General features: G+C 43.7%; 88 protein-coding genes and 5 pseudogenes. 69 read left to right on the forward strand and 24 right to left on the reverse strand.

The genetic code is table 11. From position 1 onward, the window contains the following. The first annotated feature begins 257 nt into the window (after window positions 1-257). The 7 genes from B3J29_RS00095 to hisC all read left to right on the forward strand — a co-directional run bounded on the left by B3J29_RS00095 (window position 258) and on the right by hisC (window position 7,273). Window positions 258-1,703: an RNA polymerase factor sigma-54 gene (locus tag B3J29_RS00095; RefSeq protein ID WP_034170606.1), complete on the forward strand. Its 1,446-nt coding sequence runs from the start codon at window positions 258-260 to the stop codon at window positions 1,701-1,703. Between the two features lie 185 nt (window positions 1,704-1,888). Continuing rightward, window positions 1,889-2,221, forward strand: a complete 333-nt coding sequence (gene hpf, locus B3J29_RS00100; RefSeq protein ID WP_004783414.1) for a ribosome hibernation-promoting factor, HPF/YfiA family — start codon at window positions 1,889-1,891, stop codon at window positions 2,219-2,221. Window positions 2,222-2,356: 135 nt separating this feature from the next. Beyond that, entirely contained in the window at window positions 2,357-2,608 is a 252-nt protein-coding gene (gene ibaG / locus B3J29_RS00105; protein WP_004783413.1) for a BolA family iron metabolism protein IbaG, read from the forward strand. 7 nt (window positions 2,609-2,615) lie between these two features. Beyond that, window positions 2,616-3,872 carry a UDP-N-acetylglucosamine 1-carboxyvinyltransferase gene (gene murA / locus B3J29_RS00110; RefSeq protein WP_286964098.1) on the forward strand — a complete coding sequence of 419 codons (1,257 nt, stop codon included), beginning with the start codon at window positions 2,616-2,618 and terminating at the stop codon, window positions 3,870-3,872. Further along, complete coding sequence (gene hisG / locus B3J29_RS00115; RefSeq protein WP_005234128.1) at window positions 3,872-4,573, forward strand: ATP phosphoribosyltransferase; 702 nt, start codon at window positions 3,872-3,874, stop codon at window positions 4,571-4,573. Before murA ends, hisG begins: the two co-directional genes overlap by 1 nt. A gap of 188 nt (window positions 4,574-4,761) precedes the next feature. Continuing rightward, window positions 4,762-6,063 (forward strand): histidinol dehydrogenase, encoded by a 1,302-nt coding sequence (gene hisD / locus B3J29_RS00120; protein WP_286964100.1) that lies wholly within the window; start codon window positions 4,762-4,764, stop codon window positions 6,061-6,063. 118 nt (window positions 6,064-6,181) lie between these two features. Then, complete coding sequence (hisC, locus tag B3J29_RS00125) at window positions 6,182-7,273, forward strand: histidinol-phosphate transaminase (RefSeq protein WP_214001564.1); 1,092 nt, start codon at window positions 6,182-6,184, stop codon at window positions 7,271-7,273. A 132-nt stretch (window positions 7,274-7,405) separates the two neighbouring features. Here hisC and B3J29_RS00130 read toward each other — a convergent pair whose 3' ends face one another. After that, window positions 7,406-8,737: an anthranilate synthase component I family protein gene (locus B3J29_RS00130; protein ID WP_104426576.1), complete on the reverse strand. Its 1,332-nt coding sequence runs from the start codon at window positions 8,735-8,737 to the stop codon at window positions 7,406-7,408. A 260-nt stretch (window positions 8,738-8,997) separates the two neighbouring features. Between B3J29_RS00130 and B3J29_RS00135 the strand changes: the two genes are divergently transcribed. The 6 genes and pseudogenes from B3J29_RS00135 to B3J29_RS00160 all read left to right on the forward strand — a co-directional run bounded on the left by B3J29_RS00135 (window position 8,998) and on the right by B3J29_RS00160 (window position 17,029). Continuing rightward, window positions 8,998-10,065, forward strand: a complete 1,068-nt coding sequence (locus B3J29_RS00135; RefSeq protein WP_214001562.1) for a DUF6160 family protein — start codon at window positions 8,998-9,000, stop codon at window positions 10,063-10,065. 189 nt (window positions 10,066-10,254) lie between these two features. Continuing rightward, window positions 10,255-11,088: a C39 family peptidase gene (locus B3J29_RS00140; RefSeq protein WP_005234137.1), complete on the forward strand. Its 834-nt coding sequence runs from the start codon at window positions 10,255-10,257 to the stop codon at window positions 11,086-11,088. 38 nt (window positions 11,089-11,126) lie between these two features. After that, window positions 11,127-12,332, forward strand: coding sequence for a hypothetical protein (locus B3J29_RS00145; RefSeq protein WP_214001560.1), 1,206 nt, complete (start codon window positions 11,127-11,129; stop codon window positions 12,330-12,332). 12 nt (window positions 12,333-12,344) lie between these two features. Further along, window positions 12,345-14,009, forward strand: coding sequence for an OmpP1/FadL family transporter (locus B3J29_RS00150; RefSeq protein ID WP_034170612.1), 1,665 nt, complete (start codon window positions 12,345-12,347; stop codon window positions 14,007-14,009). A 7-nt stretch (window positions 14,010-14,016) separates the two neighbouring features. Next, window positions 14,017-15,079: pseudogene (gene filE, locus B3J29_RS00155) on the forward strand (putative pilus assembly protein FilE). A 21-nt stretch (window positions 15,080-15,100) separates the two neighbouring features. Then, entirely contained in the window at window positions 15,101-17,029 is a 1,929-nt protein-coding gene (locus B3J29_RS00160) for a hypothetical protein (RefSeq protein ID WP_286964104.1), read from the forward strand. Window positions 17,030-17,074: 45 nt separating this feature from the next. Here the strand turns inward: B3J29_RS00160 and B3J29_RS00165 are convergent, their stop codons facing one another. Then, window positions 17,075-17,623 (reverse strand): NUDIX hydrolase, encoded by a 549-nt coding sequence (locus B3J29_RS00165; RefSeq protein WP_122959126.1) that lies wholly within the window; start codon window positions 17,621-17,623, stop codon window positions 17,075-17,077. A 123-nt stretch (window positions 17,624-17,746) separates the two neighbouring features. Between B3J29_RS00165 and B3J29_RS00170 the strand changes: the two genes are divergently transcribed. The 9 genes and pseudogenes from B3J29_RS00170 to B3J29_RS00210 all read left to right on the forward strand — a co-directional run bounded on the left by B3J29_RS00170 (window position 17,747) and on the right by B3J29_RS00210 (window position 25,137). Further along, a complete protein-coding gene (locus B3J29_RS00170) occupies window positions 17,747-18,361 on the forward strand; it encodes a CoA pyrophosphatase (protein WP_004783401.1) in 615 nt (204 codons plus the stop codon). Between the two features lie 14 nt (window positions 18,362-18,375). Continuing rightward, window positions 18,376-18,906: a gamma carbonic anhydrase family protein gene (locus tag B3J29_RS00175; RefSeq protein ID WP_286964106.1), complete on the forward strand. Its 531-nt coding sequence runs from the start codon at window positions 18,376-18,378 to the stop codon at window positions 18,904-18,906. Window positions 18,907-19,046: 140 nt separating this feature from the next. Further along, a complete protein-coding gene (gene tsaB, locus B3J29_RS00180) occupies window positions 19,047-19,712 on the forward strand; it encodes a tRNA (adenosine(37)-N6)-threonylcarbamoyltransferase complex dimerization subunit type 1 TsaB (RefSeq protein ID WP_214001556.1) in 666 nt (221 codons plus the stop codon). A 16-nt stretch (window positions 19,713-19,728) separates the two neighbouring features. Continuing rightward, the gene (locus B3J29_RS00185; RefSeq protein ID WP_034170618.1) at window positions 19,729-20,553 is read left to right on the forward strand and encodes an undecaprenyl-diphosphate phosphatase; all 825 of its coding nucleotides are present in this window, start codon (window positions 19,729-19,731) and stop codon (window positions 20,551-20,553) included. Beyond that, window positions 20,547-21,365 (forward strand): class I SAM-dependent methyltransferase, encoded by an 819-nt coding sequence (locus B3J29_RS00190; RefSeq protein WP_034170619.1) that lies wholly within the window; start codon window positions 20,547-20,549, stop codon window positions 21,363-21,365. The genes B3J29_RS00185 and B3J29_RS00190 overlap by 7 nt, the downstream gene beginning before the upstream one ends. 124 nt (window positions 21,366-21,489) lie before the next feature. Further along, the gene (locus B3J29_RS00195) at window positions 21,490-22,890 is read left to right on the forward strand and encodes a C13 family peptidase (protein WP_034170620.1); all 1,401 of its coding nucleotides are present in this window, start codon (window positions 21,490-21,492) and stop codon (window positions 22,888-22,890) included. Between the two features lie 39 nt (window positions 22,891-22,929). Beyond that, on the forward strand, window positions 22,930-23,766 hold the full coding sequence (gene fghA / locus B3J29_RS00200; protein ID WP_005234179.1) for an S-formylglutathione hydrolase: 837 nt from the start codon (window positions 22,930-22,932) through the stop codon (window positions 23,764-23,766). 160 nt (window positions 23,767-23,926) lie between these two features. Continuing rightward, window positions 23,927-24,179, forward strand: a pseudogene (locus tag B3J29_RS00205) (DUF898 family protein); the annotation flags it as partial. After that, on the forward strand, window positions 24,139-25,137 hold the full coding sequence (locus B3J29_RS00210; RefSeq protein ID WP_005234189.1) for a M48 family metallopeptidase: 999 nt from the start codon (window positions 24,139-24,141) through the stop codon (window positions 25,135-25,137). The pseudogene B3J29_RS00205 and the gene B3J29_RS00210, both read left to right, overlap by 41 nt. A gap of 44 nt (window positions 25,138-25,181) precedes the next feature. Here the strand turns inward: B3J29_RS00210 and B3J29_RS00215 are convergent, their stop codons facing one another. Next, window positions 25,182-25,460, reverse strand: coding sequence for a DUF2218 domain-containing protein (locus B3J29_RS00215; RefSeq protein WP_286964107.1), 279 nt, complete (start codon window positions 25,458-25,460; stop codon window positions 25,182-25,184). A 131-nt stretch (window positions 25,461-25,591) separates the two neighbouring features. Here B3J29_RS00215 and rpe point away from each other — a divergent pair, with 131 nt between their 5' ends. The 4 genes from rpe (at window position 25,592) to B3J29_RS00235 (ending at window position 28,328) form a co-directional block, all read left to right on the forward strand. After that, complete coding sequence (gene rpe, locus B3J29_RS00220; RefSeq protein WP_286964108.1) at window positions 25,592-26,227, forward strand: ribulose-phosphate 3-epimerase; 636 nt, start codon at window positions 25,592-25,594, stop codon at window positions 26,225-26,227. A gap of 523 nt (window positions 26,228-26,750) precedes the next feature. After that, window positions 26,751-27,068 carry a quaternary ammonium compound efflux SMR transporter SugE gene (sugE, locus tag B3J29_RS00225; protein ID WP_034170625.1) on the forward strand — a complete coding sequence of 106 codons (318 nt, stop codon included), beginning with the start codon at window positions 26,751-26,753 and terminating at the stop codon, window positions 27,066-27,068. 69 nt (window positions 27,069-27,137) lie between these two features. Continuing rightward, the gene (locus B3J29_RS00230) at window positions 27,138-27,620 is read left to right on the forward strand and encodes a methylated-DNA--[protein]-cysteine S-methyltransferase (RefSeq protein ID WP_034170626.1); all 483 of its coding nucleotides are present in this window, start codon (window positions 27,138-27,140) and stop codon (window positions 27,618-27,620) included. A gap of 33 nt (window positions 27,621-27,653) precedes the next feature. Then, the gene (locus B3J29_RS00235) at window positions 27,654-28,328 is read left to right on the forward strand and encodes a nuclease-related domain-containing protein (RefSeq protein ID WP_286964109.1); all 675 of its coding nucleotides are present in this window, start codon (window positions 27,654-27,656) and stop codon (window positions 28,326-28,328) included. Window positions 28,329-28,348: 20 nt separating this feature from the next. Here the strand turns inward: B3J29_RS00235 and B3J29_RS00240 are convergent, their stop codons facing one another. The 3 genes from B3J29_RS00240 to paaZ form a co-directional block, all read right to left on the reverse strand. Next, window positions 28,349-29,284: a tRNA dihydrouridine synthase gene (locus tag B3J29_RS00240; RefSeq protein WP_286964111.1), complete on the reverse strand. Its 936-nt coding sequence runs from the start codon at window positions 29,282-29,284 to the stop codon at window positions 28,349-28,351. A 198-nt stretch (window positions 29,285-29,482) separates the two neighbouring features. Further along, complete coding sequence (locus B3J29_RS00245; protein WP_286964112.1) at window positions 29,483-30,922, reverse strand: spinster family MFS transporter; 1,440 nt, start codon at window positions 30,920-30,922, stop codon at window positions 29,483-29,485. 205 nt (window positions 30,923-31,127) lie between these two features. Then, entirely contained in the window at window positions 31,128-33,239 is a 2,112-nt protein-coding gene (gene paaZ, locus B3J29_RS00250; protein ID WP_286964114.1) for a phenylacetic acid degradation bifunctional protein PaaZ, read from the reverse strand. Between the two features lie 262 nt (window positions 33,240-33,501). Between paaZ and paaA the strand changes: the two genes are divergently transcribed. From paaA to B3J29_RS00305, 11 genes are all read left to right on the forward strand, one after another. Continuing rightward, entirely contained in the window at window positions 33,502-34,446 is a 945-nt protein-coding gene (gene paaA, locus B3J29_RS00255; protein ID WP_286964115.1) for a 1,2-phenylacetyl-CoA epoxidase subunit PaaA, read from the forward strand. A gap of 28 nt (window positions 34,447-34,474) precedes the next feature. Next, window positions 34,475-34,762 carry a 1,2-phenylacetyl-CoA epoxidase subunit PaaB gene (gene paaB, locus B3J29_RS00260; RefSeq protein WP_034586837.1) on the forward strand — a complete coding sequence of 96 codons (288 nt, stop codon included), beginning with the start codon at window positions 34,475-34,477 and terminating at the stop codon, window positions 34,760-34,762. Window positions 34,763-34,778: 16 nt separating this feature from the next. Beyond that, window positions 34,779-35,534: a 1,2-phenylacetyl-CoA epoxidase subunit PaaC gene (gene paaC / locus B3J29_RS00265; RefSeq protein WP_286964116.1), complete on the forward strand. Its 756-nt coding sequence runs from the start codon at window positions 34,779-34,781 to the stop codon at window positions 35,532-35,534. Between the two features lie 28 nt (window positions 35,535-35,562). Next, a complete protein-coding gene (gene paaD, locus B3J29_RS00270) occupies window positions 35,563-36,063 on the forward strand; it encodes a 1,2-phenylacetyl-CoA epoxidase subunit PaaD (protein ID WP_286964117.1) in 501 nt (166 codons plus the stop codon). A 65-nt stretch (window positions 36,064-36,128) separates the two neighbouring features. Beyond that, on the forward strand, window positions 36,129-37,187 hold the full coding sequence (gene paaE, locus B3J29_RS00275) for a 1,2-phenylacetyl-CoA epoxidase subunit PaaE (RefSeq protein ID WP_286964118.1): 1,059 nt from the start codon (window positions 36,129-36,131) through the stop codon (window positions 37,185-37,187). A 63-nt stretch (window positions 37,188-37,250) separates the two neighbouring features. Next, on the forward strand, window positions 37,251-38,042 hold the full coding sequence (gene paaG / locus B3J29_RS00280) for a 2-(1,2-epoxy-1,2-dihydrophenyl)acetyl-CoA isomerase PaaG (protein WP_004783368.1): 792 nt from the start codon (window positions 37,251-37,253) through the stop codon (window positions 38,040-38,042). Window positions 38,043-38,483: 441 nt separating this feature from the next. Continuing rightward, window positions 38,484-39,695: a 3-oxoadipyl-CoA thiolase gene (pcaF, locus tag B3J29_RS00285; protein ID WP_286964119.1), complete on the forward strand. Its 1,212-nt coding sequence runs from the start codon at window positions 38,484-38,486 to the stop codon at window positions 39,693-39,695. Between the two features lie 58 nt (window positions 39,696-39,753). Beyond that, window positions 39,754-41,046: a phenylacetate--CoA ligase PaaK gene (gene paaK, locus B3J29_RS00290; RefSeq protein WP_286964121.1), complete on the forward strand. Its 1,293-nt coding sequence runs from the start codon at window positions 39,754-39,756 to the stop codon at window positions 41,044-41,046. A gap of 60 nt (window positions 41,047-41,106) precedes the next feature. Then, complete coding sequence (paaX, locus tag B3J29_RS00295; protein WP_159123525.1) at window positions 41,107-42,048, forward strand: phenylacetic acid degradation operon negative regulatory protein PaaX; 942 nt, start codon at window positions 41,107-41,109, stop codon at window positions 42,046-42,048. A gap of 42 nt (window positions 42,049-42,090) precedes the next feature. Beyond that, entirely contained in the window at window positions 42,091-42,690 is a 600-nt protein-coding gene (locus B3J29_RS00300; RefSeq protein ID WP_286964123.1) for a gamma carbonic anhydrase family protein, read from the forward strand. 143 nt (window positions 42,691-42,833) lie between these two features. After that, window positions 42,834-43,613, forward strand: coding sequence for a class I SAM-dependent methyltransferase (locus tag B3J29_RS00305; protein ID WP_286964125.1), 780 nt, complete (start codon window positions 42,834-42,836; stop codon window positions 43,611-43,613). A gap of 55 nt (window positions 43,614-43,668) precedes the next feature. Here B3J29_RS00305 and B3J29_RS00310 read toward each other — a convergent pair whose 3' ends face one another. Then, complete coding sequence (locus B3J29_RS00310) at window positions 43,669-44,478, reverse strand: cytochrome C assembly family protein (RefSeq protein ID WP_004783358.1); 810 nt, start codon at window positions 44,476-44,478, stop codon at window positions 43,669-43,671. 138 nt (window positions 44,479-44,616) lie between these two features. Between B3J29_RS00310 and ffh the strand changes: the two genes are divergently transcribed. From ffh to B3J29_RS00325, 3 genes are all read left to right on the forward strand, one after another. Then, window positions 44,617-46,023 (forward strand): signal recognition particle protein, encoded by a 1,407-nt coding sequence (gene ffh / locus B3J29_RS00315; RefSeq protein ID WP_004783356.1) that lies wholly within the window; start codon window positions 44,617-44,619, stop codon window positions 46,021-46,023. Between the two features lie 159 nt (window positions 46,024-46,182). After that, complete coding sequence (locus tag B3J29_RS00320; RefSeq protein WP_208462110.1) at window positions 46,183-46,758, forward strand: RBBP9/YdeN family alpha/beta hydrolase; 576 nt, start codon at window positions 46,183-46,185, stop codon at window positions 46,756-46,758. Window positions 46,759-46,889: 131 nt separating this feature from the next. Next, entirely contained in the window at window positions 46,890-47,495 is a 606-nt protein-coding gene (locus B3J29_RS00325) for an RBBP9/YdeN family alpha/beta hydrolase (RefSeq protein ID WP_286964127.1), read from the forward strand. Here B3J29_RS00325 and B3J29_RS00330 read toward each other — a convergent pair. Then, window positions 47,449-48,189: a type III pantothenate kinase gene (locus B3J29_RS00330; RefSeq protein WP_286964129.1), complete on the reverse strand. Its 741-nt coding sequence runs from the start codon at window positions 48,187-48,189 to the stop codon at window positions 47,449-47,451. The genes B3J29_RS00325 and B3J29_RS00330 overlap by 47 nt on opposite strands. A 14-nt stretch (window positions 48,190-48,203) precedes the next feature. After that, window positions 48,204-48,959 (reverse strand): biotin--[acetyl-CoA-carboxylase] ligase, encoded by a 756-nt coding sequence (locus tag B3J29_RS00335; RefSeq protein ID WP_286964130.1) that lies wholly within the window; start codon window positions 48,957-48,959, stop codon window positions 48,204-48,206. A gap of 27 nt (window positions 48,960-48,986) precedes the next feature. On the opposite strand from B3J29_RS00335, the gene B3J29_RS00340 reads away from it, so the two are divergent. The 7 genes and pseudogenes from B3J29_RS00340 to rlmF all read left to right on the forward strand — a co-directional run bounded on the left by B3J29_RS00340 (window position 48,987) and on the right by rlmF (window position 58,407). Next, a complete protein-coding gene (locus tag B3J29_RS00340) occupies window positions 48,987-49,790 on the forward strand; it encodes a sulfite exporter TauE/SafE family protein (RefSeq protein WP_286964132.1) in 804 nt (267 codons plus the stop codon). Between the two features lie 194 nt (window positions 49,791-49,984). Next, the gene (locus B3J29_RS00345; protein WP_034170647.1) at window positions 49,985-50,680 is read left to right on the forward strand and encodes a GntR family transcriptional regulator; all 696 of its coding nucleotides are present in this window, start codon (window positions 49,985-49,987) and stop codon (window positions 50,678-50,680) included. 11 nt (window positions 50,681-50,691) lie between these two features. Then, window positions 50,692-51,735 (forward strand): annotated as a pseudogene (locus B3J29_RS15370) (chromosome segregation SMC family protein); the annotation flags it as partial. A 402-nt stretch (window positions 51,736-52,137) separates the two neighbouring features. Beyond that, window positions 52,138-54,077: pseudogene (locus tag B3J29_RS15375) on the forward strand (chromosome segregation protein SMC); the annotation flags it as partial. Between the two features lies 1 nt (window position 54,078). Continuing rightward, window positions 54,079-55,074, forward strand: a complete 996-nt coding sequence (locus B3J29_RS00355; RefSeq protein WP_286964133.1) for a cell division protein ZipA C-terminal FtsZ-binding domain-containing protein — start codon at window positions 54,079-54,081, stop codon at window positions 55,072-55,074. Window positions 55,075-55,170: 96 nt separating this feature from the next. Beyond that, entirely contained in the window at window positions 55,171-57,210 is a 2,040-nt protein-coding gene (ligA, locus tag B3J29_RS00360; RefSeq protein WP_286964134.1) for an NAD-dependent DNA ligase LigA, read from the forward strand. 222 nt (window positions 57,211-57,432) lie between these two features. Then, window positions 57,433-58,407 carry a 23S rRNA (adenine(1618)-N(6))-methyltransferase RlmF gene (rlmF, locus tag B3J29_RS00365; RefSeq protein WP_286964135.1) on the forward strand — a complete coding sequence of 325 codons (975 nt, stop codon included), beginning with the start codon at window positions 57,433-57,435 and terminating at the stop codon, window positions 58,405-58,407. A gap of 121 nt (window positions 58,408-58,528) precedes the next feature. Here the strand turns inward: rlmF and B3J29_RS00370 are convergent, their stop codons facing one another. Next, complete coding sequence (locus B3J29_RS00370; RefSeq protein ID WP_286964136.1) at window positions 58,529-59,596, reverse strand: SDR family oxidoreductase; 1,068 nt, start codon at window positions 59,594-59,596, stop codon at window positions 58,529-58,531. 338 nt (window positions 59,597-59,934) lie between these two features. Between B3J29_RS00370 and ftn the strand changes: the two genes are divergently transcribed. Beyond that, window positions 59,935-60,399, forward strand: coding sequence for a heteropolymeric bacterioferritin subunit Ftn (gene ftn, locus B3J29_RS00375; protein ID WP_004783337.1), 465 nt, complete (start codon window positions 59,935-59,937; stop codon window positions 60,397-60,399). A gap of 53 nt (window positions 60,400-60,452) precedes the next feature. On the opposite strand, the gene B3J29_RS00380 is transcribed toward ftn, so the two are convergent. From B3J29_RS00380 to B3J29_RS00400, 5 genes are all read right to left on the reverse strand, one after another. Then, window positions 60,453-60,872: an ExbD/TolR family protein gene (locus tag B3J29_RS00380; RefSeq protein ID WP_004783336.1), complete on the reverse strand. Its 420-nt coding sequence runs from the start codon at window positions 60,870-60,872 to the stop codon at window positions 60,453-60,455. Between the two features lie 20 nt (window positions 60,873-60,892). After that, window positions 60,893-61,318: an ExbD/TolR family protein gene (locus B3J29_RS00385; protein WP_286964137.1), complete on the reverse strand. Its 426-nt coding sequence runs from the start codon at window positions 61,316-61,318 to the stop codon at window positions 60,893-60,895. Window positions 61,319-61,333: 15 nt separating this feature from the next. Then, complete coding sequence (locus B3J29_RS00390) at window positions 61,334-62,218, reverse strand: MotA/TolQ/ExbB proton channel family protein (protein ID WP_208462115.1); 885 nt, start codon at window positions 62,216-62,218, stop codon at window positions 61,334-61,336. Window positions 62,219-62,257: 39 nt separating this feature from the next. Further along, the gene (locus tag B3J29_RS00395; RefSeq protein WP_286964139.1) at window positions 62,258-62,962 is read right to left on the reverse strand and encodes an energy transducer TonB; all 705 of its coding nucleotides are present in this window, start codon (window positions 62,960-62,962) and stop codon (window positions 62,258-62,260) included. 137 nt (window positions 62,963-63,099) lie between these two features. Beyond that, complete coding sequence (locus B3J29_RS00400) at window positions 63,100-65,757, reverse strand: TonB-dependent receptor (RefSeq protein WP_286964140.1); 2,658 nt, start codon at window positions 65,755-65,757, stop codon at window positions 63,100-63,102. A gap of 725 nt (window positions 65,758-66,482) precedes the next feature. Between B3J29_RS00400 and B3J29_RS00405 the strand changes: the two genes are divergently transcribed. The 6 genes from B3J29_RS00405 to B3J29_RS00430 are packed head-to-tail and all read left to right on the forward strand — an operon-like array spanning window position 66,483 to window position 75,935. Next, window positions 66,483-68,237, forward strand: a complete 1,755-nt coding sequence (locus B3J29_RS00405) for an ABC transporter substrate-binding protein (protein WP_286964142.1) — start codon at window positions 66,483-66,485, stop codon at window positions 68,235-68,237. Between the two features lie 22 nt (window positions 68,238-68,259). Beyond that, window positions 68,260-70,062 carry an ABC transporter substrate-binding protein gene (locus tag B3J29_RS00410; protein ID WP_286964144.1) on the forward strand — a complete coding sequence of 601 codons (1,803 nt, stop codon included), beginning with the start codon at window positions 68,260-68,262 and terminating at the stop codon, window positions 70,060-70,062. Window positions 70,063-70,081: 19 nt separating this feature from the next. Then, a complete protein-coding gene (locus B3J29_RS00415; RefSeq protein ID WP_214001537.1) occupies window positions 70,082-72,085 on the forward strand; it encodes a M3 family metallopeptidase in 2,004 nt (667 codons plus the stop codon). Window positions 72,086-72,102: 17 nt separating this feature from the next. Continuing rightward, a complete protein-coding gene (locus B3J29_RS00420; protein ID WP_004783323.1) occupies window positions 72,103-73,041 on the forward strand; it encodes an ABC transporter permease in 939 nt (312 codons plus the stop codon). Window positions 73,042-73,048: 7 nt separating this feature from the next. Further along, window positions 73,049-74,197 carry an ABC transporter permease gene (locus B3J29_RS00425; protein ID WP_286964146.1) on the forward strand — a complete coding sequence of 383 codons (1,149 nt, stop codon included), beginning with the start codon at window positions 73,049-73,051 and terminating at the stop codon, window positions 74,195-74,197. 10 nt (window positions 74,198-74,207) lie between these two features. Then, the gene (locus tag B3J29_RS00430) at window positions 74,208-75,935 is read left to right on the forward strand and encodes an ABC transporter ATP-binding protein (protein WP_262477287.1); all 1,728 of its coding nucleotides are present in this window, start codon (window positions 74,208-74,210) and stop codon (window positions 75,933-75,935) included. A gap of 199 nt (window positions 75,936-76,134) precedes the next feature. On the opposite strand, the gene rluB is transcribed toward B3J29_RS00430, so the two are convergent. The 3 genes from rluB to B3J29_RS00445 are packed head-to-tail and all read right to left on the reverse strand — an operon-like array spanning window position 76,135 to window position 78,602. Further along, window positions 76,135-77,178 (reverse strand): 23S rRNA pseudouridine(2605) synthase RluB, encoded by a 1,044-nt coding sequence (gene rluB / locus B3J29_RS00435; protein WP_208462122.1) that lies wholly within the window; start codon window positions 77,176-77,178, stop codon window positions 76,135-76,137. A gap of 42 nt (window positions 77,179-77,220) precedes the next feature. Further along, window positions 77,221-77,811, reverse strand: a complete 591-nt coding sequence (gene scpB / locus B3J29_RS00440) for an SMC-Scp complex subunit ScpB (protein WP_214001533.1) — start codon at window positions 77,809-77,811, stop codon at window positions 77,221-77,223. Then, window positions 77,808-78,602, reverse strand: coding sequence for a segregation and condensation protein A (locus tag B3J29_RS00445; protein WP_286964149.1), 795 nt, complete (start codon window positions 78,600-78,602; stop codon window positions 77,808-77,810). The genes scpB and B3J29_RS00445 overlap by 4 nt, the downstream gene beginning before the upstream one ends. A 447-nt stretch (window positions 78,603-79,049) precedes the next feature. Between B3J29_RS00445 and B3J29_RS00450 the strand changes: the two genes are divergently transcribed. Then, window positions 79,050-79,613: a hypothetical protein gene (locus B3J29_RS00450; protein ID WP_004783312.1), complete on the forward strand. Its 564-nt coding sequence runs from the start codon at window positions 79,050-79,052 to the stop codon at window positions 79,611-79,613. A 26-nt stretch (window positions 79,614-79,639) separates the two neighbouring features. On the opposite strand, the gene B3J29_RS00455 is transcribed toward B3J29_RS00450, so the two are convergent. The 3 genes from B3J29_RS00455 to B3J29_RS00465 form a co-directional block, all read right to left on the reverse strand. Then, on the reverse strand, window positions 79,640-79,906 hold the full coding sequence (locus B3J29_RS00455) for a hypothetical protein (RefSeq protein ID WP_422652863.1): 267 nt from the start codon (window positions 79,904-79,906) through the stop codon (window positions 79,640-79,642). Continuing rightward, window positions 79,878-80,471 (reverse strand): L-threonylcarbamoyladenylate synthase, encoded by a 594-nt coding sequence (locus B3J29_RS00460; protein WP_286964151.1) that lies wholly within the window; start codon window positions 80,469-80,471, stop codon window positions 79,878-79,880. The genes B3J29_RS00455 and B3J29_RS00460 overlap by 29 nt, the downstream gene beginning before the upstream one ends. An 84-nt stretch (window positions 80,472-80,555) precedes the next feature. Further along, window positions 80,556-81,218 (reverse strand): elongation factor P hydroxylase, encoded by a 663-nt coding sequence (locus B3J29_RS00465; protein ID WP_286964152.1) that lies wholly within the window; start codon window positions 81,216-81,218, stop codon window positions 80,556-80,558. Between the two features lie 99 nt (window positions 81,219-81,317). Between B3J29_RS00465 and B3J29_RS00470 the strand changes: the two genes are divergently transcribed. The 6 genes from B3J29_RS00470 (at window position 81,318) to lysM (ending at window position 85,113) form a co-directional block, all read left to right on the forward strand. Beyond that, window positions 81,318-81,875, forward strand: a complete 558-nt coding sequence (locus tag B3J29_RS00470; protein WP_286964154.1) for a YceD family protein — start codon at window positions 81,318-81,320, stop codon at window positions 81,873-81,875. A gap of 77 nt (window positions 81,876-81,952) precedes the next feature. Then, window positions 81,953-82,135, forward strand: a complete 183-nt coding sequence (rpmF, locus tag B3J29_RS00475) for a 50S ribosomal protein L32 (protein ID WP_004783304.1) — start codon at window positions 81,953-81,955, stop codon at window positions 82,133-82,135. Between the two features lie 245 nt (window positions 82,136-82,380). Further along, entirely contained in the window at window positions 82,381-83,367 is a 987-nt protein-coding gene (fabD, locus tag B3J29_RS00480; protein WP_286964155.1) for an ACP S-malonyltransferase, read from the forward strand. Further along, window positions 83,364-84,098 carry a 3-oxoacyl-ACP reductase FabG gene (gene fabG, locus B3J29_RS00485; protein WP_286964156.1) on the forward strand — a complete coding sequence of 245 codons (735 nt, stop codon included), beginning with the start codon at window positions 83,364-83,366 and terminating at the stop codon, window positions 84,096-84,098. Before fabD ends, fabG begins: the two co-directional genes overlap by 4 nt. Window positions 84,099-84,184: 86 nt before the next feature. Then, window positions 84,185-84,421 (forward strand): acyl carrier protein, encoded by a 237-nt coding sequence (acpP, locus tag B3J29_RS00490; protein ID WP_004783299.1) that lies wholly within the window; start codon window positions 84,185-84,187, stop codon window positions 84,419-84,421. A 182-nt stretch (window positions 84,422-84,603) separates the two neighbouring features. Next, window positions 84,604-85,113 (forward strand): peptidoglycan-binding protein LysM, encoded by a 510-nt coding sequence (gene lysM, locus B3J29_RS00495; RefSeq protein ID WP_286964158.1) that lies wholly within the window; start codon window positions 84,604-84,606, stop codon window positions 85,111-85,113. Between the two features lie 125 nt (window positions 85,114-85,238). Here the strand turns inward: lysM and B3J29_RS00500 are convergent, their stop codons facing one another. After that, window positions 85,239-85,706 carry an Lrp/AsnC ligand binding domain-containing protein gene (locus B3J29_RS00500; protein ID WP_214001527.1) on the reverse strand — a complete coding sequence of 156 codons (468 nt, stop codon included), beginning with the start codon at window positions 85,704-85,706 and terminating at the stop codon, window positions 85,239-85,241. Between the two features lie 140 nt (window positions 85,707-85,846). On the opposite strand from B3J29_RS00500, the gene B3J29_RS00505 reads away from it, so the two are divergent. The 4 genes from B3J29_RS00505 to B3J29_RS00520 all read left to right on the forward strand — a co-directional run bounded on the left by B3J29_RS00505 (window position 85,847) and on the right by B3J29_RS00520 (window position 90,247). After that, entirely contained in the window at window positions 85,847-87,106 is a 1,260-nt protein-coding gene (locus B3J29_RS00505; RefSeq protein ID WP_286964160.1) for a D-amino acid dehydrogenase, read from the forward strand. Window positions 87,107-87,141: 35 nt separating this feature from the next. Further along, the gene (gene alr / locus B3J29_RS00510) at window positions 87,142-88,272 is read left to right on the forward strand and encodes an alanine racemase (protein WP_286964161.1); all 1,131 of its coding nucleotides are present in this window, start codon (window positions 87,142-87,144) and stop codon (window positions 88,270-88,272) included. 20 nt (window positions 88,273-88,292) lie between these two features. Beyond that, the gene (locus tag B3J29_RS00515; protein WP_286964162.1) at window positions 88,293-88,655 is read left to right on the forward strand and encodes a RidA family protein; all 363 of its coding nucleotides are present in this window, start codon (window positions 88,293-88,295) and stop codon (window positions 88,653-88,655) included. A gap of 152 nt (window positions 88,656-88,807) precedes the next feature. Beyond that, window positions 88,808-90,247, forward strand: coding sequence for an amino acid permease (locus B3J29_RS00520; protein WP_286964164.1), 1,440 nt, complete (start codon window positions 88,808-88,810; stop codon window positions 90,245-90,247). 56 nt (window positions 90,248-90,303) lie between these two features. On the opposite strand, the gene B3J29_RS00525 is transcribed toward B3J29_RS00520, so the two are convergent. Continuing rightward, window positions 90,304-90,756 carry a CopD family protein gene (locus B3J29_RS00525; RefSeq protein ID WP_208462132.1) on the reverse strand — a complete coding sequence of 151 codons (453 nt, stop codon included), beginning with the start codon at window positions 90,754-90,756 and terminating at the stop codon, window positions 90,304-90,306. 23 nt (window positions 90,757-90,779) lie between these two features. Continuing rightward, on the reverse strand, window positions 90,780-92,009 hold the full coding sequence (locus B3J29_RS00530; protein ID WP_005234293.1) for a beta-ketoacyl synthase N-terminal-like domain-containing protein: 1,230 nt from the start codon (window positions 92,007-92,009) through the stop codon (window positions 90,780-90,782). Window positions 92,010-92,284: 275 nt separating this feature from the next. Here B3J29_RS00530 and B3J29_RS00535 point away from each other — a divergent pair, with 275 nt between their 5' ends. The 4 genes and pseudogenes from B3J29_RS00535 (at window position 92,285) to B3J29_RS00550 (ending at window position 97,098) form a co-directional block, all read left to right on the forward strand. After that, window positions 92,285-93,787, forward strand: coding sequence for an EcsC family protein (locus B3J29_RS00535; protein ID WP_286964165.1), 1,503 nt, complete (start codon window positions 92,285-92,287; stop codon window positions 93,785-93,787). Window positions 93,788-93,942: 155 nt separating this feature from the next. Next, complete coding sequence (gene rpsL / locus B3J29_RS00540) at window positions 93,943-94,317, forward strand: 30S ribosomal protein S12 (protein ID WP_004783283.1); 375 nt, start codon at window positions 93,943-93,945, stop codon at window positions 94,315-94,317. A gap of 180 nt (window positions 94,318-94,497) precedes the next feature. Continuing rightward, window positions 94,498-94,968, forward strand: a complete 471-nt coding sequence (rpsG, locus tag B3J29_RS00545; RefSeq protein WP_004783282.1) for a 30S ribosomal protein S7 — start codon at window positions 94,498-94,500, stop codon at window positions 94,966-94,968. 131 nt (window positions 94,969-95,099) lie between these two features. Then, window positions 95,100-97,098 (forward strand): annotated as a pseudogene (locus tag B3J29_RS00550) (elongation factor G). Window positions 97,099-97,231: the final 133 nt, after the last annotated feature.

A 97,231-nucleotide genomic window follows, 5' to 3' on the forward strand; every position in this document is an offset into this window, starting at 1 on the left:
CAAAAGCCCTCTGCTCACGCAGAGGGCTTTTTTTATGCCTGGATTTAAAAAATTAAATCAAATTATATTAATTTACAAATTGGTTAACTACTATTTAATAAAAATAAGTGATTAATAATCCTTATAAAATTATATAAAAATGAAGTTAAAGTTCATGAAATCATTATAGTTTTGTGTGTTTTTTTATCAAACTATGTTATAAAAGTTAAAACGGCATGAAAATTGCTTATAAAACGAGATTTTTATTAGGGGGTCATATGAAACTATCAGTGGGATTACGAATTGCCAACTCGCTGTCATTAACTCCACAGTTACAACAAGCAATCCGCTTATTACAATTATCCAGTCTGGAACTAGAGCAAGAAATCCAGCTACAACTTGATAGTAATCCTTTGTTAGAAAAAGTTGAAGAGCAAATCAGTGTTGAAAGTCTTTCTACTGTTGATGCGGGTCAAAAGGATTTAACTAATGAACTTAATGCAGACCATCTTCCGGACGATCTCCCTGTAGATACCGACTGGGATGATGTCTATACTCATCAACCTACAAGTCTGGGTGCAGCAGAGTTCGAAGAGCGGGAAGACAATCGTCAAAGCCAGCAAAGCCTACAAGAATATATGCTCGAGCAGATCAATCTGCTGCACTTTTCTCGCATTGATCAGCTGATTGCCTACTGCATTATTGATTCTCTAGATGAAAAGGGTTTTCTGGATGCAGAAATTTCTGAGATTACTGCATCAGTACAGCATCTTTTATCTTCCATGGATTATGAGGAAGAAATCGAAGAGGATGAAGTACTCGTTGTTCTCAAGCATGTTCAGCGTCTTGATCCGATAGGAGTGGGTTCTAGAAATCTCGCTGAGTGTTTATTGATTCAGCTGGATAGCCTACCAGTTAATACCCCTTGTCGTAATGATGCGGTCAAATTGCTGCAACATTATGAGTTGCTGATTACCAATGAATTACCAAAACTCATTAAACAAACTGGCTTAAATCAGGAACAATTGCGCTGTGCCGTTGATTTACTGAAAACTCTTAAGCCATATCCGGGACAGGAGTTTGAAAGTAAGGAATCTGATTATCAGATCCCGGATGTCGTGGTAATGAAAAAGAATGACTGCTGGCAGGTGACGTTGAATCCTGATGTGATGCCAAAGTTAAGACTAAATTCTTTTTATACCAATATGATTCGTCGTGCTGATCAAAGTGAAGATAATCAATACCTGCGTAATCAGATGTTGGAAGCGAAAAACTTTATTAAAAGTATTGATGAACGACATAAAACTTTATTGAAAGTAGCGACCTGTATTGTTGAACATCAGAAAAGCTTTTTAGAGATTGGTCCTGAAGGTATGAAGCCTCTGGTTTTACGGGATATTGCTGAAGAAGTGGAACTACATGAATCAACTGTATCTCGTGTAACAACTAACAAATATATGCTGACCCCACGTGGTTTATTCGAACTGAAATACTTCTTCTCGAGTCATGTGGGAACAACTTCTGGGGGAGAGGCTTCATCTACTGCAATCCGTGCTAAAATTAAGAAAATGATTGCTGAAGAAAATGCACGTAAGCCTTTATCTGACAATGCAATTGCCAATCTTTTGAAAGAAGAGGGGATTGATGTAGCACGACGTACGGTCGCGAAATATCGTGAATCGTTACATATTCCTTCCTCTTCTGAGCGAAAAGTCTTGATCTAGTTTTTGAAATTTGATTATTCTAGAGATTCATTATGACATCGTAATGAATCTTTTTTTCTTTTGAGGAATGGTAAAAATGATCTGAATAAATGCTTTAAATCACGATTTTGCTTGAGCAAGTTGTTGTATTATTTTCATTTTTAACTGTGACTCTTCTGATCCTAACGAATGTGAGGGATAGAACTATGCAAATAACAATTCGTGGACATCATTTATCAATTACGCCAGCGATTGAAGAAACTATAAAAACGAAATTTTCACAGATGACCAAACATCTGGATCAGGTGAACAGCATGCAGGTTAAGCTTTCCAAAGATCATCAGATTGATAAGCGCTCAAAAAGAGGTAGTAGTAACCATATCGCAGAAGCGATTGTCCGTTTACCGGGTATTGAGTTTTTTGCCCATGCCAATGCTGATGACATGTATACCTCGATTAAAATTTTGACGGAAAAATTAAAAAAACAGATTGACCGATATCGCGAAATGCAGCTGAATCATCAGAGTTTAGCCATTTAAGCGACCAAATGGGGAAAAAGAGGTTTTTAAAAGCCTCTTTTTTTATATATATAATGTATGTGACTAATGAATTATTTTTTACATTTATAGTAAAATGACTCGTTTTACACCCTTAGTCCTATAAGAGGTCTTGTGATGAATAATGAACAGCTCGCTGAAATTTTAAAAGCCGCTTTTCCTGAGGCGGATGTTGCTGTGAGTGGTCAGGGCGGAAAATTCGATCTCCGTATTGTGGATGATCAGTTTGAAGGTAAACGTCCGGTTGCACGTCAACAAGCTGTTTATGCTCCTCTCAATTCCCATATTGCCAGTGGTGCAGTGCATGCTGTGACCATTCGTGCATTGACCAAAGAAGAATGGCGTAAAGCAAGCTTATTTGGAGCTTAATCAATTAATGGATAAATTCTTAATTCAGGGCGGTATTAAGCTCGACGGTGAAGTGCGTATTTCTGGTGCAAAAAATGCAGCGCTTCCATTATTAGCAGCAATGATTCTTGCTGATACGCCAATCATACTTAGAAATGTTCCAAATTTAAAAGATGTAAATACCTTGGTGAAGCTGATTGCAGGTCTTGGGATCACGATTAGCTATGAAGGCGATACAGTTATTGCAGATACCTCTACCTTAGATAACAAGTTTGCCCCTTATGAACTCGTAAAGACCATGCGTGCTTCTATTTTGGTGCTTGGTCCTCTCTTGGCGCGCTACGGTAGTGCAAAAGTATCTTTACCAGGTGGATGTGCGATTGGGTCTCGTCCAGTCGATCAGCATTTGAAAGCATTAGAAGCTTTGGGTGCCGAGATTGAGGTTGAGGCCGGCTATGTCCATGCCAAAGTCGATGGTCGTCTGAAAGGCGGTGAAGTTGTCTTTGATATGGTGACTGTAGGTGGTACTGAAAATATTTTGATGGCTGCAGTATTGGCGGATGGTGTGACCACGATTCGCAATGCGGCGCGCGAACCTGAAATTACCGATCTTGCTCAAATGCTGATCAAGATGGGTGCGAAAATTGAAGGTCTGGATACCGATACCCTAGTGGTTACCGGTGTAGAAAGCCTGCATGGCTGTGAATATGCAGTGGTTGCCGACCGTATTGAAACCGGTTCTTATCTGGCTGCTGCAGCTATTACGGGTGGTCGTGTTAAAACCACACATACAGATCCGGCTTTAATGGAAGCTGTACTGGATAAGTTTGAGGAAATGGGTGCAGAAGTCACTCGTGGGGACGACTGGATTGAACTGGATATGATGGGCAAACGTCCGAAAGCGGTGAGCTTCCGTACCTTGCCACATCCAGATTTCCCAACAGATATGCAAGCCCAGTTAATGGCAGTCAATGCCATTGGCCGTGGATTTGCCACAATTTCTGAAACTATTTTTGAAAACCGTTTTATGCATGTCCCTGAGTTGTCACGTATGGGTGCCAATATTCAGGTAGAAGGCAATGATGCGGTGGTGACAGGAGTAGAAAAACTTTCTGCTGCGCCTGTTATGGCAACCGATTTACGTGCCTCATTCTCGTTGGTGTTAGCAGCATTGGCGGCAGAAGGCGAAACATTGATTGACCGTATTTATCATATTGATCGCGGTTATGAAAATGTAGAACAAAAGTTGCAAGGTTTAGGCGCCCAAATTAAGCGAGTAAGTTAATGAGTGATATGAGAAACGATGATCCAAACTTTGACGTAATGGGCAATTTTGATCATGGTTTAACGTTAGCATTAAGCAAGGGCCGTATCTTAAAAGAAACTTTACCTCTGCTTGAAACAGCAGGGATTAACCTGCTGGAAGATCCGGATAAATCACGTAAGCTGATTTTTCCAACCACGCATAAACAGGTGCGTATCCTGATTTTACGTGCTTCTGATGTGCCGACTTATGTTGAAAATGGCGCGGCAGATATCGGTGTTGCAGGTAAAGATGTGTTGATGGAACATGGCGCGCAAAATGTCTATGAACCATTAGATCTGAAAATTGCCAACTGTAAATTGATGACAGCAGGTAAAGTCGGCATGGAGCGTCCGAAAGGCCGTTTAAAAATTGCGACTAAATATGTGAATCTGACCCGTCAATACTATGCGAGCCTCGGTGAACAGGTTGATGTGATCAAGCTTTATGGTTCAATGGAGCTTGCACCACTGGTGGGTTTAGGTGATTACATTGTTGACGTGGTCGATACAGGCAATACACTGCGTGCCAATGGTCTTGAACCACTTGAAGAAATTTGCAAAGTCTCTTCACGTCTGATTGTGAACAAAGCCAGCTTTAAACGTAAGCAGGCATTGCTGAATCCGATTCTTGCTCAGCTTGAGCAAGCAGTTGAAGCACGAGAACAGGCGAAAAAAGCTTAAATTTAAGCTTTATCAAAGACCGTCCACTTTGGGCGGTTTTTTTATTGCTGATTATAAATATAAGAAGCTCAATGCTTTCATCAATTTTATCAAAAGCTATTTCCAATAAAACTCATAGCACAAGTCTGTTCTAGCTACCGACAAAGTCTATGAAAACAGGTAAACTAAAGCCTTCGAATTCAAACCTTATGGGTAAATTGATGCGACGTTTATCGACACAAGATCAAAACTTCAAGCAGGCGTTTGCTGACTTGTTGGCTTTTGAAACCGTGAATGATCCTGAACTTTTAAAAACTGTAGACCAAATCATTGCTGACGTACGTCAGCATGGTGATGCTCATGTTCTTAAATTGACTCAGCAGTTCGATCGACATCCAGCGCATCAATTTTCAGATTTAGAACTGACCCAAGAGCAACTTAAAGCAGCCTTTGAAGGCTTGACGACGGAAGTGCGTGAAGCTTTAGAATTGGCTGCAAACCGCATTCGCGAATTCCATCAGGCACAAAAACAGGATGGTTGGAGGTATGTCGACGCTCTAGGTAATACCTTGGGTCAGAAAGTGACGCCATTGGATCGCGTAGGGATCTATGTACCAGGTGGCTTGGCTTCATATCCATCTTCGGTGTTAATGAATGCTGTTCCTGCACATGTGGCAGGTGTAGGTGAAATTGTTATGGTGGTGCCTGCTCCAAATGGTGAACTGAACCCATTAGTCTTGGCTGCTGCCTATCTGGCTGGCGTACACCGTGTATTTACCATTGGTGGCGCACAAGCAGTTGCTGCATTGGCCTATGGTACAGAAACCATTCCACGTGTCGATAAAATCACTGGTCCAGGTAACCGTTTTGTGGCTGCGGCAAAACGTGCAGTATTTGGTCAGGTCGGTATCGACATGATTGCTGGTCCTTCAGAAATTCTGGTCTATGCAGAAGGGCAGAACAATGCCAAATGGTTAGCGATGGATTTGTTATCTCAAGCTGAGCATGACACTGTTGCTCAAGCTGTATTTATTACGCCTGATGAACAGCTTCTCAATGAAGTAGAACAAGCAATTGAAGAACATTTGCAAGCTCTACCAAAAGCAGAAATTGCCCGCACTTCAATTGCCAATCGTGGTGCATTAGTGCTTGTGAAAGATCGTACTGAAGGTATTGAGCTAATTAACCAGGTGGCACCTGAACATTTAATGCTGTGTCTGGATGAAGCACAGCAAATGGCTGAAGAGATCCGACATGCGGGTGCAATCTTCATGGGACGTTATACGCCTGAAGCGATTGGTGACTATTGTGCAGGTCCAAACCATGTATTACCAACATCGGGTACAGCACGTTTCTCATCGCCATTGGGTGTCTATGATTTCCAGAAACGTTCAAGCCTGATTATGTGTTCTGAAGATGGTGTGAAAACCCTTGCGAAAACTGCAGATGTTCTGGCACAGCAGGAAAATCTGGATGCGCATGCACGCTCAGCACGTTATCGCTATCAGTAATTAAATACTTATATTGAATAAAAGATATTTCTCTCCCTTTGTGAGAGGTTAGGTAAGGGGAATTATTTAACCTCTCCCTAACCTTCTCCTAAAAGGAGAGGGAATTTGAGAATAGACAATGTCGAATATCACCACAGATCAAATGCGTTTTTGGAGTCCTGAAGTCCGTGAGTTAGAGCCTTACGTTCCAGGCGAACAGCCCAAAATTCAAAACCTTTTAAAATTAAATACCAATGAAAATCCGTATCCACCATCACCGAAAGTCGTGGAAGCGGTGCAAAAAGTTTTAGCCAATGGCGCAGATGTTTTACGTCTTTATCCAGATCCAGATGCATCTGAATTGAAACATGCCATAGCTAAACAGCAAAATGTTACTGTTGAAAATATCTTTGTGGGTAATGGTTCTGATGAAGTCTTGGCACATATCTTTAAAGCCTTCTTTATTCAGGAACAGCCACTGCTTTATCCAGATATTACCTATAGCTTCTATCCGGTTTATAGTCAGTTCTTTGGTGTCAAAACCAAAATCTTGCCACTCAATGAAAATTTCGAAATTATTGTAGATGATTATAAACAGCCAAATGGCGGTATTATCATCACTAATCCGAATGCGCCAACCAGTATTGCGCTTGGTTTGTCTGCCATTGAAGAAATTCTGCAAGCGAATCCAGATTCAGTAGTCGTCATTGATGAAGCCTATGTAGATTTTGGTGCTGAATCTGCAGTGAGTTTGATTGAAAAATACGAGAATTTAGTAGTCTGCCAAACGACTTCAAAATCCCGCTCTTTAGCAGGCTTACGTGTCGGTTTTGCGATTGCCCAGCCCCATCTGATCGCAGCGCTTGAAGCGGTAAAAAACAGCTTTAACTCTTATCCAATGGATCGTTTTGCGATTGCGGCTGCAGTCGCTTCATTCGAAGATCAGAAATACTTTGAAGCACAAAATGCTAAAGTCATTGCCAGTCGTGAAAAACTGGTTAATCAGTTGAATGAGCTTGGTTTCAAAGTCTTGCCATCAAGTGCGAACTTTATTTTTGCTTCACTACCATCAAAAGATGCAGGTGAGTTAGCGGCTGAATTACGGGAATGCGGCATTATCGTACGTTATTTTAATAAACCTCGTATCAATCAATTTTTACGTATTACCATTGGTACAGATGAGCAGAATCAACGTTTAGTAGATACATTGAAGAATGATATTTTAACTTAATTAAATCCACCCTAACCCTCCTTTGATAAAGGAGGGAACCTTTTTCTTTTTAAAGAGAGAGAATCCCCTCTTTTACAAAGAGGGGTTAGGGGAGATTTATAGAAAAGCGGCTCAACCGAGTCGCTTTTTTATTTATTTAGGTTTATACCAGGTATTGAGTAAATCCAGCATGGCATCAACCTTATCAAAACATTCCTGATATTCCGCATCACAGTCAGAAGAAATCGTAATTCCGCCACCAGCCCAAAGTGAAACCTCATCCTGATATTTCTGAATTGAGCGAATCAGAATATTCCAGCTTCCTGTTCCATCAAAATTAAAATAACCTAATGAACCACAATACGCTCCACGTGGAGCACCTTCTAACTCTTCAATAATTTGCATGGCGCGAATCTTTGGTGCACCGGTAATTGATCCACCTGGAAGTGCAGACAGCAATACATTAAAAGGATGCACACCTTCTTTTAAGGTCGCTTCGACTTCGCTGACCATATGATGTACCTGATTAAATGACTCAATATTGAATAGTTTAGGTGTCTTGACTGAACCTGTTTCTGCATAAACACTGAGGTCATTGCGTAGTAAATCTACAATCATGACATTTTCAGCCTGATCCTTCTTTGAGTCTTTTAATCGTTGTTTGGATTGCTCATCAAGCACCGGATCAGCAAAACGTGGCATGGTACCTTTAATCGGTTTGGTGACAATTTTTCGATGTGCTTCAAAGTCAATAAACAGTTCAGGTGAACAGCTCAATAATTCAAAATTACCAATACGAAGATAGCCCGCATATGGCGCATTGGTTAATGTCCAGAAAGCATGTGCAGTTCCTAATAATGAACCTTCAGCAAGTGCTGTAAATTCTTGGGTTAAGTTAATCTGGTAACAATCACCGGCTAGAATATAATCCTGAATATCCTGAAATGCCTGTGCATAGCGAGATTTATCCCAACGTGGGCTGCAAAGAGTTTTTAATTGAAACCTCGGTTGTATAGGTGATTGATTTAATAGATTTTGAAGATGATTGAAAATATCTGCTGCTTGCGGATCATGGCTATAGAATACCCATTGATCAGCTTCAAACTTAATATAAGAATCAAACTGACCGATAAATAGGCCAGGTTGAGGCCGCTGCGGGTATTGGGTATGCTGTTGAGCAGCGTAATCATAGCCAATAAACCCAACATAACCCCCAGAAAATTCATTCGCTTTAATATCTGGAGTTTGCTCAAGCTCTAAGATGAGTTTAGCTATATCAGCCTGATATTGCTCGATATCCACTCTCTTAAATGCCTGAATTTGTCCATCCTGCACCATAAAATATTTCTGTGCACAGCAGGCAATAAAAGGCTGTCCATTATTATTTAAATATATCAGGTGATCTAAGGGACTTAATGCATGCAATAGATCTTTAAGCTGAAGAGATGCAAAACTTAAAGGACAATGGTAAGGAGCTTCGTTCATTCAGTAGCGCATATTCCGATATGACCCGGTATTTTATATCAAGAATAGGAAAAAATATTTCTAAATCATCAAATACCGTTTGTCGGTAAGCTCAATATTGCGACCAACGACAGTTGATCAAAATATGACTCGACGTTAAGTTAAGTGGGCGAGCAAAATTACTCAAGGAAAGATGCTTTGCGTTGTCAGAAAATAAAAAACACAACGTCAGCACTGAGTGATTCACAACCAAAAAAATAGTACTCTTGGGAGAGTAAACAATGAAAAAATTCACAAAATTGGCTTTAGCTGCTTCAGTTGCTTTTAGTGCAAACGCAATGGCGATGCAATCACTGGACGATGCATCTCTAAGCGCGACTACAGGTCAGGACGGTTTGAAAATCGGTATCGGTATTTCAAAAATTGAAATTGAAAAACTATTTATCCATGATAATGATGGTTTAGCTGAAGATTCTACTGCAAAAGCGGGTGTTATTGAAATTTATAATAATGATGGAGCTGTTCTTCGCCCTGGAGAGGCTGCTAATGGTATTGTGGGGGGTACTGGTGAAGCAGGTGCGATCTATATCAAAGCGAATGGTAAGGGTAGAACAGCAACTAATGGTATCGTAATTGGTGCAAACTACGATGACAATGGTGCGTATTTACTAGCTTCACGTAACCTTGCAGATTTAACCATTGACTCAGATGCTGGTGCTGGTAACCCGTTTATCAACATTGCCGCTGAAGTATCTGGTTTAGATATTAACATCGGTGAAATTGGGGTTGTGGGATCAGCTTCATCTCTTACAGATTATGAAAGTGGTTTAGCTTCAGCTACTAGTATTCGCCGTGGTGGTGCTGGTAAGGAAAATGCGATTTTATCTGGCCTATCATTTAAAACAGGTCCAATGTCTGCCAATATTCAATTAGGTGCTGCTCCACAGGGTGCAATGATTAAGTTGAATGCAACAATGACTGGCGGCTTAACAATTACAGATTTGGGTATTTTCGATAATTCAACGACTGGTGGACAAGTTGCTGCAGGTGTAAACACCTCAGGCCCAGGTGAAATCTTCATTGAAAGCATCAAGTTAACCGATGCTGGTACTAAAGATTTGACATTGAACCAAAGCATCAGTGTATTTGGCGAATCAACTGCAAACGATGGTTTCATTCGTATTGTGAGTACAAGTGGTGCACATGATAACTATGTGAAAGGTATTCACCTAGGTAGCCAAAATGCAGCATCAATTGGTGATATGGAAATCCAAGGTCTGCAAACTTACTTTAGCCCGGGACCTAACCAATATGCAAAAGGTGCAATTATTACCATTTCTGGTCACTAATTCTTACCTTAAAAAAGCGCGTGTTTACACGCGCTTTTTTTATGACTACAACATCTATCTAAAAAAATAAAAAAAGACTGTATTTTTTTGAAAAAGAAGGTATCTTTCTAGTTACAGGGAAGTAGAGTGAAGACTCTATAAAAAGAAAAATTAGGCACATCATGCCAATGATAAGAAAAGTAAAAAAATATGTTAGAGATTGCATTGGGCTCGGCATTGATGTATTACGCTGCCAAAGAAGCTCTGGATATTAAAAAACAGCCACCAGGCGCTGTTCACTATACTGAAGTTCTTGATTCAAGAAATGATTCTTTCGTACGTATGCACCGCGAACATGTGGAAGTCAAACCTGCACTGTTAGACCAGTTTCAGGGAATTGTGCGTCAGGCTTATGATTATAGTTGTGGTTCAGCAGCACTTACGACTTTATTAAATGGCTATGTAGGTACTCGGCTGGATGAGCAGCAAGTCATGAATGGCCTAATGAAATTTGGTGAAACGGATAAAATCATCGAACGTCGTAGCTTTTCCCTTCTTGATATGAAGCGTTTTGTTGCTGCCTTAGGCCTGGAAAGTGGTGGCTATCGCGGAGAATTTGAAGATCTGGTTAAACAGGGACAACCCGCCATTGTTCCTATTTCCTATGCAGGATTTAAACATTTTGTCGTGTACAAAGCTTATAAAAATGGACGGGTGTATGTTGCCGATCCAGCACTGGGTAATATCAGTTTTGATGAACAGCGATTTAAGGAAGTTTGGGAAAACAATACTTTATATTTAATTAATGTCCCTGAACAATATCGAAAAAACTTTTTGGCATTAAAAGATTCGGATATGCGTCATGTCGAAGATGCAACCATTAACCGCTATGCTTTAGTTGATATGCAGTATCCACAGTTCTATATGGATAAAATTGCCGATAAAGCATCGACTATCCGTATGGATCGTAACCGTAATGTAGATTCAGAAAAATTTGGGGAATATCAATATAATTTTCTCAGACTTTATTACAAGAATAAATAAAACGAAAAGATGGCTATAGAAAAATTAAAAATGGTGAAATGGATATGAACAGTAAATGGATGAACAAGACATTCTTGGCGCTCAGCATTCAGATGGTTATGGGAGTGGCATGGGCTGCGGATGAGCCTGAACTGGGTGAGTATGAAACGGTTGAGGAAGAAGTAGTCGAGACTGCTGCATCCATTGATATTCAGCCTGAACCAGCAGCAATTCAAGCTGTAGCAGAGCCTGAACTGGGAGAATATGAAACCGTTCAGGAAGAAGCTGTTGTTGAAACAGCTGCACCTGTTGAAGCTCCAGCCACTCAAGCAGTAGATGCATCTCAAGCCTTACAGAAAAAAGAAGGAGATGCTACTCAGGAAGCAAGTCTAGAAGAAGTATTTACTTCAAATGAGCGTCAATACTCACTTATTAAACAAGGCGAAATTTCATCCTATTACGATATTGATTATACCTATTATCGAGATACACAACTCGATATGGAAATGGCACAGGGCCAGCTGTATCAGCTCCGTGTTCAGGAAAATGCAACACATAGTCTGACCAATACTTTCACTTTTCAGTACGGGGTGAAAGATAATCTGACCTTAACAGCTTCCTTACCTTTGGTGGCTAAAACAGATTTATTAAAAGATACCTCTACAGCAGGATTAGGGGATATTAGTCTAGGTGCACGTTGGGAGCCATTCCCTTTAAAAGCAGGTCGTTTACCACTTATTTTATTTGCCAATTTGTCGACTAAAACAGGTGATAGCCCATATGAAATTAATGCAGCAAAAGATCTGGCTGCAGGTAAAGGATATTACTCAGCCGGTGTGGGGGCGAGTACACGTAAATATATTGACCCGGTGGTGCTGTTTGCCTCAGTTTCTGCAAATTATGGGTTTAAGGAATCTGGCTTAGATCAGCGTCGCGGTACACGAATTATTGAAGAGTTTGAACCAGGTATTAGTGGTGGTTTTGCTTTCGGTTTCGCTTATTCATTTAACTATGATGTTTCCATGACTATGTCATATCAGCAAAGCTTTAATACTGGTGCCGAATTTAAGTATCACACGGGTGAAAGCTATTCAGCCGCTGATCAGACTAGCTCGACTTTTGCGATTTCTTTAGGGGTGCGTGTATCCCCAGAAACCATTGTAAATGGTACGGTCGGATTGGGGCTGACCGAAGATGCACCAGATGTTTCACTGGGACTTTCATTCCCACTTGATATTTTAGGTTTCGGTAAGAAATTCAGTTAATAGGGGTGTCGTATGAAAAACATTCGACTTAGCCCGTTATTAACAGGAATTATTCTTGCGGGCTGTTCAAGTTATACCTTTGCACAATTAGGGACCAACCTTTCTGTTGACCTGCGTGCATTGTCTATGGGGAACGCGGTTACTGCAGATCCGCCAGGAGTGAATGCAATTCACTTTAACCCGGCTGCATTGGCTAAGATTGAGGGCTTACAGACCGAACAGCAAATTATTGTTGCGAACTTTGATATTCAGCGTGAATTTACTGTTCCTGCTGGATATAACGTTTTTGGTTATTCAGATGATCCAATGGTCTGTAATGATGGGCCTGAAGTATCTTCTGATTTATGTACAGATTTTAAAGGTCTGGTTAAGGGTGATGTAGAGTATGTCAGCCTCTACGTACCTATTCTGAAAAAAATGGTGGATTTGGGGGAAGGCCTCCCAATGGCAGCACCTACCATGGGGGTCTCTTATAAACCACCAGGTTCTAAAGCAACTTATGCAACTGCAGTCTATGCACCACTAGTTGCAGGTTTTGGCCATGAAGATGGTAATCCGGCCAATTTTATGGGACAACAGGTTGCTTTAGAGCGGATTACATATTTATCTCCATCCATTGGTTATGAAGTCAATGACCAGCTTTCGATTGGTGCTTCAATCGGGATGTCTTATCAAGCCATTGCCATGAAAACAGATTTACGTTTTCCCAATGAGTTGATTGGCATGTTACGTATGATTGATGAAGTCGTATGTACACCATTTAAAGAAAATTCTGACATTATTACTGACATATTGTTGCTTGGGATCTGTAATGCTGATGAAGGAATGAACCCATTTGGTAAATTTGGCCAAATGCAACTTTCATTAGAACAAAATTTAAGTCCAAGCTATAACCTAGGTGTTCTATGGGAACCAACTGAAGATTTCAGTTTTGGTATGGTTTACCAGAGTGCTGCCAAAATGCGCTTAAAAGGTAAATATCATATCGATAATGCCAAAGCACCACAGGAAATGATTAAAGGTCTGATGACCTCCCCAACTGGCCAGATTTTAGCTGCAATTCTTGGTTTTCCAAATTATATCCCTTCAAGTGAATCGGGTCTGGTTTCCATGGATTTCGAATACCCAGCTCACTTTCAGGCGGGGATTAAATATAAGGTAATGCCAGATCTACAAGTCAATTTTGATATTGGCTGGACAGATTATGCTGCTTGGGACCAATTCAAGTTTGAGTTCGACCGTACCCTGTCTGCCTTGAAGATTGCCAAACTGTTATCTGCCAATGTAACGGATTCTTCACTTGCATTACCGCTTAGGTTTGAGTCGCCATGGAACTTCGGGATTGGAGTAGAGTATTCAGCAACTGACCGACTAAAACTTCGTGCTGGTTATGAACCACGTACCAGTGCCATTCCAAAAGATAAACGCAATACCATGGTACCGATTAATGGTGCACAGCTATTTGGTTTAGGAGTGGGCTACCGTTTTGACGCAGATACGGATCTGGATCTATCTATTGGTTTCTTACGCAGTAAAGATAATATTCCAGCAAATACCAGTAGCCTAGCGAACCAGACCGGGGTAAATAACCTGTTACTGAATCCATATGCAGGCTTGAATGTCAAAACAGATACCAAGATCACAATTTTAGGTTTGAACTATCGCACCCATTGGTAAGGAAGAAATGATCAGAACAGGGAACTTAGGGATAAAAATGGTACTGGCATTAAGTCTGGTACCATGGTCTTTTTATACAAATGCCAGAGAGTTTATTACGATNNGTTACATCTACTGCACAGGATCTGAAAAAATCCGAGCCAAAGATAGTCGAAAAAAGTGTGGCAACAGTTCAGCAAAAAAATAATATGGTTGTACAACCAGTACAACCAGTACAACCAGTACAACCAGTACAACCAGTACAACCAGTACAACCAGTACAACCAACTAAACACGTTGAGTCTAAATTACCGCAATACTTACCACCAGTGACACAGCCTCAAACCTCTGAACCTGTCATTCAGGCAGTACCTGATCCTGTTCAAAAACAGGGTTTCAGTCAGATTGAAGGGGTGGAATATGTGGATAGTGAATATCTGGAAAATAAAGAATTTAATCTGGAAGGTAAAAAACGTTTCTACAGTATGCCTGAAGGGATAGTTGATAAAAATATTGGGTCAACACGTGTACAGACGATTGAGCGTGAAAAAGGAGTGGGACAGTCGATTATAAAATCCTTGTTTCAACAACCTGCTGTAGATTCTGGTCCAGTCGTACTGGCCCAAACCTACTACCGTATTTCTCAGCCTGAATCTGTAGAAAGCTTAGGTAAGCAGTGTTTTAAAGATAAAAAAGTTAAGAATGCGAAAGAGATTAGTGCAGGTAAATCCATTAATCTGTGGCCACGGGCACCACTGAAATCAGATGAGTTTGATTATGAAATTGTGAAGCTAAAATCTGATATTAAAAATATTCAGATTCAGTCTTATGCTTCCCGTCAGAACAATCCTGCCTATTACTGGCCATTTGTTGTATTTCTGGATGAACGAGGCTGTGTTTTAGAAGGGGCGGGCGGTTTCAAAAATCAGGAAGCACAAGCCAATATTATTCAACATGAGAAGATACAGGGAATTATTCAGATTCCTGCGCAAAGCCAATATATATTAATGACCCCACTCGCTTCAGCCATAGATGTTGAAGACAAGATGCTGACAAATTATGGACAACTAAAACTAGTCGCCATTCGATAAGGACGATTCGAGTAGAATAAGATGAAAAATAAAATATTATATCCATTTGCTTTCACTGCTTTATTTGCCGCCCTCAGCGGATGCGGAGGTGAAAGTGCGAATGTTATACCAGAACAAAATAATGAAGCCACCACGAATGGTTCCTGCTCTGCTACTGCAACGAATTGTCTGGAATGGGGGCTTGAATATCCAATTGATGGTCTTAACTTTAATTGTAGTGGTGATAAAGAAAATACCTTCATTACTTTATTTGACCAAAATGATGGGGTGGCGTCAGGCACTTGTCAAAAAGCAGATAGTATCGAATTTTATCTAAAAAGTTTTAGTGATACCAAAATCAAATTGGGTACTGTCAAGCTCTCTGAATATATGAACCTCAGTACATCGAGCCAATTACCCCGACTAAGTGTACTTGATATTGCCAAGGGAATTACCGGTCGTAACATTGCCAGAATCGAACAGACAGATCCAACCGTACAGGTGGCGATGAAACTGGTGAAAATCTGGCAGACCTTGGCACTGGAAAAAGGCCGTATCTATAATCCGACGGATGTACAGCCCTTGTATATCACAGAGGATATGCGAAAGAATCTGGGCAAAATTAATAATAAAGATATCAGCCTGACAGATGCAAATTTGGCAGAAACCCTTAAACCTTTTATTGATATTAGCCAGATTAGTGATGATCAGGCCTTTGAAGTCGTAAAAAAACTGGCCAATATTGCCAGTGCAGCAGTATATCAACCGGAATTTTCTCTGTTCTCAACTTCAGGCATTATTAGTAGTAACTTGACTGGTTCTGATGGTCTGGCGGGTTGTAATAAATCTGTATGTGACATTAAAGATAAAACGACTAAATATTTATTTGGACATTTTATCCTGATTACAGACCGCCAGGGTTATACCTTCGGCAGTGGACTACAGTGGCGTGACACTCAGCTAAAACTGGGCTCCAATAATCTGGGATCTTTGGGTGGCATTAATGCGGAATTGATCCGTAAAATCAAACCACAGCAAATTACTGCAGTACCGCAAACCAGCTGGATTAGCCCTGCCACGAGAATGCTTTCATCAAATGCACCATATAAAATGAATGTGGCCAACAACAGCAATCCATTAGAAATTTACCAAGGTCGTTTGCTGAGCGATTATGTGATTGCCGGTAAAGAAGCATTTTATAAGATGGCTACAGGTAAAACTGAACTCAGCGATGCTGATCGTGCCAGTCTTGGCTTATGGCGTTTTAATGCCGATGATGACAACTATAGTGGCTCAATTGATCTTTATAAAATTTTCCCGATCAGCTATCTGGATCGTCAAGTTTTTAGAACAGCTGAAAATGTAGAGCCAGGTGAAGAATATATTTTCCCAATGTATGGCAACATGGAGTTTAAATTTAGCGAAAACTCAATTAGTCCTGTTACAGTGGGTGTTGTGATTGATAGTAATGGTGATGTGCGTACCAATATGCAGTCCGCAAGCAATCTTGCAACTGATAGCATTAATGGTTGCCAGGGAGATATTTTGCCGGCTGGACTTAAAGACAATAACGGCGTTCAACAATATCGTCTCGGTACCTTAGGCCGTGCATTTATAGATGAAAAAACAGTATCTATGCGACTGGTCTTCGCTGATCCTGTATTTGGTTCATTAAATGGTGCCCTAGTAGGTATGAACTCCACTATTCAGGCTTCAACCAATACAGATGATAAGATTGTGATTGGTGGGGCATTACTCAATTTATCTAATGTACTGAATGGAACCAGTCGTGTGGGCTTTACCAACTCAGCTGGAGAAAGCGTAGGTTGGGCGAATACTTATGCCAGCTTCCAGAAAGTTTATAATAACAATAATACTGATGAAACGACGCAGGAGACCAATCTGGCCAAGCTAAGTGGTGGAAGTGTTTCATTTAAATTAGCGGATTGTTATAGCATCAAAACAAAATAATGAAAAAAGCCCATCATTTGATGGGCTTTTTTATAAAAAGACATTTTAACCTGTGTGATCCAAACGAGTACCCAAGGTCTCTAGGTGCATCGGGAAATTATTGGTTTTACGGTCTTCAAAATAATGACGAAGCGTATGCTCTACACTCGGGAAAGCCAGTTCACTCCAGGGAATTTCATCTTCGTTAAATAAACGTGCTTCAATGGTTTCTTCACCTGCACCAAATTTTCCATCAATCAGTTGAGATTTGAACAGGACATAAATCTGGCCAATCCGCGGAATATTGTACATGCAGTACAGCTGTTCAATATCCACTTCAGCTTCGGCTTCTTCACGGGTTTCACGAGCTGCGCCCTGTTCCATGGTTTCAAACAGTTCCATATAGCCGGCAGGTAGGGTCCACAGTCCATAACGTGGTTCAATTGCACGGCGGCAGAGCAGGACTTTATCTTCCCAGAGCACCAATGCACCGCAAATCACTTTTGGATTAATGTAATGAATATATCCGCATGTAGTACAAACCTTGCGAACCTTCTGATCGCCTAAAGGAATTTTCTCTGTTGTTTTATGTCCACAGTTCACACAGAAGTTCATATTCATCATCAATGATAACAGTAAGGTCAGGATAACTGAAAAATCAAAATTTGGCATCATTTCTATCCCGCCAAATCAAAAATCAGCTATGATGAAATTATAGTCGCATAGGGAGCTGAATGAATGGATGAGCTGGGATTAATACAACGCTTGCAGAAACATTTACGATTTTCCAAACGGATTCAAACTGCACAGGCTGCTGTATTAATTGCGATCACAGATGAAGCTGATCCCAAAGTTTTGCTGACACGCCGTTCAGCTTATATGAATAATCATGCAGGGGAAGTCTCTTTTCCAGGTGGTAAACGCGACCCTCAAGATACCAGTAATATTGTAGTGGCTTTGAGAGAGGCGTATGAGGAAACGGCGCTTAATCCATTTGATGTGCATCTGATCGGGGATCTCCCGATGCAAAAGGCACGTAACGGGATGCTGGTTAAGCCTGTGGTCGGTTTAATTCCGCCTACCATTCAACTCATTCCTCAGCCGACAGAAATTGACCGGATTTTCTTTGCTTCCTTACAGCATTTGCTGGAAGCTCAGCCCATGCCTTATGAAGTACGGTTTGCCCAGCAGTCCCTATATTTCCCAAGTATGCGGGTGGAAAATGAGATTGTCTGGGGACTGACCGCACGTATGCTGATTTCACTATTTCAGTACGGGCTGGACTATAAAAAAGATTGGCCATTTTTACTTAATTCACCTGCGTTTAAACGCTCAAAATTTTTTAACCGTTGAACAGGATTTCAGCCATGTTATATCAATTTCAGGGACATTCACCAAAAGTAACGCATCAGCCATGGGATGGTTGGGTGGCACCTACAGCGACAGTCATTGGACAGGTCGAATTGGGCAAGCAGGTGAGTGTCTGGTTTGGTGCCGTCGTTCGCGCCGATAACAGCAAAATCCGTTTAGGTGACTTCACCAATGTTCAGGAAAATGCAGTGCTACATACCGATGCTGGCATTGAAATGAACATCGGGAATTATGTGACCATTGGTCATCAGGCCATGCTGCATGGTTGCACCATTGGCGATAATAGCCTGATTGGAATTCAAGCAGTGATCTTAAATCATGCCGTGATTGGCAAGAATTGTATTATTGGTGCCAATGCCCTGATTCCAGAAGGGAAAGTAATTCCTGATAATTCGGTGGTGATGGGCTCACCAGGCAAAGTCGTGAAAACTTTAGATGATGCCAATATTCAAAAACTGAAAATGAGTGCCATGCACTATGCTGAGCATTTCCAGAAATTTCAGGATATGGAAGAAGTACAGCTTTAGGCTGTTATCTGAATAATGTCCTCAGTTAAGCCTAGAATTTTCTAGGCATTTTTGTATCTGGCTTGGGAAAATCTCGCCTAGAAGATATGAGTGGAGTATTATATTCGACGTTTTTTATATTCTCTGAATTAAGGTTGTGCATGAAAGTGCTGGCATTGGAAACTGCCAATGAGCAGTGTTCCGTCTCTGTGATCGATGATACTCAAGAACTATTTTTTCAGCTTGATGCGCGCGCCAAGGCACAAACGCAAACCATTCTTCCAATGATTGAACAAGGTCTCAATGATTTAGGCTGGGCTGTGTTTGATTTGACAGCGATTGCCTTTAGTCGTGGCCCGGGATCGTTTAGTGGTGTTCGTATCAATGCGGCTGTAACTCAAGCTTTGGCTTGGTCAAATGATCTGCCTGTAATTCCGGTATCCACTTTACAGGCTTTGGCGCAAGCGGCATATCGTTTGCATGGTTTAACTGCAGTAACTGCAGTACTGGATGCACGGATGAATGAAGTCTATGTCGCCAGTTATCAGTTAGATGCTCAAGGGATTATGCAGGCTGTTGATGAAGAACAGCTTTTGAGTTATGAACAAGGTGCTGAAGCAGTTAAATTTACTGTGGTGGGTTCAGGTGCCAATCTAGTTCAAGAAACAGCATCCGAATATAAAAATGTCAGTGCAACAGCACAGGATATTGCCATGATTGCGCGTGCAGCAGCAAAAACAGAAAATTGGGTCAGTGCAGAATTGGCACTTCCGGTATATTTACGTGATAACGCATGGAAAAAAATTCCAGAACAAGTCAAAGCATAATTAATCAGGATTAAGCATGGATCTTTTACTGCTGCTGAAAGCAGCAATTATGGGTATTATTGAAGGTATTACCGAGTTTTTGCCTATTTCCAGTACTGGGCATCTGATTTTGGCTTCAGAATTAATGAATTTCTGGACCAAAGAAAAAAGCGATGTTTTTGTCGTCGCAATTCAGATGGGGGCAATTGCCGCGGTTATTTATGAATATTGGGCACGGCTTTGGGGTGCAGCAACTGGGATCGTAAGTGGTGAACCGCAAGGACGCCGTTTAGGGATTGGCCTGATTCTGGCCTCTATTCCCATTGTGCTGATTGGCCTGACCCTAGGGCAAACCGTAAAAGAGCTGCTATTCAATAATATTGCGATTGCCATTGGCTTGATCGTTGGTGGTCTGATCATTATCTGGATTGAAAAGAATCCACCTAAGGTGCGTGCCCAGGAAGTTGAAGATCTGACCGTAAAAGATGCGATCTGGATTGGTCTGATTCAGGTCTTATCCCTAATACCCGGAACTTCACGTTCAGGTGCGACCATTATTGGGGCGATGTTCCTTGGCGTATCACGTAAGGCTGCAACTGAATTTTCATTCTTCTTGGGGATTCCGGTCATTATCGGTGCAGGCCTGCTCGATCTTTATCAAAGCTATGATGTTTACAGTACCACAGAAGACTGGACAGTTCTGGCAGTCGGTATCATCGTATCGTTCATCTCGGCACTTTTATTAATCCGTGCCTTGGTAGCCTATGTGGCAAAACGTGATTTCATGGTTTTTGCCTGGTATCGCATTGCCTCAGGTTTACTGATTTTATTATTTGCCTTTACAGGTTGGAGATTATGGTAAGCACGATTCGCTTATATACCGAATCTGAGTATCAAGAGAAAGCACAGCACTTCGAGGCTGTGCTTTCTTCTCGTGATGTAGAGGTTAGCATTGAGGTTATTGAAAAGCTGAATGCACGTTTCTTGCGTTTACATCCCGAACTGGCGCTGTGTGTTGATGCTGACGGCCTATGGCTCTGTGCCAATGGCATGAAAATGCAACCAGATTGGCAAGCAGAAGTAGGGCGCTTAAAACGTGCCTCTTTAAAATCGGAAATGATTGCTCGTGCTTGTAATTTGGGAGAAAAGCCGACTCTTGTCGATGCGACAGCTGGTCTAGGTCATGACAGTCTGTTGATGGCACATTTGGGTGCTCAGGTCACCTTGGTCGAACGACATCCTATTTTATTTACCCTGCTTGAAGACAGTCATCACCGAGCGAAAAAGGATACTTTTCTAAGTTCGGTGGTTAAGCGGATTCATCTGGTTTTTTCAGATTCTGCAGACTATCTGAAATCACAGGCTGAGCAGAATGCGGTCGTCGATGTGGTTTATCTGGACCCGATGTTTCCACAACGTGACCAGAACCAGCAGGCACCGAAAAAGCAGGCACAGGTGAAAAAACAAATGCAGTTATTACATCTGCTTTTACCTGAAGATGGTGAAATGGATCTGGGAGATAATCTCTTAGAATTGGCACAAAAAATTGGCAAGCGGGTGGTGGTGAAACGTCCTCGTTTGGCCGTATTTTTAGCTGGAAAAGAGCCAAATCATCAATGGTCTGGTGATGCTTGCCGTTTTGATGCCTATTTTCAGCATGAACTGGTTACTTAATATGAGAATTGCTTCAAAATAGATCAAGGATTTGTTATATATTTAAAAATTGGCATTGATAAAACTTATATCAAGCATAAACTTATTAGGCACATTAGCGAGCCACTCATCTCCCTGAAATCATATGATCGACTTTAAACCCTCCATCAATTTTTGGCACGATTTTAAAAGCAACCAAATTGCCGGGATGTGGTTATTTCTGGGATCTCGGCGTTCGCTGCAACTGGTGCGTCCCTCTATTCTACAACTGGTGTTCTGGGGCATTTTGGGCGGCTGTGCTAATAGCCTGTTTAGCTGGCTCAGTTCCGGCCGCATGGGAGATTTTAACTCTCAAGGTCTGATCAGTTATGCACTTTGGCCCTTTATTGCCTTGATTGTCGGGATTTTCTTGTCCCAACGGGTGAATAATCCTCGTCTGATGCTGGTACCTGCATTACTCTGGCTAGTGCTGGATACACATATCATGCTGTTCCAGAGCCTGATCCAGTATCTGGGGGATCTGGATTATCTACCCTATATTTTCTACGCCTATATTCCGACCCTATTTGTCATGCTGTTTGTCTGGCAAAGTCTGGCTGTGGTCTGGGTAATTTCACGTGAATTAAAATGGCCGTGGTGGGAACGGGCACTGATTATGCTGGCCACCCTGTTTACTTTGGTGGTGTGGCAGATTTCGGTGAAAGATCAGCCCATCTGGAAAGTTGAAGAAATTCCACCAAGTTTTGCTGAAGATGCTTTCTATACTCAGCCGATCTTGCTGAACAAGGCACTAGATGCAATTGAATATGGCGAATTTGCACAATCGCACTGGTACTTCATGGGCGTCGCTGGCGCCAGTTATCAGGATGTGTTCTATTCAGAAATAGAGCGGATTAAAAAGCAGTTTGATACCCGATTTGGGACTTTCGGCCGTTCGATTATGCTGGTAAATCATCCAGCAACACGGACTGAAATTCCGCTTGCTTCTAAAACCAGCATGGAACTGGCCTTGCGTCGTATTGGTCAGCAGATGAACCGGGAAAGTGATGTGCTGTTTCTGTATATGACCTCACATGGCTTGCCAAATGAATTTGAAATGGAAAATGCACCGCTAGACCTGGCATCAGTTGATCCAAAATGGTTGCGTGATACTTTGGATGCCTCAGGTGTGCGCTGGCGAGTGATTGTTATTTCTGCCTGTTTCTCAGGTAGTTTCGCTTCGGCTTTGCAGAATGATAATACCTTGATCATTACTGCTTCTGCTGCTGACCGTCAGTCATTCGGTTGTTCGAACGAAGCTGACTATACTTATTTCGGTCGTGCTTTCTTTGATGAGGCCATGCGTGAAAATAACAGTCTGAAAGCCTCTTTTGAGCAGGCCAAGACTACAGTGGCTAAATGGGAAGCAGCTCAGGGATTTGAACCGTCAGAACCACAATGGGTGATTGGCAAAAACATGGAATTGATGTTGCCACAACTAGAACAGCGTCTTTTCCCTCCAGCGACGACCACTTCAGCATCTCCGTCTGTCGCTTTGGCTCCATAAACCAATCTACAACTTTAGAAAATAGAAAAAGGAATGATGATGGAACTGGTACAGAATAATCGAAGCTTTGAGGGTGAACAGCGGATTTATAGCTTTGAGTCTAAAATATTAAAAAAACCAACCAGATTTGGCATCTTCCTGCCGCCACAAGCTCTGGAAGGCCAAAATTGCCCGGCTTTATTCTATTTAGCTGGCCTGACCTGTACTGAAGAGACTTTTGCAATCAAGGCACATGCCCAGCGTCTGGCTGCCCAGCTTGGCCTGATTCTGATTACACCAGACACTTCACCACGTGGAGATGATGTTGCCAAAGGGGATCACTGGGATATCGGGCAGGGCGCTGGCTTTTATATCAATGCCACTCAAGCACCGTGGGCTGAACATTATCAGATGGAAAGCTTTATCGTCGATGAGTTGTATGAACTGGTGTGTGAAGAGTTTGTAGTGCAGGCAGATAAGATCGGGATTTTCGGTCATTCCATGGGTGGACATGGTGCTTTAACTTTGGCTTTTAAATACCCGGAAAAATTCTGTTCAGTTTCAGCATTCGCACCGATTTGTGCACCAAGCCAATGTCCATGGGGTGAAAAAGCATTCTCAAATTATCTGGGCGAAAACCGTGAAGAATGGTTGAAGCATGATGCAACTGCGCTGGTTCAGGAAAAAGGTGCACTATTTAGCGATATCCTGATTGATCAGGGTTTTTCTGATCAGTTCTATAGCCAGCTGAATCCGGCGTTATTTCAGCAAGCTTGTGATGCCGTGAACCAGAAATTAACCTTACGTGAACATCAGGGTTATGATCATGGTTACTATTTTATTCAAAGCTTTGTAGATGACCACCTACAATTCCATGCCGTGCAATTAAATCCATAAGCCAAGCAGCAAAAGCGAAGCAAATTTAAAAGTACAATGAAACTCCAAGAATAGGTCATATTTTTGGAGTTTTTTATATGAATATCAAATAAATATAATAAAAATGACATATAAGTTGCTATTCAAAAATCAGGTAGAACCAGTTGCAGTTAAGAACACGATGCACAATAAGCCTGAACCAGAGATTGGACAGCCATCACCTTCACTAGAAAAACACAGCTTCAAATTTCATGGTAGTGCCACTGAATATTTTGGAATCTGGATGGTGAATCTGATGTTAACCATCATTACGCTTACTTTGTATAGCCCTTGGGCAAAGGCACGCCGTATCCGCTATTTCTACGGTAATACCCAATTGTTAAAAACATCGCTTTGACTTCATTGCCATGCCAAGCCGATATTGGCGGGGTCGGGGGGCGTAAACCGATTATCGAACTGCCTGAAGATCGCCGGATTGAATTTTTGACCAAAGCACCGCATTGGCTGAAGATTAAATCCAAAGAAATCTATCATGCCATATGGAAATTTGAACGTTCTCCACTCCTGATTTTCTTCTCGATGATTATCGTGATATGTGCGGTAATTTTTATTCTTAAATGGGGGATTCCTCATACCGCCCAGCAGCTCGCTCAATTACTTCCCGAACAGACCTTGATCGAGGTAGGAAATCAAACTGAGCAGAAATTAATTGAGCAAACTGAGTCATCCAAGCTCTCCGCAGAGCATCAAGCACGTCTAAAAAAATTGTACGAACAAAAAATTGCGGTAGGGCAACCTGCAAAGATTATTTTCCGTCAAGGTGGAGAAACTATGGGGCTTAATGCAGCAGCGATTCCAAACAATACTATTATTGTTACCGATGAACTGGTCAAGCTCAGCGGTGCAGATGAAGAAGTCCTTGCAGTACTGGCACATGAACAAGGTCATCTGGTGCAAAAACATAGTATGCAAAAAGTGATTTCCAACTTGAGTGCAGCAGGATTATTTGCCTTGGTAACGGGAGATTTAAGTGATGTGGTGGCGGCATCTATAGCGGTACTCGCCGATGCGGGATATTCACAGGCGCTTGAACTTGCTGCGGATGATTATGCCATGCAACATTTGCATCAACAGCAGATCTCCAGTATTCATTTGTCGAACTTTTTGCAGCGGGTGAAAAATGCCAGAATACTGGCAGAGGAATCACAAACCTTAAAAATGAAAAATTTCACTCTCAATATCGATGGAAAAGACCGGCACCTGACAGAAACTGAACTGAAATGGATTCGCCTGATCGGGAAGTTTAAAAAATATCTGGAATCACATCCCGAACTGGATAAAAGAATTAAACGGATTCATGCTTTTAATGAACAGGCGAATCATCATTTTTAGCTTCTGATCATTATTATGCTTTGATTATCAAGGATTTTTAGTGCTTATCTTTGCCAGTCGACAATCAGATTTTCCTGTCCCATACGGATCAGATGATCCAGCACTACATTTTCAAGTTTATTCAGGTCAGTGGAATCAGCATTGCTCTGAATCATTACGGTAAGATGATCTGCCTCGGGTGTCAGACTCACTTCTGCACTTGGAAAATGAATCAGGAAATTTTGTTCGGTTTCATCAATATTAAATTTATGTTTCCAGTGATTGGCCAGGCGTTTGGCAATTCGTGAAGCTTGTTGCATCTGGATATGGGCAATACTTTTCATCAGTTTTCTACACTATTCATCATTATCCTGTACTTTAAACCAAGCGGTGATGCTGGCATAAGCCTCAAAGCGTTACACAGCGTTTTAATCTTGCAACATCGAATCACAGTAGCCGGAGCGGATTTGATATAATGGGAAAAATCCAATTTCANNATGTACTTCAGGCCGGTGCAGACGTTGTGCATTTCGATGTTATGGATAATCACTATGTACCCAATTTAACCTTTGGCGCAGGTGTATGTAAGGCACTGAAAAAATATGGTATTCAGGCACCTATTGATGTGCATCTCATGGTGAAACCTGTAGATCGCATGATTGGTGACTTTCTGGAAGCAGGCGCAGATATTATTACGTTTCATCCGGAAGCATCTGATCATATTGACCGTTCTTTACAGTTGATCAAATCGGGTGGTGCTAAAGCCGGTCTGGTATTTAATCCAGCGACACCATTGCATTATCTGGATTATGTACTGGATAAGGTTGATCAGGTATTGCTAATGAGTGTGAACCCTGGCTTTGGTGGACAGAAATTCATTCCAATGACTTTGGATAAATTACGTCAGGCGCGCAAGATCATTGATGCTTCAGGTCGTGATATCCGCTTAGAAGTAGATGGCGGTGTGGGACCAGCAAATATTCGTGAAATTGCAGAAGCTGGTGCAGATATGTTTGTGGCCGGTTCAGCGATTTTTGGCAAGCCGGATTATAAAGCTGTGATTGATGAAATGCGTAGTGAGTTGGCTAAAGTCGGTCAAATCCAGCTTTAATCTCTAAAATGTTTAAGGTGCATAAATCTGTGGATAACTTTATGGATAAGTGTGTAGATATCTATGTTGATAACCATATGGATATGTTGCATATTTTGTAATCGTTTNNAAGGTTAATAATCAAGCCAAACAAAAAGTGATCAATAGGTCTTAGGTTTGTGTTTCATTGTGTAAGATCTCCACGCTATTTTTAAATTTAATTCATGTGCATAACTTAACAATATGGATTTATCCCTTGTTTGTTTTTCTTACTCAAGTTTCTGTAATGCCATAACACGATGTCCCATGTTGGCGTTCCTTAAGATAGGCTGAAATCTTCAGGTTGTCCTGAGCATTTGAGTAAGACATGGTTAATTTAATTCTCTTTCAGTCAAATTTTGTAAATGGCAGGTTGGTTTAACCGTTTGCTTTATAAAATGTCTATTTTTTAGGGGGAACGACCTCCCTTGTTGATTAAGTTTATAAAATTCAACAAGAAAAATCGTCAGGACGGCCTGACCCTGTTAATTAGGAGGAAGGCGATATGGCCTGGATTATACTTGTATTCGCTGGGCTATTTGAGATTGTCTGGGCCTATTCTATGAAGCTCTCAGAGGGTTTTACCAAACTCACGCCGAGTATTTTTACGATTGTTTTTATGGTGCTCAGTTTTGTATTGTTGGCCTATGCCATGCGTACTTTGCCTTTAGGGACTGCCTATACCATCTGGACGGGCATTGGCGCAGTTGGCTCATTTCTGGTCGGTGTTATAGTTTTAGGTGAACCTGCTTCTGCTATGCGTATGCTGGCTGCGGTGCTGATTATTTCCGGACTTGTTTTGATGAAATTATCCTCCTCCTAAGAGCTGTTGAGCAGTTCTGATTTCGAGTAAAATAAAAACTGGCAAGCTTGATTCTGTAGGAGTAGGGCCATGCAACTCAGTTATATTTATATGGACTCGCCTGTAGGGCAGTTGCAGCTGGTCGCCAATGAAACGGCGCTGGTAGCTGTACTCTGGGATTGTGAAAAACCGAATCGGGTCAGGTTGGCAACTCTGGTTGAAGATCCACAGCATCCCGTATTGATAGAAGCTCGGCGTCAGCTTCAGGAATATTTTGCCGGTCAGCGCAATGTTTTTGAGTTGCCTTTGGACTTTGCTGGTACAGATTTCCAGAAAAAAGTCTGGCAGGCTTTGCTGAATATTCCTTATGGACAGACCCGAAGTTACCGGGAAATCGCTGAACAGGTCGGTAATGTTAAAGCAGTACGCGCCGTGGGTGCTGCCAATGGTAAAAACCCGATCTCGATTATTGCACCTTGTCATCGGGTGATTGGCAGTAGCGGTAAGTTGGTAGGCTTTGCAGGCGGTCTGGATAAAAAAGAAATTCTGTTAAATATTGAGAGAACCCATTAAGATCAAAATCATAAAATTAATGAAAATTAAAATATGGACCTGTTCGCAACACAAATCTTAGGCCAACTCTGGTCCAGTTTATGGTGGGTTCTTCTACTTTTTATTGGTTTAATCGTATTTAAGTTATTTAAACTATTTTTAAAAGGGAAGCTGGGAGAATTCGCTGTTGCCACGCATGTCAAACTTTATCTGAAAGGCCCTGAGTATCAATTATTAAATGATTTGACTCTTCCGGATGGAGACTGGGGTACAACCCAAATTGATCACCTTTTATTAAGTCCTTATGGCCTGTTTGTGATTGAAACCAAAAACTATAAAGGCTGGATCTTTGGTGGCGAGCGACAAAAGACTTGGACGCAAAAACTTTATAAAAATAGCTATAAATTTCAAAATCCGATTCATCAGAATTATAAGCACATCAAAGTTCTGGAGCAGTTGCTGGCTGATATTATCGAGCCAGACCAGCTGCATTCTGTGATTGTATTTATGCCAGATGCGGTATTCAAAACCCCAATGCCAAATTATGTATTTCGAGGCGCAGGTTGGACAGATTATGTAAAAAGCTTTAATCAGCGAGTTATTTCTGATACCAAGATTAAACGTATCCAGATTCGTTTGGAGAAGGAAGTACTAGAAAAATCCTGGAAAACCAACCGTGAACATGTCGCAAATTTAAACAGGCGGCAATCCGAACAGAAAAGCCTTTGAATCATTCAAAGGCTTTTTTCTTAATTTTTCGAGGTTTTTAACTTTTCAGTAATTTCAACCAGCTGTTTAATCCGTTTGACCTCATCCCAGAGTGCTTTGGCTTCAGGATAATGCTTGGACATCATCCCCAGCCATTGTTTGTAACGGCCGACCATATTCATTTCCTTTTTATAGGAACCATTCAGGAAACGGATTTGCAGTTCAAGCAGCTCATTCCAGGTGATGAGCGGCTCATCAGAATTCTGGCGAATACATTGGGTCAGATCAGGTGTAGTGACTGCACCACGGCCAATCATCAGGTCTTCACAGCCTGATTCTAGCTGACATTGCTTTGCATCGGCATTGGTCCAGATTTCACCATTGGCAATGACATTAATTTTTAAGGCTTCACGGATCGGTTGCAGTTGGTCCCAAAAGGCTGGCGGAGTATAGCCATCGGCCTTGGTCCGCGCATGAACAGTGACCCAGGCCGCTCCAGCATCTTCAATGGCATGCGCATTTTCCATCATGAAGTTGCGATCCATATAACCCAGACGCATTTTCGCCGAAACCGGGATATGTGCGGGCACTGCATCACGAACAGCTTTGACCAATTCATAAACGACTTCAGGTTCATCTAGTAGTACTGAACCACCACGGTGACGGTTTACGGTTTTGGCTGGACAGCCGAAATTCATGTCAATTGCAGGCGCGCCCATAGCAGCGACTTTCACTGCATTGGCTGCCAGCATTTCCGGGTTATTTCCCAGAAATTGTACATGCACTGGCGTACCGGTAGCAGTTTTGCCCTCATTTAACAGTTCAGGGCAGTAGGTGTGATAGATATGATCTGGCAGCACCGAATCCGTGACACGAATAAACTCGGTTACACACCAGTCGAAGCTCCCGACGGATGTCAGTACATCACGCATAATCGGGTCAGTTAAGCCTTCCATGGGTGCAAGAACAAGTTTCAACGGTCAACACCTGTTAATTCGAAAAACGGTGTTATACGGCTTTTTGGTGGGAAAGTCCAGGCAGTTTAATTTTCATATGAATTGCAGAAAAAGATTAATCCTGAATGAGTACTTATTGAACTTTTGCTATCTAAATAAAAAAACCTTAAATCGGCTGATTTAAGGTCTGGATTTAAATCCTAAAAATCTAAGATTGTCTTAATCGACCAGTTTTTCGACTTTCATACTTTCACGATAATACTGACAGCCTTTATACAGCAGGAATACACCAATTAGGCCGGCTATCGCATTGACGATAGAAATCGAATTACCCACCATTAAGGTATTTTCATAATAACGGTCAGTAATCAGCGCCACCGCAGTTGTACCCACACCGAGTGCAATCAGGTTGGAAATTAGCAGGAATTTTGCTGATACCTGAGAGCGCAACTGGTTCGGTGTCAGCATCTGGGTAGCAGCGGCTGATGCCGGAATCGGGAAGGTGGAGAAGAACATCGCGACAAAGATCAATGCGAATGAAAGCTGCATATTGTTGACCTGAGTAAACAGCACACTTGGAATGATCAGGGCAGCACAGCCAATTGCACCGGCACGGATCGCTGCATCGCTATAGCCACGTTTAGAAAAGAAGTCGATGAGCCAGCCACAGAATAGAGCACCTGAAGTATTTGCGACAAGAATAATACTTCCAAGAATATATCCGGTCTGGCTTGCATCCAGGCCAAAATGACGCATGTAGTAGGCCGGTGCCCAGCCGAGCAGGGAATACAGCATCATGGTGTAGAAAGAGAAGCCAATAAAATGACAGAAGAAAGTTTTTTTATGGGTTTTGATAAAACCCATAGAATTTTTAAAAGATGCTTTAACTGCGACACCATTGGCATCCATTTTGAGGCCTTTACGTTCTGGTTCACGTACGGTCAGAATCATCAGTAAGGCCAGCAATACACCCGGTAAACCGACAATCATAAAGGTCAGTTGCCAGGTTTTGATCTCACCAATTACCGGTAAAGTAATGAAGCTGACATCCTTGAGCAGGCCAATCACATAACCACCGATTAGGAACGCCAGTCCTGAACCGATAAAGGCACCAATGGCATAAACACCCAGCGCACGGCCCAGTTTATGTTTAGGAAACAGATCCGCCACGATTGAGTAAAAAGCAGGAGAAAGTGCGGCTTCACCTGCACCGACACTGAGGCGAGCTAGGAACATCTGGATGAAGTTTTTGCTGAGACCGCAGGCTGCAGTTGCCAGACTCCAGAAAGCAATCCCGACCGAAATAATTTTCACACGGGATTTTTTATCGGCTAGTGCGGCAATTGGTACGCCCATAAATGCATAGAACAGAGAAAAGGCCAGCCCTTGTAACAGGCTGAACTGGGTATCACTCAGCATTAGGTCAGCCTTAATCGGTTCAATCATCAGGGATAGAATCTGACGGTCTACGAAAGACAGAATATAGGCCACCATACAAATGATCACCACATACCATTGATAGCTGCTACGTTCTGGAGCTGCTGGTGGAATTTCTGTAGCTACCTGTTCAAGGGTAGGCGTAGTAATTTTTAGATGAGAATCGAGTGGTTGGACATCATTGTCAACCTTGTCTATGACCATTGTTTTTTCATTCATCATGCAACATCCTGTGCAAGTTATAGTGATTGGTTTATTTGATACAAATTTAATTATTTTTATTTTTTAAATGTATCAATTAATCTAATCTAGGAGTAATTTGCACAGCCGTCAATATGTCTGGATTAAAAAGATACGATTATTTTTAAATGAATAAAAAAGGGAATCAAATGGATTCCCTTTTGCTTTAAGTATCTGAAAATAATGCTTAAGCGGCTTTTTCTACGAGAGTCAGAATGTCATAAGTCGCGACCAGTTCATTGCGCTGGTTTTTCACTTTGATGTCCCAGACCACAACACCATGCGGTTTTTGCTCATCACGCAGTGGTTTTGGTGTTTTCTGCTTGCAGGTCAGTTCTACCTGAATGGTATCATCAATTTTCACCGGTTCTACGAAGCGCAGGTTATCTATACCGTAGTTGGCAATGACAGGACCTGGAGCAGCATCAACAAACAGGCCAGCAGCGGCAGAAACAATGAAGTAACCATGTGCGACACGTTCACCGAACAAGGATTCTGCAGCCGCAATCTTGTCCATATGTGCATAGAAGTAATCACCACTCAAGCCACCAAAGTTGACAATATCAGCTTCAGTAATGGTACGGCGTGCAGTCAGCAGGCGCTCACCGATCCGCAGTTCGTCGAAAGATTTCTTGAATGGATGCACACGGTCTTCAAATACCTCCGCACCCGCGGTCCAGCTATGACCGACCTGAGTCAGCGCATTTGGTGAGCCTTGAATAGCAGTACGCTGCATATAGTGTTTCACTGCACGCAGGCCGCCGAGTTCCTCACCACCGCCAGCACGCCCCGGACCACCATGCACTAACAATGGGAGTGGTGAACCATGACCGGTACTTTCCTTGGCGCTCTCACGGTCCAGAATATGCACACGACCATGCCAAGGCGCGATCTTGCTGAGCAGCTGTTCAATATTTTCATCATGGTTACGCACAATTGAAGCAACCAGACTTCCTTCACCACGAGCTACTAATGTTGCCAGTTGTGACAAGTCACTATACGGCATCAGTGTAACTACTGGGCCAAAGGCTTCGATATTGTGAATCTGCTGGGCCTGAACTGGATCTTTACATAACAGCACTGTTGGTGGATAGAAAGCAGATTTTTCTGGGTGTGCGACCTGGATGCTAAAATCCTGGCGTAGGTGGCTACCCATGATGATTTCAGCTTCCTGTGCCAGTTGTTCTACCTTAGCAGCAACATCATGCTTCTGTTTAACGCTGGCCAGAGCACCCATGGTTACGCCGTCCTGTGCAGGATCACCGATGACTACTTTCTGTAGTTTTTCAGTCAGGCGTTGCTGTACAGTATCGAGTAATGCTGCTGGCACAAAGGCACGACGAATTGCAGTACATTTTTGTCCGGCCTTGGTCGTCATTTCACGGAAGACTTCACGTACAAACAAGTCAATGGTTTCATCGTTGGCTTGCTGGGTCAGGATGGCGCTGTTCACCGAATCGGCTTCCATGCTGAATGGAATGGAGTGGGCATTCAGGTGTGGATGTGCACGTAGTTTCTGGCCGGTAGCAGCCGAACCGGTGAAAGTAACGGTATCCTGTGCATTCAGGTGATCAAACAGGTTGTAAGTCTGTCCGCAGATCAGCTGCAGAGCACCTTCTGGCAGTAAATTACTGGCTAAAATGTCTTTAACGACTGCATGTGTCAGTTCTGCGCCTTCTGTTGCCGGTTTAACAATACATGGCACACCGGCTAGTAGAGTAGGTGCAATTTTTTCCAGCATACCCCAGATTGGGAAGTTAAATGCATTGATATGCACTGCTACACCGGCTTTTGGGCTCAGGATATGTTTGGCACCAAAGCAGCCCTGTTTGGATAGGGGAATCCAGGCATCTTCAACCAGTGCAGTTTCATCGCTGAGTTCACGGCGAACCAGACTTGAATAGGCAAACAGGGTGCCGATCCCACCTTCAATATCAATCCAGGCATCTTTGCGGGTACAGCCGGTTGCAGCTGCCAGGCAGTAATAATCTTCCTTACGTTCCAGTAAATATTGTGCCACCTGTTTCAGGGCATTGGCACGCTGGTGGAAAGTCCAGTGGGCAATGGCAGCCCCTTTCTGTTTGGCATATTGCACTACGTTATGCATGTCGATGCCGTGGCTGCTGACCTGATAAATCGCTTCACCACTAATGGCGTGATAGACCGTACGCAAGTCATTTTGTGCGCTATGTTCACCACCTAAAACCAGTGAACTCAATACTTTAACTTTAGTTGAATAATGCGCCTGTGTGTCGTCCTGAAGATCCGTGCTCTGGGTAGTGCTGTCCAGTTCCAACATTGTATAACTCCATTTATGATACGTTGTTGAGTTTATTTTTGCTTTTGATGTTTCATAAATTGCAATCAAAAAGCTTAGATGTCAATCATAATCCGCAAACAAAAAAGTAACTTTCATGTAATTAAAAATTTAAAAATATTAAAAACAATAACTTAGTTTAAAATGCTTTTTAAAAATATATGATACTCAAAAAATAGTATTGATTTTATATTTGTATCGTTTTAATTTGAGTGTATCAGCACTTGGGATAAGTGAGACAAACATGAATAAGCAACAACAAACATTCGATCAGAAGATAGAGCAGGACATTTCTATTGAAGCGAAGGACTGGATGCCGGATGCCTATAGAAAGACCCTGATCCGCCAGATTGGCCAGCATGGGCATTCAGAAGTGATTGGCATGCTGCCAGAAGGTAACTGGATTACCCGTGCACCGACTTTGAAACGTAAAGCGGTATTGCTGGCCAAAGTGCAAGATGAAGCAGGGCATGGCCTATACCTCTACAGTGCAGCAGAAACGCTTGGTGCAGACCGTGATGACATGATGGAAAAGCTGATTGCTGGCCGCATGAAATACTCATCCATTTTTAACTATCCAACCTTGACCTGGGCAGATGTTGCTGCGATTGGCTGGCTGGTAGATGGGGCAGCAATCGTCAACCAGGTGGCACTGTGTCGTACCTCTTATGGTCCTTATGCACGTGCCATGGTGCGTATCTGTAAAGAAGAAAGTTTCCACCAGCGTCAAGGCTTTGAAGCCATGATGCAACTGGCACAAGGTACGCCAGAACAGAAACAGATGGCACAGGATGCAGTGAACCGTTTCTGGTGGCCAGCATTAATGATGTTTGGTCCAAGTGACGACAACTCTCCAAACAGTGCACAAAGCATGCAGTGGAAAATCAAATTATTCAGTAATGATGCATTGCGTCAGAAATTTGTCGACAACACCGTACCGCAAGTATTGCAGCTTGGCCTGACTGTGCCGGACCCAGACCTGAAGTTTAATGAAGAAACAGGCCACTATGAATTTGGCGAAGTGAACTGGGATGAGTTCTTTGATGTACTGGCAGGCAAAGGTCCATGTAACCATGAACGTATCGAAGCACGTCGCAAGGCTTGGGAAGAGGGCAAGTGGGTGCGTGATTCGGCGGCAGTTTATGCCAGCAAGCAACAGCAGCAGTCAGACAATAGAAAAATTGCCTAAAGCAACGGAATAGCACAAGGATATGCAAATGAACAAGAATAACTGGTCTTTATACGAAGTATTTATTCGCAGCAAACAGGGTCTGAGCCACCGCCATGTCGGCAGCCTGCGTGCCCCTGATGATGAAATTGCCCTGCAAAATGCCCGTGATGTCTATACCCGCCGCAATGAAGGTGTAAGTATCTGGGTAGTGAAATCTGAACTGATTACCTCATCTCAACCAGATGAAAAACCAGAGTTTTTTGATCCTTCACTGAACAAGGTCTACCGTCATCCGACCTTCTATCACATTCCAGATGGCATCGAGCACATGTAAGGTGGAGGGCAGAGCAATGACGAATCAGGTATTAGCACAATTTTTACTGCATGTTGGCGACAGCCAGCTCATCCTTTCACACCGTCTGGCAGAATGGTGCGGTCATGCACCTGAGCTGGAGCTAGATATTGCATTGGCAAATATTGGTTTGGACCTGTTGGGTCAGGCACGTAACGCACTGAGTCTGGCCGGTGAAATTGAAGGAAAAGGTCGTGATGAAGACAAACTGGCCTATTTCCGTACCGAGCGTGAATACCGCAATTTGCTGTTGAGTGAACAGCCAAATGGTGACTTTGGTCAAACCATCGTACGTCAGTGGTTGATGGATCATTACCATGCTTTGCTGTTTGCAGCACTCAGCAATAGCAAGAATGAAGACATTTCTTCATTCGCCATCAAGTCCCTGAAAGAAGTGAAATACCATTTGCGTTTTTCCACTTCATGGATGGAACTCCTGAGCTTAGGTACAGCAGAAGCTCATGAAAAAATCCAAAATGGTCTGAACCAGCTGTGGCGTTTTACCGAAGAGCTGTTCAGTCTGACTGCAGATGAACGTCAGCTGGTAGATGCCCACCTGATTCCTGATCTGGAACTGCTGAAACCGAAATGGCTGGAAACCATATCTGCCGAGCTGCAACGTTTTGAACTGAGCCTACCAGAAAGCGGTGCTTATCGTAGCGGTGCCAAGCAGGGACTGCATACCGAACATCTGGGTTATGTACTGGCGGAACTGCAATATATGCAGCGCAGCTATCCAGGCATGAACTGGTAAATCCAGCACATCACAGGGAGTGAGTGGCATGAACTTGATTAGACATGTAGAAGATCAATGCTGGGAGGTTCTGGCACAGGTTTCCGATCCGGAAATCCCAGTCCTGTCGGTCCTTGACCTGGGCATGATTCGCGGGGTGGAGATCAACCCGCAGGATGAAATCATCGTCCGATTGACCCCCACCTATAGTGGCTGTCCGGCAACCGATCTGCTCAAAGCGGAAATCACCCAGGCATTTGCAGCACATGAGCTGACGCCGGTCAAAGTTGAGGTCGATCTGTCAGAAGCATGGACCACCGACTGGATGAGTGAGGAAGGCAAACAGAAACTGCAGCAATATGGCATTGCCCCGCCCAAAGGTGGTTCAAACAGCTGCGGTACCCATGTCGCACTTAGTGATGGTATCCAGTGTCCACATTGTCATAGCCACCACACCCGATTACTCAGTGAATTCAGTTCAACCGCTTGCAAGGCGCTGTACAAATGTCAGGAATGCCTGGAGCCGTTTGACTATTTTAAATGTATTTAAGGGCTTAAGCGCACAAGCCATAACAATAAAGCGTGAGATCGCCACAGCTTAAGAAGGATTTTGAAATGAGCCAGTTTATTCCGTTAACCATTAAATCGATTCAGCCTCAGACTGAACAGGCAATTTGCATTGCTTTTGAACTGAGTCTAGAACATGCCGAGAGCTTTCAGTATCAGCCGGGCCAACACTTGACCATCCGTCACATGACAGAACAGGAAGAATTGCGCCGTTGCTATTCGATCTGTAGCGATAGTGATGAAGACATGAGTATTGCGATCAAGAAAATTGATCAGGGCCAGTTCTCGACCTGGGCGAATGAAAACCTGAAAGTCGGCGATGTACTAGAAGTGATGCCACCACAAGGTGTGTTTTTCCAGAAAGCGGCCAAGGCTGGTGGCAAACACTATCTGGGCTTTGCTGCAGGCAGTGGCATTACGCCAATCCTGTCTATTGCCAAAGCAGTTTTGAACCGTCAGAAAGATGCCACTTTTACCTTGGTTTATGGTAACCGTTCCTGGAAACAGACCATGTTCTCTGAACAGATCATGGATCTGAAAGACCGTTTTAAAGAGCGTCTACAGCTGATCAATATTTTCTCGCGAGAATTGAATGACAGCGAGATTTTTAATGGTCGTATTGATGCAGAAAAACTGCAGCAGCTGTTTCAGGCAGGCCTGATTCCAGCAGAAACCGATCACTGCTTTGCCTGTGGTCCTGAAGAAATGATGAATGCGGTCGAAACCGTATTGCCAACCCTCGGGATTGAACGCAGCAAAATTCACACCGAACGCTTTAATACCGGGACTGCACCAAAAGCCTCTACACAGCAGATCGAAAGCCGTACTGAGGAAAAGGTCAACATCGTTCTGGATGGTCGTGAGCTGATCATTGAAGTATCCAAGCAGGATGACAGTATTCTGGATGCTGCTTTACGTGCTGGAGCAGATCTACCTTATGCCTGCAAGGGCGGGGTATGCGCAACCTGTAAATGTAAGGTGTTGCAAGGTGAAGTGGAAATGGCAATCAACTATAGCCTGGAAGAAGAAGAAATCCAGAAAGGTTATGTGCTGAGCTGTCAGGCGCGTCCAACCACTCAAAATGTTCGTCTCAGTTTTGATGAGTAAAGATTTTAAATTAAGCACCATGCAAATAAATGCATGAACTCAATAGAACTTAAAAGGTGTGTAATGGATTACCAAACAATTATTGTCGAAGAAAAAAATGCAGTGGGCTACCTGACTTTTAACCGTCCAAAACAGCTCAACAGTTTTAATGAAACCATGCATCAGGAAGTATCTTCTGTCGTAAAACGCTGGGCGCAAGATTCAGCAATTCGCGCTGTAGTGATTTCTGCAGAAGGTCGTGGTTTCTGTGCTGGTCAGGACCTGAACGATCGTGTGGTTGATCCAAATGCTGATGCGCCAGATCTGGGGCTATCGATTGAAAAATACTATAACCCACTGATTAAACTGATTACTGAAATGCCAAAACCGGTAATCTGTGCCGTGAATGGCGTGGCAGCGGGTGCAGGTGCCAATATTGCACTGGCTTGTGACATCGTGGTAGCAGCGAAATCTGCTTCATTTATTCAGGCTTTTTGCCGTCTTGGTCTGGTGCCAGATTCAGGGGGTACCTGGTTCCTGCCACGTCTGGTTGGCCGTGCTCAAGCAATGGGTCTGGCGATGCTGGGTGACAAAATCTCGGCTGAACGTGCGCTGCAACTCGGCATGATCTGGCAGGTAGTTGAAGATGATCAGTTAAAGGCAGAAGCTGAAAAAATGGCTGAACATCTGGCGACTCAGCCGACTTATGGTCTATCCCTGATCAAGAAAGCGATTCATGCCGCCGCAGACAATAATCTGGATGAGCAACTGATTCTGGAGCGGGATCTGCAACGTCTGGCAGGCCGTTCCAGTGATTATCGTGAGGGCGTTCAGGCCTTTATGCAAAAACGCACACCACAATATAAGGGCTGCTAAATCTGCCGGAGATGGATTTGACTCGGCTTAAAGTTGTGCGATTTTTTCCTTTCAGTTATAGCTTAGCAACTTGGTCGAGTTGAATTATTCCTGATAGGTATGAATGTGATACCTATTTGATCTGATGGTTAGCTAGGTCCTATGTTATATGTTGTATTACTCTGATAGTAAATGAAATCTGAAAACATGGGTTTACGTAATATTTTTCTAATCAAGCTATTGATATGTAATTTGTTTTTATTTTATTTATTCAGATAAATGATTCGGGTGAGTAAATAGAAATTAATATGACAAAAATTTACAAACATTAAAAAATATGTATCGTATTTTTGGTGAAGAGTGATACAACCTGGTATATATTGAACTAAGTAGATAGCGCTAGGATAGGCGCAACAAGTACCGCCAACAGACTAAGGTAGGGCGAGCTAAGGAACAAGAACGATGGAACATGTTTATATTTTTGACGGTATTCGTACCCCAATTGGTCGTTACGCAGGTGGTTTGAGCAGTATTCGTGTCGATGACCTTGCTGCTTTGCCGATCCAGTATTTAAAACAGCAGCATCCCAACCTACCATGGGCAGAAGTTGATGAAGTGATTTTAGGCTGTGCTAATCAGGCCGGTGAAGATAATCGTAATGTCGCACGTATGGCAGCACTTCTGGCTGGATTGCCGGAAAGCGTACCTGCCATTACTGTAAATCGCCTCTGTGCCTCTGGTCTGGATGCGGTCGGTCTGGCAGCACGTGCAATTAAATCTGGTGAAGCACAGTTTGTAGTGGCCGGTGGCGTAGAATCCATGAGCCGTGCACCATTTGTACAATCCAAGCCCACCACAGCATTTAGCCGTACTCCTGAAATTTATGACACCACCATTGGCTGGCGTTTTATCAATCCAAAATTCAAGGCAGGTTTCGGCGTAGATAGCATGCCGGAAACGGCAGAAAACGTAGCTGAAAAATATCAGATTAATCGTGAAGATCAGGATCTTTTCGCTTATCGCAGTCAGCAAAAAACTGCACAGGCACAGCAGAATGGTATTTTTCAGGCAGAAATCCTGCCAGTAGAAATCAAAGGTGCTAAAGGTTCTACTCAGGTGATTGCTGAAGATGAGCATCCACGTGCCGATACTACTTTAGAAAAGTTATCTTCTTTAAAAGCGCCATTCCGCAAGGAAGGTGGGTCGGTAACTGCGGGTAATGCGTCTGGTGTCAATGACGGTGCAGCCTGTGTGCTACTGGGTAACAAATATTTTGCAGAACAATATGGACTGAAACCATTGGTACGGGTAGTAGGAATTGCCAGTGCAGGAGTGGAACCACGTTATATGGGTGTCGGTCCAGTGCCCGCAGTGCAGAAAGTATTAAAGCAGACAAACTTAAGTCTGGAACAGATGGATGTGATCGAACTGAATGAAGCCTTTGCCGCACAGGCGCTTGCAGTGCTACGTGAGCTAGGCCTTCAGGATGATGATCCACGAGTCAATCCAAACGGTGGTGCTATTGCCCTTGGACATCCACTCGGAATGAGCGGTACACGACTGGTGATTACCGCCATGAAAGAATTACAACGCAAGCAAGGAAAATATGCCCTTTGTACCATGTGTGTCGGTGTTGGACAGGGTGTCGCACTGATTCTGGAAAATGTGGCTTAAGGACTGAATCAAAAGAGAAATCATCAGCAGTCAGGATGACTGCAGCAGGAGCAAGAATATGAATAACAATGCAATGGAACAGATTGAAACCGCTTCAGTAGATGAATTACGTAGCCTGCAATTGGAACGTATGAAAAAAACGCTGCAGCATGCTTATCAGAACAGTACGGTTTACAAGAAAAAATTTGATGAAGCCGGTGCCCATCCGGATGATCTAAAATCACTGGATGATCTGGCAAAATTCCCGTTCACCACCAAGCAGGATCTGCGCGAAAACTATCCATTTGGCATGTTTGCTGTGCCTCAGGAGCAGATTGTCCGTGTACATGCTTCTTCAGGCACGACAGGTCAGCCGACTGTAGTCGGTTATACCCAGAATGACATTAATACCTGGTCAGATGTGGTGGCACGCTCGTTACGTGCAGCCGGACTCAGTAGTAAAGATACGATTCAGGTATCTTATGGTTACGGCTTGTTTACTGGTGGCCTAGGTGCACATTATGGCGTAGAACGTCTGGGTGCCACCGTAATTCCAATGTCAGGTGGCCAAACTGATAAGCAGGCACAGCTGATTCATGATTTCAAGCCAACAGCTTTAATGGTCACGCCATCTTATTGTCTGAACATTATTGAGTGTCTGGAGAAAAAATTCGGGACTGCCAAGGACTGTTCAATCAAGACCGGGATCTTTGGTGCGGAACCTTGGACCAATGAAATGCGTCGTGAAATTGAAGAGCGTCTGGGTATTGATGCACTGGATATTTATGGCCTGTCTGAAGTGATGGGGCCAGGTGTGGCGATGGAATGTCTGGAATCTAAAGATGGACCTACCATTTGGGAAGATCACTTCTATCCTGAAATTATCCATCCGGAAACTGGTGAAGTATTACCTGATGGTGAATTAGGTGAACTGGTATTTACCACTATTACCAAAGAAGGTATGCCGGTGATTCGTTACCGTACCCGTGATCTGACACGCTTATTGCCAGGTACAGCACGTACCATGCGTCGTATGGATAAGATTGTCGGTCGCAGTGATGACATGATGATTATTCGTGGTGTGAATGTGTTCCCATCACAAATTGAAGAGCAAATCCTGCATATTCCGCAGCTTATTCCAAATTATCAGATTCAGATTTGTAAACAGGGTCACCTGGATACATTGCATATTCGTACCGAAATGCGTAAAGATAATGCTATAAATATGACACATCAATTGGCAAATCAGTTAAAAGTCCAAATCAAGACCATGGTGGGGATTAGTGTCAGTGTGGAAGTTTTACCGGAAGGTAGCTTGCCACGTTCTGAAGGTAAGGCTCAGCGGGTGTTTGATATCCGAAAGTCCGCTTAAATACGTCTGGATGACAGGCTCAGGTCTGTCATCCGGCTTTGATAAGGTAAATTGAACGTAATGAATCCGAAATTAAAACAAGTAATTGATGATTTCATTCAGAATGAGACCCTCAGTGGAACCTCATTGGTAATGACGATTTTTGGTGACAGCATTTATCACCGTGGGGGAGTCATTAGTCTTGCCAGCCTGATTCAGCTGATGGATGTATTTGGCTTCAATGAGCGTTCTGTGCGTACCGCTGTATTCCGTCTGGTACAAAATGGCTGGCTGAGTTCAGAAAAGATTGGCCGCACCAGTTATTACCGTATTACCGAAAGCAGCCGTCAGCGTTTTATTACCGCAGACCAAAAGATTTACAGCTTCCAGCATAATGAATGGGACCAGAAATGGGATCTAGTTCTGCTCAGTTCAGTTGAACTGGAAAATAAACAGACACTGAAAAAAGAACTGGAATGGTTGGGCTTTGCCAATATCGCGACCAATGTCATGGCCTATCCGGGGTGTGATCAGCAGAAACTGCAAAACCTGTTACTGAATAACAAGATGACCGATCAGGTCGTAGTGTTTCGTGCTGAAACTTTACAGCTTTGGCAGGAATCTTATCCAACCATTAAACGCATGGTTGAGACTAACTGGCCAATCCCGGAACTGCATCAGCGTTATGAAAAATTTATTAGCGATTTCCGCGAGTTTTTCTATCTGGTGGAAAATGAAGAGGAACTGGATCCAGTACAAGCCTTTCAGATTCGTATCCTGCTGATCCATCAATATCGCCGTATTTTACTGAAAGACCCGAATCTGCCATTTGAACTGTTGCCAACAGACTGGTTGTCACTGATTGCGCGTAATTTAAGTACCAATCTGTATCAGGCAGTATTTGCAGCAGGAGATGAGTTTTTCCTGGAGACTGCCCGGACAGCGGAAGGCCTTATGCCACCTGCACATCCACAATTTTATAAACGTTTTGGTGGCTTAAAGCAGCCGGAATTGACTTTTTAATATTTTAAAAAATCATGAATGTAATAGCTCAAGGAGGAGTCTATGCCATGTTATGCGATTGATGGGGTAATTCCTGTCGTCAGCCCTGAAGCTTATGTCCATCCTACGGCTGTGCTGATTGGTGATGTGATTATTGAAGCCGGAGTTTATATTGGTCCATTTGCTTCACTACGTGCCGATTTTGGCCGGATTCATATCCAGAAAAATGCCAATGTACAGGATTCCTGTACTATTCATGGATTTCCGGACAGTGTGACCTTGGTTGAAGAATATGGCCATGTTGGTCATGGTGCCATTCTGCATGGCTGTGTGGTACGAAAAAATGCCTTGATCGGTATGAATAGCGTGATTCTGGATGAGGCCGAAATCGGGGAGAATGTCATTGTTGGGGCCAACAGTACAGTTAAGGCTAAATTCAAAGTACCAGCAAATAATCTGGTACTTGGCAGTCCGGCGAAAGTAGTTCGTCCTTTAGAAGAAAAAGAAATTGCCTGGAAAAGCCATGGCACCGAGCAATATATCCAGCTCACTGCACGTTGCTTGAATACCCTGCAGGAAGTAGAAGCTTTAAGCGAAGATTCCGCAGAGCGACGTGGTTATCAGAACTTTAAAGCGGATTATCAGATCAAGCAGAATAGTTAAACTCGCTGATTTTTTTTTAAACTTTAGATAATTAAAATATGCTAATTTTTTAGTTTTAAAAATTATTGGAAATGAAACCAAATTACTATTGTCGCCTTTCCGGATCAAGCTAAGCTGTTAGAAAACGGGTCAGGAAAGTGCAGATGAAAAGTCGGGAATTTAAAGACCATTTCTCCCAGCAGTCTCAAGATTATGCCTTGTTTCGCCCGCATTATCCGGACACTTTGGGGAAGATACTGGCAAAGCTATCACCGAGTACCAAATTGGCTCTAGACGTCGGCTGTGGCTCAGGACAGTTTTCAGAGGTTTTGGCGCATTATTTTGATCAGGTCATTGCCATTGATGCGAGTAGTGAACAGCTTGCCCAAGCCAAATCTCATCCGAAAATTCAATATCATCAGGCCTTAGCCGAAGAAATCCCATGTGTTGGCCAGAGTGTAGATCTGATTTCAGTCGTACAAGCTGCCCATTGGCTGGATTTGGATAAGTTCTATACGGAGGTTCGCCGTATTGCAAAACCCAATGCTATTCTGGCTCTTATTAGTTATGGGGTATTCAGCATCGATGAAGAACATCTAAATCATTATTTCAGACATTTTTATGAAGTGACCATTGCGCCCTATTGGGCACCTGAACGCCGCCATGTTGATGAAGGATACAAAAATCTGCCATTTCCATTTCATGAAATTGCTGTACAGCCGCCGGTATTACAAGTCGAGTGGAACTTTTACCAACTGATAGGCTATATGAGCACTTGGTCAGCCGTAAAAGCAGCCACTCAGGCACTCGGACATAATCCGCTGAATATACTGGCAGATGCCTTATTGCCAGAATGGGAAGATCCGGAATTGCCCCGGGTAGTGAGCTGGCCCCTATCTGTACGGGTAGGGAAAGTGAATCCAGATAAAGAAAAGGATAATTAAATAAAAAGCCCAGTCTTAGCTGAGCTTTTGTAATATCGATCGAGGATCAATCACTTTATTTGTTTAATAGCATTTCCAGCACAAACTTGGAACCGATAAAACCAAGCGCCAGCAGGCCAAACCCAAGCAAGGTAAAACGAACTGCTTTCTGGCCACGCCAGCCAAATTTCCAGTGTCCAATCAGTAATGCACCATAAACCAGCCAGGACACAATACTAAAGGCAGTCTTATGGGCCAGATGCTGGGCAAAGAAATTATCGATGGTAAAGAAGCCGAAACCCAATGCCAGTGTCAGTAAAATGAAACCGGTCATCAGCATATCGAACAATAAAGATTCCATATCTTGATAGGATGGCAACAGATTCACCCAAACCCGACGTTTCTGTTTCTTCTTCAGTTCACGGTCCTGAAACCGCAAAATCACGGCCTGAATCGTCGCCATCAATAACACAGCGTAAGCAGATAGGGACAAGATAATATGAATATCCAGACCCAGGGAATTCTGTGCAATGACTTTCGCTGGCTGGGTGAAACTAAAACCGAGGATCAGGCCGGTCGCAGCGACGGGAATACCAATCAGGTTTAGCGCAATAATCGGCCGATAGGTACTGTAAATGATACTCAGCAGTAGCATTAGCCCTGAAGTAAAGGAAAGTAAGGCAAATACATCATAATTCATCCCCATCGGGGTATACATGTCACCTGATAAAACCAAAGCATGGAGTACCAGTCCAACTAAAGCTGTTAAGCCGACAAACCATTGATTTGGAGTACGTTTAGTCATTAAATGAATGAACAGATACCAAAAAGAAGAGGTATAAGCGATTAATGCTAAGATCGTGTAAACCAAGGGTAGGCTAAGCATGTCAAACCTTTTTAAGGGTGATGAATATTCATTTATATAAATTCAGTGCGAACTACAGTATCCTATAGCATTCTATGCATAAATTTTCTATTTTAAGAAACAATTTTTTGCTACTGGCTATTTTAAGCGGATTTTGCAATGTTTGATACCTTAACAGAACGACTCACGCAGAGTTTAAGAAATGTTACTGGCTCAGGGCAGCTAACCGAAGACAATATTAAAGATACGTTACGTGAAGTACGTATGGCACTTCTTGAAGCCGACGTTGCGTTACCTGTAACTCGTGAATTTATCGCGAAAGTTAAGGAAGAAGCATTAGGCCAGGAAGTGATGACTCAGTTATCACCAGGGCAAGCTTTCGTCAAAATCGTCTATGACGAATTGACCAAAATGATGGGCGAGGCCAATGAAAGCCTTGACCTTGCAGCGAAACCACCGGTGGTGGTACTGCTTGCCGGTTTGCAGGGTGCGGGTAAAACCACGACTGCAGCCAAACTTGCACGCTTCCTGCAAGAGCGTCAAAAGAAAAAAGTAGCCATGGTATCTGCCGACGTTTATCGTCCGGCCGCGATCAAGCAGTTACAGACAGTGGCTGGCGAAGTTGGCGCGATTTTCCTTGAATCGAGTGCTACTGAAAAGCCAATCAGCATCGTTAATCGTGCAATTGAACAGGCAAAAATCCAGTTTGCTGATGTGTTGATTGTCGATACCGCAGGTCGTCTGCATATCGATGACGATATGATGGAAGAGATTAAAGAGCTGCATGCAGCGATTAATCCGACTGAAACCCTGTTCGTGGTTGATGCCATGACCGGTCAGGATGCGGCAAATACAGCCAAAGCATTTAACGATGCGCTTCCTTTGACAGGTGTGATCCTGACTAAAACTGATGGTGATGCGCGTGGTGGTGCAGCACTGTCTGTTCGTGCGATTACTGGCAAACCAATCAAGTTCCTCGGTATGGGTGAAAAACTGGATGCGCTTGAGCCATTCCATCCGGAACGTGTGGCACAGCGTATTCTGGGCATGGGTGACGTGCTTTCTTTGGTCGAAGAAGTTGAACGCAAAATCGACAAAGAAAAAGCCGAGAAAATGGCGAAGAAATTGCAGAAAGGCGGTAGCTTCAACTTTGAAGATATGCTGATGCAATTCGAGCAGATGAACAAGATGGGCGGCATGATGGGCTTCCTGGACAAACTTCCAGGCATGAGCAATTCTGGTATTCAAGATGCGATTGCGCAGGCAAATCCTGAAAAGCAAGTGAAGAAAATGGAAGCGATTATCCAGTCGATGACTATCAAGGAACGTCGTAACCCTGACCTGATGAATCCAAGCCGTAAAAAGCGTATTGCAGCAGGTTGCGGTATGGAAGTCTCAGAAGTCAACAAGCTGATCAAACAGCATGCGCAAATGGCGAAGATGATGAAGAAATTTGCCAATCCGTCGGGTATGGCAAAAATGATGAAATCACTGAGCGGTCTGCAAAAACAGTTTGGTGGCGGTGGTGGCATGGGCCCACTGTTCGGCGGCAACGACAAAAAATAAATGTTTTAAGTAAGAAAGGCGCGTATAGCGCCTTTTTTATTGTCTGTATTTTCTTTTATATCTGGTTTAAACAAAACAACATTTGCTTACCCAAATTTCCAGAAAAATCAGGCAGACTCGAAAACATTCGAAATAAAATAATACAGAAGGATGTTTCTAATGACTCAAGTGATTGTGGTGCATGGCTATACCGCAAGTCCTGAAGAAAACTGGTTTCCATGGATTCAGGAAAAAGCCCAGCAGGAACATGTCAGCTTGAAAGTACTCAGACTTGACCCGTCAACTACGCCAAAACTGGAGGTTTGGGAACAGCAAATGCGTGAACAGATTGACGGGATTGACGAAAATAGTATTTTTATTGCACATAGCTTGGGATGTCTGGCTGCATTACATTATTTAAGTCGCGAATTAAAAAATCAGAGAATCAAACAACTGGTATTAGTGGCCGGTTTTAATGGCAGACTGGGACGTCTGGAAGAAGTTAATCCGTTCATTGACGCGGCTGAAGTGGATTTTGATTTGCTGAAACGTCAGATTGATGAACGTGTAGTGATTTATTCGGAAGGTGATGATCGGGTTCAGCCTGACTTTAGTCTGGAGCAGGCAGAGAGTTTGGATGCAATCGTAATCTGTGCCGAGCATCAAGGGCATTTCATTAATTCGCAAGGCTGTACTGAACTGCCGGAAGTCTGGCGAGTGATTCAGCCTCATCTGATCCAATCTTCCACTGAATAGAGGGGTGATTACCGGGGTGGTTTAATAGGTAGGATGAAATTAAATAAGGAATATTGAATTTCATCCACTAATAATTAAAAACTTAACTTTTAGTCGGAGCATTTTGCTCTCAATATAATAAGTACAATGCTATGAAAAATATAACTAAGAAAGTCTATATCGTGCCTGACTATCAGGCGACCTCAAATGACCACTGGTATCCATGGTTGAGCCGGCAGATCAAAGACGCAGGGTTCGAGGCCAAACGGATCATGCTGGCCAATCCTTTTCAACCTGATCTGGAAGAATGGCAACACAACCTGAAACTGCAGATTCCGCATCTGGATGAGCATAGTTTCATTGTTGCGCATGGCTTGGGTGGCTTAAGTGCTCTAAAGTTTCTTGAAGAACACTATAGCCGTACACAATTGAAAATTGGCGGACTCATGTTAGTCGCAGCTTTTGATACATCACTGGTGGCCTGGTCGGAACTGAACAAAATGGTACAGGCAGTAAAATTAGATCTGAACAATTTATCACATGGTGCCAAACGCTTTGTAATGCTGCTTTCCAGCAATGATCCTTATGTGCCTGCACCGATTTCGCTGCGTTTGGGCCATAGCTTGAATGCACAGATTTTTGAAATCAAAAATGCAGGGCATTTTAACAAACTGGATGGCTATGCAGATTTTTCAAAGTTACTCGAGCTCCTCAAACTGTGTCTGGCAAATGATCTGCAAAATGCTGCAGGCCTTTAAGCAATAAATCGGGTTCAATCACAGGCTGAAACCGTTCGAGATGCTGGGCAAACAGCACAGCATCTCCACCAGTCAGGATCAGCTGCGCCGGAAAGTCTTGCAGTACTTTTTCAATGGTGCTGAGCAGACCGAATAAAATGCCATGATGCACGGCGTCAATGGTATTGCGCCCAGGACTGAGTTCATCGAAAGCCGCATCCGGGATTTTAATGCCTTTGGTATTCTGGATCAGGGAATCGCGCTGTAAATACAGATTCGGCAGGATATAACCACCGAGATGTTTCTGACCTTGGGCTAGATCAATGGTCAGGGCAGTCCCACAGCTAATCACACAATAATTTTTCTCAGCTGACTTGGCAACGGCCAGCACCTGCAACCAGCGGTCGATCCCAAGCTGTGAAGGATCATCATAGCCACAGATCAGACCGGCATAGCGTGCCTGTACCTTGGCAAAAACTACAGGAATGTTCAGGCAGGTCAGAATCGATTGAATTCGGGTATTATTTGCTTTGTCCAGCACGGAAGAAATCCCGACCTGATGCAAGCCCAAACTCTTAAAATGCTGAATCAAGCCAAGAAGTAAGTCGGCAGGGGATTGCAAATGCATTTCCGCGGCATGCTCAATGATCTGGTTCTGCTCCGTAATCCAGTACTTGAGTCGTGTATTGCCGATATCCAACCATAGTTTTTTCATTGAGTTAAGCCTGTTCAGCCGCCGTTTTTAAGACGGAGTTGCCCCTGATAAAATGTCTGCGTACCTGCATCCGTTTCAATAATGACTGCACCATCGTCCTGAATGCCGAGGAAAGTTCCGGAATATTGGCCTTGAATATCGGTAAATTCAACTGTTTGCTGGAAAAATGCAGCATATTGGTTAAACCGTGCTGGTAGATTCTGACTGCCGTAATTAAACCATTCACCCGCTTGCTGAATGGCGAGATACAACTCGGCAATCAGATCTACACGTGAAGCATGCGGTAGTCCCAATTCAGTCAGAGAGGTGACCTGCTGGTCTGGAATGCTTTCCATGAGTGGGCTGATATTGATCCCGACACCGACCACCACCTGTTGGGTCGAAATCGGTTCAATCAGAATGCCGCCCCATTTCCCTTGCAGGCTGTACAGGTCATTGGGCCATTTCACTTGCAAGTCCAGTCCTTTTAGACTTGGCATTTGCAGGATATTTAATGCAATTTCCAGCGCCAGACGACCATCGATTGCTTTTTGTGTATGCAGCAATGTGCTTAAATAGATGTTCCCCTCAGGAGAAATCCACTGACGTTGACGCTGTCCACGTCCCTGGGTTTGCACGCGGCTACACACCAGTACCTGTTGTACCCCTTTGGTTGCCAGTTCCCGGACATCGTCATTGGTCGATGTGGTAATGGGCTTGATCAGCAACACTTCAGGAAGCTGGCCTGCTTGACTTAAACGTTGCTGCAGTTCGCGAGTTTCTACATCCATTTGAATCTAAACGTGGTAAATGTCGTTATGGAGTTAATCATATATTTATTGATTGGTGCAATTGCAGGATTTGCCGCAGGCCTGTTTGGCGTTGGTGGTGGCCTGATTATCGTGCCAATCCTGTACATTGTTTTTACCCAGCTCCAGTACGATCCAAGCGTGATTATGCATATGGCAGTCGGAACCTCTCTGGCCACGATTATTGTGACCTCAATCAGTTCGGTGATGGCACATCATCAGAGAGGGGCAGTGTTATGGGATGTGGTGCGTAATCTGGCACCTGGCCTGGTCATTGGCTCATTCTTGGGAGCTGGTATTGCAGATTATTTATCGGGCCAAGGCCTGCAATTGCTGATTGGCTTCTTTGCAGTCTGGATTGCCTTCAGAATGTTTAGAGGCGCGCATTATCAGGTTGATCCGAATCAGAAATTACCTTCAGCCGCATTACAGCTGGCAGCGGGTGGCGGCATTGGCGTGGCATCGGCCATATTCGGGATTGGTGGCGGCAGTTTGACTGTGCCTTTCCTGAATCGTTGTGGTGTCGTCATCCAGAAAGCAGTAGCCACTTCTGCTGCCTGCGGTTTGCCGATCGCAGTGGCTGGTGCCTTAGGTTTCATCTGGTTTGGTCAGAAAGCTGAAGTCGAAGTACCAAATACGATTGGTTATATTCATATTTATGCGTTTGTTGGTATTAGTGTGATGAGTTTTATCACTGCAAAATTTGGTGCAAAAGTGGCGCATTTATTATCACCAGTTCTATTAAAAAAATGTTTTGCGGCCTTACTGACTACAGTTGGTCTGTATTTTATCTATCAAGGCTTTACTGCCTGAACTACTCATTTTTTATCAGCTAAATTTTTTGAGGAGAATGGGTCACTATTCTCCTTTTTCTTTGACTGGGTTGGCTGTATAGACACAAGATTGTCTGACAATGTCAAAGTATTTTCTGCAAAAAAGCCGTTTAATAACTGAATAGTCATCCAGAATGACTGCACTTGCATCAATAAAAATAAGACAGGAACAGTATGCAACAACAAGAAGCACACAGTTTGTCTGAACAGATTGCCAAGCATATCAGTGAACAGATTATCCGGGGTGAACTGGTTGAAGGCGAACGCATCCAGGAACTCAGAATTGCATCGGAACTTGACGTCAGTCGGGGATCAGTCCGTGAAGCCTTGCTCTTGCTTGAACGTACCCAGCTGATTGAAATCTTCCCGCGTCGCGGTGCCATTGTTTCGGAAATGTCGGCCATGCAGGTTCGTGCCTTGTTTGACCTGACCTCTTTATTGCTGGGGCAGATGGTACATCGCATGGCAGAAACCTGGCGTAGCCATGAGGCAGAGCGCATTCAGCTATTATTAGAACAATTAGAAGCCGAAACCCGCCAAGGCCATATCGAAAAGTTTTATGATTTGATCTTTCAGGGAATGGCCCAGCAACAGGAGATGGTCGGTAATCTTTACCTGATGCGCTACTATCAGGAACTGCTGCCATCTTTACGCCGTAGCTATTTTCTGACCCTGAATATTTCAAGACGTGAGCTACAGGAATCTTTTGAATTATTTAAACTGGTGACGGAAGCGATTTTAATTCGTAAATCCCATCAGGCGACGTTATTTATGGAAGATTTTTGTCGACACTTGCGCAACCTTGTGTTGGAATCTCTGACACGGATGAAACAAATTGAACTCGCGTGGGCCAGACGCTCACGACGTTAAATCAGGACACTATGCGTTTAAGCAGTTTAAAACTTTCAGGCTTCAAATCTTTTGCTGACAGTACCACCTTACACTTCAAGGATAACCGGACTGCAGTAGTGGGACCCAATGGTTGTGGTAAATCAAATGTGATTGATGCCATACGCTGGGTGATGGGTGAGTCCAGTGCGCGCCAACTGCGTGGTGGCAGCATGCAGGATGTGATTTTTACCGGAACTGCCAAGCGTAAACCGGTGGGCATCGCCAGTGTAGAACTGCGCTTTGATAATACCTATGGCAAGCTAGGCGGTGCATATAATGCCTATAATGAGCTGGCAGTGCGTCGTCAGGTCAACCGTGATGGCAAGTCTGAATATTTCCTGAATGGCACCAAATGCCGACGTCGTGATATTACCGATATTTTCCTGGGAACCGGTCTGGGGCCGCGTTCTTATGCGATTATTGAACAGGGCATGATTAACCGTCTGGTGGATGCCAAGCCGGAAGAAATGCGGGTTTTTATTGAAGAAGCTGCAGGGGTTTCCCGTTATCAGGCACGTCGCCGCGAGACCATGCTGCATCTGGATCACACTACGCAGAACCTGTCGCGTCTGGAAGATATTGCCTCTGAACTCAAGTCTCAGCTTAAAACCTTAAAACGCCAGTCAGAAACTGCCATTCAATATAAGGAACTGGAAGGCCAGATCCGTACCATCAAGATTGAAATCCTGTCGTTCCAGTGTGAGCAAAGTCAGAGACTGCAAGAAGAATATACTGTGCAGATGAATACGCTGGGCGAGAATTTTAAGCTGGTACGTTCTGAATTGACTACTGTTGAGCATGCTCTGGGAGCGACCAGTGAATTGTTCCAGCGCCTGATTCAACAATCCACACCGCTACAAACTGAATGGCAACAGGCTGAGAAAAAGCTCAGCGAACTGGAAATGACGTTGCAGCAAAAGCAGTCCTTGTTGCAGCAGAACTCGACCAGTCTGGTGAAGCTCGAAGAACAGAAAGCGCAGACCAAAGAACGTTTACAGCTGATTGAATTACAGTTGGACACCCTGCATCAGCAGCTCGAAGATCAGACTGCACAATTGCAGCAGCAGGAAGGTCAAAGTCAGGAACAAAACCAGAGCCTGACTGATCTAAAATCCCAGCAAGGTACGATTGCTGCCCAGTTTGCTCAAATTAAAACCCAGGTTGAACAACAGCAACAACGTAAACAGCAAATGCTGGCGCAAAGTGAACAGCTGGCTAAAAATATTGTCCGGATTGAACAGCAAAAAGAAACCTTGCAACAGCAGGCAGCACAAATTCAGCAGCAGGCGCAGCAAGATGAGCTGGAACAGTATCAGGCTGATAGAACTGAAACTGAACAGCAAATCACTGGCTTTGAGACTCAGCTCAAAACACTGAAAACTGAGCTTGAGCAGCTACAGGCAGAACAGGCAGGTCAGCAGCAATTGCTCATACAGATGAAATCAGAAATTCAGGTACTGCATTCAGAACGGAAAAACCTGAGCCAGTTACTGACCAAAGCCAATCCAAACGCCAAAGCGGATGCGGTGCAGTTAATGCAGGTGTTGAAGCTGAATCCACAGGCCAAAGCTCATGCCAGCCTGATTGAAAAGTTCCTGGCGAAATGGCTTTCTGCNNGGATAATATTCAGATCGCTGAACTCCCTTGTTTAGCAGACTGGATTGAAGCGCCTCAATATTCACTCTGGCAACAGGTGGCCTTAGCTGAGAACTTTAAACAGGCAGTTGGTTTACAAACTCAGCTGAGAGCAGGCCAGTCGATCTTAAGTCTGGATGGCTATCATGTCGGCCCAGATTGGGTAATTGCCTTGGACTATGATGAAGCCAGTCAGGCGGGACAAGGGGCACTGAGTCATCGTATCCGTCTGGATGAAATCGAGCAGCAACTGACTCAGCTTGAACCGAAATTCGCAGATCTAGAGCAACAGTTACCTGAACTCACTGCTCAAGTAAAAACTTTGCAAAGCCAGATTCAAAGCATCAATGAGCAGCAGAAGCAGGCACAAGAGCAGTTACAACAGCTTGATCTGAACATTGCCAAAGTTCAGAGCGCGACGCAGGCCTTTGCGGTACAGAAACAGCAATTGCAAAACCAGTTACAGCAACTGGATGAGCAGCTGGAAGAAGATGCGATGCAGAAAGACGATCTGGAAATTGATCTGCATGCACTGAATTTGAAACTGGAACAGGCACTGCCGAATTACAAGACCTTGCAATTCCAGCTGGAAGAACTCAATGCCCAGCTGGAAGACTCACAGCAAATCACTCAGCAGGCACAGCAGGAATTAGAATTACTACGCAGGCAAACGGTACAAAGTCAGCAACAGGCTGAACTGCTGGAAAAAGATCAGCTGTTTTTAAAAGAACAATATCAGCAGATTATTGCGCAAATAGAACAGGCCAAAAAGTTTGTCGATCCGGTACAGCTGGAATTGCCAGCTTTACAGAGCCAGTTCAATGAACAGGCTCTGATCACGGAAAAACTGCAAAAAACCTGGGCAGACTGGCAGGTTGAGCTGAATCAGATCCAGAGCAAGCAGCAGCACCTGACTGAGCAGCGCCACACGTTCCAGCAGCAAGATGAACAATTGCGTACTGAACTCGAAGCCAAACGTCTGGCTTGGCAAGCTGCCAAATCCGATTTGCAGCATTATTCAGAACAACTGAAAGAATTGAATAGTGAAGTAATTTCAGGGCTGAATATTGATGTAAAAGCACATCAGGCCAAACTGGAAAAAGCACAGGCTCAATTCGATAAACTGGGTGCGGTGAATCTGGCAGCTTCTGAAGAGTATGAAGAAGTTTCGAAACGCTATGACGAGCTCAGCCATCAGATTCAGGACCTGGAAAATACCGTTGAACAGCTGCAGGCAGCAATGAAAAGTATTGATCAGGAAACCCGTAAACTGTTTATGAATACCTTCGATCAGGTCAATGCCGAGCTACAAAACCTGTTCCCGAAAGTATTTGAGGGCGGTGAAGCGAGTTTAAGTCTTGAAGATGGATGGCAATCGGGTGTAAAACTGATGGCTCGCCCACCGGGCAAGCGCAACAGCTCACTGGCATTGCTTTCTGGTGGTGAAAAGGCTTTAACCGCATTAGCACTGGTCTTTGCAATTTTCCGCCTAAATCCGGCACCATTCTGTGTATTGGACGAAGTGGATGCACCGCTGGACGATGCCAATGTGGGACGTTTTTGTAATTTAGTCAAAGAGCTTTCTGAACAAGTGCAATTTATTTATATTACTCATAACAAACTTGCAATGATGATGGCGACTGATCTTTTAGGTGTAACCATGCCTGAACCGGGAACCTCAAAATTAGTGACAGTAAATTTGGAACAGGCAAAAGAATACGGCTTAGCTGCGGAGGTATAACATGGAAATCACCACAATTATCGGGATTGTTATTGCAATTGTGATTATGCTATTCGGCATAAGACTGATCTTGAAAAAACCTGCGGAGGCTGTACCGTCACTGGATGCGGATCTGCATATTGATCCTGACAGCCAGACTCCGGTTATTCCAAGGCATGTACGTTCTCAACTGTCTAAAACCGAAAGTCCGGCAGCTGCACGTGTGGAACCGAGTCTGAATGAAGAAGTGGTAAACAACATTGCACCTGCGGAAGAACAACAAGAAGCAGCCAAAGTAGAGCCAACTTTGGTTGAAACCGCCCAGCCAGAAACTAAAGCAGCAAGCCGACTCGACACACCGGTGGATGCAGAAGAAGCAGAACCGGAAGTAGCCAAAACTGAAGAAAACACTACGTCAGCGGAACAAGAAAGTAAGCCTGAAACAGTAGAAGCAGCAGAGCCTAAAGCCGCTGAATTTAGCCTGAATAGTAATATTGAAAAAGCTGAAATTTCTGACTTTAATGATGAAAGCAGTATTCTCGATGCACATCTCCATGAGCAAAAAATTGTGGATGAAGAATGTTCGCTGGCTAATGCTGAAACGATTATTTCATTGCATGTTTATCCACAAGGCCGTGCTCTTTCAGGCGAAAAAACCCTAAAAGTTTTACTGAAATATGGCCTGCGTTATGGTGAGTTGGCATGTTTCCATCGTTATAGTGAAGATGGCTCAAAATTGCTATTTTCAGTATTGCGTATGGCAGATACCGGTATGGAAGGTTTTGACCTAGAAACTCTGTCGACTGAAGAAGTGAAAGGTCTGGCGTTCTTCCTGGCTTTACCGCATAGCGATGTGCAGAATGCCTTCGATACCATGGACAGCATTTCTCGTCTGATTGCGCGTGAAGTGGATGGTCTGGTTTATGATCAGAACCAGCAGGAAATGACCCCACAATTACGTGAATTCTGGCGTCATCAGGCGATTGATTATCGTGCTGGACAAACTGCAGAAGTTTAATATTCCAATATTGAATCTGCAGAATCCGATTTTTATAATAGCGAAAAGCTGAATATTGTATAGGGCGGATTTTCCGCCCTTTTTTATGGTGAAATTATGACCCAAGATGCCACTGTCATTGCGCAAATGCGTCAATTGATTCAACTGCTTGCCAAGCATAATCATGCTTATTATGTGATGGATCAACCTACGATTGAAGACAGTGAATATGATCAGCTCTTTCATCAGCTCAAAGCTTTAGAAGAACAATATCCACATTTACAACAGCCAGACACACCGACAGTGAAAGTAGGCGGTCAGGCACTTTCCAAATTTCTGACCGTAACGCATGCGGTGCCAATGCTGTCTTTGGGCAACGTGTTTAATCAGGATGATCTGTTTGCTTTTGCGCGCCGTATTGAAGAACGCTTACCCAATCAAAAGATTGAATACGATGTTGAGCTGAAATTTGACGGTCTGGCAATTTCTCTATGGTATGAACATGGCGTACTGGTTCGCGGTGTCACCCGTGGTGATGGGGAAACTGGAGAAGATATTACCCAGAATGTCAAAACCATCCGTAATCTGCCAAAATTTCTATCTCCAGTGAATGGCGTGATTCCAGAATTACTGGAAGTGCGAGGCGAAGTGCTGATGCCGAAATCCGGCTTTGAACGTCTGAATGCGGCCAATGCAGCGAAAGGTGAAAAAACCTTTGCCAATCCACGTAATGCCGCGGCCGGCAGTTTACGCCAGCTTGATCCGAATATTGCAGCTTCTCGACCTTTGGCTTTCTATGCCTATGGGATTGCCCAGTGTGTACCGCATCATGGTCAAACCACGATGTCAGCCAGTCTGGAATGGCTACAGCAGTTTGGCTTTGCTGTTGGTGAGCGGCATTTTATCTGCAGTAGCATCCAGGAAGTGCAAAAAGTTTACGAGCAGATCATTGAAGAACGTTCAAAGCTTAGTGTCGAAATCGATGGTATGGTCATCAAAGTCAATGACCTGAAACAGCAACAGAAACTGGGTTTCTTGAGCCGTGAACCACGTTGGGCGACCGCCTATAAATTCCCGGCAGTGGCTGCATTGACCACTGTTGAAAATATTGACTGGCAAGTGGGCCGTACTGGGACTCTAACGCCTGTAGCACGGTTGAATCCGGTTGCAGTGGGTGGTGTAACCGTTTCCAATGTAACGCTGCATAATATTGGTGAAATTCACCGTCTGGATGTAAGAATCGGGGATACCGTCAGCGTTTATCGTAGTGGTGACGTGATTCCTAAAGTGGAAAAAGTCTGGTCAGAATTCCGTCCTGCCGATGCGGTAGAAGTGCATTTACCTGATAATTGTCCGGTGTGCGGTTCTCCAGTTGTTATGCCGGAAGGCGAGGCCTTGGCACGTTGTTCAGGTGAACTGTATTGTGCGGCGCAGCGCATCGAAACCATCCGTCACTTTGTTTCACGTAAGGCTATGGATATCGAAGGTCTGGGCGATCGCTGGGTAGAGTCACTGTTACATCTCAATCTTTTAAAAGATGTTTCGGATATTTATCACTTGCATGAGCATCGTGAGCAATTACTGCAAATCGAAAAAATGGGTGAAAAGTCCGTTCAAAATCTCATTGATTCGATTGAGAACAGCAAGAAAACTACATTGGCAGCGTTTATTTATGCGCTCGGGATTCGTGGCGTAGGTGAAACGACAGCACGTATGCTGGCCAATACTTTCCAGACTCTCGACGCTTTACGTAGTGCTGATGTAGACGCTTTAAAGAAAACACCGGATGTTGGTGATATTACCGCAGAGTGGATTGTTGATTTCTTCCAGGCACCGCATAACCTGGAAGTATTGGATCGCTTGTTGGCTGCCGGTATTCATTGGGATGCGCCAATTGCACCAACGCACCAACCACTGAATGGCGAAAGCTGGGTAGTGACTGGAACTTTAAGTTCTATGGGACGTGATGAAGCAACACAACTGTTGCAAGCCTTAGGTGCACGGGTCAGTGGCAGTGTATCGAGTAAAACCAAATGTGTGGTGGCGGGTGAAAAAGCCGGTTCTAAGCTCGATAAAGCAGAAAAACTCGGTGTGCCCGTGATCAATGAAGCGCAATTTATTGCTTTGATGAAAGAGCATGGGCAAATCGAAGAATAATCAGTTCTAAACAATGACTCAAATAAAAAAGATACCCAGGATGATGAATCTTAAGGTGTCTTTTTTATTGCTAATTCAAAACTATAGGTGAATGAGAGGGGAGGATAGACAAATACAAGGACGGGTTCGGCAATGTAAGTTGAATTCACGTACAATAGATTCATTTGCAGGTATAGATCCTGCCTTATTGATTCTGTTCTCCCGTTGATGATTGGCATACACATGGCGCAAGCAAAGAAATCTTTTCCGCAACAAAAATCGCAATTACATGCACGAAATCTGCACCGCAGTCGTTACGATTTTCCTCAGCTCATCCAGAGTTGTCCGGAACTTGCTCCTTTTGTCAGCCCGAATCAATACAACGATCTTTCAGTCAATTTTTCTGATCCACTGGCTGTGAAAATGCTCAATAAGGCATTGCTGAAGCATTTTTATGGCATTCAATATTGGGATATTCCTCAAGATTATCTTTGCCCACCGATTCCGGGTAGAGCCGATTATATTCACTATTTGGCGGACTTGTTGAGTGACAATAATAATGGCCAGATTCCAACAGGGCGTGCAGTTCAGGTGTTAGATATTGGGGTAGGTGCGAACTGTATTTATCCGATCATTGGGCATCGTAGTTATGGTTGGAAATTTGTTGGCTCAGACATTCATTCGGCATCGGTGAAAAGTGCTCAATTTATTGTGGAAGCAAATCCTAATCTCAGGAAGGGGATTCAGATTCGATTGCAGAAGACACCGAGCAATATCTTCAAAGGTGTGATTAAAGCTTCAGATCGTTTTGATTTGACCCTGTGTAACCCACCATTTCATGCTTCGCAAGATGAAGCAAATGCCACAGCAACGCAAAAATTACGCAAACTTGGCAAACCGGTTGATCGGTCTAAAGTGGTGTTAAACTTTGGCGGGCAAAAGAACGAGCTGTGGTGTGACGGTGGAGAAGAACGCTTTGTTTGCCAGATGGTACAAGAGAGCACACAGTTTGCTGAGCAATGTCTTTGGTTTAGTACACTGGTTTCTAAGAAAACCACATTGCCTATGCTGTTAAATACCTTGCGTAAGTGCGGTGCAGTGGATGTAAAAACCATTAAAATGACCCAGGGGCAAAAAGAGAGTCGTTTTGTAGCTTGGACTTTTCTAGATGCAAAGCAACAGCAAGCGTGGAAAAATGCGCGTTGGACTTCTGCTTAAGCAGATTTTTAAGCAGTCGTCATAAGCTTGCCGATAAATGACTTGATGCATAAGCTCAAACTTAATCTGACAGACACCATAAAAAATCGGTCACTGTCAGATCAGGTTTGAGCGAGTACGGTTAAGGAATATATTTTTTCACCACACCATCATCCAGCAATTGCTGGAAATGTTCGACCAGACTCTCTTTTACCGGACGGTATTCCAGACCGAGTTCATCCTTACTTTTTTGGGCATTAAAGAAAATTGGATAACCCATATTGAGTTCAACAAATTTACGGCTAAAGCCTGCCAGAGGACCAAAAATCTTGAAAGCCGTTTTAGGCAACTGGTTGCGTGGAAACGGGAATTTTGGACCAAAGGCTTCGCGCAGGATTTTCCCCATTTCCAGTAAACTCAAAGTCTCACTGCAGATAATATAGCGGCCATGCGCTTCCGGATTAAATGCAGCACGGATATGGGCTTCGGCAACATCCTGAACATCGACCACACCATTCCACATCGGTGGAACGCCTAGTAAAGTCATGCCATTGGCAAACTGTTGCAGAACTTCCACACTGCCTGATTGAGTATTCGGCGTTAAGGACTCCCCAAAGACCAGTGCCGGATTGATACAGATCAGGTCCCAGCGATCCTGCGCTTCCGCCATTTCCCAAGCTTTGCGTTCTGCCATGACTTTGGAATATGGATAAGGTTGATGGGTTTCTGAACTGGTGGTATTCCAGTGAGATTCATCAAAACTGGTGTGCTCGGTTTGCAAAATATCAATCGCATCCCCATACGTTGAGGCAATACTTGAGGTGACAATCACACGTTTGACAGATTCAGTTTTATTGACACTATTCAGCACATTTTGCGTACCCAGAATTGCTGGTTCAATAATGTCTTTAAGCGCATCCTTATAATTGGTGACCACAAAAGGCGAGGCCATATGAAAGACAATTTCACAACCTTCCATGGCCGCATCAAAAGAACCGGGCTTGAGCAGATTGGCTTCAAACAGCTTTAAGGTTCCCGGAGTGCTGTCTGCAATTTGTTCTAGGTGCGTATAACTCTGAGTTTTATTCAGGTCACGTACAGTGGCATGTACGGTATAACCTTGTTTTAAAAGTTTTTGGATCACCCAACTGGCGATATAGCCAGATGCGCCGGTGACCAGAACAGGTGCTGTGCTATGTTGTAATGTCATATTTAAACCGTTGTTGTTTTGACTTCTTTCATCGTAGGCACAATTATGCATGAACCAGGCCAAACAGGTGAGTCCAAGATAAAAATAAGCAACAAGATAAGTGCTTATTAATATTTACAAAAATTAACGTTTGAATATTCCAGCTTGCTGGATTGAATAAAAACGAAACGAAAAATGCAAGATATTGTTTTATAAATGGGATTTGGCCGAATAGAGAGCGTAAATGCAAGTGCTTCTCATTTTAATTATATAAAAATCAGATATTTACCATAATTTTGCTTTTGCAAATCAAACATCTTTTCTCCATAATAGGATGATAAAAGCAGGGAGTAATTCAAATGCGCGGTAATCCAGAAGTCGTAGATTATTTAAATATGCTGATCGGTGGCGAACTGGCTGCTCGTGATCAATACCTGATTCACTCTCGTATGTATGAAGATTGGGGTCTGACAAAAATCTTTGAACGCATCGACCATGAAATGCAGGAAGAAGCACAGCATGCAGATGCCCTGATTCGTCGTGTCCTGTTCCTTGAAGGTACACCAAATATGCAGCGTGACGACATTGAAGTCGGTGAAGATGTGGTGACCTGCCTGAAAGCTGACCTGAAGCTTGAGTATCATGTCCGTGAAAAGCTGGCTCAAGGGGTTAAACTTTGTGAAGAGAAGGGCGATTATGTGACCCGTGACATGCTGCGCCAGCAAATGTCAGATACGGAAGAAGACCATACTTACTGGTTAGAAAAACAGTTACGTCTGATTGAGCTGATTGGTCTGCAAAACTATATCCAGTCGCAAATGTAAGATATTGAATAATAAAAAACCCAGCACATGCTGGGTTTTTTGATTCTGTAGATTTAAGAATTGTTATTGCTGACAATTCCGATTTTTTTCACTTCCAGACGCTGAGCCGCAGCCATCACCATCGCGATATGCTTATATTCAGTTGCGCGATCAGCCTTGATTTTAATCTGATCCTGATCGGCTTTTTGCGCTACGGTCTTGAATAAGGCTTCTAGCGCTTGGGCATTCGCCACCGGCTGATCATTCCAGAAGATCTGGCCTTGAGCATCGAGACGTAAATTCACAATCTCTGGCGGTTTTTCCTCAGTCGGTGGTGGCGTGCCATTTGGCAGGTTGATATTAATCGAATTATTCGGCAACGGAATAGTGATAATAAACATAATCAGCAAGACCAGCATGACATCAATCAATGGTGTCATGTTGACGTCCAGCATTACATCATCATCCTGATTTGAGCCAACATTCATTCCCATAACTGGATTCTCCCTCAATCTTAAGGTGAAGCGGGCGGGGTCGTGACAAATGCAATCTTGCCAATACCTGCTTGCTGGGTAGTACTGATGACCTGATCAATCGCTTCAAAAGCTGTTCTTTGATCACCGCGAATATGCACCTCAGGCTGAGGACGTTTCTGGGCTTCTGCCTGTAAACGGGTCAATAAAATTGCCTTGTCCGGAATATAGGATTCATTCCAGAAAATATCGCCATTTTTGTTGACTGCCAGCTGGATATTTTCCGGCTTAGTTTCATACGGGACATTACGTTCTTCAGGCAGATCGACCGGTACGGTATGAATTGCAACCGGTACTGTAATCAGAAAAATAATCAGCAGTACCAGCATCACATCAACCAGAGGCGTGGTATTAATGATACCAATGACCTCATCATCGCTGTCGTTTGAATTGACCATCATTCCCATGGTTGACCCCCATTTTTATTTTGTGTCGCGGTGAACAGGATTGTTTGAGCTGATTTCACCGCTCAGTAGTACAGCATGCAGGTCAGAACCAAAGGTACGAACTTCTTCCATCACCGCTTTATTACGGCGAGTTAACCAGTTGTAGCCAAGTACTGCAGGAACTGCCACTGCCAGACCGATTGCAGTCATGATCAGTGCTTCACCGACCGGACCAGCAACTTTATCGATTGATGCCTGACCAGAAATACCAATTGCAGTCAAGGCATGGTAAATGCCCCAAACGGTACCAAACAGACCTACGAAAGGTGCAGTAGAACCTACGGTTGCAAGGAAGGCCAGACCACCACTCAGATGGCTTTGAATCTTGTCGACTGCGCGTGAAATAGAAATCGTAACCCAGGTATTAAAGTCGATACGCTCAAGTAAAGTACCGCCATGGTTTTTGGTTGACTTGATGCCTTTTTCCGCGATGAAACGATATACGCTGGCTTCATCCAGATTTTGCGCTGCATTATCCAGTGAAGAAGATTCCCAGAACTGATGTTCTGCTTCTTTGGCCTGTTTGCGTATCTTGCCTTGTTGCAAGCATTTAGTGATCATGATGTACCAGGTACCGATTGACATGATCACCAGAATGAACAGGGTCACTTTAGACACCATGTCACCTTCTTTCCACATGGCTTCCAGACCATAAGGGTTGCTGGCAGGTTTTTCAGCTGCAGCAGGTGCTGGCGGTGTAGGCTCAGCGACAGTCGCAGGAGTTGTGGTTGCCGTTTCAGTGACTGTCGTTGCAGGTGTAGGGGATTCTTCAGCAAATACGGTTTGCAAAGGTAGTAAAGTACTTGCCGCAATGACACTTGCAGCAGTGATATTTTTTAAAGTGTGTCGTGCGTTTTTCATAATGAATCTCCTCATTTTGTTTTTAATCTGTTGTCTGGATCAGTCCAAGATAAATTCGTAGGGAATGTCATACCAAGATTCTTGTGGTTCACCATTTTTCATTGCAGGTTTGAAGGTACATAAGCTGAAAGCCTTGGACGCTGCACGGTCGAGTGAACGGCTGCCACTGGATTTTTTCACTTTGGCCTCTTTCACTTTGCCGTCGGTATTCACAAAGACAGAGATCAGCACATTACCTTGCTCTTCATTCATTAATGCATCACGTGGATAATCTGGACGCTTACAGCCAGCTTCACCTTGAGATACGCCGCGTGTAACGCCAGTTGGTTGCGGTGGAGCAGCAGGTGCCGCTGCAACAACTGGGGCTGGTGCAGCCACCGGACTTGGGGATGGTGTTGCTGCAGCTACAGGTGTTGGTTCTGCAACCGGTTGAGTGACTGTTGGTGTAGGCTGTGTTTTCTGTACTGGAACCACTTTTTCTACCGGTTTAACCTCAGGAACCTGTGCCACTTTTTCTACAATTTTAGGTGGCTCAGGTGGGGTTTCTTTAGGTGGCTCTGGTTCTGGTGGTTTAATATCCTGAATAATCATCAATTCAACCGGTTCTTCTGATGGTTTGATGATGTCTTTTGCCATACCTGCCATTAGCACCAGGCCCACCAGGATATGCAAGAAAATCACGACACCAATTCCAGTCAACTTTTTGGCGGAGCTTTTTTCTATGTCTTCAAACGTTGTGCTCATCATGACTCCTGGAATTTAAGACAAACAAGAAATAACGGTTTATTTCAAAGCTGATGTAGCTGCATTATTTTTTGTTTGGCTAAAATGATATGAATACTGCAAATACAGCATGGCGCTGTATTTGCAGAAAGCTTGTCTTAGAATTTGTAAGTACCACGGATGTAGTAAGTACGACCTGTAGGATCTGAGTAACGAGGGTCATAACCGTATTGGAAGTTATCCAGAACATCAGATGCAGCAGGCTCTTCATCAAAGATGTTGAGGATACCGCCAGTCAACTCCAGGTTTTTGAAGCCTTTATAAGTTGTTGCGAAGTTATAAAGTGTGTAGTCACCCACATCACGTTCGCCAGAGTAGTCTTCATAACCACGAGTGAACTGTTGTTCAAAGATCATTTTCCAGTCTTCATAAGACCAGTTCAGGTTGGCAACATGTTTCCAGCGAACTACTGCTGGGTCTTCATATTTGCCTACTAGTCCAGACCATTCACCGCCTGGTTCACCTTGGTAGTCCAGATTGATCACGTAAGTACCATCAATACCGAAACCGAAACGACCAGTAGATGTCTTAGGTGTCAGGTAGTTCAGGCTCAGGTCAACACCTGAAGTTTTTAAACCGCCAGAGTTCATTAGGGTAGTACGGATGTGCTGGATACGGCCTTCGCTATCACGTACGAAACGGTCAGCATAAAGGTCTGGATCACCAAAGATTGATGATTCACCCACTGTACCTACCAGACCATCGATCTCGATATTGAAGTAGTCAGCAGTGAAAACCAGGTTTTTGATTGGTTCAAATACTAAACCAGCAGTGAACGATGTAGATTCTTCTGGTTGCAGATCAGGTGAACCACCTTGGGTACGCTTGAACTGGGTATTACATTCAACCTGGTATTTAGGTTCGACTGGCGTACCACCTGGACATAACACAGGGTCATTGTATTTCGCACCTGTCCAGGTTTCACTGATTGGCGCGTTGATTTCGTACAAGCTTGGTGCACGGAAACCAGTGCTATAAGATGCACGGAACATGATTTCCTTCATTGGTTCCCAACGAAGACCAACTTTCGGGTTGAAGGTATCACCGAAGTCGCTGTAGTCATCATAACGGGCAGCAATTTGAGCTTCCAGACTTGGCAAGATTGGAATCTGGAATTCAGTGAAGAATGCTGTGATGTCACGATCACCCTTACTGATTGGTTTGCTCGGGTCAATACCAGAACCTGGTACTTGAGCCACGATTTCAGAGTTTACTTTCGCTTCCCAGTCCTGAGTCGTGAAGCTACCACCGAAGGCAAAGCCAACATCACCTGCAGGTAATTCAAAAATTGGACGACTAATCGTAAAGTCTGCAGTTGTAGACTCTAAAGAGGCGATGTTAGTTTCGCCATTAATCACAAATGATTCCCAAGGGGTATCGCCTGGACGTGCTGGACCGAATGGGTTAATACGACCTTCATTCAATGCAGTTTGCAGGTTGCTACGATGTAAGTAACCACCTGTAAATTCATCAGTTGCTTCGCTTTTCGCGTATGACACGCCTGCGTTGATATCCCAGCCTAATGCCTCACCTTCAATACCTGCAAAGAAGCGGTGAGAGTCATTGGTTGACATACTTTGACGGTTGCCTGCCTGAGAACGGAGGTAAAGTTGAAGTGGGTCACCGCTTAACTCGCCATCTGTAATAGCTGGAGTAATACCATTACCTGGATAATATTGGCTGCTTGAAGGTAAAGTCACGGTACGGCCATAAACGTCTGGTGCAATTGAAGTGGATACTTCAGAACGTGTAAACACGTATTCACCAACCGCATTTAATGAATCATTAAGCTTGAATGTACCTTTACCTAATGCAGACAGGGTTTCAACCTGTGGTTTGATCGCAATTAAAGCCTGCGTATTCAGGTAACAGAAGCCGTCATCTGGAGAAGACCATGGAACATTATTACAGTCATCTGGATATGGGTTACCTAAATAACCAGTGGTTGGGTCATAGATGTTTGCCGGGAAGCCGCTTGCAGAACCAGCATCAATACCTAATTCAGGAATTACACCACCACGGCGGCTGACTTTACGCTGTTGAGCATGGATCTGGTTAGATTTACGGTAGTCCAAGACGCCCATGACATTAAAGCCATTTTCATCCAGGTCACCGAAACCACCGAAGATCGCAACCTGTTGTTTCTCACCACCTGAATGTTCGGTTTCATGTAAGGCTCCGGTAACGCCTAAGCCATTGTATTCAGATTTGGTGATGAAGTTGATTACCCCCGCAATCGCATCTGCACCATAAACTGCAGAAGCACCATCACGTAAAATCTCAATACGGTCAATCATCGCCATAGGGATGATGTTTAAGTTGGTACTATCTGTACTGAATGCACTATAGGCAAGACGGCGGCCATTTAAAAGCACAAGTGTTTTGTCTGAGCCTAGACCACGTAAGTTGGCTGTCGAACCTGAAGTATTACTTGCACCTACGTTTTGAGCAGTAGAGAAACCAGCCTGGTTCGCACTGACTTTTACTAAAGCTTCTTCAACAGTAGTTACACCTTGGTTCGCAAGATCTTCACCTTTGATGACGGTGATTGGTGAAGAACTTTGTGCAGCAACCCCCTTGATTGATGAACCCGTCACTGTCACTTTCTGAACTTTAGTTGGCTGTTCAGCAGATGCAGCTTCTTCGGCATGGGTCAGCGGCAGACACATCATACTTAAGCTGAGTGCGCTTAACTTGAGTAGTCTTTTGCTGACGGTTGGAGCCCCCATAGATCCGACCAATTTATTTTTTTTCATCGTAAATTTCACCCTTTTGTTATGTGAAGTAGTGCTGGGTTGATCTAAGCAAGGCGAATGCCAACTTATAAAATTTTATATTTTTATATTTTTAAGTAATTGAAAAATATTGATTTAATTGAATAAGGTTTGAATTTATCAAGCGATACTGAAGAAAAATTAAGAAGTCTGTGTATCGAATCTGAAGAAAGAAGGAAGTGAGACCCCTGTCAAAGCAATAAATAAATATTTAATGAATAAGAAAGTAGTCCAAAAATGAGAGGGAAATTGAATAAAGTTTAATCATGGTGCATAATTTTTACATAAAATATACAATATTTTTTAAAAATAAATTATCTATAATACAAGTACTTATGTTTATTTTTTGTTTACCTAAAGGTATACAATAGTGCAATAAGATGAAACAGGGTTGAGTTATTTTTGTGCGAAATGAACTTTAGTGAGAATTTTAAGGATAAAAATTTAATTAATGATTCATGGAAAATATTATGTTATTCATAATGTTTTAAATAATTAATAAAAATAAACTTTTTTCAGTTAAAAACAGGAAGAAATCCCTATTTTTTGCAAGGATGGCATGAAATTCGCTTTGTTCAGTTTATTCCATCTGTCTAGCTTTGACCCATCCATTGAAGCAAATATGGGATGATGTATTTAAAACTTCCTATAGCAATAAAACTTCAAGATAAAGAATAGGTACAAATTTGAAATCAGCACTTTTTAGCATGACGATTTTGGCCTTGGCTATGAGCTCGGGGCAAACTGCCTGGGCAAAATCATCTGCACATCCGGATAAAGTTTTAAACCTGGCTTTCGAAGCACCTGATGATGGTTTTGATATGGTCAAAACCTATAATTTTTATAGTGGTAGCGTGGCTGAGGCCATTTTCGAGCCTTTGTTGCGTTATGACTATCTGGCTCGGCCTGCAATTTTGGCTCCGAATACCGCCGAGTCTTTACCCGTGGTTGAACAGGATGGCAAAGTTTATACTTTTAAAATCAAGCCAGGAATTTATTTCAGTCCGGATCCAGTCTTTCAGGGCAAGAAGCGTGAACTGGTTGCCCGAGATTATATTTATTCCATGCAAAGGGTGATGGATCCGAAAAACCATTCGCCTTCTTTTTCCTTTATTGAAGGCAAAATTCTTGGCGCAGATCAAGTTATCCAGCAGGCCAAAAAAACGGGTAAATTTAACTATGATGCTCCGATTGCCGGTTTAAAAGCCCTAGATAAATATACCTTACAAATTACCCTGACCCGTTCCGACCTGAACTTTCCTTACATTCTGGCCTATGTCGCTTTTGCTGGTACTGCACGCGAAGTCATCGAATATTATGGCGATCGGGTAGGTCAGCATCCAGTCGGAACAGGGGCATACCAGTTACACAAATATGTGCCGCGTAGCCGTATTGAGCTGACTGCTAATCCAAATTATCGTGGTTTTGTCTGGAACTTTAAGGGGGATGGTTCAGAGTGGGATCAACGGATTGTCAAAGCCATGCAAGGCAAGCAGATGCCGCAAATTGGCAAGGTCAAGATCAGCATTATTGAAGAAGAACAATCACGATGGCTGGCCTTAAAATCTGGACAATTAGACTATGACAAACTGACTGCAAGCGGCACTGAACAGGCACTGGAAAATAAGCAGCTGAAAAGTGAATACAAGAAAAAAGGCATCCTGCACTATCCGAATAAAGAACCGGAAATCACCTATACCATCATGAATATGCGTGATCCGGTGATTGGTGGGAACTCACTGGAAAAAATTGCACTACGCCGTGCCATTGCCTTGTCCTATAACCAGAAAGAAGCCATCCAGCAGTTATATAAGGGGCATGCTGTTAAAGCTGAAATGATTCTTCCTGAAGGTGTGGGTGGATATAACCCGGATTATAGAAGCAGTATTGCCTACAACCCATTGCTTGCCAATAAACTGCTCGATCGTTTTGGCTACAAGAAAGGTGCCGACGGTTACCGTACCTTGCCTGATGGTAAACCATTGGTTCTGAAAATGAACTCGACCAGCTCAAGCTCTTCCGTTATTTCTGCGGAGCTATGGAAAAAGAACCTGGATGCAATCGGGATAAAAGTTGAATTTAAAGTCAGTAACTTTGCCGACAATTTAAAAGAAGCCACTCAATGCAAACATATGATGTGGGGTGGCGCCTGGATTGCAGATTATCCGGAAGGGGAAAACTTTGCCCAGTTGCTGTATGGCCCAAATGCCCAGCAAGGTAACCTGAGCTGCTATACCTCTAAAGCCTATGACGCGCTGTATCAAACTGCGATGAAACTGCCGCCTCAGCAACGCACTCCATATTATGAGCAGATGAACCGCCAGATGGAGGCCGATAATCCATGGATTTTGCACAATACCCGGGTACGCAACTGGCTGATTCATCCACAGGTACAGGGCTTTAAGGCACATCCGGTGACTAGAGCAGTTTGGCAATATCTGGATATTGAACCTGAAAAATAACTTGAGAAGATTAAGAACCAGTATGAATGTGAATACAAACGCTTTAAAAAAGCTGGCCAGTGGGGTCTTAGTGGCCAGTTTAATGATGGCAGGTGCTGCACCCACATGGGCTGCCAATCCCGCTAATCCGAATAAAGTCTTAAAAACGGTCTTTCCCGCGGCTGAAACCGGTTTCGACCCCGGTTATATCCATGACCGTTATTCTGCCAAGATTAACTCGGCGATTTTTGAAACCTTATATACCTATGATTATCTGGCCTCACCAGCGAAACTGGTGCCATTGACTGCGGTAGATATGCCTCAGGTCAGTGCGGACGGTTTGACTTATACCATTAAAGTTAAAAAGGGCATTTACTTTGCGGATGACCCGGTCTTTGGTGGTAAAAAACGTGAACTGACCGCCTATGACTATGCCTATTCTCTAAAGCGTCTCCTAGATCCAAAGCTTAATTCACCAAATAGCTGGTTGCTGGATGGCCGGATCAAAGGATTAGAAGTCTGGACAGCCATGGCGAAAAAAAATGGCAAAGTCTATGAAAATCCATTTGAAGGCATTCAGACTCCAGATCGCTATACGCTGGTACTCAAGCTGAATAATCCTGATCAGAACTTTCCGATGTTGCTGGCCCACGGTCCGGCTGCCGCAGTCGCACGCGAAGTCATCGAAAAGTACAAAGATAAAGCTGGCTGGGTGATGAGTAAGCCGGTCGGTACAGGGCCTTATGTGCTTAGCCGCTGGACACCGGGATCACGCATTATCTTAAAGCCGAATCCGACTTACCGTGGTTTTGTCTGGAATTATAAAGCCAATAGTGCAGAAGACCAGGCGATTGTCAGTGCGATGCAGGGCAAAAAAATGCCTCAAATCGGCACCATTGATGTGCGTGTGATTGAAGAAGCACAATCACGGATGTTGTCATTCAAGAAAAATGAACTGGATCTGGTGGAAATCGACGGCGATCTGGTCGTGCAGGCATTGGATGGTGACAAGTTAAAACCTGAGCTGGCCAAGCAAGGCATCAAGCTGTCGCGCATGTTGGAGCCATCGATTAACTACCATTACTGGAATATGCAAGACCCGGTAGTGGGTGGCTTTACGCCAGAAAAAATTGCCTTACGTCGTGCCATGGCAATGGCTTTTTCTGTTGAAAATATGATTAGCGTATTACTAAAAGGAGATGGCGCAAAACTGCACATGCCTATTCCGCCAGGAGTTGCAGGCTATTCACCCGCTTATAAAACCAGTACGCCATATTCGGTCAAGGCAGCCAACATGTTGCTGGATCGCTATAACTACAAGATCGGTGCGGATGGCTGGCGGAGAACTCCTGAAGGCAAACCTCTGGTGATTGAACTGATTACGGCCAATACCAGTCGTGGTCAGCAACAGGGCGAATTCTGGAAAAAGACCCTAGATAATATTCATATCAAACTGACCAGTAAGGCCATGCCATTTGCTGAAGGCATTAAGCTGGAAAAGCAATGTAAAACCATGTTTAAAAGCTCTGCATGGATTGCCGATTATCCGGATGCTGACAACTTCATGCAGTTGTTCTATGGCAAAAACGTCAATGTCACCAATAATGCCTGTTTCAAGCATGCGGAATATGACCGTTTATATGAACAGAGTCAGAGCATGCCACCGGGTCCTGAACGGGATCTGGTTTATCGCAAAATGACCCGTATTCTGGAGGTCAATATGCCCACCATGATGCTGTATAGCACCTATCGTAATGCATTAACGCAACCTCATATTATTGGCCACAAGTCCCATCCGATTCTGTCTACAGAATGGATGTATATCGATATTGATACTAAAAAGTAAGAAAAAGCTGGAGATGATGATGACATTAAAACACTTGAAATTTACCACACTCTGTCTGGCGATGATCGGGGGATCTCAAACCGTCATGGCAGAGACCCAAACCCAGCTTTTGCCTTTGTTCAAGGCTGCAGAAATTCCGGCATTGTGCGATGCCAATCTGGATAAAATGCAAAAAGATATCCAGAAATTTGAAAGCCAGAAAATCAAAAATAAGGCCGAAGCCCGTCCTTATCTGGCAGCTTGGGATACATTGCAGGCATCGATTGGTGATTTTGTTTCACCTATCGGTTTATATAGCAATGTTGATCCTGATCCGGCCTTGCGTCAGGCGGCAGATGACTGTGAGCTGAAAATCAGTAAATATCTAACTTCCATGTATCAGAGTCCAAAACTGTATGCCCAGTTCAAGAAACTAAAAGCCACAGATCCGGTCGATGAGAAATTCCTGAAAGATATTCTGAATCAGTTTGAAAAAACCGGGGTACAACTCAGCGCAGAGAAGCAGAAGCGTTTGAAGGAAATTATTGAAGAAAGCACCAAACTGGGACAGGACTATTCCAAGAATGTACGTGATAACCCTGAAAAAGTTGAATTCACTGCTGCAGAACTAAAAGGTTTACCTACGAGCTATATCGCCGGTTTAAAGAAAAATGAAAAGGGCAATTATCTGCTCGGCTTCGACTATCCGGAATATCAGCCATTTATGGAGCTGGCAGAGAGTGATGAAGCACGTAAACGTTATCAGACTGCCTATACCCGTCGCGGTACCGATAAAAATCTCGAATATATGAAAAAGGCCATTGATCTGCGTTATGAACTGGCCCAGCTCTTTGATAAAGATAGTTATGCGTATGTTGCTTTAAAAGATCGTATGGCCAAAACCCCAGAAGCAGTTAACAGTTTTCTGGATGAGGTTTATGCCAAAGTTGCGCCATTAGAAAAACAGGATGTTGAAGAATTACGTCAGTTCAAGGCAGAAACTTTAAAAATTCCTTTGGAAAAAGCAGAGATTGAGCGCTGGAGCCAGGGCTACTGGAGTGAAAAACTGCGTCAGGCCAAATACAAGGTGGATCAGGAAAAACTGCGTGATTATTTCCCGACTGAAGCGGCTCAAAAATGGTTATTTGCGGTGTCTTCCGAATTATATGAGATTGAATTCAAGCCGGTAAAAGTCAAAGCCTGGCACGATGAAGTTGAATACTATGCCGTGCATGACAAAGCCACCGGTGAGTTTATGGGCGGACTTTATGTCGATAAATACCCACGTGAAGGCAAATATGGCCATGCTGCAGTCTGGGGCGTTTATGGTGGCAGCCGTTTAAATCATCGCCGTCCGGTCTCTGTTTTGGTGACCAACTTCAACCGTAAAGGTCTGAACAGTAATGAGCTAGAAACCTTTGTACATGAAATGGGTCATGCGCTGCATGGAATTTTATCTAAGACCCGTTATACCGAGCAGTCAGGTACATCGGTAGAGCGTGACTTTGTTGAAGCACCTTCACAAATGTATGAAGAGTGGGCGCGCCGTTTCGAGACTTTATCTAAAGTAGCAGATTACTGTGAACCTGCTTGTCCTCGTGTTGATGAAGCCATGACCGAACGCTTAAAGAACGTGAAAAATTATGGTCGCGGCCTGCATTATGCCCGTCAGACTTTATATGCTCAGTACGACATGGCCCTGCACGGTAAAGATGCGAAAAGCATTGATCCATTAAAACTCTGGCAGGATATGGAAAGTAAAACTGCATTGGGTTCTGTTCCAGGTCAGCAATTCCCGGGTCAGTTCGGGCATTTGATGGGTGGCTATCAGGCGGGTTATTACAGCTACATGTGGTCTGAAGTGCTGGCACTCGACATGTTGTCTGCTTATGGTGATCATCTGATGGATCCAAAAGTCGGCATGCATTATCGCGAGACCGTACTGGCACAAGGCGGACAAAAACCGGGCGATCAGATGGTTAAGGATTTTCTGGGCCGCGAACCGGACAGCAAAGCTTTCTTTAATGAAATTTCAGGACATTAAGTCAAGGAAGGGAAGCAATGCTGGCATATATTATTCGAAGGATTTGGCAAATGATCCCCACCATGCTGGGGGTGATTCTGCTGATATTCCTGTTATTTAACTGGGTCGGGGGAGATCCGGCCTATATCCTGGCCGGTAAAATGGCCAATGCTGAGCAGATTGAAAATATCCGCCAGCAGCTCGGGGTCGATCAACCTTATTACGTACAACTGTGGATTTTCATCCAGCAGATTTTGACCTTTGATTATGGCGTGAGCTGGAGTACCGGTGAGTCGGTATCCCAGATTATTACCACGCGTTTGGGGCCATCACTGACCATTTTGATTCCACTCACGATTCTGCAAACGATTGTTTCAATCATTCTGGCGCTCGGGGTGGCTTCAGTGCGTGGTTCGCTGACAGACCGCATGATCATGATGCTGTGTACCATCGGTATGTCGATCAGTATTCTGGTCTATATCATCGTATTCCAGTACGTCTTGGCTTATGAACTGAGCTGGTTCCCGGTACAGGGCTGGAGCGATAACTTTACTGAAAATTTATTCAAATATGCACTATTGCCAGTATTAATCATGCTGGTGGTGAGTATTGCACCGACTTTGCGTCTCTACCGCAGTTTTGTTCTGGATGAAGTCAATCAGGATTATGTCCGTACCGCACGTGCCAAAGGTCTGGGCGAAAGCCGCATTCTGGGCGTGCACGTACTGCGCAATGCTTCGATTCCAATCATTACTGATGTCATGGCGGGACTTCCGGCTTTACTGATCGGTGCTTTCCTGATTGAACGTTTCTTCGGTATTCCTGGCATTGGCCGTGAAGTGATTATCGCAGTTGAACGTTCTGACTTTCCGGTAATTAAAGCGATTACGGTCTATGTTGCGGCTGCGACCATGTTATTTAACCTGATTGCCGATCTGATCTATAAATGGGTCGATCCACGTGTACAGTTGAAGTAGGTGAGTTATGCTGAGTGCGATATTTAAAAAAGAGCAACATGCTTCAGCAGTGCCTGAGTCTGCTTCAACCGGATTATGGCAGCTGGCGTTGCGTCGTCTGAAACGTGACCGTATTGCGATGTTCTCCCTATTTGTGGTGCTGTTTTATCTGCTGATGTTGCTGCTTTCTATGACCGGTATGATTGCCAAGGACTGGAATAAGGAAGTGGCGGTGAGTTATGCACCCCCAAGTTTTATCTATACACCGTCTGTACCTGGAGCTGCAGATGAAGATCAAAGTACTGAATCTGCCGTAGTGCCAGTTAATCCAGTTGATCCTTTAAAAGATGTGATTGCCGAACTGGAAGCAGAAATTGCTGCTGAACAGGGCGCAGGTGTGATTGATTATTATGGTGTGGTTGATCCGCTGGCTGAAGATATGAAAGCCATTGATCAGGAATTAGGTGGTCAGTTACTGGATCAGAGCAGTGAATTAAAGCAAAGTCTGTTCTTTGGTGCAGATAAATGGGGGCAGGATGTACTACTGAAAACCATTAAAGGTGCAGAAACTTCGATCTTGGTTGGCCTGATTGCTGCGTTGGTTGCGGTGGTGATTGGTACGGTACTGGGGGCGATTGCTGGTTATTTCGGTGGCTGGATCGATGATGTCCTGAACTGGTTCTACAATATCTTTACTTCTATTCCATACTTATTGCTTGTATTAGCGATTGCAGCAGTACTGCAACAAAAAGGGGTTTTATCGATTATCCTGATTTTGGGTCTGACCGGCTGGACCGGGGTGTTTCGTTTAGTTCGTGCTGAATATATGAAGCATACTGCGCGTGAATATGTACTGGCGGCTAAAGCCATCGGGGTAAGCAATATGCGCCGTATCTTCGTGCATATTTTCCCGAACGTCAGCCATATTGCGTTGGTACAAATGTCCATTCTTGCAGTGGCCTTTATTAAGTCCGAAGTGATTCTGAGCTTCCTGGGCTTTGGCGTACCGATTGGGGTAGTGTCATGGGGAAGTATGCTGAATGAAGCACAAAGCGAGCTGATTTTAGGCAAATGGTGGCAATTGACTGCGGCATCGGTGGCGATGGCGGTGCTGGTTACAGCTTTCTCAATGTTTACTGATGCATTACGTGATGCATTAGATCCAAAACTGAAATAGGAGCGCAGCGATGTCTGAAATGAATCCAAGCACAGCACCCGCGTTACTTCGCGTAGACAACCTGCGCGTCAGTTTTAAAGGTGAAAATAAACAATATGTGGAAACGGTCAAAGGAATTTCATTTGAAATTCCGGCCAATACCACAGTGGCATTAGTTGGTGAATCCGGAAGTGGTAAATCTGTGACTTCATTAGCGGTGATGGGACTATTAGCACCTGAGAACTCGAAGGTCGCTGAAGACAGCCAGATCCTGTTTGAAGGGCGTGATTTGCTAAAACTCAAGTCGAGTGAAATGCGTCAGATCTGCGGCAAAGAAATTGCCATGATCTTCCAGGAACCAATGTCCTCATTGAATCCAGTGTTTACCGTGGGCATGCAGATCTCGGAAATTCTACGCCTGCATTTGGGCATGAATAAAAAACAGGCCCGTCAAAGAACGCTGGAACTTTTGCAGGAAGTCGGTATTCCTTCACCGGAAAGCAAGATTGATGCTTATCCGAGTCAGTTATCTGGTGGACAGCAGCAACGGGTCATGATTGCCATGGCCATTGCCTGTGAACCGAAACTCTTGATTGCTGATGAACCAACGACGGCATTAGATGTGACTATCCAGAAACAGATTCTGGACCTGCTTGAATCCTTGCGTCAGCGCCGTCAAATGTCGATGTTATTCATCAGTCATGACCTGGCGGTAGTTGGTGAAATTGCGGATCAGGTCATTGTAATGCGTTATGGCGAGATTCGTGAGCAAGGTTCGGTGACAGAAGTCCTGAACAATCCTCAGGATATTTATACCCAAGCCTTGTTGCATTGCCGTCCACAGCTATCGCACCGTCCTTTGCGTTTGCCGGTGATTAGCGACTTTATGAAACAGGATAGTCTGGCGCATGACCTGCATGCGAACGCTCCGCTACAACAGGAGCGTTCTCGTGGTTTAAAAGGTAATGAGGAGATTATTCTGGATGTGCGCGATCTGAAAAAATCTTTCTATAGCCGTAAAGGCCTATTTGGCAAAGATGAATTTCAGGCCGTGAAAGGGGTATCTTTTCAGCTGGCTAAAGGTAAAACCTTAGGGTTGGTTGGTGAATCAGGTTCTGGTAAAACCACGATTGGTTTACTCTTGATGCGACTGCAACAAGCTACAGGCGGCAAGGCATTGTTTCAGGGCAAAGATATCTTGTCGATGACGGAAAAAGAGTTTACGGCCTATCAACGTAAAATCCAGATCATTTTCCAGAATCCGTATGCTTCGCTAAATCCGCGTTTTACCGTGGGACAAATCCTGATGGAGCCGATGCAGATTCATCATATCGGCAAGGATGACGCAGAACGTAAACAGATGGCACTCGATTTACTGGAAAGGGTCAGCTTACCGGCTCAGGCCTTCTATCGTTATCCACATGAGTTTTCAGGTGGTCAGCGTCAGCGGATCGCGATTGCACGTTGTCTAACTTTAAAGCCTGAGATTCTGATCTGTGATGAATCGGTGTCAGCACTGGATGTATCCGTACAGGCACAGGTGTTGAATCTATTGCAGGATTTGCAGGATGAATTTGGTCTGAGTTATATCTTTATTTCACACGATTTATCAGTCGTGAAATATATTTCTGATCAGATCATGGTGCTAAATCATGGTGATTTGGTGGAAATTGCCAACTCAGATGATCTGTATCAATCTCCACAGCATGATTATACCAAGCGTCTGCTAAGTGCGATTCCACAGGGTATTCCGCAGTAACTTGCTAAAGTACGAAATAAAAAATGTCCACATTGCTGGGCATTTTTTATGACGGGAATTCACTTTTAGGAAATAGGAAAGAGATACTCGCCTTTTATATCGGGTTCTATTGAGAAGACCAGGGATAGATAAAATTGAGTCATTATTATTGTTCTTGCAAAAAAAAGAGCCACCGAAGTGACTCTCTCTTATTCAAAGCTTAGAACTTTTTAAAGCCTTTATTCGCACCATATAAACCGCGTGGTGCATTGCCTTCACGATTTTCGCGGCGACCAAACTGGTTGTCTTCACGGTTGTCACGACGTGCAAACTGGGTGCCATTCTGGTTTTCACGACGACCAAAGCCCTGATCATCGCGACGTTCACGGCTGTTGTATTGCGGCTGCTGCTCATCGGTATCACGGCGTTGCTGACGCAGGTAACCACCACGGCGCGCTGCCATTGGTTTTTCCTGCATACGTTCGTTACGACGTTTCGCCATACCAAATAAGCCGGTACCTTGACGCGGTTTCAGCTCAACTGATTTGGTCAGGTTATCGATATCCTGTTTATCCAGTTCAATCCAGCGACCTGTACGAAGTTCACGTGGCAGAATCACGGTACCGTAACGAGTACGTAATAAACGGCTGACTTTCAGGCCTTGTGATTCAAAGATACGACGAACCTCACGGTTACGACCTTCTTTCACGACAACTTGATACCAACGGTTGATCCCGTCACCACCCAGTTCAGAGAATGATTCAAACTTCGCAGGACCATCATCTAGCACCACGCCTTTCAGCATGTTGTTTTTCAGTTGTGGAGTCACTTCACCCATGACACGAACCGCATATTCACGTTCGATTTCATTGGATGGGTGCATTAAACGATTCGCTAGTTCACCGTCATTTGTAAACAGCAACAGACCGGTCGAGTTAATATCCAGACGGCCGACCATGACCCAGCGATCGCCTTGAATTGATGGCAGGTTGTCAAATACTGTTGGACGCTGTTCAGGATCGTTACGTGAACAGATTTCGCCTTCTGGCTTGTAATAAATCAGAACACGACGACGGATTTCGTCTTCGATCTGGAACTGCACTTTACGACCATCGATGCGAAGCTCATCACCTGGTTCGATTCGTTCACCCACTTGGGCAATCTGCCCATTCACACTCACACGACCTGCGGCAATGACTTCTTCCATATAACGGCGAGAACCCAAACCAACACGTGCAAGCACCTTTTGCAACTTTTCACTCATGACAGCATAACCTTAGAAATAATTATTCAACAGTTCACCTATTTATGACTTCGGTGCATTCGCATCGAGCGCCATAAAAGCTTCCTTGGCATCCTGCAGGGGAGGCAATTGGCCTAAAGAATTTAAGCCAAACGCATTTAAAAATTGTGGCGTTGTCACTAACAACGCAGGTCTTCCAGGGAGTTCACGAAAGCCAGATTCTTTAATCCAGTTCCAGTCAAACAGTGTACGCAAAATCTGACTGTTATTCGTGACACCACGAATTTGTTCAATATCAGCTCGGGTCACTGGCTGATGATAAGCAATCACCGCAAGCATCTCCAGTAATGAAGGTGACAGGCGTGTCGGTCGCTCAGGCCAAGTCTGTGCAATAATATTACGATATTTTACACGCACTTGAAAACGGTAACCTTGCACAGTTTCAACCAGTTCAATAGAACGGCCATGCATCAACATGGAAAGCTGCTGTAAATACTGGCGCAGCTCCTGCTTACTATAGCGATCTTGAAATGCTTCTTTCAGTCGAGCTAAGGAAACCGGGGAATCACTGGCAAAAATAATCGCTTCCAGTTGCATCAGAATTTCATGCAGATTATCTTCCGCAGACAAGGAGGTATTGTGTTCTGTGTTCATACGTGTGCTCCTTGAATTGCGAGCGGTGCCTCAATGCCTGAGGCAATAATTTGAATTTTTTGTTGGCGGGTAAGTTCTAGCACGGCCATAAAGGTCACGACTACACCCATGCGTCCCTGACTTGGCTTGAGTAAGTTATCAAAAGACAAGACTTCACCGGATTCTAGACAGCTTTCAATATAGGCAATCCGTTCTTCCAGTAAAACAGGCTCCTGTTGCACCTGATGAATGACCGGTTCAGGACGGTTAAAGACGCAAAGCAAGGCATCACGCAGCAGATCAGCACTATGGCCTTCATTGGGCTGGATAAACTCACCTAGGTGAACATTGGCCTGAAAGGTATCGCGTTCCAGAATTGTCATCTGACCTAGACGTTCTGCAGCCTGCTTAATCCGTAAATAATTTTCCAGACGCTCAATCAAGTCCTGTTTTGGATCCTGTTCAACCGCAGCCACGCTTTTCGGTTTAGGCAGTAATAACCGGGATTTGAGATCAGCCAGTAAAGCAGCCATCACCATATAATCCGCGGTTAGCTCAATATTCAGGGATTTCATCGCATCCATATAGGACAGATATTGGGAGGCAATCGGCGCGATATCAACCTGCAACAGGTCAAAACCATTTTTCTGGATCAGGTAGATTAAAAAGTCGAGGGGGCCTTCAAAATGTTCTAACAGAATTTCAAACGCTGCTGGAGGAATATACAGATCCTCTGGAATCGTATTTTGCCATTCATCCAGAACCCGGATGTTTGGAGCAGATTCCATAGCGTTATGGGGCATTTGAGTCATTACAATTATAAGCCACGCGAATTTTCAAAGGCATGAAATGGCTTATTCCCCGAGCTGTTGTCAGGAGAAAAAGCACATAATTTAGTAGTTGGCATTGTACTGGAAAATTGTCGTTAAATAAAATAGATATGCATTCAAATGCAAAAAAACCATATTTATTTTAGGAGAAATTTTATTTTTTTAATTCGATAAAATGCACAAGTCTGATATTAAACAGCATATTAGCTAAAATTAAATGCAATATAGCCTGGGTGGCTTAAGAAACTGTAACTTCATATAGAAAATTTTTAAAAGATTTTCAGCACCTATTAAATAGTGAATGTGTGAAAGCTCATCAGGGAACATGTGATAAAAATAAGAAAAAACAGTTATCTATCGCCTAAAAAATAAACTAATATAGCCAAAAATATTAATAAATAACAAACATAGATCAGGTTAATTATAAAAATGCCAATCATACTTGTGTTAATCGGCGTCATCGGCTTAGGTGTATTCTGGGGCTATCCTCAATACCAGCTCATGCAGCTTGAAAATGAAATGCGTACCAATCTGAAGTCTGGCGGCTTTTCCAGCTTTGTTGAGCAGGCTAAACCAGTGATGCAGGCCATGAAACTGGATTTTAGCGTACTGGATCAATATCCCCATATTCGTTTCTATATGCGTAATACACTTTATACAGGTAAAGATTTACCCGACGGTGTTACTGCAATGGTCAAAACCATGAGCTGTAATTCTATTGATTCTTTTAGGACTATGGAATCCAAAGCCCGGACTGCGTTATTGAATGTGCTTGAAGAGGATCAAATCACTTTTCATGTTTCAGTCAAAAACAGGTTTGGTGCTGAACTTGCAACTCATCAGCAAAAGCTGTCGGAATGTCCAAACTTCTTGCAGTTAAAACATTATAAAGAAGGTGATCCGTTACCCCCAAAGTCAAGTTTGAATAATCAAGTTCCTTCAGTTGCACCAGCGGTCAGTGCATCTACTCAGGATCGTGCGGCGAGCTATTAAATCCTGGCATGCGTGATCAGGTTATTTTAATTCTGCTCTCGCAATACATATTCAATGACACGTTGGCAGGTATCTGCCAGACAAACATTGTTCGTTGAATAAACTTGTAGAAGTTTTCTTGCCATCGCGACATCAAGAAAGTATGAGTATTCAATATTGTTGATATTCAGATCTAATTCTGGCTTGGAATTTTTATCGATAGATATTGCCTTGGATTCCAGTGTCCAAGGCAATTCGGCATAGATTAGATGATCGGCAGGAAATTCATTCAGGTTCAGGAGNNTCAGGCTGATCTCCTGATAAATCCACAATAGAAGTCGTACTTAATGTGCCCAGTCCACTGTCGATAAACACATCAATCCGTTTGCCGAGCTGCATTTCAATGTCATAAGGATCATCAAGAGGATCGGTGTGGTCTGGAAGAATCAGGGTAGAGGTTAATAAAGGTTCGCCCAGCTCTTGAAGCAGCATCTGGCACACAGGATTGGTAGGGATACGTAAACCAATGGTTTTTTTCTTCGGATGCATTAAACGTTTAGGCACTTCGCTGGTTGCCGGAAGAATAAATGTGGTCACAGCAGGTGTATTATTTTTCAGCAAACGATAGACAGCATTGTCGACTTTGGCATAAGTCGCAAGATCGGATAAGTCACAGCAGATAATGGCATATTGGTGCTTAGGTCCTAGACCACGAATCTGCGCGATTCGCTCCATCGCATGTTTATTCCCAATCTGGCAGCCAATCGCATAGGCTGCATCGGTTGGATAAACCACAACATCACCGGCACGAATACGTTCTACCGCCTGACTGATCAGACGAGCTTGCGGATTATCCGGGTGTACACGTAAATGCAGCATAAATATTCCTCCCAACCTGCCTTAAACTTATTATGAAATGCCTTTGTATAAAGTAACAATGACAAACAGGTAGATTTGTGTAATTTAATCAAGCATTTCACGTTGAAATTCATCAGATTGTAAACTTTTGCCCGCACGGGTGCAGACACAGATGCAATCAATGAAGCGTTTGGCATCACGCGGCAGTTTGGTTTCATTACTAAAATAGCGTTGCACCTGGGCATAGACATTATCTTTAAAGCGGGAACCATCACCACCATCGCCGGTTAAATTATCCAGAGATACACGGAACTTACGGCCAAATGCTTTGGAAAACATCCATTCAATCGCTTGTGGCTTGATTTCGACCTGCTCAAATAATGCCTGCTGTTCCTTGGTGCGGCCATCTGGCGCATACCAGTAGCCCAGATCTGGCAGCAGACGGCGCTTATCACCGGCAATCGTCCAGTGACTGATTTCATGCAGGGCACTATTAAAGAAGCCATGTGCAAACTGGATCCGGGCAGGGGTATCATCTGTAGCCGGGAAATACTCTGGTTCAAACTCACCACGGACTAAAGTGACATTTAGGTGGGAAAACCAGTGATTAAAGTGTAAGATGAGCCAATCAACCTGTTCCGCTTCTGAGGATAAATTCGCCCACGGCAAGCGTTGCACTTGCTGTAGTGAGCTGTCAGAATCGGAGGTTGAAAGTGTGCTAACGAGTGATGAAACATTCACTTCTGTTTGCGGCTGCAACAGATGCATGACTGAAATTACCCAATTGGTCTGTCTAAAAATAAGTACAAAATTGTATCTTAATCTTTGACAGAGTTCTGATGAATTTGTAGAATTGCCGCCTTAATTATGTCAGCAAATACCTTTCCGGCACAGATTGAGCCGTTTAAATGGGCTGAACAGGGCTTTAAATGGTCAGGTCAACTGCCTTTATCCCGCTTTGTTCGTATTGCTCGTGAAGCTGTTGGATCAATTGATTATCAATTGATTAACATAGACTGTAAGCTATCAATGGATGCCTATCATCGCATTGCATGGTTGGATGGTCATGTTGAAACGAAAGTTCCAATGGAATGCCAGCGTTGTCTGGAGACCGTTGAAATCGAACTCGTTTCAGATTTTCATCTAGCTCTTGTGGATGATGAGTCACTGATAGAGCGCTTGGATGAGGATGCTGATTTCATCGTCTTAGGTGAAAGTGAAGCAACGACGAAAGGTTCATATGATGCACCTGCCACCGCTGACTTGCTCGCACTGATAGAAGATGAATTGTTATTGTTGATGCCGCTGTCTCCTAAGCATGACGTTTGTGAGCATAAGCATCAACCTGCCGCAGAAGAAGTTGTTGAAGAAAAACGGGATAATCCGTTTGAAGTTTTGGCAGCTTTGAAGGGTAAACTTAACTAATTTTTGTGTTATACTCATACGTATAAGACAATCGAATTTGTTCTGATCCATTTTTTCGATATTTGTAAGGAGCCATCATGGCCGTTCAGCAAAACCGTAAAAGTCGCTCTCGCCGTGACATGCGCCGTTCACATGACGCTTTAACTGAGAATGCATTAACTGTAGACCAAACTACTGGTGAAACTCATCGTCGTCACCACGTATCTAAAGATGGTATCTACCGTGGTCGTCAATTATTCGCTAAAGCATCTGCTGAATAATTGATGATGTATTAAGCGTTAAAGCTTAGTAGAAAAAATGGGAGCGTTAAGCTCCCTTTTTTTATGCCTGATTTTATCTCTTGGTTTTGCGGTCATCATGTGAAGTCGCGGTTTTTGTTGTATTTGGCAATTACCCAAGCCAAAATTACGTGTTAAATTGCGCTCCACAATGGGTAAGGTGATCTGATCGGCCAATTTTAGGTCTAAGAAAAGATTCGCACCTCTTGAATGAAAGGATTTTATTTATGTCTGCTAAACAACTCGAACAAGCAGCTCAAGCAACTAAAACTGCATTTGTGTTCCCAGGTCAGGGTTCACAAAAAGTCGGCATGCTCGCTGAACTTGCAGAACAGTTTAGTGGTATCCTCGATACATTTGCTGAAGCATCTGAAGCGGTGGGTTTTGATCTGTGGCAGATTGCACAGACGGGTGAAGGTCTGGATCAAACCGAATTTACTCAACCGGTACTATTAACAGCATCAATCGCTTTATGGCGTGTATGGTTAGAGCTGGGTGGAGTGGCACCAAAATATATGGCGGGCCATTCACTCGGTGAATACAGCGCGTTAGTTGCAGCGGGTGCTTTAAGTCTGGGTGATGCAGTCAAGCTGGTGAACCTGCGTGGTAAGTTGATGCAAACTGCTGTACCTCAAGGCGTAGGTGCAATGGCGGCGATTCTGGGTCTGGATGATGCCAAAGTGATCGAGCTTTGTGCACAAGCAACAGCAGCAGGCGAAGGTTCAGTTGAAGCAGCCAACTATAATGCTCAGGGTCAAGTTGTAGTTGCCGGGAACAAAGATCGTGTTGATGCGGTGATTGAGCTGGCAAAAGAAAATGGCGCTAAAGCGATCGCATTGCCCGTATCTGTTCCATCCCACTGTTCACTGATGAAACCTGCCGCTGAACAGTTTGCTACGGCTTTGGAACAAACTGCCATTGAGCTACCACGTATTCCTGTAATACAAAATGTGGGCGCAGAAATTGCAACAGATGTGAATGCATTACGTCAGGCACTGACTGCGCAATTGTATGAATCTGTACAGTGGACCAAAACCCTGCAGTTCCTTCAAGACGAAGGTATTGCATATATCGTGGAATGCGGTCCGGGGAATGTACTGGCCAATATGGCAAAACGTTTACCGAATATCGAAAAAGCACTTCCATTAGATACTCAATCTCGTCTGGAAGATGCGTTGAACACCGTATTGGTGGCAGAAGGGAAAATTGCATGACACAGGAACGTAAAGTTGCCTTGGTGACAGGTGCAAGCCGCGGCATTGGTGCTGCAATTGCACAACAATTAATTCAAGACGGTTATTTTGTCGTAGGTACTGCGACTTCTGAAGCGGGTGCAGATAAACTTAACGCACAATTTGCTGAAAATGGTGCCGGTGAAGTTCTAGATGTACGTGATGGTGCTGCGATTGATACACTGGTCAGCGATATTGAGCAAAACTATGGTCCTGTGCTGGTACTGGTGAATAATGCCGGTATTACCAAAGACAACCTGTTATTACGCATGTCGGAAGACGACTGGGATGATATTTTAAACATCCATCTGAAAGCCGTTTATCGTTTATCTAAACGTGTGCTGAAAGGTATGACTAAGGCACGTTTCGGCCGTATCATTAATATCAGTTCTGTGGTGGCGCATTTTGCTAACCCAGGTCAGGCGAACTATTCAGCTGCCAAAGCAGGTATTGAGGCGTTTGGTCGCAGTCTGGCTAAAGAAATGGGTAGTCGTCAGATTACAGTCAATGCTGTTGCACCTGGCTTTATCGCAACTGAAATGACTGAACAGTTAAGTGAAGAAATTCGCAAAAAAATGAGTGATCAAGTGGCTTTAAACCGTTTAGGTGATCCACAAGATATCGCGAATGCCGTAAGTTTCCTGGCATCGGACAAAGCCAGTTACATTACAGGTACAGTCATTCACGTTAATGGTGGTTTATACATGAGCTAAACGGCACATGTATTAACTTTCCAAATTTTATAGATTCAATTAAACTAACGGCATTAAAAACGCCACAAGCAATGAGGAGAATTCCTGTGAGCGATATCGAACAACGCGTTAAACAAGCGGTTGCAGAACAACTTGGTATCAAAGTCGAAGAGATTAAAAACGAAGCATCTTTCATGGATGACTTAGGTGCTGATTCTCTAGACCTAGTTGAACTTGTTATGTCTTTCGAAAATGACTTCGACATCACTATTCCTGATGAAGATTCTAACGAAATCACAACTGTTCAATCTGCTATTGACTATGTTACTAAAAAACTTGGTTAATGCTGATTTTCAGCTTTGCTGAACCTAAAGACCACCGCAAGGTGGTTTTTTTGTGCCTGTAGAATAGATATAGGGTGATTTTACAATCGATAACCTTTTGCTTACCAATGACTAACTTTGTATCTGCTGCTTTCCTTGTACAAATAAGAATGATCTGATGAATAACAAGAATGGAGTCCACTATGGGTCTTTTTGATTTTGTAAAAGGCATTGGTAAAAAGAACACTGCAGCTGCGGAGCCACAACAAATACCGGCAGCAACTCAACAGGCACCTGCCGCTGCACCTAAAGCAGCATCGGCTGAACCTTCTGCACAGGAAATAGCGAACAAATTATTAGGCCATGTTAAAAGCCTAGGACTGCCAATTACAGGATTGTCGATCAGTTATAACTCAACCTCAGATCTGGCAACCGTACGCGGACAGGTACAAAGTCAGGCGGATCGTGAAAAGATTATTTTAGCCGTAGGAAATGTTGATCATGTTGCTAAAGTAGATGACCAGCTGACTGTAGCGAATCCGGAACCGGAAAGTAAGTTCTATACGGTTAAATCGGGTGATACCTTATCTAAAATTTCGAAAGAATTTTATGGTGATGCCAACCAGTACAACAAGATTTTCGAGGCAAATCGCCCTTTACTGAAAAATGCGGATGACATTTTCCCGGGTCAGGTACTACGTATTCCTGCCTAGTTTTAGATAATCATCAATATAAATTAATAAAATTTTATTTTAAACTTATCTAATTCAAATAAACGGTTCACAACAAAGCCCCTTATGGGGTTTTGTTGTATCTACCACTTGAACCCTTGTCAGAATTAGATTCTTACATCCAGATATGAACTTTCCTTTACTTCTTCCATAACCACATAACTATGTGAGGAAGCAGAAGAGGGGAGTTTTTTTAATAAATCCCCAAGCAGACGCCGGTAAGCACTCATTTCCTTTAGGCGTGCTTTCACCAGATAATCAAAATCTCCCGAGATCAGATGACATTCCAGCACTTCAGGAATTTCGCTTAAGTCACGCGCGACCTGTTCAAATACATCACCGGATTTGGCAGAAAGTTTGATTTCCAGAAACACTAACAGGTTCTTTTCCAGCTTTTCCGGATTGAGCCGGGCATGGTAACCCATGATGATTCCATCGCGTTCCAGTCGCTTGACCCGCTCGGAACAAGGTGTGGTGGAGAGGTTGACTCGGGAGGCAAGTTCACTAATGGCAATGCGTCCATCGCGCTGCAGGATATCTAAAATCATGCGATCAATGCGGTCTAATTTACGCATCTATTATTCCCTTAATTTTTAAAAATGACGCGAAAAATCTAGTGAATTTGCTGAATATATCAGTTTAAAACAGTGAAATTCACTATTGATCCAAAAATATACTGGTGAAATAAACTATAAACGTCATTGAGGGTAATGTCATGCGCGTAATTGTATTAGGTGGTGGTGTCATTGGTGTAACAAGTGCCTACTATCTTGCGCAGCAGGGAGCAGAAGTGACTGTCCTTGACCGTCAGGCAGGTCCAGCTGAAGAAACCAGTTTTGGTAATGCAGGCCAGATTTCTCCTGGTTATTCGACACCTTGGGCAGCACCTGGCATTCCATTTAAAGCAGTGAAGTGGATGTTTCAGCATCATGCACCATTGGCGATTAATGTCGATGGTAGTCTGTGGCAGTTACAGTGGATGGCTCAGATGCTGAAAAACTGTAATGCTCAGCATTATGCAGTGAATAAAGAACGTATGGTGCGGGTCGCTGAATATAGCCGTGACTGTTTACGTAATCTACGTCGTGATATCGGCATCTCTTATGAAAACCGTTCTAAAGGAACCTTGCAGATTTTCCGTAAGGAAGCACAGCTCGATGCAGTACAACGTGATATCGAAGTGCTGAAAGAAACCGGCGTGGATTTTGAATTGCTGGATCGTGAACAGCTAGCCAAAGTTGAACCGGCACTGGCTGAAGCTAAAGATAAACTGGTAGGTGGTTTGCATCTGCCAAATGATGAAACTGGTGATTGCTACCTGTTCACCAATGCGCTGGCTAATTATGCCAAAGGCATGGGCGTACAATTCAAGTTTAACCAGCAGGTTGAAAAACTGCTGTTTGAAGGTGACCAGATCAAAGGTGTACTGGTTAATGGTCAGGTATTGACCGCAGATAAATATGTGCTGGCTTTTGGCAGCTATTCCCGTGATTTCCTGAAGCCGCTACATCTAGATCTGCCGGTGTATCCGGTTAAAGGTTATTCATTGACCATTCCAATTGTGGATCAGACTCATGCACCGCAATCGACTGTGCTGGATGAAACTTACAAGATTGCATTGACTCGTTTTGATCAGCGCATCCGTGTCGGTGGTATGGCAGAGCTGACAGGCTTTAATTTGGGTCTGAATGAAGATCGTCGCGCAACCTTGGAAATGGTCACTCGTGACCTGTTCCCTGGCGGTGATATGGCGCAGGCCAGTTTCTGGACCGGCTTACGTCCAATGACCCCGGATAGTACGCCAATCATTGGACCAACACGCTTTAATAACCTGTTCCTAAATACTGGACACGGTACCCTAGGTTGGACCATGGCCTGTGGTTCAGGAAAGCTGATCAGTGATCTGGTACTGGGTCGAGCACCTGAGATTAGTACTGAAGGCTTGTCGCTGAATCGTTATCAGCAGGTTGCTTAAGCTTTTAAGGATTATCAGTTTCAGGGAAGAAATTTATGCCACGTCCAATACACGCGGTGATTCATCAACAGGCATTGCAACATAACCTGCAAGTTGCACGTTCCTGTGCACCTCAAAGCCAGGTCTTTGCAGTCGTCAAAGCTGATGCTTATGGGCACGGTATTGAGCGGGTTTATCCCGCATTAAAAAGTGCCGATGGTTTTGCCTTTCTGGATCTTATTGAAGGAAAGCGTTTGCGTGCCTTAGGCTGTGACAAGCCCTTACTGTTGCTGGAAGGCATTTTTGGCCTTGAAGATTTATTCGACTGTGCCAAGTACGGGATAAGTTTTGTAATTCATGCCCAGCATCACCTGGAATGGTTAAAAACCTTTGTCGACTTACAACCAGACGTACAGTTTGATGTCTTTTTAAAAATGAATAGCGGAATGAACCGACTGGGTTTTTTACCTGAGCAGTATCGTGTCGCTTTTCAGGAATTAAAAAATATTAAGCAAGTATGCTCCATCAGTCATATGACACATTTTTCCGATGCGGATGGCATGCGACTTGGACAGGAAGGTATTGAACATCAACAACTGGTCTTTATCGAAACCATTCAAAATCTACCGGGCAAAACCTCGCTCAGCAATAGTGCTGCCATTCTGCGCCATCATCAGCATATACAGTCAGACATTGTACGTAGCGGCATCATGCTTTACGGCAGTTCACCTGACTATCCTACCCATACGATTGATCACTGGAACTTAAAACCGACCATGAGTCTGCGTAGCGAACTGATCGCGATTCAGCAGGTTCGGGCAGGAGACAGCATTGGTTATGGCTCTACTTTTATAGTTGAGCAGGATATGCAGATTGGAATTGTGGCCTGTGGTTATGCGGATGGTTATCAGCGAATCACACAAACTGGAACACCAGTTTTGGTAGATGGGATTCGAACCCAAACGATCGGTCGCGTCAGTATGGATATGCTGGCGGTTGATCTGGATTCTGTCCTGGATGCACAGATTGGTAGCGAAGTTGTGCTGTGGGGACAATCCATTCACGGCACAGTATTACCGATTGATGAAGTAGCCGCGGGTTCGGGTACGGTTGGCTATGAGCTGATGTGTGCCATCACCCAACGTGTGCCCGTGCAGATTGAAAGTTTAAGATTAAACAAATATTAGAAATAAGAGAGGATAAAATTATGACGGAACATATAGATATTCAGCGTTTGAACAGCAATCAGGTCATGAGTGCTGTCACCATTCACAATAAAACCGTGTATTTATCAGGGCAGGTGCCAGACAGCACCAGTCTGGATATTCGTGGTCAAACGCGGGAAGTGCTCATGAAGATTGATCAACTCCTTAAACTGGCAGGTACAGACAAAAGCCGTCTGTTATCTGCACAGCTCTTTGTTAAAAACCTGGAAGACTTTCAAACCGTCAATGCACTCTGGATTGAATGGCTCGAGGGATGTGGCACACCAGCACGCGCAACCATTCAGGCGGATCTGGTAAATCCCGCCTGGTTAATTGAAATTGCAGTGATTGCAGCACTCCCTTAAGTTGCTTCAGATTTTTATATCTCCCAACTTGATTTTGTAAGCATATCAGGCCTGATCATTTAATCCATTAAATGAAACTGCATCTGCAATCAGGATTTCAGGAAGAAATCAGATCAGATAAGCGAAGGCTTGATGTGAAAAAGGAACCGAATATGAATACAGCCTCTTCTAAAGATGATGCATCATCATCTCCCCATGAATTACAACGTAAGCTCTCTAACCGCCATTTGCAGTTAATTGCCATTGGTGGTGCCATTGGTACAGGCCTGTTTATGGGTTCTGGTAAAACGATTGCACTGGCAGGGCCTTCAATCTTGTTTATCTACATGATTATTGGAGCCATGTTCTTTTTCCTGATGCGTGCATTAGGGGAAATCCTGTTATCCAATTTGCACTATAAATCCTTCATTGATATGGCGCATGACCTGATTGGTCCGGGGGCTGGCTATTATATTGGCTGGTCGTACTGGCTGGGCTGGATTCTGGTCGGTATTGCCGACTTAGCGGCAATTATCAATTATCTGAATTTCTGGCTGCCACCCGATATGGCTTTTACACCCATGGGACAGGCCATGATCAGTGCGGGCTGTGTATTGCTGGTACTGGGAATTAACCTGCTGACCGTGAAGCTGTTTGGTGAAATCGAGTTCTGGTTCGCCCTGATTAAAATTCTGGCGATTCTGGGCCTGATTGTGATTGGCGGATATATGATCTTCAGCGACTTCCAGGCACCAAGTGGATCGGCTGCCAGCCTGACCAATGTCTGGGCCTATGATGGTATGTTCCCTAAGGGCACAATGGGCTTTCTGGCTGGTTTTCAGATTGCGATGTTTGCTTTTGTAGGGGTAGAGCTGCTAGGTACGATGGCGGCTGAAACCAAGGATCCGGAAAAGAACTTGCCTAAAGCAGTGAATGCGATTCCTACACGGATCATCCTGTTCTATGTATTATCTCTGCTGGTGATTATGTCTGTAACGCCGTGGGTAGAAATTCCTGCTGATCAAAGTCCTTTTGTGACTCTTTTTTTGCATGCGGGTATTCCTGTATCAGCCATTATTATGAATCTGGTGGTACTGTCTTCTGTGATGTCATCCATGAACAGTGGCGTGTTCTCTACCAGTCGAATGCTGTTTGGGCTGGCGCGTGATGGTCAGGCACCTCAGGCTTTGGCTGAGCTTTCGAGTCGTGCAGTTCCGGCTAAAGGTTTGTTATTTTCCTGTGCCTTTATTATGGCGGGTGCAGCTTTCCAATATTTTGTGCCGAACACGATGGAAGCCTTTACGCTGGCCAGCTCACTCTGTGTGATTCTGTTTATCAGTATCTGGGGGCTGATTATGGTGTGTTATATCCGTTACCGTAAACAGCAACCTGAAAAACATGCCACTTCGACCTTCAAAATGCCGGGCGGAATCTGGATGTCCTATCTGGTGCTGATCTTCTTGTTCTTTGCCTTAGTTATTTTAAGTCTGGAAGCAGATACCATGAAGGCACTGATGATTAGTCCGCTGTGGTTGGTGATTCTGTTCGCCACCTATCATACTTTGTATAAACCACGTCTTAGTAAACGTCAGCAACTTCTCTCCGGAGAATAAAAGTGCAGACATAAAAAATCCCCGATCAATCGGGGATTTTTTAATTTTAGGGAATTTTAGAAAGTAGGTTTTACCACCACTAAAATCACCACAGCAAATAAAATCAGCGTTGGCATTTCATTAAAGAAGCGCCAGAACTTGTGTGACTTGTAATGAGCATTTTCTATCAGTTTCTTGCGGTAATAACCACATACCAAATGGTAAATGACCAGCAAGCCGACCAGCCCCACTTTCAGGTAGAACCATACGGCTTCATGGTAATGACGCGTTGCATCACCCCAATCGACCAGAAAGTGTGCTGTGATCAGCGTGGCGACCATGGCTGGCCACATGATTCCGCGATACAGCTTGCGTTCCATAATTTCAAAGCGTTGATGACTTACGACATCTTCACTCATGGCATGGTAGACATAAAGCCGTGGCAGATAGAACAAAGCAGCGAACCAGCAAACCACAGCAATAATATGTAATGCTTTTACCCACAAGAAAGCATCAGAAGGAGCATCCATCAAGTCACCCTAAAATGGGCGGCTTAGCCTTCCCATTTTTTGAAAACGAGACAAGCATTTACGCCGCCGAAACCGAAACTGTTACTCATCACAGTATTCAATTTTGCGTCACGTTTTTCAAGTACGATATCAAATGGTTTTGCGCCTTCATCCAGTTCAGTCACATTGATGTTTGGTGCAATAAAGTCATTTTGCATCATCAGGATAGAGTAGATCGCTTCCTGTACACCTGCAGCACCCAGGCTATGACCTGTCATAGATTTAGTCGAGCTGAGTGGGGGAACCTGACCTTCACCGAAGGCACGCGCCATGGCTTTAAGTTCAGTAACATCACCCGCTGGAGTAGAAGTACCATGTGTGTTCACGTAGTCAATTTTATCTACGCCATGCTGTTTGGCTTCTTCTAGAGCCATCAGGATACAACGTGTTGCACCTTCACCGGATGGAGCAACCATGTCAGCACCATCAGAGTTAGCTGCATAAGCCACAACTTCAGCCAGAATATTCGCGCCACGTGCCTGAGCATGTTCTAGAGACTCAAGCACCACGAAACCGCCACCGCCAGCAATCACGAAACCGTCACGGTCTGCTGAATATGGACGAGAAGCTGTTTCAGGTGTGTCGTTGTATTTAGAGCACAGTGCACCCATCGCATCAAACAGCAGGCTTTGAGACCAGTGATCTTCTTCACCACCACCGGCAAGCATTAAATCCTGTTTACCCAGTTGGATCAGGTTATAAGCATAACCAATTGCATCGGCAGAAGTTGCACAAGCGCTAGTAATCGAGTGTGCAATCCCTTGTAATTTAAATGCGACACCGACGTTTGCTGTAATGGTATTCGACATGTTGCGTGGTACGAAGAATGGACCAACTTTGCGTGCGCCTTTTTCTTCTAGCAATTTTGTCATTTCTACTACAGAAGCTGTCGAGTTGCCACCTGAACCACCGGCAATACCATAACGTGGATTATTCGCCAGGTCTTCCTGCTTTAAACCTGCGTGCTCAACGGCAGCCACAGCGGCGTTGTAGGCATACATTGCACAAACGCCCATAAAGCGTTTCAGCTTACGGTCAATACCATCAAAATCCTGTTCAGCAGCAGCGCTCACATGGCTTTTGAAATTCAGTTCAGCATAAGTCGGATTAAAACGTGTTCCTGAAATCCCGTTTTGTAAAGAGTGATTCACATCCTCTAATGTATTACCAATGCACGAGTTAATACCCATACCAGTGATGACAACACGTTTCATCTACAGATCCTTATAGTTTATCTCTGGGGCAGCGGGAGATATTTAGCGTTGATAAGACAGCAAAATATAGCGCTAACCCCTATTTCACAATGCAGAACATCATAGCAGAAAGATTTTTGAAATCTTATGGCAAATGTTATGCCGTGTGACAGTAGGTTGAGTTTATAAAGTACTGTGTAGAGCTTTTACTAAATGAAACAGAATAAGGTTGAGATAAATGCTGACTACACCTAGTATTTATACCAAATACAAGCACGTGCATGCTGAGGTAAAAAATGGTAAATGCTAATAATAAACAATCTAATGGTCTGATTTCGAATGCCTTTGGAGTGGCGAAAAAGTTCAGTTCAACAGGTTTGGAACTGTTAAATCATGTTGCGCCAGATTCTGTGACTAAAACCTTCAATACCGATCATGCTGTTGATGGCTCGGCAAAAGTCAAAAGCCCTTTTGCTTCAAAAAAATATGAAAATCCCAAAGACATGCTACGCGAACATCTTCCAAATGTCTCCCGTCAGCTGCTGGGCCGTCGTTTTAATACCGTGAATAATGTCGCGCATTTTGTTTCTCCCCAGCTGGCCGACAAAGTATCTGACTACTTTTATAATCACCTGAATCAGTTTAGTAACCAAATGAGTTCAGTTGATGCCATCCTGAATGAAGCAGGGGCAAAGGATCTAGAAGAACTGACTCAGGATACTACGCGTTCACAACGCATTTCTCAGGCGTTTGCCGAACAAAATAAATGGATGGCGACAGTACAAGGCGCTGTAAGTGGTGTCACTGGGGTATTGGGAACTGCGATTGATATTCCAGCTTCTTTACTGATGGCACTGCGTACCATCTATCAAGTGGGACGTTCTTATGGTTTTGACCTGAGCAAGGAAGACGATCAGGAAATTGTACAGCATATCTTTAGACAGATTGATCTCAGTCTGATTGCAGAAAAACAGGCGCTGTTGATGGGGCTTAAAGCGCTGAGCAGTACTTTGAAAACACATGACCTTTCCCAGTTGCAGACTATGCTTGGATCAAGCAATGATGTGGAAACACTGAAAAAATGGCTCAGCAATCAGGATGGTAGTATGAAGTGGGAATGGATGAACCATTTCCCGAAACTGTCTTTATTAGAGCAGTTAACCAAACTGACTCCATTGGCGAGTGCAGGGATTGGCGCAGTCTATAGTCATCGCTTTGTGAATGACGTGAACCAGAAAGCTCAAGAAGTATTCTCGCATGCCCGTCAGTATCTGCAACAACATCAAGACCTAGGCTTGTCACCATATGCTGCCTATGAAAAAGCCGTTGATCTGCTCCAGCAGGCGGCACCGAAGCTGATGGAAAATCTTGACCATTCGGCAGCGGATAAAGATAAGCCAATTCTGGATAAAGAAATCCCAATTGAAGGCAATCAAACCATCAAGCAGGTCAAACTGGTCAAGAAAGATCAGGAAAGCTTGAGCCCGGAAGAAGCTGAAGTGAAAAAAGATGAAAAGGTCAGCGAAGGTCTGGATGAATTGACCGATAAATTGGTTGAACACGCAGATGCTAAACAGGAACAAAAACCGGCTATTCCAAAAGATTCTTTTGATGCAGATGCAGCACTGGAAGAAGAGCTTGGCTTGCAGGAAAATGACACAGAAATGTTACAGGCAGCCGCTGAACAAGAGACGGATACAAACAATCTAGAAAAGTCTGAGGCTGCAGACAAACAAACGCAAGCTGAGGAAACTACGGAAGATGTTACAAAAAATGCTGCCACAAAATCGAAAAAATAAGTGATTTTCACCATAAAATTAGCGCTTAAAGTCGAGATGAGATCGTGTTTTGCCTGACTCCGGCATATTGACCGATTTTGCATCTTGACATACAATTGCATGCCCTCAAAAAGTAGTATTTTTTTGGGGCTTTTTATTAACGGGAGAATTGCCACATGGCAACAACAAATCAGTTGATCCGTAAGGGTCGTACGACTTTAGTTGAAAAATCTAAAGTTCCTGCGTTGAAGGCTTGTCCACAGCGCCGTGGTGTTTGTACACGTGTTTACACAACTACACCTAAAAAACCTAACTCAGCAATGCGTAAAGTTTGCCGTGTTCGCTTAACTTCAGGTTTCGAAGTTTCTAGCTACATCGGTGGTGAAGGCCATAACCTACAAGAGCACAGTGTTGTTCTTATCCGTGGTGGTCGTGTTAAAGACTTACCAGGTGTACGTTACCATACCGTTCGTGGTTCTTTAGACTGTGCTGGTGTTAAAGATCGTAACCAAGCTCGTTCTAAATACGGTACTAAACGTCCTAAGAAATAATCTTTCGAGATTAAGCTCTTAGTTCGCTAGAACTGCAATCCTTTATCGTCTCGCTTGTCTGATTTCTGCATTTAATTTTGTGAAAATTCAAGCGACGTGTAGTAAGGCCAGCGAATGCACACGACACTTTGTGCTACTGCTGGATTAACCTGAAGTGTCATATTTATAGGTAGTTTTAAAATGCCAAGACGTCGCGTAGTCGCTGCTCGTGAAATCCTTCCGGATCCTAAGTTCAGCAGCCAAACAATCGCTAAATTCATGAACCACGTAATGCAAGATGGTAAAAAATCTATTGCTGAAAGTATCGTTTACGGTGCTTTAGACCGCGTTCAAGAAAAATCTAAAGTAGACCCAGTTGAATTTTTCGAGACTACTCTTGAAAAAGTTCGTCCTATGGTCGAAGTAAAAGCACGCCGTGTTGGTGGTGCTACATACCAGGTACCTATGGAAGTGCGCCCATCCCGTCGTACTGCCTTGGCTATGCGTTGGTTAGTAGATGCTGCTGCTAAGCGTTCTGAAAAAACTATGGCTTTACGTCTTGCTGGCGAGTTGCTTGATGCAGCTGAAGGTAAAGGCGCAGCGGTTAAAAAACGTGAAGATGTGCACCGTATGGCTGAAGCCAACAAAGCCTTCTCTCACTATCGCTTCTAAGCGGTTAAAACAGCCCCTATTCAGGAGGATGATGAGCCAGTTTTCGCTGTTTTGTCATCGAATCGCTTTAAGCTGCCAGGCAGCTTAAAGCGTCCTGTTTTAAACAACAAAATTTAGGAATGCAAGAAATCATGGCTCGTCAAACCCCAATTTCTCGTTATCGTAATATTGGTATTTCTGCGCACATCGATGCGGGTAAGACCACAACTACTGAACGTATCTTGTTCTACACAGGTGTATCTCACAAAATTGGTGAAGTACATGATGGTGCAGCAACAATGGACTGGATGGAGCAAGAGCAAGAACGTGGTATTACCATTACTTCTGCTGCTACCACTACATTCTGGTCAGGTATGTCTAAGCAGTTCCCAGAACACCGTATCAACGTAATTGATACCCCGGGACACGTTGACTTCACAATCGAAGTTGAGCGTTCTATGCGTGTTCTTGATGGTGCATGTATGGTTTACTGTGCTGTAGGTGGTGTACAACCTCAGTCTGAAACTGTATGGCGTCAAGCGAACAAATACCAAGTGCCTCGTTTAGCATTCGTGAACAAGATGGACCGTACTGGTGCAAACTTCTTCCGTGTTGTTGAACAAATGAAAACACGTCTTGGTGCGCACCCTGTACCTGTAGTAATCCCTGTTGGCGCTGAAGAAAACTTCCAAGGCGTTATCGACCTGATCGAAATGAAAGCGATCATTTGGGACGAAGCTTCACAAGGTATGAAGTTCGAGTACGGTGATATCCCTGCTGATCTTCAAGAAACTGCTGAAGAATGGCGTACAAACATGGTTGAAGCTGCTGCTGAGGCTTCTGAAGAGTTAATGGATGAATACCTGAACAACGGTGATTTGACTAAAGAGCAAATCGTTGCTGGTCTTCGTGTTCAAACATTGGCTTGTGAAATTCAACCAATGCTTTGTGGTACAGCGTTCAAAAACAAAGGTGTTCAACGTATGTTGGACGCAGTAATTGAATTCTTGCCGTCTCCTACTGAAGTTAAAGCAATCGAAGGTATCCTTGACGACAAAGCTGAAACTAAAGCNNAAATCTAAACGTGAACGTATCGGCCGTATCGTGCAAATGCACGCGAACGATCGTCAAGACGTTGAGGAAATCCGTGCTGGTGACATCGCTGCGTGTGTAGGTCTTAAAGACGTAACTACTGGTGATACACTATGTGATGAGAAAAACATCATCACTCTAGAACGTATGGAATTCCCAGAGCCAGTAATTGCATTGGCTGTTGAACCAAAAACTAAAGCTGACCAAGAAAAAATGTCTATCGCTTTAGGTCGTTTGGCTAAGGAAGATCCATCATTCCGCGTTCGTACTGACGAAGAATCTGGTCAAACAATTATTGCTGGTATGGGTGAGCTTCACCTTGACATCATCGTTGACCGTATGAAACGTGAATTCAACGTTGAAGCGAACATTGGTAAACCAATGGTTGCTTACCGCGAAACAATCAAAAAGACTGTTGAGCAAGAAGGTAAGTTCGTACGTCAAACTGGTGGTAAAGGTAAATTCGGTCACGTATACGTACGTTTAGAACCGCTTGATCCTGAAGCTGGTAAAGAATACGAATTCGCTGAAGAAGTTGTAGGTGGTGTGGTACCTAAAGAATTCTTTGGTGCAGTTGACAAAGGTATCCAAGAACGTATGAAGAATGGTGTCCTTGCTGGTTATCCAGTAGTTGGCATCAAAGCGACATTGTTCGACGGTTCTTACCATGATGTCGACTCTGACGAATTATCGTTCAAGATGGCTGGTTCTTATGCCTTCCGTGACGGTTTCATGAAAGCAGATCCTGTTCTTCTTGAACCTATCATGAAAGTTGAAGTAGAAACTCCAGAAGACTACATGGGCGATATCATGGGTGACTTAAACCGTCGTCGTGGTATGGTTCAGGGTATGGACGATTTACCTGGTGGTACTAAAGCAATTAAAGCTGAAGTTCCACTTGCTGAGATGTTTGGTTACGCAACTCATATGCGTTCTATGTCTCAAGGTCGTGCGACTTACTCTATGGAATTTGCTAAATATGCTGAAACTCCACGTAACGTGGCTGACGGCATCATTTCTAAGTTCCAGTCTGGCGGTAAAAAAGGTGACGACGAGTAATCTTTCGATTACTATAAGCCCAAACTAATTCATAGTTAAAAACCAAGCGCTCATGCAGTGATCCTGCATGAGCAGTTCAAAAAGGAAGATCTCATGGCTAAGGCTAAGTTCGAACGTAATAAGCCACACGTTA

It is taken from the genome of Acinetobacter sp. UBA5984, from assembly GCF_002429925.1.
Lineage (GTDB): Bacteria > Pseudomonadota > Gammaproteobacteria > Pseudomonadales > Moraxellaceae > Acinetobacter > Acinetobacter variabilis.

Excerpts from the sequence above, each read along its gene's own strand:
- B3J29_RS00095 (WP_034170606.1), top strand. The coding sequence starts at position 258 with ATGAAACTATCAGTGGGATTACGAATTGCCAACTCGCTGTCATTAACT.
- hpf (WP_004783414.1), top strand. The coding sequence starts at position 1,889 with ATGCAAATAACAATTCGTGGACATCATTTATCAATTACGCCAGCGATT.
- ibaG (WP_004783413.1), top strand. The coding sequence starts at position 2,357 with ATGAATAATGAACAGCTCGCTGAAATTTTAAAAGCCGCTTTTCCTGAG.
- murA (WP_286964098.1), top strand. The coding sequence starts at position 2,616 with ATGGATAAATTCTTAATTCAGGGCGGTATTAAGCTCGACGGTGAAGTG.
- hisG (WP_005234128.1), top strand. The coding sequence starts at position 3,872 with ATGAGTGATATGAGAAACGATGATCCAAACTTTGACGTAATGGGCAAT.
- hisD (WP_286964100.1), top strand. The coding sequence starts at position 4,762 with ATGGGTAAATTGATGCGACGTTTATCGACACAAGATCAAAACTTCAAG.
- hisC (WP_214001564.1), top strand. The coding sequence starts at position 6,182 with ATGTCGAATATCACCACAGATCAAATGCGTTTTTGGAGTCCTGAAGTC.
- B3J29_RS00130 (WP_104426576.1), bottom strand. The coding sequence starts at position 8,737 with ATGAACGAAGCTCCTTACCATTGTCCTTTAAGTTTTGCATCTCTTCAG.
- B3J29_RS00135 (WP_214001562.1), top strand. The coding sequence starts at position 8,998 with ATGAAAAAATTCACAAAATTGGCTTTAGCTGCTTCAGTTGCTTTTAGT.
- B3J29_RS00140 (WP_005234137.1), top strand. The coding sequence starts at position 10,255 with ATGTTAGAGATTGCATTGGGCTCGGCATTGATGTATTACGCTGCCAAA.
- B3J29_RS00145 (WP_214001560.1), top strand. The coding sequence starts at position 11,127 with ATGGATATGAACAGTAAATGGATGAACAAGACATTCTTGGCGCTCAGC.
- B3J29_RS00150 (WP_034170612.1), top strand. The coding sequence starts at position 12,345 with ATGAAAAACATTCGACTTAGCCCGTTATTAACAGGAATTATTCTTGCG.
- B3J29_RS00160 (WP_286964104.1), top strand. The coding sequence starts at position 15,101 with ATGAAAAATAAAATATTATATCCATTTGCTTTCACTGCTTTATTTGCC.
- B3J29_RS00165 (WP_122959126.1), bottom strand. The coding sequence starts at position 17,623 with ATGAACTTCTGTGTGAACTGTGGACATAAAACAACAGAGAAAATTCCT.
- B3J29_RS00170 (WP_004783401.1), top strand. The coding sequence starts at position 17,747 with ATGGATGAGCTGGGATTAATACAACGCTTGCAGAAACATTTACGATTT.
- B3J29_RS00175 (WP_286964106.1), top strand. The coding sequence starts at position 18,376 with ATGTTATATCAATTTCAGGGACATTCACCAAAAGTAACGCATCAGCCA.
- tsaB (WP_214001556.1), top strand. The coding sequence starts at position 19,047 with ATGAAAGTGCTGGCATTGGAAACTGCCAATGAGCAGTGTTCCGTCTCT.
- B3J29_RS00185 (WP_034170618.1), top strand. The coding sequence starts at position 19,729 with ATGGATCTTTTACTGCTGCTGAAAGCAGCAATTATGGGTATTATTGAA.
- B3J29_RS00190 (WP_034170619.1), top strand. The coding sequence starts at position 20,547 with ATGGTAAGCACGATTCGCTTATATACCGAATCTGAGTATCAAGAGAAA.
- B3J29_RS00195 (WP_034170620.1), top strand. The coding sequence starts at position 21,490 with ATGATCGACTTTAAACCCTCCATCAATTTTTGGCACGATTTTAAAAGC.
- fghA (WP_005234179.1), top strand. The coding sequence starts at position 22,930 with ATGGAACTGGTACAGAATAATCGAAGCTTTGAGGGTGAACAGCGGATT.
- B3J29_RS00215 (WP_286964107.1), bottom strand. The coding sequence starts at position 25,460 with ATGAAAAGTATTGCCCATATCCAGATGCAACAAGCTTCACGAATTGCC.
- sugE (WP_034170625.1), top strand. The coding sequence starts at position 26,751 with ATGGCCTGGATTATACTTGTATTCGCTGGGCTATTTGAGATTGTCTGG.
- B3J29_RS00230 (WP_034170626.1), top strand. The coding sequence starts at position 27,138 with ATGCAACTCAGTTATATTTATATGGACTCGCCTGTAGGGCAGTTGCAG.
- B3J29_RS00235 (WP_286964109.1), top strand. The coding sequence starts at position 27,654 with ATGGACCTGTTCGCAACACAAATCTTAGGCCAACTCTGGTCCAGTTTA.
- B3J29_RS00245 (WP_286964112.1), bottom strand. The coding sequence starts at position 30,922 with ATGATGAATGAAAAAACAATGGTCATAGACAAGGTTGACAATGATGTC.
- paaZ (WP_286964114.1), bottom strand. The coding sequence starts at position 33,239 with ATGTTGGAACTGGACAGCACTACCCAGAGCACGGATCTTCAGGACGAC.
- paaA (WP_286964115.1), top strand. The coding sequence starts at position 33,502 with ATGAATAAGCAACAACAAACATTCGATCAGAAGATAGAGCAGGACATT.
- paaB (WP_034586837.1), top strand. The coding sequence starts at position 34,475 with ATGAACAAGAATAACTGGTCTTTATACGAAGTATTTATTCGCAGCAAA.
- paaC (WP_286964116.1), top strand. The coding sequence starts at position 34,779 with ATGACGAATCAGGTATTAGCACAATTTTTACTGCATGTTGGCGACAGC.
- paaD (WP_286964117.1), top strand. The coding sequence starts at position 35,563 with ATGAACTTGATTAGACATGTAGAAGATCAATGCTGGGAGGTTCTGGCA.
- paaE (WP_286964118.1), top strand. The coding sequence starts at position 36,129 with ATGAGCCAGTTTATTCCGTTAACCATTAAATCGATTCAGCCTCAGACT.
- paaG (WP_004783368.1), top strand. The coding sequence starts at position 37,251 with ATGGATTACCAAACAATTATTGTCGAAGAAAAAAATGCAGTGGGCTAC.
- pcaF (WP_286964119.1), top strand. The coding sequence starts at position 38,484 with ATGGAACATGTTTATATTTTTGACGGTATTCGTACCCCAATTGGTCGT.
- paaK (WP_286964121.1), top strand. The coding sequence starts at position 39,754 with ATGAATAACAATGCAATGGAACAGATTGAAACCGCTTCAGTAGATGAA.
- paaX (WP_159123525.1), top strand. The coding sequence starts at position 41,107 with ATGAATCCGAAATTAAAACAAGTAATTGATGATTTCATTCAGAATGAG.
- B3J29_RS00300 (WP_286964123.1), top strand. The coding sequence starts at position 42,091 with ATGCCATGTTATGCGATTGATGGGGTAATTCCTGTCGTCAGCCCTGAA.
- B3J29_RS00305 (WP_286964125.1), top strand. The coding sequence starts at position 42,834 with ATGAAAAGTCGGGAATTTAAAGACCATTTCTCCCAGCAGTCTCAAGAT.
- B3J29_RS00310 (WP_004783358.1), bottom strand. The coding sequence starts at position 44,478 with ATGCTTAGCCTACCCTTGGTTTACACGATCTTAGCATTAATCGCTTAT.
- ffh (WP_004783356.1), top strand. The coding sequence starts at position 44,617 with ATGTTTGATACCTTAACAGAACGACTCACGCAGAGTTTAAGAAATGTT.
- B3J29_RS00320 (WP_208462110.1), top strand. The coding sequence starts at position 46,183 with ATGACTCAAGTGATTGTGGTGCATGGCTATACCGCAAGTCCTGAAGAA.
- B3J29_RS00325 (WP_286964127.1), top strand. The coding sequence starts at position 46,890 with ATGAAAAATATAACTAAGAAAGTCTATATCGTGCCTGACTATCAGGCG.
- B3J29_RS00330 (WP_286964129.1), bottom strand. The coding sequence starts at position 48,189 with ATGAAAAAACTATGGTTGGATATCGGCAATACACGACTCAAGTACTGG.
- B3J29_RS00335 (WP_286964130.1), bottom strand. The coding sequence starts at position 48,959 with ATGGATGTAGAAACTCGCGAACTGCAGCAACGTTTAAGTCAAGCAGGC.
- B3J29_RS00340 (WP_286964132.1), top strand. The coding sequence starts at position 48,987 with ATGGAGTTAATCATATATTTATTGATTGGTGCAATTGCAGGATTTGCC.
- B3J29_RS00345 (WP_034170647.1), top strand. The coding sequence starts at position 49,985 with ATGCAACAACAAGAAGCACACAGTTTGTCTGAACAGATTGCCAAGCAT.
- B3J29_RS00355 (WP_286964133.1), top strand. The coding sequence starts at position 54,079 with ATGGAAATCACCACAATTATCGGGATTGTTATTGCAATTGTGATTATG.
- ligA (WP_286964134.1), top strand. The coding sequence starts at position 55,171 with ATGACCCAAGATGCCACTGTCATTGCGCAAATGCGTCAATTGATTCAA.
- rlmF (WP_286964135.1), top strand. The coding sequence starts at position 57,433 with ATGGCGCAAGCAAAGAAATCTTTTCCGCAACAAAAATCGCAATTACAT.
- B3J29_RS00370 (WP_286964136.1), bottom strand. The coding sequence starts at position 59,596 with ATGACATTACAACATAGCACAGCACCTGTTCTGGTCACCGGCGCATCT.
- ftn (WP_004783337.1), top strand. The coding sequence starts at position 59,935 with ATGCGCGGTAATCCAGAAGTCGTAGATTATTTAAATATGCTGATCGGT.
- B3J29_RS00380 (WP_004783336.1), bottom strand. The coding sequence starts at position 60,872 with ATGGGAATGAATGTTGGCTCAAATCAGGATGATGATGTAATGCTGGAC.
- B3J29_RS00385 (WP_286964137.1), bottom strand. The coding sequence starts at position 61,318 with ATGGGAATGATGGTCAATTCAAACGACAGCGATGATGAGGTCATTGGT.
- B3J29_RS00390 (WP_208462115.1), bottom strand. The coding sequence starts at position 62,218 with ATGAAAAACGCACGACACACTTTAAAAAATATCACTGCTGCAAGTGTC.
- B3J29_RS00395 (WP_286964139.1), bottom strand. The coding sequence starts at position 62,962 with ATGAGCACAACGTTTGAAGACATAGAAAAAAGCTCCGCCAAAAAGTTG.
- B3J29_RS00400 (WP_286964140.1), bottom strand. The coding sequence starts at position 65,757 with ATGAAAAAAAATAAATTGGTCGGATCTATGGGGGCTCCAACCGTCAGC.
- B3J29_RS00405 (WP_286964142.1), top strand. The coding sequence starts at position 66,483 with ATGACGATTTTGGCCTTGGCTATGAGCTCGGGGCAAACTGCCTGGGCA.
- B3J29_RS00410 (WP_286964144.1), top strand. The coding sequence starts at position 68,260 with ATGAATGTGAATACAAACGCTTTAAAAAAGCTGGCCAGTGGGGTCTTA.
- B3J29_RS00415 (WP_214001537.1), top strand. The coding sequence starts at position 70,082 with ATGACATTAAAACACTTGAAATTTACCACACTCTGTCTGGCGATGATC.
- B3J29_RS00420 (WP_004783323.1), top strand. The coding sequence starts at position 72,103 with ATGCTGGCATATATTATTCGAAGGATTTGGCAAATGATCCCCACCATG.
- B3J29_RS00425 (WP_286964146.1), top strand. The coding sequence starts at position 73,049 with ATGCTGAGTGCGATATTTAAAAAAGAGCAACATGCTTCAGCAGTGCCT.
- B3J29_RS00430 (WP_262477287.1), top strand. The coding sequence starts at position 74,208 with ATGTCTGAAATGAATCCAAGCACAGCACCCGCGTTACTTCGCGTAGAC.
- rluB (WP_208462122.1), bottom strand. The coding sequence starts at position 77,178 with ATGAGTGAAAAGTTGCAAAAGGTGCTTGCACGTGTTGGTTTGGGTTCT.
- scpB (WP_214001533.1), bottom strand. The coding sequence starts at position 77,811 with ATGAACACAGAACACAATACCTCCTTGTCTGCGGAAGATAATCTGCAT.
- B3J29_RS00445 (WP_286964149.1), bottom strand. The coding sequence starts at position 78,602 with ATGACTCAAATGCCCCATAACGCTATGGAATCTGCTCCAAACATCCGG.
- B3J29_RS00450 (WP_004783312.1), top strand. The coding sequence starts at position 79,050 with ATGCCAATCATACTTGTGTTAATCGGCGTCATCGGCTTAGGTGTATTC.
- B3J29_RS00465 (WP_286964152.1), bottom strand. The coding sequence starts at position 81,218 with ATGCATCTGTTGCAGCCGCAAACAGAAGTGAATGTTTCATCACTCGTT.
- B3J29_RS00470 (WP_286964154.1), top strand. The coding sequence starts at position 81,318 with ATGTCAGCAAATACCTTTCCGGCACAGATTGAGCCGTTTAAATGGGCT.
- rpmF (WP_004783304.1), top strand. The coding sequence starts at position 81,953 with ATGGCCGTTCAGCAAAACCGTAAAAGTCGCTCTCGCCGTGACATGCGC.
- fabD (WP_286964155.1), top strand. The coding sequence starts at position 82,381 with ATGTCTGCTAAACAACTCGAACAAGCAGCTCAAGCAACTAAAACTGCA.
- fabG (WP_286964156.1), top strand. The coding sequence starts at position 83,364 with ATGACACAGGAACGTAAAGTTGCCTTGGTGACAGGTGCAAGCCGCGGC.
- lysM (WP_286964158.1), top strand. The coding sequence starts at position 84,604 with ATGGGTCTTTTTGATTTTGTAAAAGGCATTGGTAAAAAGAACACTGCA.
- B3J29_RS00500 (WP_214001527.1), bottom strand. The coding sequence starts at position 85,706 with ATGCGTAAATTAGACCGCATTGATCGCATGATTTTAGATATCCTGCAG.
- B3J29_RS00505 (WP_286964160.1), top strand. The coding sequence starts at position 85,847 with ATGCGCGTAATTGTATTAGGTGGTGGTGTCATTGGTGTAACAAGTGCC.
- alr (WP_286964161.1), top strand. The coding sequence starts at position 87,142 with ATGCCACGTCCAATACACGCGGTGATTCATCAACAGGCATTGCAACAT.
- B3J29_RS00515 (WP_286964162.1), top strand. The coding sequence starts at position 88,293 with ATGACGGAACATATAGATATTCAGCGTTTGAACAGCAATCAGGTCATG.
- B3J29_RS00520 (WP_286964164.1), top strand. The coding sequence starts at position 88,808 with ATGAATACAGCCTCTTCTAAAGATGATGCATCATCATCTCCCCATGAA.
- B3J29_RS00525 (WP_208462132.1), bottom strand. The coding sequence starts at position 90,756 with ATGGATGCTCCTTCTGATGCTTTCTTGTGGGTAAAAGCATTACATATT.
- B3J29_RS00530 (WP_005234293.1), bottom strand. The coding sequence starts at position 92,009 with ATGAAACGTGTTGTCATCACTGGTATGGGTATTAACTCGTGCATTGGT.
- B3J29_RS00535 (WP_286964165.1), top strand. The coding sequence starts at position 92,285 with ATGGTAAATGCTAATAATAAACAATCTAATGGTCTGATTTCGAATGCC.
- rpsL (WP_004783283.1), top strand. The coding sequence starts at position 93,943 with ATGGCAACAACAAATCAGTTGATCCGTAAGGGTCGTACGACTTTAGTT.
- rpsG (WP_004783282.1), top strand. The coding sequence starts at position 94,498 with ATGCCAAGACGTCGCGTAGTCGCTGCTCGTGAAATCCTTCCGGATCCT.